The sequence below is a fragment of the Paenibacillus sp. R14(2021) genome (assembly GCF_019431355.1).
Lineage (GTDB): Bacteria > Bacillota > Bacilli > Paenibacillales > Paenibacillaceae > Paenibacillus_Z.
Genome location: NZ_CP080269.1, coordinates 1,149,842 through 1,265,184, shown reverse-complemented (window position 1 = coordinate 1,265,184; position 115,343 = coordinate 1,149,842). Strand labels below are relative to the sequence as shown.

Here is a 115,343-nt window from a genome sequence, read left to right as displayed (position 1 = left end):
TCCATGGATTTGGAGCTGATCTGGGATTTGTTTACGAATCTTAGAGAAGCGGCTGCCATTCTGGAAATCGATGAGGAGTTCAGCGCGGAGCTCGCGGAAACGCTGGAGCGGCTGCTTCCGCTTCGCATCGGACGCTACGGGCAACTCCAGGAATGGGCGAGCGAAGACTTCGAGGACGAGGATGTGCATCACCGCCATGTCTCGCATTTGTTCGGCGTCTATCCCGGCAGACAGCTTACGGAGCGCTCCGCGCCGGAGCTCCTTGAAGCGGCCAAGAAGTCGCTGGAACGCAGGGGCGACGAAGGCACGGGCTGGAGCCTTGGCTGGAAGGTCTCGCTGTGGGCGCGTTTCCGCGACGGCGACCGCGCGCTCAATCTGATCGGCAACCTGCTGAAGGTCGTTCGCGAGAATGAGCCGGAGAACTACCATCACGGCGGCGTTTACCCGAACCTGTTCGACGCGCATCCGCCATTCCAAATCGACGGCAATTTTGCCGCGACGGCTGGTATTGCGGAGATGCTGCTTCAATCGCATCAGGGCGAGCTGCACTTGCTTCCCGCGCTGCCTTCGGCATGGCCGGAAGGATACGTTACGGGACTTCGCGCACGCGGCGGCTTCGAGATCGGCATAACCTGGCAGGAGGGCCGCTTCGTCCAAGCGGAGCTGCTGTCGCTCCACGGCGAACCATGCACGCTGTCCGTCGATAGTCCGGTTGCCGTAACCGTGCTTGGCAGGGAAGAGGGGGCCGAGCAAGCTGTAGAAGCCGTTAAGCTTACTGACGGACGCTATCTATTCGATACGATTGCCGGCCAGCGTTACCGGATAACGGCACAATAGAACAAAGCACAGAATAGTCGTGACAATAGGCTCGTTTTGCGTCAAGCTGGCCGCAACAAAAGAGCTGCATTCCCTGGGGTGCAGCTCTTTTTGTCATACCCTAGCTTTTAATAGTAACTTTTCGCTAATTTCTCTAAAAGATCGTGTCAGCAACGTAATATATTTTTTGCGTGTCCTTTTTATTGACAGGGTCGGTAACGATAATAAAGTAGACGTTGCCGTCCTTTGTTTGCACGCCTTCGATTTCATGCGTTCCCACTTTCGTAATATTCACGAGCGTTTTGTACGCGCCCGTATTCGACAGCATTGCAATCTGGGGCGTATCGCCTTCTGCTCCGCCTGACGTATAGATTTCCGTATTACTAAGCATATCCATGCCTTGGAAGGATCCGTTCGGTCTGACAATCGCGCTTGTGATTTGAAATTCTTGATGTAAGAATTCGCTTTGATTATCCGGTAACCTAATCACGGTTAGAATAGTCTCCAGGTATCAATAATTGTTAAAGTATTGTATGCGTGCTGCTAGACGCGCTTAAACCACAAATCGCGAAATCTTACCCAGCCCAGCGATTCCAATGCGATTCCTCGAATGGATGGGTGGAAGGCAGTCTTCAGATGCTTCCGGTACAGAAACAGAAGACGTCGTGATTGCTTGAGTTCGGTCTCGAGTTCAACGAGCAGCTCTTTCCGCCGGAGCCTGTCCGGGATCGCGGAGAGCGATGAAATCTTCCGTTCCATATGTGCCCGAACGTCAGGCAGGAAGTGATGCTGCATGCTCTTGAACAGGTCGATTAGCCGCAGCTCGCGGTGCTCGTCCAACATGATCGCGAACAGCAGCAAGTCGGCGCTTAACCTTGCTTCTCCCTTGAAGTGTTCGGCGGGAATGAGCTCGATGGTCAGCTGAAAGCCGGCTTCCGCACAGAGGTCCCGAACGATGACGGCGTCTCTCTCGTATTGAGGAATGGTCGCAAGCACGATCGGTTCTCCATTGTACCCGTTCATAAGAGACGCTGGCGGCTGGGACGCCGTTAATCCGCTAATCTCCGCGGTTTCGACATCCGTCATTGCATTTCGTTCGGGCCAGAAGCTGTCTGCGGCTTCGATGACGTCTCCTGACAACCGCTCGATCAATGCTTCGCGATTCAAGGCAAGCAGAAGCGCTTCGCGCACAGCCGAATTTCGAAGAGGACCATCTCGCAGCTCATTGATGGTCATGAATTTGCAGGTCATCCCCGATTGCTTCACCTGCTGCATTTCCTCCATCGCTTGTCCTGTCAATCGGACGTTGTGCATGACTTGAAAGTCGGGCAGCGAGCCGTCATCCTCTTTGGACTTGTTCTCCGGTTCAGTCCATACTTCCACAATATCGAGAAATCCTCTGCCTTGAAAATATGTAGAGAATGCCTCCAGCGTATAGACGCCTTGGCTGCTGCCGCTCAATCGGAAAGGACCAGTTCCGACAGGCTGCGCGCCGAATGCGGCATCCGAACGTTCATGGGCTTGGAATTCAGGCACGACCGAAGCGCGGTTGGTTGCCAGAAAAGAAACTAACAGCTCATTCGGCCTATGCAGAAGAAAGGTAACGGTTTGTTCATCAACGACTTCGATCGCGGCCATATCCGCGTATACCCAATTGTATAAGCCTTTCGGTGCAAGCGCCTGGAGACGTTCGAAAGAGAATTTCACATCACGGGCAGTCATCTCGCGTCCGTGGTGAAACAGGACGCCTTTACGCAGATAGAACGTCCACCGGATTCTCGCATCATCGACTTCCCAGGCATGGGCGAGATGAGGCAGGAGCTCATCGCCTTCCGGGCTCATCCGAACAAGCCCGTCAAACAGCTGGTTGACGAGATGGGATTCGCCCGAATAATGAATATCGGCCGGATCAAGGGAATGGATGCGCTGGGGCAGCGGGAAGCGAAGCAGATCAAGCCGACGCTCGCCCCGCACCTCCGATTGAAAGCCGAAGCGCCCGGCCAACCAGGCTTGGAACTGGGTACGAAGGGCTCCTGCGCCGTTGTCCATCGTCTGCACATAAGACACCGCCCGCTGCAAATCATGCCGCTCCGCGACTTCGCGCGCTTCCGCCAGGATCAGCTCATCCGGAGGCATAAGGAATTGCAGCTCGGACCGATTGCCGCGGCCGCGCTTCGGCTCCCAGCTCAGCCACTGTTCGCGCTGCATCCGCTGCAGAAGAAGCACCATGTTGCGATGCGTGCAGTCCAGCGCTTCCGAGAGCTCTTGGGTGGTCACTTCAAGCTTTTCCCGTTCCTGCACATGCGGGTAAATCTTCCGCAGCGCCAAGTAATGCTGACGCATCTTCATCCGGCAATCTCCGTTTCTAAAATATGAAATTTTCCAATATAAACTTGCACTTTTTGTTCTTATTTTATCGGATACAATTAATGGAAGCAAGTTATTCGCGCTGCTGACCAGCGCATGAAACGGAAGTGAAAGCATGAGGGATCCAGCGCCTTGGCAGCGAAAATATGAGAATATGGCGCTATTATCGCTGCTGTTTGGACTATGGAGCCAATATTTATTTGTTTGGAATGGACTGAATTTGTCCGTGCCGTTGTTTGTTGCCGCATTCTACGGCCTGTTCTTCTATGCGGTGAAGGGGAGAATCGGCGGCTTCGACCAATGGAAGGGGCAGTCGAAATCAGGCTGGCTGCTAAGTCTGCCGGTGGTGCTGCTGTCGCTCACCTATATGATTTATGCCAATGAACTGTTTCGTGCGCTCAATGTGATTCTACTGCCGGCGCTTATTGCAGCCCAAACGGTGCTGTTGACGCGCAGCAGCGGCAAGCCGTGGTATCGCGCAGGATTTTACGGCGATGTGCTGCTGCTGAGCTTGTTTAAGCCCTTCTCGCATATATTCGTGCCGTTCGGACTGCTTGCGAACCGCCTGACGCCGAAGAACGCCGTTGAACAAGGAATGGTCGGCAAGGCAAAGCGCATCTTGTTCGGGCTTCTGCTCGCAGCGCCGCTGCTCGGCTTGGTCATCGGACTTCTGGCATCCGCCGACCGGATTTTCAATGAACTGCTGTGGCGGATTCCGCGCTTGTTGTTTCATTGGGACTTGTTTGGCGGCTTTATACGTACGTTCGTCGGAGCGGTATTCGCCTTGTATGCCTTCAGTTACTTGTGGGCGCTGCTATTCCGCCGAATCGGCGACCATCAGGTCGGTACGCATGATACGTGGAACGGGCTTGCCTTGGTAGTTTACGAAGAGAAGGCGAAGACCTATAAGCTGGATCCGCTTACCGCGAGCACGCTGCTGATCAGCTTTAACCTGGTTTATATCGTCTTCGCGGTTATTCAATTCTCTTACCTGTTCGGTGCTTCGAAGGGCATGCTTCCCGCAGGCAGCGTCTACGCTGAATATGCTAGACAAGGCTTCGCGCAGCTGATCGCCGTATCGCTCATTAATTTGATTCTGCTGCTTTGCGGTCTGCATCTCGTGAAGCAGGGGGAACGCGCTGCTGAGCTTGTCCGCAAATTCAGCTTAAGCATGCTGGTTGGCTGCACCTTGGTGATGTTGATCTCAGCCTTCGGCCGACTCTCGCTGTACGAACAGGTGTATGGTTATACGCAAACGAGGCTGCTCGTGCACGGCTTTATGATTTTGCTGTGCTTTATTCTTGCGGCTTCGATCATTCGGATATGGCGTTCTTATTTCTCCTTGGCCAAGGCCTATATCGCGCTTGGCCTTACCGCCTACATCGTCATGAACTACGCTGATCTTGATGGGATGATCGCGCGGCAGAACAGTGAACGCTACGAGCAGAACGGTAAAATCGACACGCGTTATCTCAGTCATTTATCGACGGATGCACTGCCGGCATTGCTGAAGCTGCAAGAACGACATCCCCGGCCGATTCCCAATTTGGAAGATGCGATCCGGTCGATTCGTGACCAGGCTCCTACCGGTTCCGGATGGCCGAGTTGGAATCTATCCAAATCCCGAGCTGCGGCGTTAGAGCAGCCCGGGCAGGCGAGTAACGGTTGACTTTAGAGCTGGAGATGTTGTATTTTTAATACCAATCAATGACCGTGATCAAGGAAATGCCGATCGAATCGTGACTGCGCACAGAGAGGGGGCCCGCCAGGCTGAGAGGCGCCCCGCAGCCGCCGATTGGCCCCGCCTTGTAGTCGCTGCAAGGAACGTTTCCAGTATTTGCAGCCGGGAGCTCCCCGTTATCCCAACCAGAGAGTCTGCTGCCGGCAATCGGCGCGGCTGAATTTGGGGTGGTACCACGAGCGCAGGCTCGTCCCTTTACTGGGGACGGGCCTGCGTTTTTATTTGATTACGAATGTACGTAGAGAGGATGAACGCCATGAGGCAGAAACAAGCTTTTATACCTACCCTTCGCGAAATACCGGCCGATGCGGAAGCCGTCAGTCATCAATTGCTGCTCAAAGGAGGTTTCATCCGCCAGCTGTCTGCAGGTGTCTATTCGTTCCTGCCGCTTGGCCGGCGCGTGCTGCGCAATGTAGAAGCGATCGTCCGCGAGGAGATGGAGGCCGCTGGCGCGCAGGAGGTGCTGCTGCCGGCGCTTCAGCCGGCCGATCTATGGCGACAATCGGGACGTTATGAAGTATACGGACCGGAGTTAATTCGGCTTGAGGACCGAAACGGCAGGGAGTTCGCGCTTGGACCGACCCACGAAGAAGTCATCACGCAGCTCATCGCGCAAGAGATCTCGTCATACCGCAAGCTGCCTGTAACGCTGTTTCAGATTCAGACCAAATTCCGCGATGAGCGTCGTCCGCGCTTCGGCCTGCTTCGCGGCAGAGAGTTCGTCATGAAGGATGCCTATTCATTTGCCGCGGATTGGGAGAGCTTGGACGCGACCTATCGTGCCATGTACGATGCCTATCACCGGATCTTCGAGCGGTGCGGTCTCCAATTTCGCGCCGTAGAAGCAGATGCCGGCGCAATCGGCGGCGAAGGCGGGACGCATGAGTTTATGGCGATTGCAGCTTCGGGTGAAGACGACGTGGTGACATGCAGCCACTGCAGCTATGCAGCTAATATGGAGAAGGCGGTCGGACGCAACGTTGTCATTGCTTCTGCTGAGACCCTAATCGCTTCGGTCGATGCTGCCGCTCCCCAAGCCGAGAAGTTCCATACTCCGGGGCTGCGGACCATTGACGAGCTTGTGTCGGGTCTTGGCCTATCAAGCAGCGAACTGATCAAAACGCTGATCTATATGGCGGACGGCAGTCCGGTTGCCGTACTTGCCCGCGGAGATCACGAGGTGAACGAGACGAAGGTGAAGAACACGCTGCAAGCCGTGCAGCTGGAGCTGGCGGACAGCGATGCCGTACGATCGATCACGGGGGCGGCCTCGGGCTTCGCCGGTCCGGTTGGGTTGGACATTCCCGTCCTGGCGGACTTCGAGGCTGCGGCATTGGGGCAAGCCGTTGCCGGCGCGAACGAAACCGATTATCATATGCGCAACATCGTCCCTGGCAGAGACTTCCCGCAGGTACGGTTGGGGGATTATCGCAATGTGCAGGAGAACGAGCCATGTCCGAATTGCTCGGAGGGCTCGCTGCGCATCATTCGCGGCATCGAAATCGGACATGTGTTCAAGCTTGGCACGAAATACAGCGAGAAGCTCGGCGCCGATTTTGTCGACGCAAGCGGTGAAAGCAATCCGATCATTATGGGCTGCTACGGAATCGGCGTATCCCGGCTCTTGTCTGCCGTCATTGAACAGCATTACGACGAGAACGGCATGATATGGCCAGCAAGCTTGGCTCCGCATAAGGTGCATATCATTCCGGTATCCCATCAGGATACTGCTCAAATGGCTGCGGCGGAAATGCTGTATGATCAGATGCAGGCTGCCGGTTTCGAACCGCTGCTCGACGACCGGGAGGAACGGCTAGGCGTGAAGCTGAAGGACAGCGATCTAATCGGAGCGCCGATTCGAGTCGTCATCGGGAAAGGAATTTCGGAAGGGCTCGTGGAATGGAAACAAAGAGGAAGCAGCGAGGACGTCGTACGAATTCCGCTTGCCGAGGTGCCGTCGAAGGTTCTTCAGACCTTAGCAGTAAAATCGACTTCCGGTATGACCTAGATCCCAAGAGGAGCATACGCGAATTATAGTTTAAGTCATAACGCCGGTGACCTGCTTAAGGTCACCGGCGGTTTTTTAGACCCTGTATAATCTCTTATCTGTCATTCGAATCAAGTTTAATTAAGTGTCTTCGTAGCTTTTGTACTCCAAAATATCACCTGGCTGACAATCCAAATTCTTGCATATTGCTTCTAATGTTGAAAAACGAACCGCTTTTGCTTTCCCATTTTTCAGAATAGATAGATTGGCCATCGTAATTCCAACCCTCTCCGCAAGCTCCGTTACGCTCATTTTTCGTTTTGCTAACATCACATCAATATTAATGATAATCGTCATGTTATTCACCTCAGATGGTTAAATCATTTTCTGATTTTATTTGTATAGCTTGCTGTAAGAGCCTTTGGAGAACAGCAGCAAAAACGGCGATCACCATTGAAGCGAAAATAATGACGAATCCGGTGACTGTGATAATTGGAGGGTCAACTTTCCTCTGCATGAGATAGTAGAGTGGCATACCTAGCAGGTACAAGATACTGATTGTGATGGCACAGTATTTTATTCTCATTAAAGCCTTCACGGATAATTCCGAGAACGCTTGGCTCTTATCCATATAGCTAAAAAGTCTAAAAGCTTGATACAGAGCAAAGTAAAAAGGGACCGCTGCCGCGTACATATCGATAAAAACGAGAGATTTCAAAAAAGCGAATTCTGGATACAATTCTCCAGCAAAATCTCCGATTTTAGGCACTAGAAATATGCACACAGCAAGAATTGGAATTCCAATAAGAATAACAGCCATCTTCAAAAAGAGTGTTGTTCCCCGTTTCATTAAGTGCACCTCGCTAATTTAATTTAAAATCACTCTAACACAGTCTTAATGCCCGCCTGCTGTCTACAACTATTTTTTCTCAAGACTGTATCCGAGTGAGAGCTCGAACGAGAAGGAGCGGTTCCTCCGTCATACCCATGACGAAGAAACCGCTCCTTATTTGAGTTCGCCATAACAGAAGACGCGTGACGGTGACGAGCGCCTTATGCTTCCTTCGGCCGGTCGATCGCCTCGGACATCGTCTTGTCCGTTAGATGCGCGTAGATTTGCGTCGTTTCCGGCGATGCGTGGCCAAGCTGCTCCTGCGTTTTGTACAAGTCGTTGCGGAGGTAGTAGTCTGTCGCGAACGAATGGCGCAGCTTATGGACGGACAAATAAGGCTTGCCGAACCGCTTCGCGTATTTGATCACCATCTCCTGAATGGCGCGCTTCGTCATCCTGGAGCCTTCCTTCTTGCCATTCGCGATGGCGAGGAAGAGCGCCTTCTCCCGTTTGGGCGCCTTGTACTGCGAATCCCGCTGGGACAGATAGAGCTGCAAATCCCGCATGGCCTCCTGACGAAAATAAACCGGTGTTTTAAAGGTGTCGTCGTTCTTGCCTTTGCGGTAGACATAAAGCAGCTTCTTCTTCAAATCCAGATCGTCGATGTTCATGTTGATCAGCTCGGAAACACGCAGCCCCGAATTCAGAATCAAGCTGACGATGGACGTATCGCGCGTCCGGTTGTTCGTGTACGCGTAGAGCGCCTGTTTGTTGGAAGCGACCTCCATTCCGTAATCCTCATTGATAAACCGGATAAACTCGTCGATTTCCTGTTCCTGCAGCAGCTTGCCTTCCAGCTTGGCGGCAGTATCCTTGGGCTTCGCCGTCCGCTTAATGGATACCTTCGCCATGACATTGCGCTTGAGCAGCGGATAGAACTGCTCATCCTCCGCAATTTGGCTCAAGTAGTGGAAAAGCGAACGCAACGACGATAGCTTGCGCGAGATGGTCGTGCGGCTGTTGTTGTGCTCGGGATGCGTAGCGAGAAACATCTTGAACGCATCCACGCTGTCCATGTGCAGCTTCTCCAGCTCCTCGAGCTTCACGTCCCGAATCGTCGGGCCTTCCGCGAGTCCCTCGGCGAGCAGCCAAGACAGAAACGTATCGTAATCCCGCACATATTCCAGCAGCGAGGAAGGCGAGAGGTCAGGCAGCTTATAGTTGATGAATTTCTCGATGTACCAGGGCATGGACGGCGTTCTGCGGTCCAGCTCTTGTCGGTCCTTGATCTTAATGATATTCATGCGAACGCTCTACCTCCATGTACCTTGAATCCAGTTATCATTATTCTAGTGCTTCGATGACCCAAAGTAAATATTGGAAAGAACGGATGTTCGGACCGAAGGACTGACAGCTGTAACAGAGGAAGTCTCCGGGCAGGTGCGGATCTTGCGGAGCTGCTATTGACAGTGATGTCAGTTACTTATATAGTTAGTTGCAAGAGTAACTAACCAATGTGGTGGTGTAGCGATGGGTAATCAAATGGACGACAGCCGGCCCATCTTCGTACAAATTGCCGAACGTATCGAGGATGACATTATCGGCGGCGGACTGCCGGAGGAGTCGCAGGTTCCTTCCACGAACCAGTTCGCGGCTTTCTACGGCATTAATCCGGCGACGGCTGCCAAGGGTGTTAATTTGCTGGTGGACGAAGAGATTTTGTATAAGAAGCGGGGGATCGGCATGTTCGTGGCGTCTGGGGCGAAGGTGAAGCTGATGGAGAAGCGAAAGGAACAATTTTTCGAGCAATACGTCGTTTCGATGATTCGGGAAGCCGAGAAGCTTGGCATCACAACGGAGCAGCTGACAGATATGATTCGGAACAGGGGGAACCGGACATGACGAAGATTGTTGAGGCCAAGCGGCTGACGAAGGCTTATGGAAAATTCACCGCCGTTAACGAGATCAGCTTCACGATCGAGGCGAATAAGATTTACGGTCTGCTCGGCCGCAACGGCGCCGGTAAAACGACCGTCATGCATATGATTACGGCACAGCTGTTTCCGTCGAGCGGCGAGCTGCAGGTATTCGGCGAAGCGCCTTATGAGAACAATGCGGTGCTGCGGCAGACCTGCTTCGTGAAGGAGAGCCAGAAGTATCCGGACAGCTTCCGAGTCGTGGATGTCCTGGCAACAGCGGCATTGTTTTTCCCGAATTGGGATGCAGATTTAGCGAAGCGGCTGATCGGCGATTTCAATTTGCCGGTGAAGCGCAGAGTGAAGAAGCTCTCCCGGGGAATGCTTTCCTCCGTCGGCATTATTATCGGGCTTGCCAGCCGGGCGCCGCTTACGATATTCGATGAGCCGTACCTTGGACTGGACGCTGTTGCGCGGGGGATCTTCTACGACAGGCTGATGGAGGATTATGCGCTATATCCGAGAACCGTCATTCTGTCCACGCATCTAATCGACGAGGTCAGCCGGCTGCTGGAGCATATCATTGTCATCGACAACGGACGTATCCTGCTTGATGAGGAAGCCGATCTGCTTCGGGGCCGCGCATACACGGTGACCGGACCTGCTGCGAAGGTCGACGCTTACACGAGCGGCCGGGAGATTATTCATCTGGAAATGCTGGGCGGCTTCCGATCTGCAACGGTATTTGGCAGCCTTGGGGCTGTCGATCAGCGCAAGGCCGAGGAGCGGGGCCTTGAATTCACGCCAGTCACGATCCAGCAGCTGATCGTCTATCTCACCAACCGCAAAGCAGGGCAGAAGGAGGAGATGCGCGCATGAGTACGGTAAAAGGCATCGTTAAAATGCATGTAAGAGATAAATGGACGTGGTTCTATGTTCCCTGGATTATTCTATTATCCAGCTTTATCATCAATTTGTTTATCGCAGGCGTCATTCCCATAGACGACGAAGAAATCATTACGGGCGGATTGTCCTCCATCTTCATCTATACAATCGTTAACGGAATCGTGTCGGTACATCAAACGTTTCCGTTCGCACTCGGACTGAGCGTACGAAGGCGCGATTATTTCGCAGGCTCCATGTTGATGTGCGTGTTGTCAGGGGCTTGTGTAAGCGTCGTACTGACGTTTCTTTCTTATATTGAGCATCGCGTGATCGACGGATGGGGCGTTCGGCTCTATTTCTTCCATTTGCCTTATATAAGCGATGGCAGCGTGCTGCAGCAATTCATCGTCTGCTTCTCGCTGATGGTGTTCATGTATCTGCTCGGATTTACCGTATCGTGCTTGTTTCGCCGTTTCGGAAAGACCGGACTCTACACGGGTGCGATCATCGGGCTGCTGCTAGGGACCGTGCTCGGCTATGCGTCCAACTATTATGGCTGGTGGGGCGGCATCTTCGATTTCTTCCGCGGTTATTCCGCCTTCGATATCGCGCTGTTTCTCTTTCCGCTGGAGCTGCTGCTTGTTTGTTTCTCGTATTTGCTGCTGCGCCGCTGCACGGTCTAAGCTTGCGTACAGCCAAGGAAGCAAGCTTTATGAGAAATATTTAAGATCATTAAAAATCCACATTATTCCCCAAACGGCGCTCATTTCCTGTTAGAATGGGTTCCTACTTACAACGTTTGGAGGAATATACCATCATGTTAAACAGACTGAAAACGACTTCCGTATTATTCGCAGGCATCGCAGCAGCGGGGAGCCTCGTCAGCTTCTGTCCTGCCGTCAGTGCGGCAGCGCAGCCGACGCTGCGGGCTGGCAGTCATGGCGGAGATGTAGCAGATATGCAGTTCAGGCTGCAGACGCTCGGCTATTACAAAGCACCGGTCACCTCCACATACAGCATGATCACGCGAAACGCGGTATCCAAATTTCAGCGCGCCTGCGGACTTCCCGGAGACGGCATCGCCGGACCGCTGACGTGGCGAGCGATCAAGAAGGTCACCGTCAATAAAGCAGATCTGGCCAAACTAGCGCGCATTATCTATTCCGAATCCCGCGGAGAATCCTACAAAGGCCAAGTCGCCGTTGGGGCAGTCGTGATGAACCGCCTGCATTCGACTAAGTTTCCGAAGACGATCACGAATGTCATTATGGCGCCTTCTGCCTTCGCGGCGGTACAGAACGGGCAGTACTGGCTCATTCCGGATGCTGCGGCGTTCCAGGCTGCCAGAGATGCGGCACGCGGCTGGGATCCTACGTCGGAGGCGCTTTATTACTATAATCCGGCTGCTTCCAAATCAAAGTGGGTCTTATCGCTGAAGGTGACGGCGAAGATCGGGAATCATGTGTTTGCACGTTAATACGCTAACTTTGCGACCCGCCGTTTGGCGGTTTTTTTTTGTCATGACCTGCAACTATTGGCTGCCTGGTGACGTTTGAGAGGAAGAGAACGTAACCAGTGGATCATCAAAGTTTACAATTAACGGGATTAAATACAAAAAGTTCCTAATTACCCCCGCAAACATGCGCCGCCCCCCGAAAACTATCACTAGTGACGTTTTCACTACATTACGATGCGAGGAGAGAGGTTTATGAAGAAATGGGCAATCGTCCTGCTTGCTCTGTCCCTGTTTGCTTTCAGCAGCAGCACCGTTTGGGCGCATGGGAACGGCAATCACGACAGCGGAAATCACGACAACGGCAAGAACAATCAGCTTCAAGCATGCAAAGAAGCGCAGTCACGTCTCAATCAAGTGCTAATGAAGACGAAGAACGAACGAACACGTGCGATTCTGAAGAAAATGATTGCGCAGTTCAAGGCGGAATGCGAGGCGGGCAGCAGTGTGTCGCAGCAGGACGTGAAGAAGGTTGCAGACGATAAGTCGGCGCTGTCGATTCAATTTCTAGGCAACGACTCGGCGAACAGCGTGACGCTTCCCGTCATTCTGCCGACAGCAGGGAAGAACGGCACTTCCATTCAATGGACGTCCAGCAACCCGTCAGTTATCTCGAATAACGGTTTGACTGTAAACCGGTCGACACAGCGGGATATTGCGGTCGATCTGACTGCCGTCATTCGATTGAACAGCGCCTCGGCGAGCAAAACGTTCAGAGTCGTCGTGAAAGGCAATTACCCGCAGTTGACAGACAGTGAGCGTGTTGCCAGAGACAAAGCGGCACTCAGCATCGTATTCGGCGGCTCGGACAACAGCGGCAGCGTAACACAGCCCTTCAAGGAGCTGAAGTCCAAGGGAGACAACGGCTCGAACATCACATGGCTTTCTTCCACACCTTCGGTTATTTCCAGTGATGGCAGAACAGTTAACCGCCCGGTGAACGGTAATGGAGATATCACCGTCATTTTTACAGCGATCATTCAGTCTGGTTCTTACAGCGATGTGAAGATATTCACGGTAACCGTAAAGCAGGCATTACCGGATTCGCAGCGAGTTGCAGCTGATAAAGCAGCGCTGCAAGTGGATTTCGGCGGCTCGGATTCCGCCGTCCGCGTAACGCGTCCTCTGGACAGCTTAACCGCGAGAGGCGTGAACGGCTCTCAAATTACGTGGACATCGAGTGCACCGAATGTGCTTTCGTCGGACGGCAAGTCGCTGCATCGTCCTGCCGCAGGCACTGGTGATTCGATTGTGGTGCTTACCGCATTCCTATCCAGTGGGGCATACTCGGATGTGAAGGTGTTCATTCTGACTGTGAAGCCGGAATATAGCGCGGCCGAGAAGGTTGCAGCCGACAAATCGGATCTGACCGTCGGGTTCAAGGATCGGGATTCGGCTTCGAGCGTGACGCAGCCGCTTATCCTGCCGACGCAAGGCTATTACGGCAGCACGATTGTCTGGTATTCAAGCAATCCGTCCGTGTTGTCCAACAACGGCACCGTCCTTCATCGTCCGTCACACGGTCAAGGCGATACGAACATTACGCTGACGGCTTTGATTAACAATAGCGGAGCCGGCGATGTCCGTACGTTTACGGTTACCGTTAAGCAGCAATAAGGACGCAAGACTTGATCGTGCCTGCGGGCTTCGTCATCCGATAATCGATATTGAACTTTGCGGCATCCGGCGCTATGATTAACGAAGCTGATGAGTACCCAAGTGAACGCGCATTCAGCTGTGAACGTATTCGATATCGGACAGATCGGGTGACGAAGATGACAATCAACTTTTGCTCAACCTGCGGCTCGCCGCTTGAAGAGCGCGACGTAGACGGAACGACCCGCAAAGCCTGCACATCGCCAAGCTGCAGCTTCGTGCATTGGGGAAATTACAGCATAGGCGTAGGCGCGCTTGTGCTAAGGGAAGAGAAGGTTCTTCTCGTACGCAGGGCGCAGGAGCCAGGGAAGGGTTACTGGACGAACCCGGGGGGTTACATCGAACAAAATGAATTCATTCATGAATCTATCCGCCGCGAAGTCAAGGAAGAAACAGGCGTAGATGCAGAAGTAAGAGGAATCGTTGCTCTCCGCGATTTGCCTAGGAACATCCATAATGTGTACATTGCGTTTGCGATGGACTATGTCGACGGCGATCCGGTGCCGGACGAAACAGAAGTCGACGCGGCCGGCTTCTACAGTATGCAGGAGATGGAAACGATGAATGTGGCCGGGTTTACACGCTGGCTAATCGATGTGGCCTTGCGTGCGCCGGGAGATGGATTGACCGAGGATAAGGAGCCGATCGTATCCTTCGACGGATACGGATTGTTTCGCGTATAACGAACAAGAAGAGCTGGGTATGACGAGGGCGATGCCTCGTACATCCAGCTCTTTCGTTTGTTTAGCTTATGACGCGGCGTGCTGTCACGTAGCTCTTCTTCCAGTAGCTTGTATTCATATTGGAGATTTCGACGCCTTTGTTGGCGCTGTGCAAAATCTTGTTGTTGCCTGCGTAGATCGCAACATGGCTGATGCCGATGCCATTCGTTCGGAAGAATACGAGATCGCCCATACTCAGGTAGCCTCTTGCAATCTTCTTGCCTTCGGATGCCTGATCAATGGAAGTGCGGGGCAGCGAAATGTTGAAATTATCGAAGATATATTGCGTAAACGAAGAACAATCGAACGCATTAGTCATGTAAGGCACTGCACCGTATAGATATGGCGTACCTATGTATTTTTCACCGTAGTCAATTAATTTCTTGGAAGTTTCCGTTGCAGCGTTCGCTTTGATGCTCGTGCCTGCTGCGATTGCCGTAATGCCGATCGCGGTGCAAAGGCTTACATTAAGAATGCTCTTGAGTAAACGTCTATACATGTTTGTCATGTCTTTCCCTCCAGCTCTTCAAGGTGCCTTATGTCTTGTAACACTATAACACAGTCGAAAATGCCGCTTTTGACCGGATGAGGAGCTGATTCTGAGTAATTGCAGGCCAATTTCGACTTTATGAGAATTACGTGAGAAATTTCTCATTTACAAGCCATTTACATGAGTAAGGAGCCGAATTTGGTAAAGCATGGCCGCCTCTGCTATGATAATAGGGGAGAGAAAGTCATGAGAGGACGTGTTAAACAATGAACGATAATCAACAAAAAGCGACTTTTGCGGGAGGCTGCTTCTGGTGCATGGTTAAGCCGTTCGAGGAACAACCAGGCATCATAAGCGTCGTTTCCGGCTACATGGGCGGCCATACGGTCAACCCGACATACAATGAGGTTTGCTCCGAGACGACGGGGCATGCCGAGGTCGTCCAAATTACGTTCGACCCAGCGATTTACTCCTACGAGAAGCTGCTCGATACGTACTGGCAGCAGATCGATCCGACGGACGCCGGCGGACAATTCCATGACCGCGGCAGCTCGTACCGCACTGCGATCTTCTACCACACCGAGGAGCAGCACGCCGCCGCCGAACGTTCAAAGGATGCGCTGCAGAACAGCGGCCGCTTCAGCGGTCCCATCGTAACCGAAATCGTCGAGGCGTCCGAATTCTATCCAGCGGAGGACTATCACCAGGATTACCATCACAAAAATCCGCTCCGGTACCGCATGTACCGTAAAGGCTCGGGCCGCGATGCCTTCATCTCGAAGCATTGGAACACGTCGAAGGACCGCGAAGAGCGCCGCAGCAAGCTGACGGCGATACAATACGAGGTAACGCAAAATAGCGGAACGGAGCCTCCGTTTGCCAACGAATATTGGGATTTCAACGGCGAAGGCATCTATGTCGACATCGTCTCCGGCGAACCCCTGTTCAGCTCGGCAGATAAGTTCGACTCGAACTGCGGCTGGCCGAGCTTCACGAAACCGCTTGTCGACGCGCATGTGAAGGAAAAGGAAGATCTTAGCCATCGCATGGTCCGCACGGAAGTGCGCAGCCGCGAAGCTGATTCGCATCTTGGCCATGTGTTCGATGACGGTCCTGGACCAACCAAGCTGCGCTACTGCATCAATTCGGCGGCGCTGCGGTTTATTCCGAAGGCAGATATGGAGCGGGAAGGGTACGGGCATTATCTGACGTTCCTGTAAGTACGCCGCATCCAGCGACAACTATTCTAGCCATGCCAAAGAGGCAGACGCGATTTACCGCGTCTGCCTTTTTGTTCGCTGAACGTCAAGACTTCATGCCCATTATATCAACCTATTCATCTCCGCTAGGCGATCTAGCGTAAGGTCAGGCATCGCCTTCGCGCCTGGTGATTCTTGCAATCGCGCGAAGCCCTGCTTCACCCAGATCGTATGCATGCCGACTTCTTTAGCCGGTATGATATCGTTATCGATGCGGTCTCCGACCATGACGGCTTTGCTCGGAAGACATTGTGTTTCCCGAAGCGCAAGCTCGTAGAATCGCGGATCCGGTTTGGACAAGCCCGCTTCGGCGGAAGAGAACACGGCCGAAATATAAGGCAGCATGCCGTAGGTTTCCAGGCGTCCTGCGGTGCCGACGCTCTGATTGGCAATGACGCCAATGCGGCATACGGCGCTTAAGCGCTCCAGCAGCGGCTTCGCATCGGGAAACGGCTGCTCGAGCTCCTTGCGGTATTTCATGCCGCTTCGAATAATCGATCGCTCTTCTTCCGTCGGGATCAACTGTTCCATCACATCCCGCATTGGGAACGATACAAACCTCCGGTGCGCATCCATCACCGCCTGCCTGACCTCCTCGCTGCCGAAGCCGTAGCCTCGCCGCCTTGCTTGCTCCACGAATTGGTTGATACTGTCCTCGATGGGGAAGGACTCGTCCACAAGCGTATCGCCGACATCAAAGAAAATCCAATCCATATCTTTTAAATCCAAGATGCTCGCTCCTTTCTTGCATGCTAGTAGCGTAACAAAAAATTGTATATTTATTAAGCCTTTTCACAATTTTAAGGGCTAGGAACTGGAATATTTTCGCAGGTGACTAAATTTTCGCTGCAAAAGGAAGCTTAGCGGCATGACGATGTGGCAATCGATGAAGCATGCGGAGCGAGTTGGAACGGCGAGCCGCTTGAAGTCGGCGGGAAAGATATGCTGTGCGACGCGCACATCGCGACAGGGTTCCAAGCGAAGGATTGGAAGCCGGGTTCCTTCTTCGTCGAGCAGCTGGGCAGCTTGGCGGGCGCTGCGCGCAACGTCCGGATTTATCGGCTGCGCGAGCTTGGATTTATGCAAGGTCGCCTCCGGGCGCTTGACGGGCTTCTGGCTTGACGACGTATACCCTTAGGACGTCGCGGCAGGCATAGTCATCATCGAGGAAGCAGGGGGAAGAATTATGAATCGGCAGGGCGGGGCGTTTGCACTGAGCGATGACACGCTTGTGGCATCTACTCATTCATGCAGCACTTCTGGATGTCGTGATCCCTGCCTGATACACGGAAATCGGATTGGAACATGAGGCAGCTGTCCCGCAGGGACGGCTGCCTTGCTGCGTTTACGTGCAAATGCAGGAAAAAATAGGTTATGTAAACAAGGAAATGACAGTCTTATCGAGAATGAAGTGGTACAGGTTCGTGAGGAATAAGGGACGGAAGGCTATTTCACTGCTGCGAATGGAGAATTCGCCCACGGGGAAGGCGCTTCGTCCACTGCGAACGGCGCGGCCTCGCATTCAGATGGGTTTGAGACGCACGCTAGCGCGGACACTTCGCACGCGGAAGGAAATGCGTCAACGGCAGGAAGCGCAGCCTCTCACGCCGAGGGCGATTTAACGATTGCCGCCGAAGTCGCCTCGCACGCGGCAGGATCTGCCACGACGGCGGGCGGCTCCGCGGCGCATGCCGAAGACGACTGCTTACCACCGTCACTCGACGGTCAAGCTCTGTATTCGCGACCCGCTTACCTTTTGAACACGTTCAATGCTTTCGATTGCTTGCTGTGTCCTGCATATGGAAGGCCGTATAAGTCCTCGATCGTACGAAGGATGGAGTAGTGATTTGATTTCTGCGTTACTTTCATCGTCTTGACCATTGGTCCTGCGAGTACAGTTGGAATTTTGTTCCTTGCGCTGAAATCATCCTCGTCCCAGGTAAGAATGAGCATGCTGTTGTGTTTTTTCGCCCACATCACGTATCCGCTCAGGTTTGACTTTAACCAATCGTCAGCTTCTTTCACGGTGCCGTCATGAAGATCATGCATCAGATTCGGAATCACGAACGATACGGTCGGCAGCTTGGAATAATCTTGCGGAAAGCTGGAGAATGGTAAGTTCGCGCTGGCGGGGACATTCGTGAAATTGACCCAAGGATTATGCTTTCGGGCATACCCGGTTTTCAAGTCATACGCCCCGTTGAATCCAGCCTTGGGCAAGCCTTCGGAGTAACCGGCGAACGTGAATCCATGACGGATCAACTCAGCTGCCAGGTTATCGGCTTGAAAAGTTTGCTTTGGGGTTTTATCATCTGTGACACCTTGCGTGGAGCCCGAGAAGAGATCCAAGTAATTCGGCTGGCTCGGATGGCGGGTCGCATAGTGGTTGGTCAAGCTTGCTCCTTCTTTGAATAGTTGATTCATGAAAGGCGCCGATGAATTGCCGACGATTTGCCGATAGGCGTGGTTTTCTTCGATAACGATCACGATGTGATCCGGCTGCGCTTGTTGAAGCGGATTCTCTCCTGCCGCATGATTGGGGCTGTGAAACAAGGAGGAGAAAACAAGGCTGCCTAGCACCGCGATCGGTATTTTAAAGGTCCATTTTTTCATTGTATATGCTCTCCGTTCAAGGTTCATGATGAGGGGGGCTTCCCTCGCTTTTTTCTGGGTAAGAAGAGCTCGACTCTGGTGCCCGCGTTCACTCTCGAATCGATTCGGATCATGCCGCCATGCGCGTCCACAATCCATTTCGCGATGGACAACCCGAGTCCTGTCCCTCCTTCGGCCCGCGATCTTGCTTTATCACCGCGATAAAACCGGTCAAAAACATAAGGCAGATCAGCCTCCGAAATACCGCAGCCCGTATCCATCACGCCGATAAAAACGAAGTTGGAACGGTATTGGCCGACGACTTCGATCCGTCCCGAGGCAGGCGTATATTTGAGCGCATTATCCAGCAGGATGATCAGAAGCTGGCGAACTCTGCCTTCGTCTCCCCAAATGGACAGCGGTTTCTGGACATCGGTTACGATTTCAATTTCCTTGGTGCTCGATAATAGCCGAAATTGCTCCGATAACTCCTGGAGCAAGACATCCAGCGCGATCGCGGACGATTGGATCTGCAGCTGATTGGAATCGGAGCGGGCCAGGGTCAACAGGTCGCCCAAAAGCCTGTTCATCCGGTTACTTTCCTTCAATATGACGGCAATATGCGCGCTTTCCTGTTCGATCGAATGCGCGGGATACCGGAGCAGAAGCTCTGTTTGCGCTTGAATGACCGCCGTCGGCGTCCGCAATTCATGCGAGGCGTCCGCAACGAAGCGTTGCTGTTTCTCCCAGGAATTTCGTATGGGGATTAGCGCGCGCCTGGCTAAAAACAAACCGCTTAGAATGGAAATGACCACGCCTGCAATAATGGCAGCGGCAATATCCCATGTCAAGGATCGGAGCGTGCTCTTCGCATCGTCCAGGCTCCTTACGATTCCGACGGAAACGATGAAATACGGTTTCTGATCGTCATTCGGAAATTGTAAAACTCTGTAGCTATGCTTGCCTGCGGTAACCGTTCGAAGCGAGGCCGCGTTCGCGGATGATCTGAATTGTTCCGCAATTTCCGAAGCGAAGGATTGTGCGGGAAGCTGCCCTACTAGCTCGCCCTCTGCGTTCCAGAATAAGTAGGTTGTCGTTTCATCCTGCTCGGGATCCGCATGGCCGGAATGAAGCGGTTCCGAAAGGTTGTGAAGAGATTGAATCCTGTGCTCCGAGAGCTTCAAAATTTCATCAGTGTCGTGAAATAGACGATAACGCATATGCACGAATATAAGCGTGCTCAGTACTGCAAGTATCAGCAGGATGACCGCGGCATTCAGGATGACCAGACGTTTGTGAATGCTAGTGAACATCGGGTTCTCCCTTCACGATATAACCGACTCCTCGCACGGTTCGAAGGAAATGGTCTGCGCCAGCGGCGGAGAGCTTTTTGCGCAGGAGGTGTACATATACGTCAACGGCCGTTGTGGCTGAACCTGAATCAAATCCCCACACGCGATCAAATATCTGTTCACGGGTTAGAATCTGATTTTTATGACATAGGAAGAATTCGAGCAGCTCGTACTCCGTGGCAGTCAGTTGCAGCGGCGTATCGCCGCTGTAACCTTCTCTATTGGCAGGAACTAAACGGATGGGACCGCATGTCAGCTCGCCTTCATGACCAAGGGTGCCTCGCCTTCTTAAGACAGCACGAGCTCTTGCCAATAATTCCGAGACTGCGAACGGCTTCGTCACGTAATCGTCCGCTCCCGCATCCAAGCCGGCTACGCGATCCTCCACGGCGTCTTTAGCCGTCAACAATATAATCGGGACGCGGATCGACTGCATTCGTAATTTTCTGACGATTTCAAAGCCGCTCATCCCAGGCAGCATGATATCGAGTACGATTAAATCATGGATGGCCTGCTCGGCCAAATAGAATCCCTCGTCGCCTGTCTCCGCACCGTCCGTCGAGAAGGATTCGCTTTCGAATACGTCGCGGATAATCCGAAGAAGAGAAGCGTCGTCTTCCACCACTAGGACGCGCATGCTTTATCCTGCCTTTCGTGGGATTTTTAGCTTCATTGTATCAGGAAGTCCGTTTTTAAGGTAATTTAAATGTAGCTCTATTATACTGATAATCGGCGGCTACATTGTTACGAATAGAGTCAGTAAATATCCGGGGCTATTTGGATATTGGAGATGCCTACGACGCATTACGCCCGCCATTTTTGAACGCAGCTTTATTCTTCGGCTTCTTTATGCTCACGGACCCGCCCACCTCGCCGGCTAAAGTCAAGGACCAAATGATGTTCGGCATACTCGCGGCCATGGCGAGCGCAGTGGTGTATGGCGTATTCGGGGGGTTGATGTACTTATTCATTGGGGTGTTTATCGCTAATTTGTATCATCTGTTAAGGATGCGTTCAGCTTCACATCCATCGAAGAAAGGCCGATCAGCCGTACGCCAAAGCCCCAATAAACGTTACGATAGGAGATCCTTATGAGCAAAAACAAAAAGGTTTGGATTCCAGCCCTAGTTGCGATCGCGGCAGCCTTGGTATTGGTGGTTTACTATTATTACACGAAATTTTCACATCCAGGAGGGCAGCCTCATCCTCGTCCTCAGGGCGAGGGTCAAGGAAGACTGCACGAAGGCGCGCAGCGGCCTCCAAGAGGTGAAGACGAAGGCTATGGTGGTTACTTTTCAACGTTAGGCACAATCGCCTTGTATGTTGGGGCAGCTGGTTTCTCTTGGTTCTGGTTTAAGAAGAAGCTGAAGTCGCCATCGCCATTGGTACGCAAAGCCGGTAGGCTGCTGCATGCCGTTCATAAGCTGATGGGGTGGTTTACGCTCCTGTTAGTTGCCGTCCATGGCACGTATTATTTGTTTACGAAGCTCCATGACGACAACATCTTTTCGGGTCTTGCGAGCTTTGCGATATTGCTGACGCTTGTTGGATATGGTTACTTCATCAATAAGGTTCGCAACAAATGGATGCGCGCTGTGCATCGGACACTCGGAATTCTTTGGGTTCCCGTGCTGCTGCTGCATGCCGGCGGTTCCGCCATAATTGCGGTGCTCGCAAGCTTGGCGGTAGGGGGGCTCGTATGGTTCTTCGAACGATCTGCAGGTCCAAATAAGCAGCCAATCACGGGCGACCGGTGACGGGTCGTTAGGCACATCCGCATCATGCCCACATATACTGCTAAAAAACGTTAGGTGGAGACATGGGCATGCATTTTCTTCAATATACCCCGATAAACGGGTATTGGAATGATGATCGTCAAACGATGTCATACAAAACGCTGCAGGAAGCACTAGCTCTCGTCAAACAGTCGGTTCAGGGAGAACGCGAAGATGAATTGTTTTACGATTACTTAATATCCGTTGCCCCTACCAAGGAAGAACAAGCGATCATCGTTTCGATAAGAGACGATGAACGCAAGCATAATCAAATGTTCAGGAAAATTTATTATGATTTGACGGGGCAAACGATCCCGGTGACGCAAGACGCTGCTTTCGAGAAGCCGCAGTCTTTTACCGAAGGCGTAAAAAAGGCGTTTTTCGGAGAGCTAAGCGCCATGGAGCGTTATCGGATTATCCGTGCGGGCATGCCGAACCGTTATTACCGGGATATGGTGTTCGAAATTTTAACGGACGAAATGAAGCATGCCGACAAGTACAATTATATTATGATCCTCGAATCGAAAAGCAGGGAATAGCAAATCCGCGAAACTGATTATCGAAGCAACGGACGTAAAATTGTCCATTGCTTCTTTTTTTGACGAAGGATTGAGCATACTGTAGAAGTACTTGGAATGAAAGCATCTTAGCAGGAGGATAGATTATGATATGCAAAATACGATGTGCGATTGTGGCTATTGTTCTGCTCGTCCTGCTGCCGCAAATGGCAGCCGCTTCGGGCAATCGTGCGGAACAAGCCCCCGTTAGTTCTTCGTTGCTCCAATCGCTTCAGCAGGGAGGATACATCCTATACGTTAGACATGGCGAAGCGAACGAGGGCGAGGATCAGCCTAATCTAACGTTCCGTGATTGTTCGACCCAAAGGAATTTATCCCAAGCGGGGAAGGAAGAAGCCATTGCTTATGGCGAGACCCTTCGGCGGCTGCATATTCCCGTACTTGCTCCCGTTCTGGCCAGTCCATTCTGCCGCACCAGAGAGACGGCAGAGCTGGCATTTGGACAAGAGAAGGTTCAGGTCGATCCATTTTGGATAAGCATCTATCGCTTAAGCGGTGATGTCCCCTTGGAAGAACAGGCGACTACATTATCGGCATTGACTTATTTTCTGGAAAAAATACCTAAAAAAGGAAGTAATCAAGTTATTATTGCACATAGCTTTCCAAAGGGTATTGGCTTAGGCGAAATCTCAAATTTAGGTTCGGTCGTCGTGAAACCTAAAGGAATCGGCAAAGGCTATGAGATCATTGACCGGATATCATTGCAGGAGTTATCCAGCATTCGTTAAAAAAACGCCAATCCGCGCAGCTGGTTGGCATTTTTTTGTATGGTTATTCTTTATCCAACGGTTTATCTAACTTATCTTGATAGAAGTCAAAATAAAGCTTATTATCACTCCCGCGTACGGCATAAAACACGTCCTTTAAATGATGTCCTTTAGCCGAAATGGCCTTTTCCAATGCATGCAGCGTTATATTGGCATCACGGAGATGCTCTTTGATCAACATCCCGTCCATAATGAGCTCAATTGGAAAAGCGGATGGATTTGAAGCGGGCGAATGAAGGTCATGCAGCGTGAGGTTTCGGTATTGTTTTTTCTTAAGCACGGATAGCTTCCCGCTATTTTCCAGCAGTGCATACTCGACTTCCGAAATATTGAATATCTCTTTCTCTCGAAGCATTTCATTCAAGGAGTCCAAGGTGTATTTATTTTTTTTCATGTTTTCTTCGAGCAGCTTGCCGCCTTCGATCAACACGGACGGCGATCCGGATATCCATTTGCGGAGCTTACGGCTTTTCAAGGCGATAATGGATAGCAGCCAAGAGATGCTGGTAAATACGCCCAACGATATTAACAGATGCGCGGAACTAAGAGCATCGTTAAAAGCAAAATTCGCCGAGATCGCACCTAATATGATAGCAGTAACAAAATCATGCGTATTCATGTTAGATAGCGTTTGTTTGCCGATCATTCTCGTAATGATTAGCAATAAGATGAAGGCAGCAATGCTTCTAAAAAAAATAATCCATTGAACCGGCATGGCTATCCTCCAGGTGTTAACGAAATGAAGTAAACATTCCCATTCCCTTAGTATTCCCTATTGGGAAATGCTATTCATTCCTTTTCGAAGTTAAGAGAAATTTAAGGAATGGTTAACCAATTATTCAGATGTTTGACTTATGCTGAATAAGCAGGAAATCGACCATATGGCGTTACGCCGAACATGAAGGAAATTAGTCCCGTGATGAGGTGGGAACGTGGATTTTGATAGGAAGGAATTAGTGAAGCAGTGCCAGGAGATTATCGAACGCATCGGTAATGAAGATTTGAACCATGTACTCCCGGCTTTCATAAAACAGCTCCAAGCTTTGGGGCAGAAGTATAATTTGACTGCTGACGAAGTCTTGAAATTCTACATGGAATACAAATATAAATACAAAGAGAATTAAGGGGTAATTCGATTCGATTCAGGCTGCAGAGGCGTTAGAGGCAAACCATTGCCTCTGACGCTTATTCTGGTTTTGAATGAAACGGTATCATTCTTGCCGGCATTCACACAGGTCTAATATGGTATGCTTAGAATAAACCTAATCATGATGAATGGAAGCATAGGGGGGACATACATATGGAAGGTCTAGGCTATGTCATGATTTGGATCGTGCTTTTGCTCATTCTGCTCGCCGCAGGGTGGAGGCGAAAATGGTCGCCTTTCGCCATTTATGCCACTGGCTGCTTAGTCCTGCTGCTTGAAGAATTACGAAATCATGGCGGTTGGGATGACTTGGCTGCATTCGCTACGCTCATTGTCATTGTCGTGCCGATCTATGTCGTCGGTACAATTGTGTGGCTCGTTGGATGGGTACTGTCCAGAAGGCGAAGACGGTGATAATTAATTGTATTAAATAATAAGTTAATGACATTAATTAATGGAGGTTCACAATGGCAATCGTACAGGTAACAATCGTTCCGCTCGGCACGGGCTCAACTAGCGTGAGCGCCTATGTCGCAGCCGTAGTCGGCGTTCTGGAGCAGGCGAAGGAAGCCATCCATTACGAATTGACGTCGATGAGCACGATAATCGAAGGGGAGCTGGATGATGTGCTAGCCGTAGTCCGGAGGATGCATGAAGTGCCGTTCCAGCAAGGGGCGATGCGCGTGTCGACTTCGATGACAATCGATGACCGCCGGGATGTGAGAGGCTCGATGGAGCAGAAGCTGCGCTCGGTCGAGGAGAAATTGAAGTCGTAATTAATCGCAAGCCAATAGCACGCGGAATATAAACACGTTGACGTCGACGACCGTAACCTTGCAATTCTCGCTTCGGTGGACTCTACGACGTTTTATACTGCATCTGCCGTCAGCTATTCGTTCCTGCGAATTCGTATGGTGTCCGCAGGGAAAACACAAGCCGAGCTGAGTTTATAAATTCGCTTAGCCCATCAATAGTCTGACCACGAAACAAACTGCATGACAATAAAGGAAGCCGCGCACAGCGCGGCTTTTTGGCGTTCTAGCGCCGCGTTTCGTTATACTGCCGCGGTTCGCCGGCGAATCGTACGAACGATTGGCATGCTAGCGTGACAATGACCGGCAGCAAATAATTACCCCCCGCCCTCAAGGAGAGAGCAGGGGGTAATTGTTGTTTAAATGATTCCTTTACGCTTCGCCCACCATACGCCGGCAGCAGCCAGAATGACGATGCCGCCGATGACTCCGATGGTCACGCCTGAATTCGTCTTGTCCGTTCGCTCCATGGCCGCGTGCTGCTTCGTGCCTTCGATGGAATCCGGCTCAGACGGCGTATTCGTTCCTTCGTCAGCGCTGCCATCGGTTCCGGCCCCGGCATGGTAAGGGAACAGCGGCTTGATGGTTTCGTAGATGCGGTTAACCGTCGTCTTGAGCGCCGCTTCGTCAGGCGCTTCCTTGCCGACGCCGAAGAGTCCAGGGTTGCCGATCGCTTTAAGCGCCGCGTCAAAATCGGCAGAGATGGCTTTCGTCTCGGAAGGGGACAGCTTGGCCTCGATATAAGGCGCAAGCGTCTCGTAGGTGGCCCGCGCCTTGGCGAGGAGCAGCTTGGACTTGGAATAGTCCTTCACCGACTGCAGCACATTCTCGAAGCGGCGGTCCAAGTTCATGACAAGCAGTGCCTTATAATCCGCGACTGTGGAATCCACGGACTTGGATTTGAAATCGGCGTCCAGCGTCGCGGCGACGTCTGCGCCGAAATGGGATTCGATTTCCTCGCGTCTTTCCTTATGCGCTTTAAGCGCCTTGTTCCAATCAGGAGACGATTGCTCCAGCGAAGCGATCACCAGCTTGAACGTTTCCGCCACATCCTCCGTATTCGCATTTCCGTAAGAGTAGGCCAATGCGCTGGACGGAGCTATGGTAATGAACAGGACGGCAAGCAGCAGGATCGTTGATAACTTGATTCGGTGCATCGTATGTAGTCACCTTCCGTTCGTAAGAGACAGAGATATATTCTGCCAAATGATAATCATAATCAATCGTTATGTCAAGGGTCGTCTCAGCCTGCCAATGCGTACGTGTTCGCTCTTATTGAAAGGAAATCGCAAATAACATAGTCCTTGGCAGAAGCTTTCCGCAATCAAACAGTAGCCCGCACAGCTCCTTCATGTGATGGTAATGGAAGAAAGGAGGGATCCGCGCAGTTACTAGAGCAAGCTAAAGCAAGCCGGCATCATGCAAGATTAGGCCTGATGTAAGTTCGCAACTATTCGGAACGAAGGAGATGACAATTGATGCTGAAAGGAATGGGAAGGAAGCCGCGCGCTAGAATCGGGAGCATCCTGCTTGCGCTTACGGTTTTATTGCCGATCATTCCGCTACCGTCCGCTTTTGCCGCGACGGAGAGCGTAACCGCATATGGCGCGAACGGCGGCGACACATCGGATGACTTGCAAGGCATTACGAATGCCATTGCGGCTGCCGCAAGCGGAGACACGGTTTATTTTCCGGCGGGTACGTATTACATCACAGGCACGATTAACGCGAAATCGGGCATCAAGCTGATCGGTCAAAGCAAGGATACGACGATCATTAAGTACAGCGGCACGACGGACAACAACATGATTACGCTGAGCAATACGACTGGCGTTGAAGTCGCGCAATTAACGCTCGACGGCAACAACAATACCCATGTCGTATCCGGCATCTGGGGCGAGCCTGGGGGCAGCCATAATATTCATCATAATAACATCAAGGATCTCGTGAAAGCGGACGGTTTCGCGCCTTTCGGGGTGCTCTTATCGGCTACCTCGGATTCAACCATCGCGGATAATACGTTTACGAATATCGGCGTTAATTCCTCATGGGGCGGCGCGATCCGCGCGGGCTGGAACTCGAACAATACGAAGATTCTACGCAATACGATTGCCAATACGGGCCGGGGCGGGATTTTCGCCAACGATACGTGTAACGGCGTCGTCGTGAAGAACAACACGATCACGGGATCGGGTCTGCACGAGCATGGCTTATCGATCGAGCTCCATACGAATTGCAACAATTCTGTGATCGAGGACAATAATGTCGACCACTGGATCAGCGCAGTCCGTTCCGCTTATATCGCAGTCAGACGGAATACGGTGCACACGACCGACGGAACAGTGCAGGGCATGGGGCTCGAGGTCATGGTCGATCACGGCGTCACCACCGACAACCTCGTCGACGGCGGTCAGCAGGTCGGCATGCAGCAATCCCCAGGCACGGGCTATCAATATTGGGGCTACAACACGGTCCAAAACATGGTTATGTGGGGCATGCAGCTGCAAGGTGCAGACACGGGAGAAACGGAACAATATCAATATTTCTACAAAAACACGTTCAAGAACGGACCGATCGGACACCCGGCGGCTGCTTATCCGGGTTATGATGGCAACGCCGTCCGGATACACGGGAACTCGCGGAATCTGACATTCGACAGCAATCAGATTCTCAACAACGGCCGCAAAGCGATCGAAATCACGACCGCTACCGGGACCGACCGTCTCAGCTTCATCAATAATGTCATCACCGGCAACGGTGGTCCGTCGATCGATCAATATCCGTCTTCGGCGGCGGATTTGGAATGGAGCAACAACACGGTCAGCGGGAACGGTACGAACACGCAGCTGGTCAGCCGCGGATTCAGCGATCCGAAGCCGACGGCGAACTTCAGTGCGCCGCTCAGCGTACAGCTCGGGCAGCCGATTACGTTCACCAATACTTCTACAGATAACGGCACGATCGCGGAGAACCTCTGGGATCTCGGCGAAGGGCCTCCGGTCAATACGACGAGCCCGACCTATACGTATCAGAATCCGGGCACTTACCGGGTTACGCTAACCGTATGGGATAACGGCGGCCGTGCGAGCTTGAAGGAACAGACGGTCAACGTGTTCAGCGGCCCGCCGGATACGCAGGCGCCGACGGCTCCGACATTGACCTCACCATCCAAGTCGAATGTTACCGTTGACCTGTCTTGGTCAGGTGCAACCGACAACGTCGGCATTGTTGGTTATGACGTGTACAAGAACGGCGTACTGGCCGGCTCCACGACAGGAGCGGTCACGACGACGTTCACCGTGACGGGCTTGACGCCAAGCACGGCTTACAGCTTCACGGTCAAAGCCAGAGACGCGGCCAATAACGTCTCGCCTGCCAGCAATTCGTTGTCGGTAACGACGGCAGCCGGTGATACGCAGGCGCCGACGGCTCCGACGAACCTCGCGTCGACGGGAAAGACCGACACCAGCGTCAGCTTGTCTTGGTCCGCTTCATCGGACAATATGGGCGTAACGGGCTACAACGTTTACTACGGAACAACGCTCGCCGGTTCGACGTCTGGTCCGAGCGCAACGACCTTCGTGGCAAGCGGGCTTGCGCCTAGCACAGCATATACGTTTACGGTCAAAGCGAAGGATGCTTCGAATAATGTCTCCGCGGCGAGCAATGCCGTGACCGTGACGACCGATCCGCTCGCCAACTGGGTTCTCTGCGCTGGCGAGAACAATACATGCAGCTTCACGGGTACGAAGCAGGTTCGGTTCGGCGCGAACGGCAGTTTCGCGTACGGCACCTTCACGAATTCGGTCATGTGCTCGACGAATACGTTCGGCGATCCTGCGCCGGGCTCGTATAAGTCCTGCGAAGTAAACCTCGCCGGCACCGGAGGCGGCGGAGATACGCAAGCACCTACGGCGCCGACGAATTTGAGTTCGCCGTCGAAGACGAGCACGAGCGTGAATTTGTCGTGGACGGCTTCGACCGACAACATCGGCGTAACCGGATACGATATCTACAACGGCTCGACGCTTGCGGGTACGGTGACGTCCGGCACGGCGTTTACGGTATCCGGACTGACGGCGAACACGGCTTACTCGTTCACGGTTAAAGCGAAGGACGCGGCAGGCAACGTATCCTTGGCAAGCAACGCATTAAGCGTGACCACGAACACGTCTTCTGACACGCAAGCACCGACGGTGCCAAGCAGCTTGACCTCGCCGTCGAAGACGAGCACAAGTGTCAACCTGTCGTGGACGGCATCAACCGACAATATCGGTGTAGCCGGTTATGATATTTATAACGGCTCCACGCTCGTGGGGTCCACAACCTCCGCAACGACATTTACTGTATCGGGGCTCTCCGCAAGCACGGCGTATTCCTTCACGGTCAAGGCGAAGGATGCGGCAGGCAACGTATCCGCGGCCAGTAATTCGGTTAGCGTGACGACCGATGCCGCGTCGACGGCGAACTGGGTATTCTGCGCAGGAGAGAACAATACGTGCAGCTTCACTGGGACGAAGGAAGTCCGTTATGGCGCGAGCGGCAGCTACAATTACGGCACGTACACCAATTCCGTCTTCTGCGGCAACAGTACGTTCGGCGATCCGATATCGGGCACGTACAAAACCTGCGAGGTCAACATGGGCGGCAGCGGCGGAGGCGGCGATACGCAAGCACCGACAGCACCGACAGGGCTGACTTCGCCATCGAAGACAGCAACAAGCGTCAGCTTGTCCTGGACCGCATCGACGGACAACGTGGGCGTGACGGGCTATGAGGTCTACAACGGTTCTTCACTTGCCGGCACGACCTCCGGCACCACGTTCACGGTCAGCGGCTTGACCGCGAGCACTGCGTATGCGTTCACGGTCAAAGCCAAGGACGCGGCGAACAACGTATCCGCGGCCAGCAGCGTGCTTAATGTGACGACGAGTGCATCAAGCGGAGGCGGCAGCGGCAGCGTTCTCCAAGAATACTGGACGGGAGTATCCGGCACTTCAGTAAGCACGATTCCGACAGGCACTGCGCCAAGCGGTACGGCGACATTGACCAGCTTGGAGGAGCCGACGAACTGGGCGGATAATTACGGTACGCGGATTCGCGGCTACATTACGCCGGCGGTTTCGGGCACATACACGTTCTATATCTCAGGCGACGATGAGTGCCAATTATTCCTCAGCACGAACAATAGCCCGTCGAATAAGTCGATGATTGCGAACGTGTACGAGTACACGGGCGTCAGAGAGTGGAACAAATACACGACGCAGCAATCTGCTGCCATTACGCTGACCGCTGGTCAACCGTACTATTTTGAAGTGCTGCACAAAGAAGGCGGAGGCGGCGACAACCTCGCGGTCGGCTGGACCGGACCGGGCATTTCGTCCATTACCGTCATTGGCAGCGCCTACTTGTCGGCCTACTGATCGTGACATGCGGAAGACACCTGCACCGGTTATCCGGTTCAGGTGTCTTCTTTAACATGTACATGTTTGGGCTATTTTCGCTCATATCGATCACATTAACGTGTGTACGCCCAAAGCCGACCGTTAATATCGATCTCATTTCGCGGGGTTCGCGCGAGTCAATTGATTTCTTCAATATCGCCGGTGTTGGTGATAAGCGATGCCACCTTGATATCTCGTTCCAGCTTCGGATAATAGCAGGTGATGTTAACGGAGTCGATGCTCGTGACCAGCGGGAAATTCAACGTCTTCGCCGCGTTGGGTCCATACACGAGGATCGGAATGTATACAATGATGATATAGAGAACCGACATCGGGATCATGGTAAGCAGAATCGGCTTGGTGGGCAGCTGCATGACGGGCGGCAGCATGCCAAGAAGGATGAACGGTGAAATGGAATAAAGCGATTTGATCAGTTGGCGGACATTCAAGAATTTCATGCTCTGGTAGTATGGACATATTATCCAAGGTTATGTATGGGTGCGATTGTCATCTCAGGTTTGGTTCATTAGATCATACGCACGGCGAAAACCGCAGCTTTGCGGTTTTTTTTCGTGTGTGGCAGGGCGTGTGTAAACTCGGGGGTAGCCAATTGCGTATAGTGTAAGGTGCATTTCGTATTGCATGTAACATCGTTAGAGCACTTGGATGTCGAAAGTGCCGCATACGAAGCCTGAATTGTCAAGTCTTGGATTGAAATGCGGAGCAAACTCGTATAAAATAATATATGAATAGTTGCTCATATATTAATATGTAATGGAGTGATTGCTGTGAATTTACCTCTGTACGCGGAAGATGATAAGGACTGCTGCGATGTAACGATTATTCACGACGATGTTGTAGCCCACGCTAGCCGTGCGCAGCTAAGCGAAGAGCAAGTGATGAAAATGGCTAATTTCTACCAAGCCCTCAGCGATCCTACGCGTCTGCGAATCGTGCATACGTTAATTCAAGCAGAAATGTGTGTCTGCGATTTGGCTGCCGTGCTGGAGATGACGCAGTCCTCCACCTCTCATCAGCTGCGATACTTGAAGAATCTCGCGTTAATCAAACGCCGGAAAGTGGGGCGCATGGTTTATTACAGCATCGATGATGAGCATGTGCTGATGCTGTTTGAAACCGGCCTAGCGCACATCTCGCATAAATAAGGAGGAGCAGCCATGCACGGCAACCGGCAAGACAAGGGGCATTCGGACAGCCGAAGCCACGAACATAATCATAGCCATAACCACAATCACCATGGACATGATCACGGCCACGATCACAGTGGCGTCTTCCATACGCACGCGCCGATTAACAAAATGAAAACGGCTTTCTTCCTGAGCTTCATTATTCTCATCGCTGAAACGGTGGGCGGAATCATCTCGCACAGCTTGGCGCTGCTATCCGATGCAGGTCATGTGCTGACCGATATTGCGGCCATTGGACTCTCTTGGTATGCGATGAAGCAAGCGCAGAGATCGCCTTCGGAAACGTATACGTACGGGTACCATCGGTCCGGCATATTGGCGGCCTTCGTTAACGCGGCTTCCTTAATCGTAATCGCTCTGCTTATCCTTTGGCAGGCCGTCCTTCGGTTCCAGCATCCCGAGCCGGTCGGAAGTACCTGGATGTTCGTCAGCGCAGGTATCGGGCTTGTCATGAATCTGTACCTTGGGCTTGGTCTGAGCAAAGAAGACAATGTCAATGTGAAGAGCGCCGTCATGCATATGCTCGGCGATGCAGCCGCTTCTGCAGGCGTCATCGTTGCGGGCATCATCATTTATTTCACCGATTGGCATGTGGTCGATCCGATTCTGAGCGTATTGATCGCCCTGCTGATTGCCTTCGGCTCGATCGGAATCTTGAAGCAGACGATCAACATTCTCATGGAGGCTGCTCCCAAAGAAGGGCTAGTGCAGCAAGCGGCGGAAGCGATTCGTTCCGTGAATGGCGTCTGCGGCGTCCATCATCTGCATGTGTGGAGCCTGACCAGCGGCAAGAACGCACTGTCCTGCCACGTAATTCTCGACGGCGGTACGACCATCTCGGATAGCCAGCCGATTCTGCGGGAGATCGAGCACAAGCTGCTACATTTGTCGATCGGTCATGCGACCATTCAGATAGAAGACGACCAGAATCGGCATGGCAATTCGGTGCTATGCAAGGATACGGATGAGCATCACGCACACTAATCGCTGTTGTCCATACGAGAAGGCTGTTCCGAGGCGGGAATGCATATGCATGCTTCCGCGGAGCGGCCTTTTTGCTGCGAATGCCATTTTTTCGAATCGATACGGATACAACTCGGAATACATACAACCGGATTGCGTGAAAACTTACGTTAACGTAAGCTTGATTTTTTGCTATGATGGGAGCAGGATGTACTGCGGGGAGGAGGCCGGGAATCGAATGACGGAGCCGGCGATCTATACGGTGGAGGAAGTAACCGAGAAGCTGGGCATCACGGCGCGCACGCTCCATTACTATGAAGAAATTGGGCTGCTGCCCGATGTTTCGAGGACGGAAGGCAGGCATCGCCTCTACGATGAGAGCATGTTTCTTCGTATTCAGCATATTTTGAAGCTCAAACTGGTGTTAGGGGCATCGCTGCAAGAGATAAGGTCTATTCTGCAGGCGGAGGAAGAGCTGGACGCGATCAAGGCTTCCTATTATGATGACGCTCGTACGGGTGAGGAGCGCGAACGGCTGCTGGATGAGGCGACAGATCGGCTCCAGGCCATCATCGCCCACATTGACGAGAAGCTGGCGAAGCTGCAAACGCTGCGGCAAGGGTTCGGCGAACGCTTGGAACGAGCCAACCGTTTGAAGCACCGCGGCACTTAGGTTTCATTTTTCTCAGGAAGAAGGAGAGACCGGAATGAAGGATGTTAAGAAATGGATGATTTTGTCCGTTACGAGCCTTGGCTCATTGTTATCTGCGCTCAATTTCAGCACGTTGATTATTGCGCTGCCTGATTTATTGAAAGGTTTGCATGCTACGCTGCTTCAAACGATGTGGGTCATGCTCTCGTACATGGTCGCGCAGACCGTCATGGTGCTGATGGCCGGCTCGCTGGCTGACCGCTTCGGACGCAAACGCATCTACCTCGCTGGCATGCTGCTGTTTACGATCGTTTCGCTGGTCTCCGGCTTTGCCGAGCATGCGCCGCTGCTCATCGTATTGCGTATTCTCCAGGGCATCGGCGGCGCGATGGTCATGGCCAACAGCACCGCGATTGTCGCGGACGCCTTCCCGAAGGAAGAGCTCGGCCGCGCGCTTGGCATTAATATTATGGTGGTCGCGGTTGGTCAGATTATCGGGCCGGTTCTCGGCGGCTGGCTGACGACGGCTTTCGGCTGGGAATGGACCTTCTGGTTCAATGTGCCGTTCGGCGTGATCGGCGTCGTATGGGGCTTATGGGCGATGGGGACGAAGGAGGACAAATTATCTGCGCCGAGAGCAGGCGGGTTGGATCGCGGCGGGGCGATTGCTTATATGCTGTCGATCACCGGCCTGCTGATCGCGCTTACTTGGGGACCGATTCAAAGCTGGAATTCACCTGTCGTTTATCTATCCGGTCTCGTCTTCGTTGTGATGTTTCCGATCTTTCTTGTCATCGAACGACGCCATCCCAATGCGCTGCTGCATCTTCCGTTGTTTGCGAACCGAATTTTCTCCTTCGGCATCATCTCGGCGACGCTAAATGCCATTGCACGTATGGCGGTGATGTTCATGCTCATCTTCTACTTCCAAGGGGCGATGGAGAAGGATGCGCTCGAGGCGGGCATTATGACGATTCCGCTAGCAGCGGGCATGCTCGTATTCTCGCCGCTTGCCGGCGTCCTTGGCGACAAATACGGCGAAACGACGCCTGCAACGATCGGCTTGTTCCTCAGCATTTTCGGTCTGGCCGGGCTTGCGCTCGATACGGGACTTACTACACCATTCTGGCATTTAGCCATATATATGACCATTATCAGCATCGGATCCGGTTTGTTTAACTCCCCGAACTCCAGCAGTATCATGAACGCGGCTGGACCCAAATACCGGGGAGAGGCTTCCGGCATCCGCTCGCTTACGACCAATATGGGCATGATGCTCAGCATCGCCTTCTCGATGCCGATCGTAACGCACAGCATTCCGCATGAAGCCATGCTTGCCATTTTCTCGGGTACCCAAGTCGGCATGAACGGGGATACTTCGTCGCTCGGCGGTTTCGTGACCGGTCTGCATGCGGTATTCTGGTTCATGGCGGCGCTGATGGCGCTCGCAGCCATACTGTCTTACTTGCGTTCGAATAAACGGACGCCGGCATCCGGAGCTTCTGTTCCACTCAAATAAATGCTTTTTCATGCAAGGAGACTTCATTATCATGTCGGAACGTACTGTACTAGGAAAGCTTTGGGGCGTGTCGCTCTTGTGGGGCTGCAATTATGTGGCAAGCGCCTACTTGCTGCGCGATTTCTCGCCGATTTTGTTATCTTTCACTCGCTTGTTGGTGATGTCGCTGTTCTTGATCTCCGTCGCATTGATTAATCAGACAATGAGGCGCCCAACCAAGCGGGAGTGGGGGCTGCTGGTGCTTGCAGGCATTACCGGGACGCTTATTAACCAATTGTTCTATTTCACAGGGCTGGAGCACTCAACCGCAGGGAACGCCGCACTCATTATTGCGTTGTCTCCCATTGCAACGACGATGCTTTCGCGAATCTTTCTGAAGGAGACAGTCACGTCAACGAAGCTGGCTGGAGCCGTGCTCGCATTGGTCGGTGTCGTGTGCATCGTGCTGTACGGCGGCAAATCGGTCGGCATTTCCAAAGGCGATATCTACTTGCTGCTCGCGATGCTAGGCATGTCTGTCAGCCTGCTGTTCATTCGCAAGCTGACTATCGCGATGTCCTCGTACGAGGTGACGATCTATGCGACGGTCATTGGGACCCTCATGATGTCGCCGGCGGTTGGCTTCGAATCCATCGGCGGACATTCCCACTTAAGCCATCAGCCCATGGCTTGGGTGCTGCTCGTATGCGTAGCCGTTATCGGCCAAGGGCTGGCGGGCTTCTGGTGGAATCAAGGCATCGCCGTCGTCGGAGCATCCACGAGCGCAATGTTCATGAATATTCCGCCGTTCATTGCGATCATCGTCAGCCACTTCGTGCTTGGCGATCCAATCCGCATCGCGCAAATTGCCGGCGGGATTCTCATACTGGCCGGCGTCGCTATTACCAATATGAAGCGCCGTGCGCCGCAGGCGGTGCAATTAAGCTTGGATTCTAATCGGTAGTTTCTATAGATGGAATGGTACATGCACCCGCAAGGGTGCATGTTTGCGTTCACGGGACAACGATATCTAAGCATAACCGCCGAAAGTCCGCATACCATTAGGCGATGAATGCGGATGAATAGGAGAGGATGCAGGGATGTACGACTTGCGGATTAGAAAACCGATACAGCTGCAGATCGATGAACCGCGGGCGGCAATTGGATTATTTCCCGCCTCGGTGAAGCTAGTAGGCGGGACGAAATGGGGCTATATCGACAGCAGCGGCCGCATGGCGCTTGCGCCGCAGTTCAGCGATGCGCGCGATTTTCAGCAGAATGGGCTCGCGATCGCAGCCGATCAGAAAGGAAGCTACGGCGCGATTGACGCTTCCGGGTGCTACCGGATTCCGCCCGTGTATGATTCCATCAACGATTTCGCAGAACGCCGAGCGGTCGCGATTGATAAACAAGGCTTCAAGCTGATTAACGAGCGAGGCAAGGTGTTGACCAAGCGTGCCTATCCGTTCATCGCGGATATGAAAGAGGGCCGGTCAGTATTCTACGTCACAGACGCCGGCAGCGATGCGGGGAACAGCCGCTACGGCTATTTGGATGCACAGGGTAAAGAGATTATTCCCGCTCAGTTCGAGGAAGCTGGCGACTTTAAGAACCGCAAGGCGGTCATCAAAATCAAGGACAATGAATATGCCCTGATCGGCCCGACCGGCCGCAGGCTTGCCGATTATCCATATGCTTACGTTGGCCCGCTCGGCGATGGCATGCTTGCCTTCCAACGGGATACCGCGGGCAAATACGGGTACTTGAACGAACGCGGCGACGTCGTCCTTCAACCGGCGTATACGTCGGCATTTACCTTCCGCAATGATCGGGCGATTGTCAATACGGCAGAGGATTACAAGTCGAGCTACGGCGTCATTAACAAAGCGGGAACGTTCATTGTCAAGGCCGCCTATAACGATATTCGCGATCTAGGCAATGATCGGCTGGCGCTCGGGCGGGCGATCGATCCGGAGCAGCCTTTCGTGGGCTCGATGTATGCGATTGCGGATTGGAACGGCAATCTGCTGTCGGCGTTTCTGTATCAGGACGTCTCTGATTTTGATGGCGAACTGGCTTCGGTTACCGATGGGAAGGAGACCTATTTCATTGATCGCAGCGGCAAGCCGGCACCCGGCTATCCGAATGTGAGCGGCATCGGCACGCTGACGCTGGAGGAAGGCGGCTTGATTAAAGCCTTCGTCGATCGGCGTCTCTCGTATTTGAACAGGGCCGGACGCATCATATGGAAGCAGAATACGGTCATTCCGCTGCAGCCGCCGTATTTTGTGAAGGAAATGAAGTATAAGCCCAATCCGGACTATCTTGTCTATTATCCGCAGGTGGAAGGCATGGCAAGCGGCGCGGCGCAGGCGACGGTCAATACGAGGCTGAAGGAAATGTCGCAGGTAAAGCCGATTCCTTCGAATAAGAAGCTGGACTACTCGTATATCGGCGACTTCGAGGTCGCTTTCTTCAAGATGAAGCTGCTGCAGCTGGAGCTAAGCGGCTACAACTTCCCGTTCGGCGCGGCACACGGCATGCCGACGAAGACGTACGCGATCATTAATTTATCGAACGGACGCATGTACGCACTGCAGGACTTGTTTAAGCCGGGCAGCGACTACGTGAAGGAATTAAGCGCCATCGTAGGCAGGCAGATTCAAGACGATCCGCAGTACGAGTATGTATTTCCAGGGAGCTATAAAGGCATTCGTCCAGATCAGCCGTTCTACGTCACGGAGAATGCGCTTCATCTGTACTTCGAGCCTTACGAGATTGCGCCGTATGCCGCAGGCTTCCCGACCTTCACAATACCGTTCGCACAGATTAGAGGAATCATCAATACGAGCGGGGAATTTTGGAAATTGTTCCATTCTTAAGTAAAGGACAGCTGCTCTGCAGCTGTCCTTTGATTCGTTGCTTATTATAGCCTTAATCGCGCGCGGCTTCGTACAGCTTCTCTGCGATGCGCGCCGGTTCGGTTTTGACCGTTGAGAAATGATCGCCCGGCGTCTTAATCAGGCGGAACACGCCGAGTCTGTCGGACATATGCGGGTGCCAGCCGAAGCCTTCGCCTTGGGGAAGAACGCCGTCTGTGGTGAGATACAAATAGCTTCTTGGCGTAGGCAGCGTATAGAATTTCTTGAGATCAAGCTTCTCGTAAAACGGCTTTGCCGGCTCCGGTTTCACTTTATTATACAGCTGGCTCGCCAGCGTGGCGTCCGCGAGGTTCACGAACGTCTCGCGAAACAGCGGGTACGGCAGCATGATCGTATCGTCCTTGGAGGCTGCGCGCAGCTGGGAAAAAGCTTGTGCGGCAGCCGGCGGGACTTCGTCGGCAATCGATTCGCCGTCATTGAGCACGTATGCGTTCATGAACACGAGGCGTTTGATCCGGTCCGGAATTTGTTCCGCTGCTTTTTGAATCACGGACCCGCCGAAGCTGTGTCCGACCAAGATCATATTTTTAAGATTTCGCGAAACGATATAGTTGACGACGGACCTCGTAATATCCGCGTGGGTGACATTCTTATTCGTGTCGGCGCCGTGTCCTGCGTATTCGGGGGTATAGACGGTATGGCCCTCCTTGCGCAGGTCCGCTGCAACCTGGTCCCAGTAGCTGGCGTCGCCCCAGGAGCCGTGAATGAGCACGAAGGTTAACGGCTGCGTGGCCCGATGATGGCCGTCTTGGGCGGAATAGCCAGGGTAGTAAGGGACGTTGCCCCATGGATTCGAATACGAAAGAGGCTGTGCAGGAACATAGTAATTGGTTACAGGCGGATATCCATAAGACCATGATTCGAATTGACTCATACGCACACTCCCATAATGAATTGATATGTTTTATAGGTATGTGCGGAGGTTTATGTTGGTGTCTGCTTCGTGCCTCAACCAGCTTGTCCGCTGCTCATTCGCTCATACTGCTGCCAGCGGGTTGTTCGAGCAGCAGCTTATCGTCGTGGACAGCGATCATCCCGTTGACAAAGCGTGGTGGAAGGCTGGCGCCTCCGTAGGATTGGCGTGGTATAATCCAACTATATCCTATTCAGAATGCAGGTGCGGCCGTGGATTACATGTTGATTACCATTAAATTGGTAACGGCTTTTTTCGGATTATGGTTCATTACCAAGCTGCTGGGGAAGAAAGAAATTTCCCAGCTGACGCTGTTCGATTTTATTTCCTCCTTGATGCTGAGCGAGCTGGTGGGGAACACGATTTACGACCGAGAGGTTCACTTCATGATGCTTGTCTACGCCTTAGCCCTATGGCTGGCGCTCTCCCTGGCGCTTGAGAAAATCGTTCAGCTGCTGCCTTGGCTGTCCGTTCCGCTAAGCGGAAGACCGGATATTATTATCCGCAACGGCGTCATTGATGTTCGGGCAATGCGAAGAAACAAGCTGGACATGCATCAGATCGGCATGCTGCTGCGCGAGCAGAGCGTCTTCAGCGTCAGAGAGGTTGCGTACGCCATATTCGAAACAAACGGCAACCTCAGCGTCATGCGCAAATCAAGCGAGGCCCCGCCGGCTAGAGGAGAGCTTGATTTACCGGAGCAGCCGGTCAGCCTGCCGCGGATCCTCATGGACCAGGGCTATGTTCAGCATGACGAGCTTCGGGAGCTCGGACGCGATGAGGCATGGCTGCTCCAGCAGCTCCAGCTGCAAGGAATTAAGCGGATTAAGGATGTATTCTATGCAGAGTGGTCGGAGTCGGAGGGGCTCTTCGTGCAGAAGAAGTAAGCAGCAAGCGAGCTAGAAAGTAAGGTTTCCGTTTATGTACAATCCCTGGCCAATGAGAGCCAGGGATTTTTTTTACTTCGGGGGCTGTGGCGGTGGACATTACTTGAACAATTTCTGCAGCAACCCAAGAGGAAACGCCGGCGAGTCGGCGTCCGTTAGTCCGTACAGATCGCTCCAGCTGTAGATGACCAAGAACGGCAGGAATCCAATCGCGACAACGGCAAAAACAAGACCGACGAGAACCAATCGAAGCGCTTTTCCGGAATGCATGACTGTTCATCTCCTCGTGCAGGGCTGTGAATGACGTCCTATAGGTTTATTCTATGCGGGCAGTATGCGTTTAAGCCGACTGATGTATCTGTGGTGTACACGATACATGCTTGAACTCGCGCGAATTTATTTGAAAAACGTTGTGTATTGCTGGTTATTCGAGTTACAATTATGTGAAATAATCCCAAACTATCGGAAGTCGATCATTTGCTTTCTCCGAAACGTCAACGAGAAATAAGGGAAGTCGTCGATAAATGAATACATACATTTTAAGCTTATAGCCCACTTCCTTCAAAGGAGAATCAGCGATGGCGATTGACTCGGAACTCGAAGAAATAAAGGCTAGAATGGCTGATTTAGAGATCAAGCAACAGACAAGCAGTCGAACACGGTCCTTTATATTGGCGATAATTATGGTGATCGTGGTAATTGTCGTGTTATTTACCGCAGGCATCTATGTCTTGAATTTTGATTTATTTGGGGGCTAAATAGAGTAATGACAACCTTCTATCTGATTCGTCACGGAGAGCCGGAGTGGGATTTGAACGAACGGTATAAATTGAGGGGGCATGGAAGAGACTTAGTGCCTCTGACTTCGCTTGGCATTCAGCAAGTCTATCAAACTTCAAGGGATGAGCGATTAGCGCATGCGCAATTAATCGTCTCCTCGCCTTACACGCGAGCGCTTCAGACCGCTGCGATTCTATTCAAAGAATTAAAGCTGGACATTCAGGTTGAATTCGATTTGAGAGAGTGGCAGCCTGATTTGTCCTTTCGATATGACACCTTAACGCAGCTTCATGAGCTTGGCTCCGACTATGATCGAAACAATGGGATTTATCCGGAAGGGGAAGCCCGGCTGTGGGAATCCAAACCGATGATGAAATCGCGGATAGACGGCGTTATAGATAAGTATTTGCATTATGAATATGTCATCCTAGCAGGGCATGGAATGGCATTCCGAACGCAGTATGACATCGAAGAAATTCCGCATGCCTCGATTATTGAGGTTAAGAAATGAGCTGGATTCGTCCTGATCGCGTCAACGAAATGGAATAGCGCTGTACCAAAGGAGATGTACGATGATAAAAGCAGCAATATTCGATTTGGATGGTACATTGCTGGATCGAGACCGTTCGTTGAGAAGCTTCGTGGCAAAGCAGCACGAGCGCCTAGCAGCCTTCCGTCATGTCGAGAAAGAAACGTTCGTAAACCGGTTCGTTGCGCTTGATCGTAAAGGCTATGTATGGAAGGACAAGGTCTATCAAGCATTGGTCGAAGAGTTTGAGACGGAGAGCCATTGGGAGGACCTGTTGGCGGATTATGAGGCAAACTTCAGGCATCATTGCATCGGTTTTTCGAATATGCGGGAGATTCTGGATGATTTGAAGATTCGCGAGGTCAAGCTTGGGCTCATTACGAATGGGCTTACCGCTTTTCAAACCCATAACATTCATGCGCTGGGCATTGCGCCTTACTTCGACGTCATTTTGATTTCGGAAGCGGAAGGGATTAGAAAGCCTGATCCGGCGATTTTCGAACGCGCGTTAGATCGGCTGAGCGTCCAATCCCATGAAGCGGTCTACATCGGCGACCATCCGGTGAATGACGTCAGAGCCAGCAGCGCCGTCGGCATGCGTTCCGTCTGGAAAGAAGATCTTGATTACGAGGAACCGCCGGAGGCCGATTGGGTCATTCGCGATCTTATTGAAATTGGTAAAATAATTGAGCGAAAGACAGCTCAAGATTAGAAGCCGAACTATACGAATCAACATGTAAGCTGCGATGAAACAAACACAAAGAGGACGTCACTTGGGATCAGAATGAACGGTTGAACGATGACCGTCATCTTACCGAGCCGATGTCCTCTTTGTTGTCCTCCGGCGCAGGTTGACGCCGATTATTCCCGTTCTCATCGAATCCCGCCGCATCTCCTCGCCGCTTCGGATAAAAGGCGAATGCCGTCCTCGATTCGATCGTCGTCCGCGCGGCTGAAGGTTAGGCGCATATGAGCGCAGGATGAGCCAAGCGTACTTCCAGGCGCGAAGACGACCCCTTGCTGCACGGCTTCCTTGAACAACTGATGCTCCGCCGCATCGTGGTTGATTTTGCACCAGAGATGGATGCCGCCTTCCGGCACTTCATACGTGACTTGGCCCGCGAAATACTTCTCCAGCGATTCGATGATTTGATCCCTCTTCTGCTTCAGGCCTCGGCGAAGCGCACGAATGTGAGACTCGAACTGGTCCGAAGCAAGCAGCTGGGCTGCAATCCACTGCGGATAGCTGGGATGGCCGAAGTCGATCTGCTGCTTCACGTCCGCCATGCGCTGGATAATGGCATGCGGCCCGGCAATCCATCCGATCCGAAGGCCGGAAGCAATGATTTTGGAAAGCGAGCTCACATAGATAACGGTTCCGTCGCGATCCAGCGACTTCAAGGTCGGCACATGCTCACCTTCGAAATGCGTCAGGCTGTAAGGGTCGTCTTCCACGATCGGAATGCCGTAGGTCGTGGAGATCTCAAGCAGCCGCAGCCGCTTCTCCATGCTCATCAGCGTACCGGTCGGATTGTGAAAATTCGGATTGACGAAGATCATCTTGATGCGGTGCTTCTTATGAATGGCGATGATTTCGTCCGGATCGATGCCGTCCTGATTGACAGGAAGCGGGAAGGTTCTAAGCCCCGAGGAGTGAAAGATCGGAAGCGAATGCGCATAAGACGGATCTTCGATGATGACGTTATCGCCGGGACTAAGCAGACTTTGGATGATCAGGTGAAGTGCTTGTTGAGCGCCGGACGTGACCAGCAGCGAGGAAGCCGGCGATGCAATGCGGCGGTACGTCTTGAGGTGATCGGAGAGGGTATCGCGCAGACGCAGGTTCCCTTGGAAATGTTCATATCCCAAGTACCGGTCGATCTCCAACGTATGGTGCGCATCCTGCATCAATGAAACGGGCAGCAAATCAGGACTTAATTCGCCGATCGCAAAATTAATGACCTGGCGGTCCGATTGGACGAATTGATGAATCTGGCGGTTGACGGGGTTGTTCTGCTTGAAAAAACCGCCGCTTGCATACTGTTCCCAATCGGGCAGCCGCTTGTAAGGGTCTTCCGACCAGATGCTCGTGTTCACCTGCGTGCCGATGCCCTTCATCCGCTTGACGATCCCCGCGGCATACAGTTCATCATACGCGGCAATGATCGTGCTTCGATTGACGTTCAATTCGGAAGCCAGGTTCCGCTCGGAAGGGAGCCAGCTTCCCGAAGGGAATTCCCCGCTTAGAATACGCTGTTCGATGTGATTAGCTATTTGCTTATATTTCGATAAGCCTGCCGCACTCCCCGTTTTGCGCACCATTCCACATTCCCCTCTCCATAGAGCATGTAAATCCAAGCAATGTCCGATACTGCCGAATAGGTGTGTTATGTATTCTCCCATATAAACCGAATGATAGCACATTTTTTCTGCATTAACCTAACATCATTCTGTGGATGGTAAATTTAATGTGGGTGTGGATGGGGTTATATCGGTGTATTGATCGTAATATGTGTCATATAAGTTAACGCAACCGAAATCAGGCAGCGCAAGAGAAAGGCGGATGTGACATGGAGGATAAGAAAGGATCGCTGCCGGATGCTGGCGCAGCGGCTGCGCTTGAGCAGGCGTTCCGTCTAGTCGACTTACAGAACAAGGGCATTCGGTCTTCCAATGCGCTTGCCTCCGGCAGACGCGGGGGAGCGGGACCGACAGACGATGCGGCATTTCAATTCGGCGGTCAGACCGTCATGCTGCCGGTATTTAACGGGCCGGCGGAAGATTCGCCGTATTCGCTGCTCGAAGGCGAGGATGGCTTCAAGCTTCAGTTCGAAGGCAAGACGCTTATGTACCTGGACCCCGTAGCAAGACCGAATTTCTATGACCTCAGCACGGCGGACGGGATCCCGTATAACAAAATCGCAGCGCTTCACAGCTCGGATGTGCTGGCCAGCACGGTCATCCAATCGTGTATCCGCTGGGATCCTAACGACCGCTGCAAGTTCTGCGCCATCGGCCACTCGCTCGCAGCCGGCTCGACGGTCGCCAAGAAATCGCCGGCACAATTAGCCGAGGTCGTGGCAGCGGCCGAGCGGCTTGACGGCATTCGGCAGATTACGCTGACGACGGGTACGCCGAATGAAACCGACCGCGGCGCGCTTCATTTAACCGAATGCGTGAAGGCGATCCGCAAGGTTAGCCGCCTGCCGATTCAAGTGCAGTGCGAGCCGCCGGAGGACGCCGAATGGTACTGGCGGTTGAAGGAGGCCGGCGCGAACACGATCGGCTTGCATGTCGAGTCCTTCGACGAAGACGTGCGGCGCGAGATGATGCCTTCCAAGTCGAGCATCACGCTGGAAACGTATTTCGACGCGTTCGAGAAGGCTGTCGCCGTGTTCGGCAGGAACCAGGTCACGACTTATGTCATTCTCGGCATGGGCGAGGACGCCGAGAAGACGATTGTCGGCTGCTCAAGAGCCGCGGCGCTGGGGGTTTACCCGTTCGTCGTGCCGCTTCGTCCGCTGCGGGGAACGATGCTCGAATTTGCGAAGCCGCCAACATCCGCTTACATGGATGATATGTATCGCAAGGTTGCGGATCTGCTGTCGGCAGCAAGCCTATCTTCCGCCGATAGCATGGCGGGCTGCGCGAAATGCGGTGCCTGCTCGGCGCTGCCGTCCTTCGAGAAAAATAAAGCGCCCGGGGTGATGGGATGAGAGGCTTGGATGTAAGGATGGCAGCAAGCGAAGCGGAATTGAATGCGGCGCATGCACTTCGCAATCAAGTGTTTGTCGAGGAACAAGGCTTGTTCGACGTAACGGACGAAGACGAGCATGATCCGGAAGCCATCCATTTGAATGCTTGGCGGGGCGCAACCATACTCATGGGCACCGTGCGATGTTATCCCGACAAGCACGAGAAAGGGACCTGGTGGGGCGGACGACTAGCGGTGATGGAAGCGTACCGGCTGCGGGGCATCGGTGTTTATCTGATCGAAGCCGCCGTAGAAGCGATGGAGAACCGCGGGGTTGAGCGATTTCTCGCACAGGTGCAGGAGCAGAATACGGAATTGTTCAAGAAACTGGGTTGGCGAAGCCTAGGTGAACAGCAGCTCATACGGGGTCATCTACATCAACTAATGGAGGCTGAGTTATATGTGCATGATGCACAATCAAGCAGGCGCCGCAGGCTTACCGGGCAATAACGCACACGCTGCCGGCGACACGATCCTTCAGCCGGAGAAGCCGCTCACGATGGGCATGGGCCGGAAAGTATACAGCGTGCACAATCACGTCGGCCAGCTGCCGCCATGGGCGTTCTACGAATCGGAGGAGCCGATATCGCCCGCCGATCCTGGCCCGGAAACACCGGAGGAGCTTGACTTCTTCATGAGCTGCAGAGGCATCGAGAAGACGTTAATCATTCCCAATTACGGCATTCCGGTGCAGGAGCAGCCATTCAGCCACAACAGCTTGGTCGCCGATCTGGCGGAGAAGCGAAGAAGAACCGTGGCTGGCGCATTGTGGGTATCCGGCCTGCCGCGCAATCGGGAGCTTACTGATGCCGCGCTGCAGATGCTCGATCAGCCGGGCATTCTTGCGATGAAGATGAGCTATTTGCTCGGCGGAACGGCAGATCCGAGCAAGTGGGATGAGCCAACGCTGCGCCAGCACGAAGCGATCTTCCGGGCTGCCATTGAGCGGGATCTTCCGATTCATTTTCATACCAGTCCAGGAGGCGGCTCCGACATTACGGGCTTCTTCGAGATCATCAAGCGCTGGGGCAAGGATCTGAAGATCCATCTGGTCCATATGGGCGGCGGCGTCAGCGGGCATATTCGGCTGCTCTCGCAGTGGAAGGATCTGATCGAAGGCGGGTATCAGGTTTACATCGATACGAGCTGGGCAATCGGGTTTGCGGTTCGCAAGCTGCTGCAGGAGCTGGACCGTACCGGCATCGGACTCGACCGCGTCATGTTCGGCTGCGATGAGCCCTGGAGCGATTTCGAGAGCGAGTTTTGGAAGATTCAGGGCGCGCAGGTGTCGGATGAAATCAAAGAACGTATCTTCTGGGGCAATGCCGAAGAGCACTATTTCAGCAAGTTGGCATAAGGGCTTACCGCTCTTTTCCATATAAATCGATGACTAATTGGAGGCATGATGTACGATGGCAAATTACACGGAAACCGAATTGAAAGCAATGAATGAGATTCCCCACCCGAGCCTGCCGGCCGGCGCCAAAATTTACGGCGAAACGAAGGTATTCCCGGATTACAAAGCGAACGAAGGCGATAAATTTCTATCGCTGGTCCACGGGATCGCGCATGAGTCGTCGCTGTCTTACGTCGCGATTCTGCAAGCGATCCGCGCGCAGCGCAAAGGCTTCGAGACGGCGATCTACTTCTATGGGACTGGCGCGATGAACGCGATTGCGACGCGCGGCTTCCCGACCATCGGCAACGCGGCATTCGGCGGTCAAATGAACCATAACGACAGCCTGGCGACATTCATCAAGGAAGGCGGCAAAGTATATGTATGCCGGTTCGGCCTTGGTCTTCACGGTCATCGCGAGGAGGATCTGATCGAAGGCGCGATTCCATGCCATCCGCTTGATCTGCAGGATTGCTTGATCGAATATTCCCGCGCTGGCGCATTCATCTTGAGCACGTTCCAAATCTAAAAGCGAGAGGCATGCCGCCGGCATGGGGAAAGGAATGACAACAGATGACATTACTCATGAAAAAGGGACGTCTGTCCCAAGAGCATTTTATCGTAACGGCAGAGCTGATACCGCCTCGCAGCTGGAATCCGCAGCCCTTGGTAGAGCAGGCGGTACGCTACAGAGGAAGCGTCGACGCCGTCGACCTCAGCGATAATCTGCTTGCGATCGCCCGCATGTCACCGGTGGTCGGCGCTTTCTTCGTCCGCCAGGTCGGCGTGGAGCCGATCGTTCAGATCAATCTGCGCGACCGGAACCGGATGGCAATCCAGAGCGATTTGATGGGTCTTGCGGCCATCGGCGTGAAGAACATTACGATCCTTGGCGGTTATCCCGCCAAGGTCGGCACCGAGCCGAATGCCAAGGAGGTCTACGACCTCCAAACGATGGAGCTGGTCAGCTATGTTCGTAAATTTGTCGACGAAGGACGGCTGTTCGACGGCACACTGATGGAAGAGAAGCCGACGTTTACGATCGGCACGGTCGAGAATATTGCCGGCAAGCCAATCAAGGAGCTGATCGATAGGCTGGAAGCGAAAGCGGACGGCGGAACGAATTTCGTTCGGACGCAGCTAGTGTTCGATATGGATTTAATCGGCGAATGGATGGAGGAGGCAAGGCGCCGCGATTTGCACAAGCGCATTACAATCATGGCCAGCATCTTGCCCCTGCGTGATGCAGCTCATGTCGATACGGCGCTTCGCATTCCGGGAATCGTCATTCCGGATTCCTTCAAGACGAGATTATCGCAATCGGAATCCAGGGAAGAGGGTTTAACCATCGCTGCGGAACTGATCGGAAAGCTGCGGCAGATCGAGGGAATTCGAGGCATTCATATTCGTCCGATCGGCGGTGCGGAAGACAGTGTGAATAAGGTCGTACAGCTGGCTGGATTAACGCCGCCCGGCACGGCCGAAATAAGCGCTTAATTATCCAATCCTGCGAAGAAGGGATGTACGATGCCATGAGGATCGCGTTATACACGTACAACACCAAGCCGCGAGGCGGCGTCGTTCACACGCTGGCATTGGCAGAAGCGCTGCGAAACCGCGGCTGCGGCGTAACGGTGTTCGCCTTAGGCACTGGCGGGAACGAAGGCTTCTATCGACCGGTGGAAGCCGATACGAGAATCGTGCCCTTCACGCTGCGAGCTGGCCAAACCTTCGAGGAACGGATTGCCCGGTATATTGACACTTACACAGAAGGACTGGATCAAGAGCCGCTAGCGGACTTCGACATTCATCATGTGCAGGATTGCATCAGCGCGAATGCGCTGAGACGCCTCAGGGAGAAGGGCCGCATTCCCTTCTTCCTGCGTACCGTCCATCACCTGGACGATTTCACGACGCCGGTACTGATCGACTGCCAGCACAAGTCAGTCGTGCGGCCGAACGCCCTCATCACCGTCAGTCACTATTGGCGTAACCGGCTGAACGCTGAATTTGGGCGCGATTCCGAGGTTATCCACAACGGCGTGGAGCAGCGGTTTTACGAGCCTCGGGGTGATCGTGAACGTTTGAAAGAGGCTTACGGCTTCGCAGGCAAGACCGTGTTTCTCACGCTGGGCGGCATTGAGCCCCGTAAGAACACGATTCGAACGCTTCGCGCATTCGCGCAGGTAAAAGCGAAGCTGCCGCATGCGGAGCTGCTCATTGCCGGCGGAACAACGCTGTTCGATTACCGGCATTATTTGCAAGCATTTCAGGCAGAGCTGCAAGCGATGGACAACGACGTCCGAAGCAGCGTTAGGCTTTCGGCCGCGCCGAATAACGACACGGTGCAGGATTATTACGCGCTGGCGGATTGCTTCGTGCAGCCGTCGACCAAAGAAGGCTGGGGGCTAGCTGTCATGGAAGCGATGGCTGGCGGAACGCCCGTAGTGGCATCTACGATCGAGGTTTTTCGCGAATTTCTTACACATGAAAGCAATGCACTTCTGGCTGAACCGGAGGATGAAGACGCCATTGCGGCTCAAATGTTTCGAGCAGTCACCGATACCGGGCTGCAGGAACAATTACACACAGCCGGAAAGTCGTCCATTCAGGCGTACAGCTGGGCAGCTGCAGCTGAGAAGCACATGGCGGTCTACGAGAGGATGTTGGCAGTTGGACAATCTAGCTTCGCTAATTGAACATCTGCAAGCCTTCTCCGGTATCCGACGAAAGAAAGACATCCAGCCGCTGCTTCGGATATTTGGTTCGATGCAAGCCGGCATGCTGGATCCCATCGGCGATGACGCGGCGGTGCTTCCTGACCGTGAAGGCTACCTCCTTTTCTCCAGCGACGGCATCCTGCCGGACCTGGTGCGAGAGGAACCGTTCTGGGCGGGCTATTGCGCCGTGCTCGTCAGCGTAAGCGACATTTATGCGATGGGCGGCAGACCGACGGCGATTGTCAATTTACTTAGCGCGCCGAACGAGGCGGCGGCCGAACAGATTGCTGAAGGCATGGCGGAAGGCTGCCGCAAGCTCGGCGTTCCCATGGTCGGTGGACATTTCCTGCCGGGCGAGTCAGAGGGTGTAGGCACTGCTATTCTTGGCAGGGCGACGCATCTACTGCGCGGCACGAACGGCAAGCCCGGTCATGCTTTGATCGCCGCCATCGATTTGGATGGCCGTCCTGTGAAGCATTACCCGCAATGGGACAGCACGAGCTTCCATTCGCCGGCTTCCCTTCAAGCCAAATTGGAGCTGCTGCCCCGGATCGCGGAGGCGGGATTGGCTGAGTCTGCGCGGGATATCAGCAATGCGGGCGTGCTCGGCACCATCGCCATGCTGGCTGAGAATGCCGGGAGCGGCGCTTCCATTGAGCTGGACCGGATTCCGAAACCGGAGCACGTGACGTGGGAACGCTGGCTGCGGACCTACCCTGGTTACGGCTTTATACTCAGCGCGGAACCGAGGCACTGCGATGAGATTCTTGCTTTATTTGCCTCGGAAGGTATAACCGCGCAAGTCATTGGCAAGCTGACCCGGGATTCACGGGTCATAATCCGCCAAGATGAAGAAGAAGCTGTGTTGATCGATTGGCATCAAGAGGATTTGGTGGTGGGACGACGTGCTCAGAGCTGATGATTCACGAACTGCGACTGACCAAGGGATGATCACGATTGCGGCCGTTCAATTCAACCCTGTACAGGGGCAGCCGAAACGGAACCGGGCAAGAATGGTTGAACAGCTGGCGGAAGCCGCGGTATCCGGCGCGCGGCTGATCGTCTTTCCCGAGATGGCCGCGAGCGGCTATGTATGGGAGAACAGAGCGGAAATCAAGCCGTTCGTGGAAACGATCCCCGGCCCAACGACTGATGCGCTGCTAGCGGTGACGAGCCGCTGCGACTGCTATGCGGTGGTAGGATTGCCGGAGCTAGATCCGGGAACCGGTATTTACTATAACAGCGCAGCCTTAATCGGTCCGAACGGCGTCATCGGCGTCTACCGCAAGACGCATCTGTTCGCCGACGATCCGAGATGGGCACGAGAGGGCAATGACGGTATTCGTGTCTTCCAGACACCGATTGGCAATATCGCAATGCTGATCTGCATGGATGCGATGTATTTCGAACCTTCGCGGATCGCGGCACTTCAGGATGCGGACATCGTTGCATTTCCGACCAACTGGGTTGGAGGCGGCAACAATCCCCCTAGCAAAACATGGTGCCTGCGGGCATGGGAGAACGGCGTTTATTGGATTGCGGCCAACCGCTCCGACCAGGAGCGAGGTGCTCAATTTACGGGAGGCAGCGGCATTATCGGCCCTGACGGGGAAGTGCAGCAGTCGCAAATGTCAGGCGAAGGCATTGTTTACGGCAAGATTCCTGCGATCATGCAATCGAGCTCGGCTCGGCGTCGACAGCTTCTGGAAACAAGGCGGCCGCAAGCCTATCACGATATACTGCTTCATCCTTATCTATGGAAGGAAGGACAGACGCGGCAAATCCCTTCACCAGAAAATTTCACGATCGCACTGCTCCCCTACGAGCAAGGGGAAGGATTGTCAATCGATCGATTAATAGAGGAATTAAGTGAACTTGAAAGCATGAATCCGCTGAGCAGCAACCGGCTTATCGTCCTGTCGCAAGTAGAGTTTGAGCCTCAGCAGATCGCAAGAGAAGCCGTATTAAACCGGCTTGTGGAACAGTGCGCATTGTCCGGCAGTTTCCTGGTCGTAACGTTATCCGACACAGGGACCGAGCACGCAGATTGCGTCAATTGCTATCTGATCGGACCAGAGGGCCTCGTTGGTCATGTCTCCACCGTTCATGCTAGTTTCGAGAATACGGAGGGGGAGCCTTCCTTCCGTACCTTCGAGCTTCCGTTCGGCAGGGTTGGACTGTTGACAGCTCAAGATGCTGGTTATCCGGAATCCTACCGCGTACTGGCCAAGCAAGGCGCCGATATCATAGCGGTCAGCTGCAACGGCCATGAGCCGGGCAAAGCCTGGATGCGCAAGATATGGGCGTTCGAGAACGATGCCGTTCTCGCCATAGCTGCGCCGCCGCAGACCCCGGAGAATCTCTTGTTCCTTCATCGTCAGGTTCATCGGGAGGGTGCAATTCCGGCAGGAGAAGTCTTCAACGCGACGTTCGGAGCGGAGCAGCTGACCGTCGCCCGGAGCCGTCCGTTCATGCGGCGATTGAAAACCCATTTATACGAATCGTTGATTCGAACGGAACAAGGAGGAAGCGAACGATGAAGCTGTTAGGAATTTCAGGAACGCTAATCGGCGCCAAAACACTGGCAGTCGTCCAAAGTGTTGTAGACCGCGCGGCGGAGCTTAATCCGGCGCTTGCGACGGAAGTGCTGGACTTGAAGGCATTCCATGTTGAAATGTGCGATGGTCGCGATCCTTCCCACTATAATGACGATACGCGCGCCGTCATTGACAAGATCACGAATGCGGATTGCTTCGTTATTGGCACGCCGATCTTTCAAGCTTCGTTGTCCGGTGCGCTCAAAAATGTATTCGATCTGCTTCCTGTCACCGCATTCCGCAACAAAGTGGTCGGTTTTATCGGTACGGGAGGCACCTATCAGCATTTTCTCGTAATCGAGAACCAGCTCAAGCCGATTGCCGGTTACTTCCGCGCATACGTTGCGCCGGATTACGTCTATGCGCACCGGGATCATTTCAACGAGCATAACGAAATTGTTGATCCGAGCGTGCTGGAACGCGTGGATTCGCTAGCTTCCCAAATCGTCCACATGTCAGGTGCGTTAACAAGCGCTTCTTTATAAGGGGTGTGCTGTCCATGCGTATTATATTGCTTTGCGGCGGACAGGGAGCAAGGCTGTGGCCGTTGTCCTACCCCGGCAGAACGAAGCCGTTCATACCGTTGTTCGATGGTCCGGACGGCAAACAATCCGCGATTCAGCGCATATGGAAACAGCTCGAACGAAGCGGACTATCCCGCTTCGTTCGTATTGTAATCGGAGCGGATCAGGAGCAGATTCTGCTGGATCAGCTAGGCACGGCAGCTCATTACGTCATAGAGCCCGAAGGACGAGGCACCTACCCGGCCGTCGTCTATGCGGCTGCCGATTTATTCGACGGTGATGATGCCGACGAAGTTGTCATTAGCATGCCAGCCGATCTAGACGTCGATGATTCCTTCTACGAGCATGTTCTAGCACTTGAACGTCAGCTGATTCAATCGGAGGCACAGCTTGGCCTGCTAGGCGTGAAACCGACTGAAGTCTCCTCCAAGTACGGCTATATGGTACCGCAGCCGAAAGAGTCCCGAGCGGCATTATTGCGGATCGATCATTTTGTCGAGAAGCCTGCCATGGATGAGGCGATGCAGCTGATCGCACAGGGCGCCTTGTGGAATTGTGGAGTGACCGCGATGCGCGTCTCGTATTTGAAAGCGCAGCTGGAGCAGGACGGAGTTGTGCCCGGTAATGAGGGAATCGCTGCTTGTGTCGGTGATTTGAACGGGACGAGCATCGATTGCAAACTGCTTCAGCACGCTGTCGACATCATTGCACTGCCGTACGAAGGGAAATGGACAGACGTGGGCTCATGGGAGACGCTTGCTCAAGCTTGGGAAGCGTCGGCAAATCAATCGGGAATTTCCGGTGAATACCAGAATATTAATGTCATTAATGATACGGAATTGACCGTTAAAGTGGACGGATTATCCGATCTGCTCGTGGTGGTTAGTGCTGCCGGCATTCTTATTCGGAAACAATCGCCGTCGAACTTTCGCTGATCGGATGGATAATAAGTTCTTCTGTAAACCAGTTCGCAGAAGAACAAATGCTGTAAGCTAATGATGTATTTGTTCGAACGTGGCAGACAACGACAAATACATGATAGGAGAGTGTTAAGAATGAAGAAGGTAGCAATATCGTAGACGCAACGGAAAACGAAATGGGAAGAGCGCTTCATGCGCTGCTTTACGCCCAGGAGTTTCACGAAGCAAAAGTCGAAGTGAAGGTGTATTTCGATGGTCAAGGCACATTGTGGGTGAAACAGCCCGAAGATCCTTCCCATATGTTCAATCCGCTGTACAAAGCAGTTAAAGCAACAGGCGTCCTGGCCGGCGTATGCGAATCTTGCGCAGATGCTTTTGGTGTCACCGAGGAAGTTGCAGCCTCCGGGATCGAATTATTCTCCGATGCAGGGGATGGACACTTCAGTAATGCGAAGCTCATCGCGGGCGATTACCAAATCATCACGCTGTAATTCTAGCATCGATTCCATAGCGACCAACACCGAGAGCCATCACCTCCATGATGGCTCTTTTTTATTGCCGGGCTGCTCATTACTTGCTGGAACTATTCAATCGTCACAAAAACCGCCAGGGCGTCCCGGAAGTTACTAAATTCGGATATGAAGCGCGTGCATTCGCGTTCAGCACGTTTCTCCAAGGGCGATATACAAGTTGATCTTCTGCCGTAACGTTTCTCCGGTCTGCGGCCCGACCATTGACTCGACCATGTAACCGTCCTTGAACACCATGACCGTCGGAATGCTCGTAACCTTGTACTCCGCTGCTATTTCTTTCTCCTCGTCCACGTTTAATTTGGCGATAACCGCGCGGTGCTTGTATTCCGTCGCCAGCTCGCCGATGATCGGAAGCTGAGTTTCCCAGGTAGACCAGAAGTCGACAAGCGTGACACCATGGTCAATTTGACTTTGAAAATTGTCTTTCGTGAGATTGATTACATCCATACAGAATCTCTCCAATCGTCGATTTAATCTTCTCGAAGCTTTCCCGCAATGGGATCAAAACATCCATTACATGAGGCGGATGCTGAACTTCTAAATCTGACGTCCACGAACAGCTTAACCCAATTCGAATATTTCTTCTGTAATATAGGTTACCGTTCAAGCGGCGCATACTGTTAGTACTCGTTGTATATTTCATAACTAACGCGGAGAACGTATGAATTACATGCATGAACGGAGGAGGAAATCAAATGTATAATGCAATTATCGTCGGAACGGGACCAGCGGGGCTGACTGCCGCCATTTACTTGGCACGCGCCAATATGGAGCCGCTTGTCATTGAAGGGCCGGAGCCGGGCGGTCAGCTGACCACTACGACCGAGGTCGAGAATTTCCCGGGCTTCCCTGAAGGAATCATGGGGCCTGAGCTTATTGCAAACATGCGTACGCAGGCTGAACGCTTCGGCGCCAAGTTTCGTACGGGCTGGGTTAACAAGGTCGATATGTCCAACAGGCCGTTTAAGCTTGAAATCGAAGGCGGCGAAGAGCTGGTAACGAAATCGATCATTATTTCAACGGGTGCATCCGCGAAGTACCTGGGCATTCCGGGGGAGAAGGATAACATCGGACGAGGTATCAGCACCTGTGCGACTTGCGACGGTTTCTTCTTCCGAGGCAAGAAAATCATCGTCGTCGGCGGTGGAGACTCCGCAATGGAAGAAGCACACTTCCTGACGAAATTCGCCTCGGAAGTGCGAATTGTTCATCGCCGTGACGAGCTGCGGGCATCGAAGATCATGCAGGACCGCGCACGCGCGAACAGCAAAATCGCATGGGAGCTGAACAAAACGCCGATCGAGGTCGTGGCCAACGAACGCGGGGTAACAGGTCTTAAGGTGCTTAACAATGCAACCGGCGAAGAGGAACTGCTCGAGACGGACGGCGTCTTCATCACCATCGGCCATACGCCGAACACGACATTTCTGGATGGTCAGCTGCAGACGAACGAGATTGGCTATCTGCTTGTGAAGCCGGGAACGACGGAGACGAATATTCCGGGCGTCTTCGCTTGCGGCGACGTACAGGATCCGACATATCGCCAAGCGATTACGGCTGCCGGCAGCGGCTGCATGGCTGCGCTCGACTGCGAGAAGTTTGTTGAGGGACATGCCGTTCACGATTGGAGTCAGTCGCTGAACGAAACCGAATCTGTACAGCATGTATAATACTGCGATCTGAGACCCGCTTAATCAGCGGGTCTTTTATTATTAGCGGCATTAATTACGACAATATTCAAGGTTCGGTATGCTATGCAAGCATGTATTATATATGTTTAATATATAAAATTAATAGGGCTAGGCAGGAATTTAGCATCCGGCTGTGGAAGTCATTTCCCTGAAATCATGCTCACAACGTTATATGAACTTATCGAGATGAGGCGGGAAATCATGACGAAAATACTAGTAACCGGAGCATCCGGTAATGGCGGACAAGCTGTCAGCCGGGCCTTGCTGAAGGCCGGCTATGAAGTCCGTATGGCAGATGTAATGCCGTCGCATGCAGAAGATTTAAGCCAAGCTGAATTCATGCGATGCGATACGCGAACGCCGGCCGATGTGCGCCGTGCTGTGGAAGGCATGGATGCCGTCATTCATCTGGCTGCATGGCACTGCGCACATACGCCTCCAGTCAGCGACGATACGATCTTTGCTGTTAATGTTGACGGTACGTTCCAAGTATTCGAGGCCTGCCGTCAAGAGGGCATTAAAGCGATCGTCTACGCGTCATCCATGGCTTACGGCTGGGGATCGGTCTATGGCGTTTCCAAGGTCATCGGCGAAGACTTATGCCGTTCCTATCACGAGATGACGAATGCTTCGATCGCCATGCTGCGTTACCATGAATTTATTCCGCGGCCGTACTTGGAGTTTGGGGCTCGTCTGCTGCGGAACGCCGTAGACCGAAGAGACGTCGCAAATGCAACCGTGGCGGCGGTGGAAGCGGCATTGGAGCAGCGATTCGGGCTGTTCCGCACGATTGTACATACAGATCACGGCATGCCGGAACAAGTTGTACGCGATTTCCGGAATCTCGGACCGAGCTGGTGCGAATCGCAGGTTCCCGGTTCTCGCAGCATGCTCGAGAAGTATAGCATCGAGCTTCCGGAGCATGTGGAGCAGCATGATCTCTCCGAAGCGGAGCGTTTGCTCGGCTGGAAGCCAGAGATCGGGTTCATCGAATTTCTCCGCGATCTGAAGTCGCGCGATGAGCAGGGCTTCGATGTCTCGAAGCTGTGGGTGCCATCCGAACTGCCTGCTTCTTTGTAGATCGACACCGAACCAAAACAGGTAACAGAAGAAGAGGAGCAGTCATCATAGGGCTGCTCCTTTTGCTGTCCGTCGGCGGGTTCTACGAATTCCGATTCCTGCTCAAATGGGGCAGCTTCGCCAATCCGGAAGCGGCGATCTTGCAGTGCCGCTTGTTGAACAACGGATCCGACGTCTTTAAGGTTGCAGACCGCTAATGCTAACCCAGCTAACCGCCCGACAATTCGGGCGGTTTATTTGCTGACGAAAGACGAGGTCATCGCCGTCATACATGATTCTCGATGCAATGCGGGTGACGCCTTAAAGGAATTCGACCCATGTGGAGCGGACAACGTTCCGTGGGGAATTTTTCAAATTAAGTAAAAATTACCTTGACGCGAACTTGGTAAGCGCATACAATTAGCACCAATAGGCGAGATTACGGGAGGGCATAACGATGGTTTTGTTTCTGGCAGCGGTTATCGGCTAATTCCGAGCTGAATATGGCATGAACAGGTTCGGCACCTGCAGTCTGAGCGCATGTAATGCGCCCTGCTTGCGATGCGCCTGCGTTCGTGCCCCCTGTCATGAACAATTCATCAAAATGCTGGCTATGCGAGGAACAGTGAAGGCTTAGACAGCTTCCACACTGCTCGCTGCGATCAGCCGTAGATGGACATTCGTTCATCTACGGCTTTTTTGCGTTCATTTTCCCGGGAAGCTCGCTGTAAGAAAGGGGAAGATCAAGGAATGTCGGCAAGCAGGCAATATAAATAGCGAATAAGAAAGGAAGATCGATATGAGGCCGAAACTTAGTTACACCATCTGGTTCTCGCAGCGAACGGGAAGCACGCTGCTTCAGTATGCGCTGGCTTCAACCGGTGCAGCGGGAAATCCCGGTGAGTGGATGCATGGGAGAAATCCCGAGACGATTACCGAGGCTGACGTGGAAACGATGTGGGAGGCAGGAACAACGCCGAATGGTATCTTCGGCGTGAAGACTTCGCTGAACAACGAGTGGATCCACGCGTTCAGGCGTCTTTACGATTTCCCCGATTCTGCTCCGGCAGCTGCGGTATGGCGAGCGGCTTTCCCAAATTGCACGAAGCATATCTATATGACGCGCAGAAACAAGGTTCGATTGGCCGTGTCGTGGTGGAGGGCGATCGTATCCGGCGAATGGCATCGAATGCACGGTGCAGAGCCGTCTGAGCAGGATATTACGGGCAAGTATAATTTTGACGCCATTCAGCATTTGCTTACCGACTGCGCGCTTCGGGAAGCGGCAATGGATCAATTTCTCGCAGAAGAGGGCATCGTACCGCTTACCCTTGTGTATGAGGATTTCATTCTCGACTACGAGGGTACGGTCAGGAAAGTGTTGGCGTTTCTCGGTGTCTCAGCGGACGACGTGACCATCGCGCCGCCCGCATTTGATCGGCTGGCCGATGAGATTAACGAACAGTGGGTGCAGCGTTTCCGTCAGGAACGGCAGCAAGACTGGGAGCGGGCAGTATGGTGAGCCGCTTCAACAATAGTTCTTAGCTCGCATGCAAACTCCGCGAATCATTCAAATCATAGTGACGGCCTTGTGCCGGCACGGGATCAACGAAGGAGATGTTGAAACGATGAAGCTGGCTAAGCCGGACATTACGCAAGCGATGGTCGAAACGGTGCTGAATCGACACTTTGGGCATCCTGCCCAGGATGTGTCCGAAGCTGCAGAGAATGGGAATTTCAGCAAGGTGTATTATTTCTCCGCAGCAGGCGAGAACTATGTCATCCTGTTCACTCATGTCAAGGACAGCGACTACGATCGCATGCAGTTTATTGCAGATTTACTGACATCGCAGGGTGTCCCCTATGCGAGAATGGTTGGACGCGGCGCGTATGGTTCTCACCGTTATTGTATATTGGAACGGATCCCGGGACATGTGCTTGTCGATTGCAGCCCGGAACAGAAAGCCGTAATGCTTGAAGAGTTGGCCGCAATGATAACCAAGATGAATCGGGTCAAACTGCCCGAGACATCGACGGGCTACGGGCCGATCATGGGGAACGGCAACGGCGAATACGAATCTTGGTCGGCCTATGTGCAGCGCTTCTATGCAGAGGATCAACGGGGGACGTTCTGGGAGAATTGGCATGAACTCTTCACGACAACCTGCTTGGAAAGGGAGGTCTTCGAGGAATGCTACAGGCGGCTGATCGCCTTTCTTCCGTGCAGCGCGCCGCAGCGGCATTTCGTGCACAATGATTGTCATCAATGGAATATCCTCTCCGACGGAGAACAAATCACAGGCATCATCGATTCTAACGGGTTGTACGGCGATTATCTGATCGATCTGACGACAATTTGGGACGCGTTTCCAGGTAAGGGTTTCATTCAGGCTTACCGGGATTATGCGGTGCAAATTGGAAGTCCGATCGCGGATTTTGAGAATCGTTTTGCTGCCGCCATGTATTATAAAGGGCTGGATTGCCTGCGCTTCTATGCAAAAATGGGATATACAGACGCCTATCGTGAGCTGCGTGACCGCTTATTAGCATTGCCGAAGGAACCTGAGCCGCAGTAGATTTGGGTTAGAGGCGCACACCTGGCTGCTGCAAAATGAACATGTGTAGGTCATGGACAGACAAATAAGGCAGCGCATCTCCGGAAGGAAGGCGCTGCCTTGCTGCGTTAATTGAGGATGAGCGCATCGTAGAACCGCTGCGCGTCCGTGAACAGTTCATCGATGCTGCTGCTGATCTCGGTCGCATGACCGGATTTCAGTGCCTTCAGCAATGCGCTGCGCGAGCGGATGCTGCTTTCTTGGGCGCCGGGAACGGCAAGCAGTTTCAAGCTGGTTTCGCGCCGAAGATGAATCATCGTCTGCATGAGCTTGGCGTAGATCGCATTGCCACAGATGTCGCCCATGAATAGATCGAATGCGTCCAGCACGTCCAGGAACGATGCCGGTGATCCATCCGGCTGATCCGCCTTGAGCTGGCCGATCAGCTGCTGCAGATGTTCGAATTGGGCTGGCGAAGCGTAACGGGCTGCCGACAGGTACACCTCGGATTCGATTAATTTGCGAGCGGCGTACACTTCCTTGAGATTGTGCAGCTCGTTATGGAACAGCCATAGGATCGTCTCGGATGGAATCGGCATTTCCTGTTTGTTGACGAAGCTGCCTTCGCCGGCTCTGATGCTAATCAAGCCGACAAGCGAGTGGCGCGAAGCGCTTCACGTACGCGTCCGCGGGTGACGCCTAATTGAACGGCCAAATCACGCTCAGTCGGCAGCTGCTCGCCGGGCTGAAGCTGGCCGGACGTAATCAATTCCGCGATTTGCTCCATGATTTGTTCGGTGACGGTTATTTTGCGAACGGCTTTGAACATGATGAACGACGCTCCTCATTGTGAGAAATTGAATTGTGTTCCCAAGATATCGGGGATATTCCGCATCTGCGGTACTACCATGCAACCATACATGCTTGGTGTATTATAGCATGCAGCAAGCGCATGGAGAAGAACGAACAAGAGTCGGCCCGTATAGGGGATGGAAGACTCACTGCAAGAGAGCAGCGAGGCAGATGGCGATTCAGTTAAAGGCATGACTTGATTCATCGATTACCCCTTGGCGGGATATGCCGTGAAGCATCTTTTTAGCGGGGACACAAGGAGCGGCGACAGGCGCCGCGAAATAAGTAGCAAGAACCGCTTTAATAGGAGGGAAGAGGCGTTGATCAAGCTGCGGAGCTGTTACGTGAAGGATTTTCATGGAAAATGGGAGATGAACAAGGAATTGACGCAATCTCATGTGCTAATTGCCGTCACGAGGGGGAAAATCATCTACTGGGTGAATGACGAGAGCATCTTCCTTCAGAGGGGCGACGTACTGTTCATTCCTGCCGGCTCGATTCGCGGCGGAACCTCCTTGGAAGAGCATCAGCGATATGCGACGCATTTCACGCCCGAAGCGCATGATCGCAGCCTGCTGCCTTTGCTCATGGATCAACGCTATTGCAAGACGACCATCAGCGGGTTCGAATATTTCAAGCAGCGCTTCCTGCTGCTCAAGCATCACTGGCTTATGCATGGGCCCTATTCGGAAGCCTCTTGCTTCGCGATCCTGCTGGAGCTGCTCGGCATTATCAATTACGAACGAGACAAATGGAAGCTCCCGGCCAAAAAAATCGATATGGCGGAGGACGTCAAAGCTTATGTGCTTCAGCATTACAAGGAACCCGTTACGCTTAACGATCTGTCCGGCTACACGGGAAGGACGCCTAATCATATCTCGCACGCGTTCAAATCCGTAACCGGCTTGAGCCCGATCGAGTATCTTCATCATGTGCGGATCTCGAAGGCGAAGGAGCTCATGTTCGATAAGCGGATGCCGATGAGCGAAATCGCGGAAGAGACCGGATTCTGCGATCAAGCGTATTTCAACCGAATATTCAAGAAGCTGACCGGCTGCTCGCCGACCGCATTCTTGAAGGGAAGGACGGATTAAGGCCTCAGGTGACAGCGCTCTCGCGGAAATCGTTGAATCGTACAAAAGAACCCTTGATTGTTACTTCTATCGCCGGCTGGAGCCGATTATGATAGAGACAAGAACACGCACAAACGATGCGGAGGGGATTATCGGTGCATACGTCATGCTTGGAATATGCTTTGACCGATGAAGAGCGCAAGCAATTTAACGAGCAAGGGTATTTGGTCATGGAGGAGGCCTTGTCCGCGGAGCAGGTCGGGAAGCTGTCCGAAGAATTAGACCGCATTCATGCCGAGAAGATTAAGGAAGGGCATGACCCGAAGACGGCGATGTTTTATCCAAATTTCATTCCTGACCACGAGGTGTTTCTTGATCTGGTCGACTACGAGAAGGTGCTGCCGAAGGTCTGGGGCATTCTTGGCTGGAACATATATTTGTATCATGCCCATATGATTGCGACGCCGCCCTCCGGTCAGGAGAAGAATGATCGAACGTTCGGCTGGCATCAGGACAGCGGGCGCGTGAATATGGAGATGGAGAGTCATCCGAGGCCCCGCTTATCGCTCAAGGTCGCATATTTTCTGTCGGATGTCTCGCAGCCAGACAGAGGCAATTTCTGGGTCGTGCCGGGAAGCCACTTGAAGGACGAATTGGCGATGCCTGCTGATCGCGAGGGTCAGCCTGCGGGAGCGATCCCGATCTGCGTGAAGCCGGGAACAGCCGTTTTCTTCGACAGACGGTTGTGGCATGCGGGAACGCCGAACTGGTCGGATCTTACGCGCAAGGTGCTGTTCTACGGCTATGGTTACCGCTGGATCCGCACGAAAGACGATATGACCGTCCAGCATCTCTGGGAACGCAGCGATCCGATCCGCAGGCAGCTGCTCGGCGCAAGCGTGAACTGCAACGGCCACTACACCCCGACAGATGACGATGTGCCGCTGCGTACGTGGTTGAAGGCGCATCAGCCGGAACTGGTGTAATCCAAGAATAATAACGAAAAATCCCACGAGCATTCGTGGGATTTTTCTTCGCAGCCTTCTAGAATTATGCTGGTATGTTAACCGAATTCATTGACTATCCCGCGTTCTCGCGCAGGAACAAGGCCATCATCGCGTTCAGCGCACGTTCCGATTCCACGTCAACGCAGAAATCAATCGGATTACCGACAACGGGAACTGCTCTTCGATCCGTCACAACCATCCCGGACGTGTGGAGGCCCTCGGTCTCAATAACGGCAAGCAGGGTCTGTTTCTTCACCAAGCTTGGATCCGCGGCAACCATTACGGCAAGCAAATCGTGCATCGGGCAAGCTCCGATCAGATGGCTCACCTCTTGGTAGAAGTCAAAATAATGCTCCAGCGAATCGCGCATGAACGCAACGAGCGGCTGCTTCCCAGCAGGGGCATGGGTCAGCATGTATTGTACATGCGCCTTGGTCAGCAAGGTCTTCAGCGTCACATCCAGGCCAACAGCCGTAATGGGCAGGCCGGATGCGAATGCATATGCGGCGGCTTCCGGATCGCCGGCTAGATTCGCTTCTGCAACGGGCGTAATATTTCCTGGCACGAATACGTTGCCGCCCATGACGACAACTTCCTTGATCTTCGTAATAATGCCCGGGTCGAGTTGGATCGCGTGTGCTAGGTTGGTCATGCGCGCAAGCGTCACGATCGTAATTTCGCCGGGATTATCGTTCACGGTCGATACGATGAATTCTGCCGCGCTCTGTCTGATTGGCTGCTGCTCGGATTTCGCCAGCACAGCACCGCCGATTCCGTTCTTGCCATGCACATGCTCGGCCGAACCCGGAAAATCACGCTTCAGCGGCTTGGACGCTCCGACCGCAACAGGAATTTCAAAGTTGGCTCTCGCAAGCTTAAGCAGTCGCAGCGTGTTATCCGTTGCCTGATCGACATCAATGTTGCCGAAGCAAGTCGTAATGCCCTCCACATGGATATCCGGTGCCAATACGGCGTACAAAATCGCAATCGCATCGTCGATTCCTGTGTCTACGTCAATAATCATTCTTGTTTTATTCATGACTAGCATCCTCCGTCGTTAACCGGCCTTGCTCGAAGACGGCCGATTCTCCTTGTAATCTTTGCGTACCCGTTGGAAAGCAGAAAAATCCCGGCTACAATAAAATGCGGCTGCGCATTTCGTTGTAATCAGGATTTTACGGTTCCTGGTAGAGACCCTCGGCCCATATCGCCAAAGTTATACTCGATTATTTTAACGGATGCGGTCATTAATAAGCAAGCGAAAGCGGGAGTGCTTCCACTAGAGCACTTTCCTTTGCCTGAAGAAATGATCAATCAGATAGAACGCTTGCGGGAAGCTCAGGCCAAGCTGCCAGGAGCCGAGGCCTTTCAACCGGTAATTAATCGTGAGCAGGGCCTTTGCAGCGCGGGCGCGCGCATCCTCGAACCATACGATATGTTCTTTCCCGTCTTCGTCCGTATACGAGAAATGGGGCTGCTGTGCCGTTTCGGAGTATAGGATCGGAACCTGGTACTGTCTTGCTATATTCGTGGCGCTGTTAACGGAGACCGCCTTCGCTCCGGTCGGGGAACCGTTCTCCATCGTCCAATCGAATCCGTACCTCGGTACGCCAAGGATGATTTTATCCCGCCGAATAAACCGGATTGCGTAATCCAGCGTTTTCTGAATTTCATCGATCGGCGCCACAGGACCGGGTCCTGAATGCGCTTCGTGATAATCATAGGCCATGAGGAAGACGAAATCGACAGCAGACGCGATTCCCCCGTAGTCGTATCCGGGAAATTCATTATCGGAGCGCTTGACCGGCAGGGCAACGGCTGTATAATAGCCTTCGGGCTGGAGTCTCTTGTGCAAGGCGTTCAAGAAGCTGGAATACATATCACGTTCAGTGCCGGTCACATTCTCGAAATCAATCATAACACCAGCGTAATTCTTGGTTTTCACTAACGTATAGATTTGTTCAATCAATTCTGCATGTCTGGTGAGCTAAGCACCGTCTTGGTCAATTCAGGGCTGAAGCCGCCCGGCGTCAGATTGGTTATCGTGGCAAGCGGAGCGACATGATTCTCTCTTGAAGCGCGTACCGCTACGTCATCATTAGTCAGCTCGCTGAGCGTGCCATCTTCGTTGATGTGATATTCAAAAATTCCGAAGTACGTGTTGTTCGGCGAAAAGTATCGAATGAGAGATTCGGTTCGTTCTTGCGTACTGGGCAGTATGAAGCTAAGTCCTTGTTCCATATACTTGGGACGGGGCGGCAAAATAAGCCGTCTTCCGATGGACAACGCATCGCTTGTTAGGCGATTGGCGTCCTTGATCGCCTGAATAGGGACGTAGCTCACGGCAGCAATCTTGTATAAGGAATCGCCAGGCTGCACGATGTACACATTCGTTGGCAGGATCAGGGCTTGGCCGGGAACCAAGCTTAGGTTCGTTTCATCGAAGCCGTTAGCTCTTCGGATCTGTTCAATTGAAACTTGATATTTATTCGCGATCGAGAATAAGGAATCGCCGTATTTAATGGTATAAATAATCATAACGGACAGGCACCTCCAAATGAATTGGCTAGCTTTACCGGGTGCTACGATTATCTTATTCAGCCCAACTTGTCTTTTAATCCAATTGGTTGTAAATCCCATTCATCCGGAGACTGACAAGGAAAAGACGGAGAAGTATAATAGGGGATAACCATGCATGGATGGTTTAACCAGACGACACCATTAAAGGAGAACCGATATGTTTCATACCGAGCAATATAACGCAGCACGTGAACAAAATTACGAATTGGTCATTCGCCAATTGCAAGCACTGCTTGAAGGCGAATCCGATCGGATCGCTAACTTATCCAATGCCTCGGCCCTGCTGAATCAATTTCTGGATCGTATTAATTGGGTAGGCTTCTACGTACTGCGGGACGGCGAATTGGTGCTTGGGCCGTTCCAAGGACTGCCAGCCTGCGTGCGCATACCGCTGTCCAAAGGCGTATGCGGCAAAGCTGCAAGTGACCTTGCAACCGTCCGCGTCGCGAATGTCCATGAGTTCCCAGGGCATATCGCCTGCGACGCTGCTTCGCAATCGGAAATCGTCATCCCAATCATTAAGAACGGGGAATTGCTGGGTGTGCTCGACATCGACAGCCCTGAGCTGGAACGGTTTGATGAAATCGATCAGCACTATTTGGAGCAATTCGTGGATCGTCTGACTGCGCATCTGTAAGCTGTTTTTTGCGTTTGCGATGGACCGACCGGTTGCTTTTATTACTTTCTTCCTTGGTAAAACGCTGCTGCTAAGAGGCATTCCCTTGAAAAGAGGGAATGCTTTTTTGCATACGCTGCGGTTACAATCATAGGAGAGAGCAAGAGCTTTTCCTATGCACGCGTATCGTGGACAAGTCCAATTTGTACATAGAAGGGGAACCCGAATGAACGTTGAAACGAGCAAGCAGTGGAATGAAGCGTTATGGCTGAAAGCCGAAGCGATATACGAGGAAGCTTTTCCCGAGCATGGCCGGAAGACTCGGACCATCGTTCGCCGCATGCTTGAGCGGGAGATCGCAGCGCTGCATGTCTGGAGTGAATCGAATGACACGATCGCAATGGCGCTGACGGCCTTCGATACCACATCGGAAGCGCTGATCATCGACTATCTCGCAGTACGCCGTTCCTGTCAGGGCCTTGGAATCGGCCAATTATGTATCCGTCAGCTCTCAGACTGGGCATTACGAACGATGCCGGGTTGCCGGGGAATGATAATCGAAGCGGAGGCGGAGCAGACGCCGGAGAACGCAAGCCGGATTCGCTTTTGGAAGAAAGCCGGGTTTACGCTGACGGATTACATCCATCACTACATTTGGGTGCCGGAGACTTATCACGCCATGGTGCTTAGCTTCCATGCTGAAAACCCGCTTACGCATGACGGTAAAGCGTTGTTTAAGGCTATCACGAGATATCATGAGAAGGCTTATCGGAGCAAAGGCTGATTAGCCAATGCTCCTCTGAGCCGGGCAAGCTTCGTTCAAAAAGGGTTTACAAACTCAAATCGGTAACATATAGTTACCTTGTGACAGTTTTGCATTAGAGCAACATTTTGTCCCTATAACAAATTATATTTTTTTATCACAAATGTTGCATTCATCAAACTTAATTTCCTTAAGACAAGATTGGAGGATAACCGTAATGGGATTTGATCCGAAACGACCCGTATCCCGCAGAGACGTGTTGAAATGGGGGGCAGCCGGCGCTCTCGGCCTTTGGGGCAGCACCCTGCTCAGCCCGGGGAAATGGTTTGGCAGGACGGTAAGCGCCATGGAATCGCATGAAGGACACTCGTCAGCAGCCGCGAAGAAACACCAAATGATGGCGCATGGGTATGAACCGAGCGATGAGAATACGCCTGGTATGGAGGCGGCCTTCAAGGCATTGACGACATTCGATTACGGAAAAACAAGCACGAGGGATGGGCGAACGGTTCGGGAATACAAGCTGGTGGCCATGGATACGGATGTGGAAATCGCGAAGGGCATTACGTTTCCCGGCTGGACGTTCAACGGTTCGATTCCAGGTCCAACCCTGCGTTGTACGGAAGGAGATATCCTTCGCATCAAGTTCTGGAACGGCTCGCTCCACCCGCATTCCATTCATTTTCATGGCATTCACCCTACCAATATGGATGGCATTGAGCCCGTTCAGCCCGGGTCGGAGTTCATTTATGAGTTCGAGGCAAAACCCGCAGGCATGCATCTGTATCACTGTCATATCCCGCCCTTGTCCAAACACATCCACAAAGGACTATACGGTAACTTCATCATCGACCCCGTTAAACCAAGAAAACCGGCTCGAGAGCTGAATATGGTGATGAACGGTTACGACTTGGATCTGGACGGTGAGAATGAGATTTATACGGTTAACGGCTACGCGTTTGCCTTCCAAGCCAGACCGATTGAAGTAAAAGTCGGCGAATTGGTGCGCGTGTATCTCAGTAATTTCACGGAATTCGATCTGATTAATTCATTCCATCTTCACGCGAATTTGTTCCACTACTACGAGGTCGGGGCCGATCCGGATGCAAGACCGATCTATACGGATACCGTTATGCAATGCCAAGGTCAGCGGGGCATTCTTGAGATGGTGTTCCCATCGCCCGGAAAATACATGTTCCATGCCCACCAAAGCGAGTTTGCGGAGCTGGGCTGGATGGGCTTCTTTGAAGCGAAAGGGTAAGAGAGGAGGAGACAAACGATGCAAACGAAGGCAGTAGTTGATCGATTAAAGCCATTAAAGTCCAAGGGCATATGGGGAATACTTCCTGTCGTGCTTCTTGCGATTGTCATCGTATTAATCGCGAATTTCGGCACCGGCATCAAAACTGAGTCCGTCGCGCCGATCGAAGTGCTTGATATCCCGAAAATTATTCTGACCGACGAGGGCTTTGCCGTCCACGTGTTCAACTCCGGGCCGGAGGAAGTGACCATCGCACAGGTGCTGGTGAACGATGCGTTCTGGAATGCGGAGTTCAATCCAAGTCCGACAATGAGCAGATTCGGCGAAACGGAAATTAAGATTCCGTATGGCTGGGTTGAGGGCGATCCGTATGAAATCAAGCTGATTACGTCGAACGGATTGCTATTCTCCGGCGAGGTTCCCGTTGCGGCCAAAACGCCGGAGCCGAGCGCGGCGCGCTTCGGCCAATATGCGTTAATCGGTTTCTATGTCGGCGTCGTTCCCGTAGGATTGGGGCTGTTATGGTTTCCGTTCCTGCGGCGATTCTCCAATCGCGGCATTCAAGCGATACTGGCGCTAACGGTCGGTCTGTTGTTCTTCTTGGTCGTGGATACACTGCAGGAAGGGTTGGAGCTTGGGGCGGAAGCGCCTGGGGTCTTCCAAGGCACCGGCTTGGTCTGGTTCGGCGCGCTGCTCAGCTTCCTCTTCCTGCTCGCGATGGATCAAGCCTCCGAACGCAAGGGAGCCCGTTCGGGCAAGCATGTCGCTTACAAAATCGCCGGCGGCATCGGTCTGCACAACTTGGGGGAAGGACTGGCGATCGGAGCTGCTTTCGCAACCGGAGAGGCTGCGCTTGGAACGTTTCTGGTGATCGGCTTTACGCTGCATAATATAACGGAAGGCGTCGGCATCGCGTCACCTCTATTGAAGGAACAGCCTACGTGGCGGACGTTTCTCAACTTGGCCTTGCTGGCCGGAGCACCAGCGATTGCGGGAACCTGGGCGGGCGGCTTCGTCTTCAATGATACGCTGGCGGCATTGTTCTTCGGCATCGGCGCAGGCGCCATTCTGCAGGTCATCTACGTGATCGGCGCGATGATCCTTCGAGAAGCGAAGAAATCGGCGTCGCCTTCCATGTCGTGGCTGAACTTCGTTAGTCTCACCGCGGGCATTCTTCTGATGTACGCGACAGCGATGCTGGTAAATTGAATTGATTGAGTTTCCAGGCGGATGCCAGGAAAGGGCGGAGGTGTGAGAAATGCCATTTAATATAGGCTGGACGGGTATCTTGTTGATCGCGCTTGTCGGTCTGCTGATCTTCGGTCCGAAGAAGCTGCCGCAGCTTGGCAAAGCGTTCGGCACGACGATCCGCGAGTTCAGAACGAGCACGAAGGAGCTGGTCGAGTCCGATCAAGAAGATGGGGACGTGAAGAAAGACGCACGTCATTAATAGGTAAGCCCTTGAGCGGATGGAAGCTCAAGGGCTTTTTTGTGCAGCTTGAGCTGCTCTGCCGCGATCTGGAACGGAATGTATGAAGGATATGGAATGGATGTCTGGAATAGGTGTAGGCGTTGATTATACCAGTCGAATTGGGGGAGTACGCATGCAGCTGCAAGGCGGATATCACTATAATGCAAACGATTTGATTGACCGGCACGGGTATACATAATATCACGAGGTGGGATACAATATGAAATCCTCAAAAGCATTTACGGCTGCGCTGATCATAAGCTTGGTTGCGCTTAGAATCAGTGCCGCGGCACTGATTGCAGTATTAACCAAGTGAAGCAAATTAAGACCCGAATATACCCAAGCACTTGGGATTATTCGGGAATTTAATATCACTTTAATAATCAAGTGAATAAGATGTCTGCAGGGAGGACTGCAGATGAGCAACATTAAAGGAAAACGAAAACTGGGCAAAGGGCATTATCGCCAGGTTTTTAATTTTTCAAATACCTCAGTACTAAAATTGGCGGTGTCTAAGAAGGGAATTAGAAGCAATAGAAATGAAGTAAAGGTATATAAACACGCTCGAAAAAAGAATAGAAAATACCTAGGGAAAATTAAGAAGTACGGAAAGAATTACACTTGGATCTTGATGAAAAAATATAGATCTAGAGCCAAGAACACCGAAGCTAATCAAATTCGTTTAAAGCGAATCATAAAAAAGTTGCGGAGAAACAACATTAAACCTATGGATATCGTTGCGCGTAACGGCAAAATCAAGAGGGGCAATGTCGCTATCTATAAAAAACGCTTGGTAATCATCGACTATGGCAAATTTAAAATCCGCAAGAAAAAATAAAAGAGCCCTGTATACAATTCTGGAATCATCCTGAATCGTGTACAGGGCTGTCAGTGCTTATTCGTTGATATGAACTTTCTTCGTCTTATAGACGTGCCCATCAATTAGCCTACCGTATGCGGCCAGCTTGTCATTGACAATGACTTTAATCGTCTCTTCAACGGTTGGCTGGATGATAGTCGCGCCTGTATATGATCAAAGAATGACCGCTCCATCACGTTCACATCGACGAATCCTGAGGTTCCAAGAACGTCCCCTTTGGACGTGTACTGAAAGACTGCCCACTTGTCCCAAGTCGTATTGCTCGAAGGCTGTTCCACACCGTAATGAACGACCCACGCGGCCAAGCAAAAAGTGCTTTGCCTAGGTTTGAACGCGAAAAGGCCGCGCCAGTGTAAACCATGGCCGGATGACCCGTAAGCCGCTCTACAAGGAAGGTGATATCGGCGTTGTCCTTCATGGCTTCAAAGGCCGCAATGCGGCTTTTTTCATTTTAAGGAGGCGCAGCCGGTTGCAATATGCAAAGAAGCGCAAGCATCGGCAGATTGGTACGGCAAGTATTTGGAATTCAAGCTGTTCGTCGAAGATCCGCTCTATCTGGAGCTTAGAGCTGACAGCGGGATGATGGTAATCTGATCGAGCTTTGGAGCGATTATGACGGAGTAGATGGGCGGTAACGAGCAGCGCATCTATGCGATTGATTTTGGCGCCAAATAGCAGTTGCCTCCGAAGGGTCACGTTCTCGTCGATAACGATCGACGTAGGCGCGGTCCTTTTTGACGCAGGGTGCAAGCGGCAAGGGCGTAGGTGGTCTGATAGGGAGAACAGTTTCATGAACACGATATTTTATAAGATATATTTAATATGTCATTATATCTTTGGAAGTTAGAAGAAATCAAATGTTCAGCATGTCGTAAAGTTGCATAAATGGCTTCAATACGGGATAAAACAGGAACGGCTTATCGACAATCTTCGCTCTATTTGAAAGGGAAGTTGATCGTTGTACATGTTTTATATGTATGATATATTTAGGCCGAATGTAAAAGAATGGAGGTGGTACCCTTTGTCCAAGCGGGGTTCTCGGTGAGGTAATTACGCATTGTCCGGCCTCATTCGTATGACTGTCAGCTGCTTCACACTCACTTTAGGAAGTGTCAGGAGGTTGTCGCATGACTGCTGAACAGAATCTAGGACTTCATGCCTTATCCCAACCTGGTGAATTTACGGCGCTTGACCGGTTTATGTTTGAATCATGGGGATATTTGGTCATCCCGAATGTATTGTCGGCCGACCAAGCGCAAGCTTGCTTGGAAGCCGCCATTCGCCTGCATGAGAAGGCGGGCACATCAGGATGGGCCCAAGTCGGCCGCGGGTTCGAGACGGAGCCGACACTTGATGAATTGATTGACCACCCAGCCATCCTGCCGAAAGTAAGAGCTCTGTACGGCGACCGATTCATTCTGCAATCTGCATGGTGCACGAAGCAGCTGGCATTCGGCGGCGCTGGCGGATGGCACCAAGACGGCTCGGGCGCCTACGATTTCAAGCAATTGGCGTATCCCATTCCACTGCTTCAGCTTCGCGCTTCGTATTTGCTCACCGATCAGTCATTGCCTCGGATGGGCAACATGGAAATGATCCCGGGCAGCCATAGAGCACAGGTGCCGCTTCCCCCGGACATTCGCCGCGACAAGGGTGATCTGCCGATCGGACAGGTGATTTGCGCACCTGCGGGCTCCGTGCTGCTCTTCCATAATGCGGTATGGCACCGTACCTACATGCATGACGGCAATTATGATCGATACACCGCGCATTATATATACAGTCCGCCTTGGGTCCGCTTCTCGGATCGATTCGTGAACGACAAGGAGTACCTGGAACGCACAACGCCCGTTCGACGTTATTTGGCTGGAGAGTACGAACGTCCGGACGCACCGTTCGGCGCAGGGTACCCGGTCGTTTTTGACGTTGAATAAGCAAATTTTGGTGAACGAGAAAGTTGATTGCGCCTGCGAGTCATGACATTCGTTTATGGAGGGGAAATCAATGTTGAATGTGGCCATGATTAGCAAGTGGCACGTACATGCCGAAGGATACGCCAAGCAGCTGCAAGCTCTTGGAAGCGTTAATATAACGGCGGTGTGGGATGAGAATAGCGATAGGGGACGCAACTGGGCAGAGGAGCTTGGCGCTGCATTCGAAGCCGATCTGCATGCGCTGCTTCGAAGAGACGACGTAGACGCCGTTGTCGTCAACGCTCCGACCAGCATGCATGCCGAAGTGATGGTTGCCGCCGCAAACGCAGGCAAGCATATATTCACGGAGAAAGCGATGGCGCTGACCGTGGCGGAATGCGATCAAATCGCTGCAGCCGTGCGGAATGCGGGCGTCCAATTTTGCATTTCGTTTCCCGCGCGCACGAGACCGCAGCATTTGTTCGCGAAACAGCTGCTGGATGATGGTCTGCTAGGTGCCGTGACGCTGCTGCGCATTCGCAACGGCCATGATGGCGCGCTGAATAACTGGCTGCCCGAATATTGGTACGACGAGCAGCAAGCGGGCGGGGGAGCGATGATGGATCTAGGCTGCCATCCGATGTACTTGGCAAGCTGGCTGCTCGGACAGCCTCGGCGAATCACGTCCATGTTTAATTATTTCACCGGCAGGTCCGTCGAGGATAATGCGCAGTGCTCCATCGAATTCGAGAACAATGCGGTTGCGCTGCTGGAAACGAGCCTTGTGACGTATCAGACGCCTGCCGCATTCGAGCTGTACGGCACGGAAGGCACGCTGATCATCTCCGGAGAGAGCGTCAAATTCATTTCCAAGCACGCGAATTCGCCGCTGCAGGGATGGATAACGCCAAGCCGACTGCCGAAGGAGCAGCCGCTCCCGCTTACGCAGTGGGTGAACAGCCTGCTGAACGACGAGCCGATGCCTTTCGGTTTGGAGGATGGCACCAAGCTGACGGAGCTGCTGGAAGCAGCTTATATCGCGCATCGTGAACGAAGAACCGTGGAATTCAAGCGTTCGGGAGGGAGATAAGCGATGCGGACCGTGAAAATAGGCATTATCGGCTGCGGCATGATCGCGAACGACAAGCATATGCCGAGCCTGGCTAAGGTGGAAGAGGCGGAAATGGTCGCGTTCTGCGATCTGAATGAGGAGAGAGCCCGCGCGGCGGCGTTGAAGTACGGGGTTCCAGGCGCGCGCGTGTACACGGATTACAAGCAGCTGCTCGCCATGGAGGACATTGAAGTCGTCCACGTGCTGACGCCGAACGTTTCGCATGCGGTCATTTCGATTGATGCGATGGAAGCCGGCAAGCACGTCATGTGCGAGAAGCCGATGGCGAAGACCGGCGCCGAGGCAAAGGCCATGGTCGACGCCCACGTCAGAACCGGCAAGAAGCTGACGATCGGATACCAGAACCGGAGCAAGGCGAACTCGCAGCTCCTGCGCAAGATGATTGTGAACGGTGAGCTTGGCGAGATCTATTACGCGAAGGCGGTCGCGACGAGGCGCAGAGGCGTTCCGACCTGGGGCGTTTTTCTGGACAAGGAGAAGCAAGGCGGCGGTCCCATGATCGATATCGGCACGCATTCGCTAGACCTGATACTGTGGTTGATGAACAACTACGAGCCGGAGAGCGTGACGGGCAGTGTGTTTCATAAGTTGAAGCATACGCCGAATGCCGCAAACGAATGGGGCTCTTGGGAACCGGATCAGTTCGAGGTGGAGGATTCTGCCTTCGGCTACGTGAAGTTCAAGAACGGCGCCGTCGTGTCGATTGAAACCAGCTGGATGCTGAACATCGCGAAGTCGGAAGGCTCGTATTTGTGCGGAACCAAGGGCGGCGCCGATTTCAAAGACGGCTTGCGGATCAACGGCGAGCGTGACGGAAGCTTGTTCCTGAACGTCATTAATGTGGATCCGAACGCAAGGGAGCTGTTCAGGGGCGAGAAAATGACCGATTTCGAGTATGAAGCGAAGCAGTGGATTCATTGTATCGTGAATGACACGGAGCCGCTCGTGAAGCCCGAAGAAGCGATGGTGGTATCGGCAATTCTTGAAGCCGTCTATATTTCTGCCGAAACAGGCAAGCCTGTTTACTTCGATTAAGACGCATATGCGAATAGGAGAAGGGGCGGGCCGCAGCGTTCGCCTCTTTCTTATTGGGATCGAATAATGTGCGGTATAAGGATGAAATGAGGGGCGCATGCAGGGATGAAGCTATTCGTGGCAAGACACGGTCAAACCGAATGGAATGCCGCTAACCGCGTATCCGGAATAACGGCAGCCATATTAGGGGACTTCATTGGCAGAACGGTTCATATCGTATGCGAACTATTACGCAGGCAACCGCGAAGTTACAGAATATTCGTTTAATTAGTATCAATCCCGGACATTTAGCCGTTTACAAGCATGATATTCATTTGTTATCCTAGACAAAATATTCAAACGCGATGATGAGAAGAGTAGCGGACAACACGCTTCCACAGAGAGCTCCGGCAGCTGAGAAGGAGCAAAGCGCCTGTTCGTGAACCAAGCCTCTGAGCAGCATGCCGGAACCGATTCGGGGATGGCAGGACGGGCGCTCCCGTTACAGGGCTAGAGTATCGCATGGCTTGCTGCAATGCCGTACTTGAAGAGGTTAATATGGCGACATATTAATGAATCTGGGGTGGTACCGCGAAAATTTCGTCCCCAAGACAACAGGTCTTGGAGGTGAAGTTTTTTTGTTTTTTGTGCCGGTTATTACGATACCCATTCATTAGGAGGCGCCGACATTGGATAACGAAACATCTCGCACGGCCGATTATTTTCTAGTTAAATTAATAAACGAGGAGCTCGATGCAGCTCCGTTCGACAGAACCATGTGCACGCGGTTTCCGCCCGAGCCGAACGGTTATCTGCATATCGGAAGCGCCTACGCGATCCAGACGAATGTCGAGATCGCACAAACCTATAACGGCAAGTTCCATTTGCGCTTCGATGATACGAACCCTCTCAAGGAGGACATCGCGTATGTGAACGCGATTATTGAGGATATCAAGTGGCTCGGATACGATCCCGGGGAGCATATCTACTTCGGCTCGGATTACGCGGAACGTATCTACGATGCCGCCGTCATCCTAATCAAGCGGGGCAAAGCGTACGTCTGCGACTTGACGCCGGTGGACGTGTCCGCTTATCGGGGCACCTTGACGGAGCCGGGCGTAGACAGTCCCTACCGGGAACGATCCATTGAGGAGAATCTGATCCTGTTCGCGAGCATGAGAAACGGCGATTTCAAGGCAGGCGCTAGCGTCCTCCGTGCCAAAATCGACATGCGCTCGCCCAACATCAACCTGCGCGACCCCATCTTGTTCCGTATTGTTCATGCCAGCCATTATCGAACAGGCAGCGATTGGTGTATCTATCCGATGTACGACTTTGCCCATCCGATTCAAGATGCCATCGAGGGCATCACCTATTCGTTATGCTCGATCGAGTTCAAGGACCATCGGCCCTTGTACGAATGGGTGCTGCGGGAGCTTAATATCCCCGCGCCTCCGAGGCAAAGGGAGTTTGGACGGCTCAGCTTAACGGGCGTCGTGACCAGCAAGCGGTTCCTGCGTCAGCTAGTTGAGGGCGGTTACGTAGATGGCTGGGACGATCCGCGGCTTCCTACGCTTCGCGGTATGCGCAGAAGAGGCTATACGCCGGAGAGCATCCGCAGCTTCATTGCTGAGATCGGCAGCATCCGAACCCAAAGCACCGTGGACATCTCGCTTCTGGACCACTGCCTACGGCAGGATTTGAAAGAGAAGACCGTGAGCGTCATGGCCGTTCTGAAGCCGCTCAAGGTCGTTATCACCAACTACCCGGAAGGGGCTTCGGAGATGTTGATGATCGACAACAACAGCGAGAACGCATCCCTTGGAAGCAGAGAGGTTCCTTTCTCCAGAACGCTGTATATCGAGCGTGACGATTTCGAGGAGCTTCCCCCCAAGGGCTTCCACCGCCTAAGTCCGCATGCCGAGGTCAGATTGAAGGGCGCATATTTCATTCGATGCGAGGAAGTCGTCAAGGACGAATTGACCGGTGAAATTACGGAGCTGCGCTGCACGTACGACCCGGACACCAAGAGCGGTACGGGGTTTACCGGCCGTAAGGTGAAGGGAACGATTCACTGGGTAGACGCTGCGCAAGCGGTGAAAGCAGAAGTGCGTTTGTACCATGAATTGCTCCTTGCTCCAAGCGTTCCGGGGGAGGACGGCGGAAATTGGGCCGATGCCATCAATCCGGAGTCGCTTGTAATCGTGAGTAATGCTTGGATCGAACCGTTCGCGAAGCATGCTCGGCCAGAGCAGCAATTTCAGCTTTTCCGCCATGGTTATTGCTGCGTCGATTCCAAGCATTCGCCCGGCGAGAACCTCGTCTTCAATCGAACGGTGCCGTTGAAGGATTCGTGGAATAAGAAATAAGCCGAATTTGAGTCATATAAGATCTACAAAGCCGCGTTCTTCGCGGCTTTTTTTTATTGCATGATCGCTAAACTCGGAATCTAGCTATTTTATTGAATATTATGTAATGGCATATGGTATAATTTCCAAATCATAACTATTAGAAGCGGAGGAAATTACCGTTGATCGACCTTCAGACATCAGGTGTCGGCGTTCTGCATGTAACTTATTCCAGCTTGGGACGTACATATAGTGCAGTTATGCGGGGAGCGGGAGGAATCGGGCTTGACTGGAACATCGTTTATTAAACTACTGGGACTGCTTCTTGGCGTGGCGGCCGTAAACGTATTGGTGCTGTCTCCCGGCTTCATCGGCCTCGAGATCGGAGGCAGCGCCTTCTCGGCAGCATGCGGAATCACGTTGTTCCTTGCCAGTGCGCTTGCGCTTCTCTATGGGAGCTACGCACTGCTCTTTAAACCTCCTCTTGCGCTTCCGGTAAAGGAAATCAGAACGCACGAGGATTACATTGAAGCGTTGTCCCGTTATAAGCGAATGAAAGCGCTGGAGCATGAGATCACGCTGGCACTGGAGCAGCTGGACCGCTTACATAAGAAGAAGGATACGTTGCTGAACGTGCTTCAGCAGCGATTCGATCCGGCGGAGCTCAGCTATAAGAAGTTCGCTTCTACCATTCTTGAAGTAGAAAAACTATTTTATTTGAACGTTCGCAGCATCTTGAATCGACTGAGCGTCTTTGACGAGTCGGAGTTCAAGCGTCTCCAGGGGAGGCAGGCAGCATCGCTTCCGAAGGATCTTCTCCAGGAGAAGACGGCGATGTACAACGAGTACCTTACCTTCGTCAAGAATTCCCTAGGAACCAATGAAGAAATCTTGTTGAAGCTAGATAAGCTGCTGCTGGAAATCTCGCGCCTCGACAGCTTCGAGCCGGGTGACATTGAGAATATGCCATGTATGCAAGAGATCGACGCGTTAATCCAGCAAACGAAATTATACAAACAATGAGAGGTGCTCTGAATGGTGAAAAAGGGGAAGTTCTTTCTAATTTCCGGTATTTTTCTAGTATGCGTATTCGGTCTTGTCTATTTTGGAATCAATTTGACTTCGAATCTCGGAAAGTCCAAATCCCAAGTGACCGCCGAAGATGCGGGGAAGCAGCTAAGCAAGCTGTACGATGATATTTCAGTTACGACAGAGACGCCGGTGAAAGGGCAGATCGACCTCGATCCTGCGGACGTTGCGGATTCGCTGCCGGATATCTCGAAGTTTCCGATTACGGTCCCTAATACAACCGATCAATTCGTCGAGATCTTCTCATCCACGGAAAAGTCGGGGACTGGCGTAGACGGCTGGCTGACAGAAGCGGCAGCTGCATTCAACCAAGCCAATCTTACGGTAGACGGCAAGCCTGCCTCCGTCAAAATTCGCAATATCGCTTCAGGAACGGCAGCTGATTATATTAAATCCGGCAAATACGTCCCAGATGCGTTCACGCCTTCCAACGAATTGTGGGGCGAGATGGTAAAGGCAAGCGGGATCAAGACGCAGCTCGTGTCGGGGCGCCTCGTCGGGAATGTACCTGGCATCGTCATTGCAAAGGCCAAGTACGATGCTTTGGTAGACAAGTACGGATCGGTGAACGTCAAATCCGTAACGGAAGCGATCGCCAATAATGAATTTTCCATGGGCTATACGGATCCTTTCGCCAGCTCGACTGGCTTGAACTTCCTCGTTACGGCACTCAATACGTTCGACAGCTCCAATATTCTCGGCGATAAGGCGGTTCAAGCGTTCGAGAAGTTCCAAGCCAATGTTCCGTTTATCGCGTCGACCACGATTCAGATGCGCGATGCGGCGAAGTCCGGCATGCTTGACGGCTTTGTATTGGAATACCAGACATTCGTCAATGCACCGGATCTAGAGAGCGGTTACGTCTTTACGCCGTTCGGGGTTAGACATGACAGTCCGCTGTATGCGCTAGGTGATATTTCATCTGATAAATTAGACATCATTAAGAAGTTTGCTGAGTTCGTCACGCAGCCGAAGTACCAGCAAGCCGCTAAGGAGAAGGGCTTTAATGGGCTTGAAGACTACAAGTCTGAGCTCGCGCCAGTCGATGGCAATCTGCTGTCCTCCGCGCAGAAGCTATGGAAAGAGAAGAAGAACGGGAGCAAGCCCATTGCGGCCGTATTCGTAACCGACACTTCCGGCAGTATGGCAGGCGAACCGCTAAATCGGCTCAAAGAATCGCTGCTCAAGGGACAGAAGTATTTGGGCAAAGACAACAGCATTGGCCTCGTCTCGTATTCCGACGACGTTAGCATCAAATTGCCGATCAAGAAATACGATACGCTGCAGCAATCGATGTTCGTGGGTGCGGTTGACAGTCTGCAAGCGGCCGGCGGCACGGCGACCTTCGACGGTATTGTCGTGGCGATGAAGATGCTCCAAGACGAGCTGAAGGCCAATCCCAACGTGAAACCGCTGATCTTCGTCCTGAGCGACGGGGAGACGAACGAGGGACTCTCGCTTAATGAGATCAAGGGCTTGATCGAGTCTTACAAAATCCCGATTTATACCGTCGGCTACAATGCCAACATCAAGGCGCTGCAGAGCATTTCGAGCATTAATGAGGCAGCCAGCATTAACGCAGATACAGATGATGTCGTCTATAAGATCGGCAACTTGTTTAACGTCCAAATGTAACTTTATCCTAGAGGAGGAAACCGTGTGTCGTTCTCAATGGAAGTGCCCAGCTCCGATGAAATCAAAGCCGTGATCGAGCAAGAAGTGAAGCCGGTGCCCGAAGAGGTTGCCAAGCTGAAGGAAGCAGCGGAGGCTAACGTTGCCATGATTATGGCGCTTGATCTGGAATCGCTGGAGAAACGCAGGGAAATATTGCAATCCATCGATACATTCGGCCTGAACACCATGAGATCATCCTCGGACAAAAATGCGCTGCTGCAAGTATCGGTCGGCAATCTCGCCAAAACCGGAGACGAGGGCGGTCAGGTTGCCAAAGGACTGGCTGAGCTCCACACCCAGCTGAAGGATTTGGACCCGAGCATCGTCGATTTTGCCAAAGGCGGGCTTCTCGGTAAGCTGTTTAATCCGATGCGCGCTTACTTTCTCAAATATCAGAAGGCTGACAACGTCATTGGGGATATTGTCGTCTCCCTCGATAAAGGGAAGTTTACGCTTAAGAACGACAATACGACGCTGGAGATCGAGCAGCAGCAGCTGCGAGACCTGACCAAGAAGCTGCAGAAAGAAATTCAGCTGGGCATGCTGATGGATGATTCCATCGCCGCTCAGATCGAAGCGGCTGCATCGCGTAATGAGGATCCTGACAAAGTAAGGTTCATCACGGAGGAAGTGTTGTTCCCGCTGCGCCAGCGCGTGATGGACCTGCAGCAGATGCTGGTCGTCAATCAGCAGGGCATTATGGCCATCGAGGTGGTCATTCGGAATAACAAAGAGCTGATTCGCGGGGTAGACCGCGCGAAGAACATCACGATCTCCGCGCTCAAAATTTCCGTAACCGTAGCGAGCGCACTCTACAATCAGAAGATCGTGCTCAAGAAGATCGAGCTCTTGAACCAAACGACGAACGAGCTCATTGCGGGCACGTCGAGAATGTTGAAGGAGCAGGGCGCCGAAATTCATAAACAGTCGCTTGAAACGAGCATTTCCGTCGATACGCTGAAGCAAGCCTTTACGGATGTTTTGTCAGCGCTGGATTCCATTAGTAGCTACAAGCAGGAGGCGCTGCCTAAGATGCGCGAAACGATCCAACAGTTCCGCGAGCTCGCAGACACGGGCGAGAAGCAAATTCAGCGCTTGGAGAAGGGGCATCAGCTCGGTATTTAAACGTGTCGCAGGCTTGAACTCATACAACGAAAAAACTGCCCTCGCGGCAGTTTTTTTTGTATAAAGAACACTGCTCGACAGGAGGAGTTTCCAGTGGGATCATCATGCGAGTCATGCTGCGAGACTATCGATCGCGAAATATCGACCACGATTTTTCCGCGTGCACTTTTGTCTCTCATCGACTTATGGGCTTTAGCCAATGGAACTCCGATATGGCAAACGCCGCCCGTCATGCCGTAGACCTCGCCGCCCTGAATAACGCTGGAGCTCTTACTCGTGATTGTCGCATACAGGCGGGTAGTAAACCCCTTCAACGGGTGTTACAATTAAATGACATGAAGGAGGTTTATAGTCATGTCTTTACCGTTCGTCTGGCTTGGCAATCATACGGCGATTGACTTTCTGAACACGCGCAAGATTAATAAAGGCAAACAGCAGGAGCTGCTGACTACTTTTGAAGATATAGAAGAATGGCTGAGAACGGCAGGTTTCCTGCATCGCATAACGGGAATTGCTGAATTGAATGCAGAGGATAAAATACGCATTCATGCCGAGGTTGTGGAAGTGCGAGAATTGCTCCAAACAGCCGTGGATGCCTTGATTCAAGGTGAAATATGGGACCAGCAATGGATCGATCATGTTAACGCGCTTCTTCAGGCGAATGCCGGATATTTGCGAGTTGCGAATAAGAGCGAATCTCTCCGCAGCGAGATGATTTACGAGGCTCATCGACTTGCGGGCTTCTTCATGGAACAGCTCGTTCGACTCACTAGCGAGTGCGTGCAGGGTAAAATCAAAAAATGCAGCAATCCGGAATGCATTTTGCATTTTTATGACCATAGTCGAAACGGTTCCCGGCGTTGGTGTGATGTCACAACATGCGGCAATCGCGTGAAAGTGAATCAATATTACCATCGGAAAAAAGCACGGCTGACCAAGTGAATGAATAATAAATCACATCAAAGGAGTGGGAAGCAGTGACGAACAGCGATAGCACCAGTCCGCTTGCTTCAGGCATGCATGAAATCATGATAGAAGGTGTAAGACAGAGCTGCCATCCTGATTGCTCTCGCTATGGATGCGATTGGAAAATAATTTAAAATTGCAAATAAACCTTGGATTCATATGAATTCAAGGTTTATTTATTTTTTACAAAGTAAATTAATAAGCATTACTCAGCATTTTGATTGATTATTCGCTTCTTGACAGAAGCATCAGCCAGTGGAATAATTTATTTATTCATTAATAAATATCGAGAGGGGTATTCATTTGGCAATCCGCGAAGACCGGAAAGAACAAATCATGGATAAGGCACTCGGTATATTCGCGGAGCGTGGGTACTATAAAGCGACGACGGCGCTGGTAGCGAAGGCTGCAGGCGTAACACAGCCGTATGTGTTTCACTTCTTCTTAAACAAGAAAGCGCTTTATATCGCACTTCTGGACCGTGCGATGCACCGAATTTATGACCTGCTTGAAGATGTGGAGGCGCCTGTTTCGCAGCTGGAGAATACACTCGGATCAGCTTTTCGTTCCGGCATGAGTATGTACCGCGACGAAATTTTGCTTGTCATGCAGTCGTATAGTATTTCCGAGCCGGTCATTCGTGAGCATGCCAGAGCGTTATTTCAATCCATTCACGATTTCATAAGCGTCAAATTCCAGAAGGCAAACGTGCCGAATGCCAAGCAGGCGACGAGCAGGTTCATGGCTGCAGGTTATTTAATCACAGTATCGGAAATGTTAGATGTCCAATCATTAGTTTCCTTCAAGACAGAATAATCCTATCACTTGTTCGAATTAGGGGATATGAATACATGATACCTAAAGAATATCTGGTCAATTCCTTCATGCAATTAACTTCAGACGGGATTGTCATCGTTGATGTAAACGGAACGGTGCTAGAGGTGAATAGGAAATTCGAAGAGCTGCATGGCTGGACGAGAGATGAGGTGATCGGGCAGGTACTGCCGATGACGCCCGATCAAGATAAAGAAGATGTGTTTCGATTATACCGGTCGCTTATTAACGGCGAGCAAAGCAAGAATTTCGAAGCGCTGAAGCTTCGAAAGGACGGCTCTACGTTTTATGCGAACGTTGCCGTCTCTCCCTTGATCGACAATGAAGGAACCGTAATCGGCTTCATCGGCGTGGAAAGGGACATTAGCGAGAAGAAGAAGGCAGAAGCGGAGCTGCTGGAACGAGAGCAGCAGTTTAAGCGGTTGATTAAGCTCAATCCGGAACCGATCGTGCTGCATAAGGATGGGATCATTCAATTCATGAACGATGCGGGCTGCCTGCTCTTAAGCAGCTTGCTGGAAGAAGAGTTCAAGGGCAAATCGATCTATGAATTTCTATGTCCAAGCGATAAGCCGCTCGTTATCAAACGGCTTCGTCAGGTCAAGCGGTCCGATAATTACACGGATTTTTTGGAAATTAAGATGAAGAAGCTGGACGGCACCTTCATCGATGTGGAAGTCTCATCGATTTATGTACATAAGAATTTAGGTTTTCCAGTCGTGCAGACCGTCATTCGGGATCTTTCGGAGCGCAAAAAGTCGGAAGAGACGATCATTCGATCGGAGAAGCTGTCGCTAATCGGTCAATTGGCGGCTGGAATCGCGCATGATATCCGTAATCCCCTTACGTCTCTCAAAGGATTCCTTCGCTTACTCATGGCTAAAAACGTGGACTACGTTGATGTCATGATGGAAGAGCTCGAACATATCAATTATGTCGTCAACGAGTTTATGTCGCTTGCGAAACCGCAGACAAACGATTTCAACGCGAGCAGCTCACGAGAGCTGATTAAGAGCGTTATTAGTTTCCTGCAGCCGCATGCTCATCTCTATAACGTTCAAATTCAATTGGACATGGAGCCGAACATTCCTTCGATAAATTGCAATCCGGATCAGATGAAACAGGTATTAATTAATGTAGTGAAGAATGCGATCGAATCGATGCCGAGCGGCGGCGCAATCAAGATTGTATTCCTGAACGATCGCGATCAAAGCTTGATTATCCGCATCGCAGATGAAGGCATCGGCATTGCGGAGGAAAGCTTGTCGCAGCTAGGGGAGCCGTTCTTCACGACCAAAACGAACGGTACCGGACTCGGTCTCATGGTGTGCAAACGCATAATTGAAGGACATGGCGGTACGCTGTCCATTCATAGCCAAATCAATCAGGGGACGACGGTCGAAATCACACTGCCTTACAGAAGATAAACGCCCTTATCCTCATTCCTCGTAGATCATCTTGCGCGTCATACCGCCGTCGATCACCAGATTCGTCCCCGTTACAAAATCGTTCGCGGGATCGGTCAAGTACAGGCAGGCTCTCGCAATATCGTCCGGCTTACCGACGCGCTGCGCCGGGTGCTGGATGTGATCCGAGGGACGCAGCGCTTCGTAATCGCCTGTCTCAATCCAGCCGGGACTGATCGCGTTGACGCGAATCCGATCCGGTCCAAGCGACAGCGCGAGCGCATGCGTCAAGGCGAGAATGCCGCCCTTGGATGCCGCGTATGCTTCCGAGTTCGGCTCGGACATCAGCGCCCGGGTCGAAGCGATATTCACGATCGCGCCGCCGCCGCTGCTTCGCATCCATTTAGCCGCTTCTCTTGCACAGAGGAAATTCCCCCGCAGATTGGTGTTCAATACATAATCCCACTCGTCTACGCCAAGATCATAGACAGACTTCCATGCGCCTAGCCCTGCATTGTTGATCAAAATGTCCAGCTTGCCGATTGTCTGCTGCAGCCAAATGAAGCACGCTTCAATCGAAGCAGGCACGCTCAAATCAACGATGCGGCTCAGCGGGTCCTGCCCCTCGCTGCGAATCAAGGAAGCCGTTTGCTCCAGCTTTTCCGCGTTGATGTCAATGAGGATTACGATCGCGCCTTGCTTCGCATACGTGATCGCCACCTCTCTCCCGATGCCGCCTCCGGCACCTGTAATCATGACATATCGATTCGTAAATGCGGTTTCCATTCCTCAACACTCCAATTCAATTTTATTAACTCCTCGGATCTCTCAGCTATTGATTATTCTTGTCTAACGTACTTATTATAACCGCCGAAAGTCGGATGGAGAGCAGCCCGTATGGGCCTTGAACGCCCGGCTGAATGCATGAATATTCGCATAACCCAGCAGTTCAGCGATATCCTGCATGAAGAGGCCCGTATATTGAATCATGCTCTTGGCTTTTTCCATTCGGATCTGCTGGTGGTATTGAATCGGCGTCAGTTGAAATGTCGTTCGGAACAAGTGGATGAGATAAAACTTGCTCAAATGAAACCGTTCGGACAGCTCGTCAAGCTTCAAACTGCGATGCGCATGATGCTCGATGTAGGTTCGAATCTCCGACAACAGCTCCATATGTCCGCTGCTCGTCACCGTATGCGCCCAATACCGGTCGCGGAGGACATGGGACAAGAGGGAAAGCAGCATGCCTTTCAAGCGCAGCTCATAGAATGGCGGCTTGGCTTCGTATTCCCGGATCAGCTCGAACAGCAGCGTCTCCAGCGTCCGCGGGTCATGGGGGCGAAAATGGCTTGGAATCGCAGACGGATCTGTGTTCAACTCATTGTCCCGAATCCATCCCCGTTCCTTGGCTGTCATCTGTTCTAGCGGCTTGAAGGACACGCCGATCTCCTTGCTGTCCGGTTCCGTACGAAGATCGAAATGAACATGGGGCTGGTGTACGCGCGCGCCGCCAATCGCCTGAATGGCATGGCGTTGTCCCGGCGCGAAGAAGAAGCAATCGCCGGCTTTCCCGTAATAGTCCCGGTCGTCAATGGTGACATGAAGCTGGCCTTCCTTCAAATAAAGCAGCTCGTAATCCCAGATGACCCGCTCATCAATCCTCCAAGCGGCATCTACCAAGCTGTCCATCGCGACGCGAATGTAAGGAGAAACCTCATCGATGTTCATTTTTCACCTCAGCAATAATTGATAAATAAGTAGACAACATCAGCCAACGGAATATACATATTTTCATTATATAATAGGTGCATCATTACACAACATAAGATAAATGAGGTGCTTCTGCATGCTGCAGCAAAATGGTCTTGGCATGGGCTTGTCATCCGCGCCGCTAGTGACGAGCGCACGTTCACGTTCGATATCGGCAGAGAATCCGACCGGAGAGAAAGGGCAGGGCGGCAAGGAAGCAAGCCAATTAGGCGTCGGACGAAAAGGAAGGCCGGCCATAACGCTGAAACAAGGCGAGCTGGCAACGCTTGCTCATATTCAAGGGACAGGCATCATTCAGCATTTCTGGATTACGGTTACCGATAAGACAGGCAAGGGCCATGCTAACCAATACGTGCTCCGCGACCTGATTCTGCGTATGTACTGGGACGAAGAAGACGAGCCTTCCGTAGAGGTTCCGCTGGGCGACTTCTTCTGCAACGGGTTCGGCATTCGAACGAATGTAAGCTCGCTGCCCATTGCGGTTGTTCCTACGGGCGGCATGAACTGCTATATTCCGATGCCTTTCCGGAATGGAGCCAGAATTACAATTGAGAATCAACACGCTGTGGATATAGAGGGCTTCTTCTATACCTTTAATTATTCACTCGTGGATCAGCTTCCGGACACAGCCGCGTATTTTCATGCGCAGTGGCGCCGTGAGCAGATAACGGATAGCTCCAGAGACTTCACGATTTTGGACAACGTTCGAGGCAAGGGGCACTACATCGGTACGTATTTGGCATGGGCCGCGCTGGAACGCAATTGGTGGGGAGAAGGCGAAATCAAGTTTTATATGGACGGCGATGAGGAATGGCCGACGATTTGCGGGACCGGGACCGAAGATTATGTCGGAGGTGCCTGGTGCTTCAACAATATGACGACGGGGGAGCCGGAATCCTATTCCACTCCTTATCTGGGGTACAAATTTTATAAGGAAACGACCGAAATCGACGCTTGGTACGGGCATAATGTACCTATGCACGGCATGTACCGCTGGCATATGTTAGATCCGATTCGATTCGAAAGCGATTTACGCGTTACGATTCAGCAGATCGGGCATGATCATACGCGGTTATTCGAGCGCTCGGATGATATTTCGTCGGTGGCGTATTGGTACCAGCTGGAGCCGCATGCGCCGTTTCCTTCGCTGCCGCCCGCGAGTAAGAGATGGCCTCGATAAATTAGAAATAAAATAATCCCAATTACTTGTAAAAGTAATGGGATTATTTTATATGTAATAATATGTAAATAAGATTACGAAAATCACAAAGGTTACATAACTATAGTTATGTTAACTTAATCATAGTAATCCAATTGATTGGAAATAAAAATCAACTCCAAAGCGTAAGCCGACAAGAAATGAATCCCGTCAAAATCGGCTTGGTGCGAAGGAGTTGATTTGCTATTCAATATGAAGCTTCAACTTAGGATTAGCAGATAAGCTGCTACCTAAGCTCAGTCTCTTCCTGCAGCGACGATTTTCTCCGCGATTTGAAGCGGCTCCGTGTGAACGGTTGTCATGTGGTCGCCTGAACCGATGATCAAACGATAAACGCCGAGATGGCTGGATTGGTTCGGATGGAAACCGTAAGGACCTTGCGGCGCAGCTTGATCCTCAGTCAGGTACAGATAGCTCTTCGGAATGTTAAGCGAATAGAATTTCTTCAAATCCAGCTTCTCGAAGAGAGGTGCTGCAGGCTCTGGCGCCGCGCTCTTGTACAATTGCTGAGCCATCGATAGACTGGCTGTGTTCGCAAACGTATCGCGGAAGATTGGGAACGGCATCGGCGCAGTATCGTCCTTCGTGCTTGCTCTCAGCTGGGAGAACAGGTCCTGTACCGGAGCCGGCAATTGATCCGCCAAGCTTTGGCCGTCGAGCGGTGCGAATGCATCGAAGAATACCAGGCGTTTGATGCGGTCAGGTACTTGCTCGGCTGTTTTCTGAATGATCGCTCCGCCGAAGCTGTGACCGAGCAGGACGACGTCATGAAGATTCTTGCTCGTGATGAAGTCGACGATCGATTTGGTTTCATCCGCGTGGGTTACGTTCTTCTTGGCACCTGTGCCATGACCTGCATATTCAGGAGCGTAAACCGTATAGCCCATCTTGCGAAGCTCGGCTGCCGTTTCGGTCCAGTAGCTTGCGTCAGCCCATGCGCCGTGTACGAGAACGAATGTAGTCTTTTTGTTCTCAGCAGTGAGCTTGGCGAGAACGGCTTTCAAAACCTCGAGTTTAGCGTAAGCAACGCCGTGAACAGAAGTGGAAGGCTTGAATGCATCCTTGCCATCAATTTGGACGAAGCCCGTTTTGACATTGTAGCCGATTCGGCTCTTTTCAATATGGAACTGATTCACAAGTGTTTGTTTTGCCGGCACGAGGGAGGAAGTAGCAGCTGCGTGCGTCGTTGGAATCGTGCTTCCAAGACCAAGTAGAACAGATGCTGCAAGCGCAAGAGAGAGTGTTGATTTTTTCGTCATATTTTTCATTTGAATAGCCTCCTAATAATAAATGAATGTTCTGGATATATTTCAGGGCGAAAGGGACTGTTGGCCATTTGTCATGTTGGATACTTTATCGTGCTGTTTGGGTTGCTGCATTAGTCTTGAAAAGCTGTGGCAGCTCGCATCATCCTCTCGCGAAATATAGTTTTTATAAATTGTATTGTGTAAAATTAACTTGTGCCAATCATATACTTTATAAGAATTGATGTCAATTGTATTTTGTGCAATTTAAAATTGTAAAAATACCCATCGATGCACATTCGTGATAGTTACAGGTCCGCGAAATTTAATTGTGCGAAATTTAATGAAAAGATATATAATGAAACTTACTATTCTGCCATGCTGGCCGAAAGGAGGTGTACGTACAGATGGAACTTGAAAATATGCTTTGCTTCTCAATTTACGCAGCCTCTCGTGAACTCACCAAACTGTATCGGCCGCTTCTTGAGAAGTTTGGCTTAACCTATCCGCAATATCTTGTGATGGTTGTGTTGTGGGAGTATGGGCATACGACGGTATCGGCGTTAGGCGACAAGCTCTTGCTCGATTCCGGCACGTTGACGCCTTTATTGAAACGGCTTCAGGATGCGGGATTGATCGACCGGAAGCGTTCCACCGACGATGAACGGAAAGTCGAGATCGCTTTAACGGAAAAAGGCGCTTCCTTGGAGGCGCAGCTCAGCAATGTATCCCGAGATCTATTCGTCGACCTCTGCAAAACGGAGAAAAATTATTTGGATACATTATCGTCCGTGAAGACGCTGCTGAAGGACGCACAGGCGCTTTCGGGTCGGGTGTAATTGCAGCTAAGAATTGGCATATGGATCTTTTATGACATTAGGGGAAGCCGCGCTTGAATATCGAGCGCGGTTTTTTTCGTTGCATTTTTTGAGAAATAGGGGAACTTTGGAGCTATTTCGGTTGTCTAATGAGTGGAAGGGGAGGAGCCGCCGTATGGGGGAGGATTACCTGCACGATATTACGAAGCTAGAACCGCCTGAAGTCGATGCACTCGTTCGCCGTTATTGGCATGATGTGTGGCAGTACGCGTATTTCCTGACGCGGCGCGAGCATCTGGCCGAAGATATCGCGCAAGATACATTTATCCAGGCGATTCGGCGTATGGACACGTTTCGAGGACAGTCCTCGATCAAAAGCTGGTTGTTCAAAATCGCGCGAAATACCGCGTTTAATTACAAAAAATCCGCTTTTTTGCGCAAGGTTACGCTCGTCGGGTTGTTCATGGATACGCGCAGGTCGCCTTCCGCGGAATCAGACTATATGAGCACAAGCTTGACGGATGAGATCTGGGCGGCTGTGCTTCGCCTGCCGAGGAATCACCGTGAAATGATTATCTTGCATGCGCATTACGAAATGTCTTATAACGAGCTTGCAGACTTGCTGGCCATCTCGGAGGGCACGGTGAAATCCCGTCTATATCGAGCCAGAGCGAAGCTCGCAAAGCTATTGAAGGAGGCGGATCTGCATGAGACGGAGAACAGATGAGATGTTAAACGCAGACGGACTGTCGGCACGGCTTCGCGGACGTCCTTTTCACGAGGAACGGGTCCCTTCACAGCAGCGAATTGCCATCATACAAGCAAGCATCATAGAGGAAAGACAACCAATCAAGCGAACGAGTCGTCCTTGGATCGGCTGGTCGGCAGCGGTGCTGGCATGTCTTGCCTTACTGGCTGCATTCGTCTATGCGTACGATCGGCCGGGCGGAATTGCCGACTGGCGGTATTCTCGCGCCGCAGGTTATCCGAGCACAATGAGCATTCCCATTGGTCGAACGCCGGAAGAGGCCGTGCAGAAATTTCGGCAATCAGGTCATATGCAGGTGGTGCACAAAGAAACGATCGACGGCGGCGTCCTGCTCTTTATTAAGCGTGGTTATCAGAAGAACGGCACTGATCTGCAGATTGAATTCGTACGCAAATCATGGCTGGGGTGGAAATGGGTTATGGGCGGAGGCTACGGCTTATCGGACATGTCGAATACGGATCCGGCACTGAACTACATGAGCATGCCAAAGTTTGAAGGTGTAAACGGGCCTTTCCCGATTGTATTCGGACAGTTCTCGAATCCGTCCGTAACGCGTGTAATCATTACGGTCGGCGGGCCTAATGCCGGTGCTTACACTGCAAAGACCGCAGCATTCGGTGACCGTCAGACGCTCTGGTTCGTGGTATTGCCGTTATCTGCTTCGTCCCCGTACAGCATCGAGGCTTATAACGGGAACGGAGAGATCGTCGCCTTCAAAACGTTCGACGACCCGGACGATTTCGGCAGCGTGCTTATGCGTAAGTCAAGGTGACGAAATGCCTCCGATCGGTTGATTTACAAACATCCAATCAGATGTGACAATCTGTCATATTGTGGAACATAGAGCAGCAGAAAAAGCAGCACTCCAGGAAGGAGCTGCTGCTTTTTCGTATGAAACGTTTGTTTCGGGCGGATGTCCCCAACCGGAATGAACGTAAATGATTAGCTGGTAAACAGACGGTTAGTCGGAACGACTTGTTTCGTCTGAGAAGCGCTGGACCAGGAGAGCTGCGCATGCGCATTGCCGCCGTTCTCGAGATATTCCATGACGATGTTGTATTTCACACCTCCGGTCAACGAGATTGTACGCTTAGCTCACCATTCATGGACACCCAATTGCTGATCAGAAGCTGGCCGTTCACCCACAGTCTTACACCGTCATCGGTGTTCGTGTAGAAGGTATAGGTTTCCGTGTACTGCGGTTGTATTTTTCCAGTCCATCTAGCCGTGAACCATTCGCCCGGGACATCCGGCGTCGGTCTGCCGCCGCCCCAATCGAAGTCAATGGCCGGATCGGTCTGGGTAAGCGCAAGCGTCCCAAAATCACCGGCATAATATTGTCCGATAACGCCGTTCGTCGGCGTTCCGCCCGCATTCGTCGTCACGCTGAGCGCGGTGCTTGCCGCCGAGACGTTGCCTGCTGCGTCCTTGGCTTTCACCGTGAACGAGTAAGCAGTGCTTGCTGAGAGGCTGTTCACCGTGAAGGTCGTCGCGCCTGTCGTCGAGCCGGCAAGCGAGCTGCCGTTGTAAATGTCATAGCCGGTAACGCCGACATTGTCCGTCGATGCCGTCCAAGACAGATTGACGCTGCTGCTTGTTTTCGAGGGTGAAGTTAGACCGGTCGGTGCAGTTGGCGCTTGCGTGTCGGTGCTTGCATTTGTCGTCACGCTAAGTGCGCTGCTTGCCGCGGATAGATTGCCTGCTTCGTCTTTGGCTTTCACCGTAAACGAGTAGGCGGTATTCGCCGTCAAGCCGCTCGCCGTGAAGGTCGTTGTACCGGTTGTCGAGCCCGCCAATGCGCCTCCAATGTAGACGTCATAGCCGGTAACGCCGACATTGTCCGTTGAAGCCGTCCAAGACAGATTGATGCTGCTGCTTGTTTTCGATGGCGAAGTTAGGCCGGTCGGTGCCGTTGGTGCCTGCGTATCGCCGCTGCCGCCGCCAGCCGTATTCACGTCGCAAGTCTTGTATTGCCCGACTGCGGGATCGGTACCGAAGCCGTTATTGGAACACATAACGGTATTCGTGAACGTGCCGTACACATAACTGCCGGGCACGCCGTAGCGAACCTGCTTCGTACCGGTGAAATTGCACGGATTATTCTCGCCTGCGCAGTTCACCCAGTTGGCGGCAGGGTCCGTCGTCACGGTCACGGCATTGCTGGCTGCGGAAATGTTATTGGATGCGTCTTTTGCCTTGACGGTGAATGTAAACGCCGTATTGGACGCGAGGCCGGCAATTGTCAGCGAAGTCGCGCTGACGCCCGTTGTCGTGCCGGCGAGCGTTGAACCGTTGTAGACGTTGTAGCCGGTAACGCCGACATTGTCCGTCGATGCCGACCAGGACAAGCTTACGCTCGTATCGGTCTTCGCCGGCGAAGTCAGGCTGGTCGGCGCCGTCGGCGCTTGCGTATCACCTGCATCGGTCGTTATGCTAAGCGTATTGCTGGCGGCCGAGACGTTGCCTGAAGCGTCCTTCGCCTTGACCGTAAAGCTATAGGCCGTGCTTGGCGTCAAACCGGAAACGGTAAAAGCAGTTGCGCTTGCACCTGTCGTCGAGCCGGCTAACGTGCCGTTCTTATAGATATCGTAGCCGATGACGCCGACATTGTCCGTCGATGCCGACCAGGTCAGATTGACCGTAACGTTCGATTTCGTCGGGGCTGACAGGTTAGCCGGGGCGGAAGGCGCCGTCGTATCGGGCGGTCCTGTAAAGACCGTGATCGTCTGTTCCTTCACGTTTGCGCGGCCGCCGTTATCCCATACGCCAAGAATGACATGGTACGTACCGGCTTTCTGATACGTATATGTCGGGCTGGCGGTCGTTACAGGAATTCCCTCGCCGAGATCCCACAGCGTCTCGACGATCGTGCCGTTGTCGGTCGAGGTGTTGGTGAACGTCACCGGCTGGCCAAGCTGCACCGTGAGTGGCGCCGTGAAATTCGCGACGGGCTTGGCATCGCTGAAGCCGCGGCTCGTAAGCTGCGTATTCGTACCGTTCCCGCTGACCGTATTGTTGCTCCATTCCAGATCGGCGGCGGAAGCAGGGTATTGGTCGATCGAAGGTCCGCCGTTGCCTGTAATCGTATTGTTAATGAAGCTCAGACGATCGGTTCCGGTTGCGGTCGTGATCTCGATGGCCTTGCGTCCGTTATTTAGAATTTGATTGCTGTCGAAGACGACGTTCTTCGTATCGCCGTGAATCCGTACCGCATTGCCGTCATAGCCCGGGTAAGCTGCGGCGGGGTTGCCGGTAGGTCCGTTCTGCCATATATTCTTGTAGAAATATTGATACTGTTCCGTAAAGCCTGTGCCAGCTCCCTGCAGCTGCATACCCCACATGACGATATTCTTGACCGTATTATAGTTCCACAGCTGATAGCCCGTGCCCGGCGACTGCTGCATGCCCACTTGCTGTCCGCCGTCGACGGTATTGCCCGACGTAATGCCGTGGTCGACCATGACTTCAAGGCCCATGTTGCCGACCGAGCCGTCAGTAGCCTTCACGATATTATTGCGGACCGCAATGTATTTGGAGCGCACCGTGCTGATCCAATGGTCGACGTTATTGTTCTCGACGAGCGAGTAGTCAACGTTGGTATGAAGCTCGATGCCGAGACCTTCCATTTTCTTGCCGGTACCCGTAATGGTGTTGCCCCGTACAGTGGCATACGGGCTGTCGTCATTGACGAAGATGCCGCCGCGGCCGGTGTTCTGAATCGTGTTGTTCTCGATGAGCGCATGGCTGGAGCCCCAGCCCGCGCGCACGCCCGCACCCCAATCGGAGTTGACGCCGCTGTTGGTGACGATATTATCGGAGATTTCCAGATTGATGGAGCCAATTGCATATAGGGCGAACGGGCCGAAGCCCGAAGAAGCAGCCAGATCCTTGACCCGAAGATGGCGCATCTTGTTGCCGTCTCCCGATTCGGAAGTCACCGCCGACAACGCGACCGTACTGTTGTTGCCGTCCAAGGTCATATCGGCGACTTCGGCGTTCGTGACATTATGAAGATAGAAGAAGGTCGTTGCGGAAGTAGACGTGAATTTCACGGTCGTGGAATCGCGTCCGGCGCCGGCGATTTTGACCCCTGATTTGCCGTTAACAGTACCGGATAAGTAGTAGGTGCCTGCGGGCAGCATGACCGTATCTCCGCTGGAAGCGGCGTTGACGGCATTCTGGATCGCGGTTAAATCGTCCGCCGTATCGCTGCCGTTCGCTCCATAAGCGGTAACGTTCAAGGTCGCTGCGAATGCAGGCGCGGCCGGAAGAAGGGGCAGCAGAACCGAGATGGCGCCAGCGATGCTGAGCACGCGCATCTTCAGTGTTCCGGGTTTTGAAACTTTCGTCTTCATCGTTATGAATCCCTCATTTCAAAAATTGTATTTCCTTGACTTGCAAGGCTGCTTACAGGTTACATTAGGTTCAGCGCTGCCTCCTTTCGTCCTCATCCTGCCATAAGGCAGAAATCCCGTAAACTGCAGCAACTGCCGATCACTTGTCTGCGGGCTGTTATAATTACGAATTCCTGCTCGCCGCGCACGAAGTGACTTCATTCGGCTGAAATAGACGTGCTTTCGACAGCATGCTGGGAGGAATGGAGAGAGAGGGAAGCGGCGTCTAGCATAGAGACAACGGGGAGGGCACATGTTAACTGAAGAGCTGAATGGACGCAAAAAATCCTGCAGCGTATGCTGGGATGCATACGTGCAGGATGTACTCGTGCTTTAAAGATGTTCGCCTTGTTCAGTCCGATCTCTTACTTCCAGTGCTTCTCGATGAAGGCATCGCGGCCGGACGCAATCCGATCTTCCTTGTAGGATTTCGGATTCTTGCTGTGATAATTCTGGTGATATTCCTCCGCGGGATAGAAGTCAGATGCTTCGTTAATCTCCGTCACGATTGGTTTATCGAAACGGCCGCTTCTTGCGAGCTCTTCCTTGGATGCCTCGGCGAGACGGCGTTGTTCTTCGTTATGATAAAAGATCGCGGCGCGGTATTGGCTCTTGCGATCATTGTATTGACCGACGGCATCCGTAGGATCGATCTGCGGCCAATACAGCTCCAGCAGCTTCTCATAAGGGAAGACTTCCGGGTCGAACGTGATTTGCACCACTTCGTAATGGCCGGTTTCGCCCGTATAGACTTGCTCGTACGTCGGATTCTCCAGCGTTCCACCCATGTATCCGGATAGAATGCCGTGAATACCCGGCTGTTCTTCGAACGGACTGACCATGCACCAGAAGCAGCCTCCGGCAAACGTTGCTTTTTGTTCCATGAATGCTCTCCTCATTTCCTTACCTGAATAATAACGAAGCAGGTCTATTATACACGATTCAAACCAAAGACTCTAACTTAAGTCATTCATGCCGTTAATGAATGCATATCATAGGAACTGCAAGCCCATATAGACGGCTAATCCCCAGATAATACATGCGGAGATCCGATTCAATATGAAGAGGAAGCGTCCATGTGGGTCGCGCTTCCCGATCTGTCGCCCCGCAAATGCGACTCCGAAGAACCATACCCATGATACGAGTATAAGCGTCAGTGTGAACGCCCACTTGTCCATCCCGTCATATCGCAAGGAATTAATACCGATAACGCCGATCGTATCCAGGATGGCATGTGGATTCAGCAGCGATACGGATAGGGCAAATAGGATCTGTTTCCTCGAACCATAGGTTTGCGGGGAAGAGGATCCCGCGGTCTTGCTTCTCCACAGCACCCGGCCCATATAAGCCAAGAAAATAAATCCGATCCCATAGAGAGCCGTCTGCAGCCAAGCGAAGGTGAGTACAACAAGCGAGACGCCTGTCACCGCAGCACCAATCAGCAGCGTATCGCAGAGAGACGCCGCAACGATAACGGGCAGCGCCTTCGCGTAAGAAGATTGGTTAGCCCCTTGGTTAAACACGAACATATTTTGCGCGCCAACAGGCACTATGAGCCCGAATCCGAGCAGTACACCATGCAGAACCACGTTCATCAATCCGATTTCCTCCATTCTCGTGCGCAGTCGATCTTCTCCAGTATAAATAGATTCAAGCATTCGTCTCCAACCAAATGGTTGGTGTGCTGCCCAACAAAATGGTAAAGTGATGCTGGAAGGAGTAGATGCCAAGGTGGAATGGAAACCGGATTCCTCATCCGATACCCCGTTATATAAACAGATTGCTGAATTTCTGCGCAGCAAAATTTCGCTCGGCGAATGGGCCATAGGCACGAAAATCCCTTCGCAGCGCGAACTTGCAGCGCTGTTCAAGGTGAATCGAAGCACGATCGTCGCCGCGCTCGGCGAATTGATCGCCGAAGGCTTACTGGCAGGCAACACGCGCGGGGGAACGAAGGTTATCAACCATACATGGAATCTGATCGCCGCATCGCCGCCGCCGGATTGGAGCGATTACGCGCAAGCCGGCGCATATTACCCGAATCAGCCCGCTGTCCAGCTTATTAACCGCGCGGAATTTCAACCTGGCGTCGTTCGTCTCGGCACGGGGGAGCTGTCGCCTGAGCTGCTGCCTGCGGAAGAAATGAACCGGATGCTGGAGGAAAGCTCAGGCCATCCGTTCACGCTCGGTTACGAAGAACCTGCCGGAAATGTGACCCTTCGACAGAATATAGCTGCCTATTTGAAGGGAATCGGCATTCGGACATCCGCATCCAACATCCTGATCGTATCCGGTGCCCTTCAAGGCCTGCACCTCATTTCGACGGGTCTGCTGCATCGCGGATCTACTATACTGGTCGAGAAGCCTTCCTACTTGTATTCCGTCCACGTCTTTCAATCGAGTGCCATTAAATTCATCGGGCTGCCCATGGACGAAGAGGGCTTGCAGACCAAGCTGATCAGCCGATATCGGAGCGGCTATAACGCGTCGCTGTTATATACCGTTCCGTCTTTCCATAATCCGACGGGTTGCTTGATGACAGAGCCAAGGCGGCAGCAATTGATGCAAGTCTGTGCGGATGAGGGGCTGCCAATCATTGAGGATGATGTGTACCGGGAGCTCTGGTTCGATTCGCCGCCGCCGCTGCCGCTGAAGGCAAGAGACCCGAACGCGCTTGTGCTCTATTTGGGCAGCTTGTCCAAGACGCTGAGTCCGGGCCTCCGCATCGGCTGGGTTGTCGCCCCCGAGCCTGTCATCGAACGGTTGGCTGACATCAAGATGCAGCAGGATTACGGTTCGAGCTCGCTCTCGCAATGGGTTGCGGCCAAATGGCTCGGAAGCGGCATGTATGAGACGCATTTAACGGATGTAAGAGCGCAGCTGAAACGACGCAGAGACTTGACCCTGCAGCTATTACACGAATATTTCTCCGAAATCGCTGTCTGGACCGTACCCGCGGGAGGCTTTTACGTGTGGCTTCGGTTTACGGTGGACCTGCCGATGCAGCTGCTGTTTGACCGTGCGCTGAAGCAGGGCATTCTCATCAACCCCGGCTCGATCTACGATCGAAATGCCGGCGGCTGCTTGCGAATTTCTTATGCCTATGCGAGTCTAAGCGAGCTTGAATGGGGGCTTGCCAGGTTGGCGGAGCTTGCGAGGATGCTGCTGGTCAAATCATAAAACAGCAGCTCCTATGGGAAGGAGCTGCTGCGTTTGGAGACGATTATTATTTATCGGCTTTCGGCGTGTATACGTTAATGTGGTCGATGTGAGCCGTTTTGCCTGCGGGAGCCGTCATCGGTCCTACGAATTTCAGCTGGTGATCGCCAGCAGGGTAGAGGTAGATTTTATCGTTGCCGTTAAATCTGACTTCCTTCGGCATGCCGAGAGTGGCAATAACGGACTTGAAGGTCATCGATTTAATACCCACGGAAGGGTCGATGCTCTGACCGAAATCACGGAGATCGAAGATGACGCCTGTCTTGCTGCTAATGCCGACTGCGTATGCGCCTTGTCCCATTCCGAAATTATAGGTCTCATAGCCGCCGCCGGAAAGTTCAGGCTTGCCCCACACTTTATGCACTTCGGAGATAAGCGTTTTGCCGGATATGAATTTGGTTTTTGGTACTTTGCCTTGTTTGGCGAGAGCGAGAATGCTTTTGATATAGGCCGGGCCGTTTTCCTTCACGACGGCTGCTGCGGCTTGCGAAGGCTTAGCCGTTACAGGGGTTGCTGCGTGGGCAGGCGTTACGGCCGATAATGCGCCGATGGAGATCGCTGCTGCCAAGCTTATTGTGGACCACTTGCGAATTGACTTTTGTTTTATATTTGTCATGATTATGCACCTCGTTAGTTTGATTTTTGTTCTTGCCCTAATCATAGACTATCTTCAGCCGATAAAAGTTACAAAAAAGTTAAAGTTACAAACTCCTATAAATTGTAATTTTAAATTTAATAAGCTAGCTGTAAGGCGAAATGCATAATACGACCCGCTCGGGCTACAATAAATGCTAATCTTATCCTGTTGCCATGGCACAGGAGTTGAAACAGCCTCTTATGCAATCAGCCAAAAGCATGCAGCAAATCATCTGTCATTCGCAGCGTCATCATGACGATTTTATTTAAAGGGGTCGTGTTGTATTTGTCTATCCGCTGTTGGTAGGACATATGTTTAAGTAATTGACGGGAAAATAACGAAAGATAACGCAAGTATAGTGACATCCAACAGTGAAGGGAGTACGACAAGCATGAAGCAGAAGGTTTGGTTCATTACGGGCACAGCCAGAGGCTTTGGAATGGAAATCGTGAAGGCGGTGCTGGCTTTTGGGGACCGCGTGTTTGCGACTGTTCGCGGCAATCCTGAGGTGCTGGTCAGCAAATTAGGCAGTCCCGAGGGTTTGTATGTCGCGCACGTGGATATTACGAATGATCTTCAAGTGAAAGAAGCCGCCAAGCAAGCGATTGACCAGTTTGGTGTAATTGACGTCTTGGTCAATAATGCCGGTTATGGACTTCTTAGTGCAGTTGAAGAAGCAACAGATGAGGAAGTGCGGGAAAACTTCGATACGAACGTGTTCGGTTTGTTAAATGTAACAAGAGCCGTTCTTCCCTATATGCGCAAGCAAGGATTCGGCCATATTATTAATATCTCGTCCCTTGGCGGGTTGACCGGCCTTGCCGGATGGGGGATATATGGAGCGACCAAGTTTGCGGTGGTAGGTTTAACGGAATCGTTAGCGCTGGAGCTCGCGCCCCTCGGGATTCATGCAACCGTTGTCGCGCCGGGCTTTTTCCGTACCGATTTTCTAGACTCGTCTTCGTTAAACCGTTCAGGCCGCGTGATTTACGATTATGAATCGACCGTCGGCGAGGTCCGAGGCATGGCGGCACAACTCAACCAGCACCAACGCGGAAATCCCACGAAGCTGGCCGAAGCCATCCTGAAGATAGCCGCTGCCGATAAACCGCCCGTTCATCTGCCGCTCGGTAAAGATACGATTGCTAAATTCAGAGAGAAAACAGCTAATTTCGAGCGGGAAATCGATGAGTGGCACGATGTCATTACGATGACGGATTACGAAGATGCCTAGAAGGTGAATGTGCCGCAATCACCCGGTTATAGCTTTATTTAAAAAATGTTAGTTTCATTGCCGTTCTTTCCGGTATGAGCGCATACTTTAATCCAATCTCAACTGGCGTTATCCGGTTGGGCTTTTTTGCATGCCCGCTACAAAATTGAGGAGAGCTCGCTGGTTCTTTGATTTTCTGGCGGTTAAGTCGTATTCGAATAGAAATACAGATATTCCGTTATGTGCGGCACTTCTAGTTAAATAATGAATATTCATGAAATAAAATGAATATAGATGAACTAATTCACTTGATAAAATGCGAATTCATGAATATAATGGAAATAAGACGAAAGAAGATGATCAATCAGGAGGGATTCGCATGTCGCAAGAAAACGCCAACCTGTTTGCCGAAGAACGCCGTCAGAAAATTCTTACGCTGCTTCACCAAGAACAGCGCGTATTAGCCAAGGATCTGGCAGAAAAATTCATGCTGTCCATTGATTCCATTCGCAGAGATTTGACCATTATGGAGGAAAAGGGGCTGCTCAAAAAAACTCATGGCGGCGCGATTCCGGCTATGAAGGTTCGACAAGCTCCCCAATCGCCTGAGACGCGGTACGGCGACGGTTCACCGCAGGGCCGAGCAGTTGCTAAAGCAGCCGTTTCGTATATCCGCGAGCATGATACCGTTTTTATCGGGAGTGGTTCGATTTCTTACGTGTTGTTAGCTCTTTTGCCGGATCACATGCCGCTGACAATCGTTACCAACAGTATGAGGGTTGCTGAAGAGCTGCGTGAACGGGAATGGATCGATACGTACTTTATCGGCGGTCGGATCAAGCCGTCCGGCAATATCACGGATTCGCTCGCGAATGAATTCGTTCGCCAATTCAAATTTGATATCAGCTTCGCGACTGGAGGAGGCGTATCAGAAGAGGGAATATTCGTGGCTACTCCGGAAGTTGCCGCCTTCGGGCGTTCGGTCTCTGCCGTTTCTCGCCGTCGAATCGGGATTACCACGCATCACTCGCTTGGAAACGACGGCTTTGCGAAGGTCGGCCCTATCGAGGATCTTGACTTGCTCATTACGGATGAGGATGCCGACCCCGAAGCGATTGAACGGATACGTGCGCTTGGCGTTCAAGTCATCGTGGCGCAGACGGAGAACAGCTAACCTTACAGCGAGCGGTCCGCCATCCCCGCTTCCTCACCCGAATAAATTCGATGCAAGTGACACAAAGTACAGCCATGCGAATGAAAGGCTGTGTGATCCATTCATGGAAAATAATGATAATGAAATGACCCTGACGAACAGGCAAGGTCATCCAATCTCAGACAATCAAAACATTAGAACCGTCGGCAGCCGAGGGCCTTCCACGCTGGAAAACTATCATTACATCGAGAAGCTGTCCCATTTCGACCGGGAACGCGTCCCGCAGCGTGTCGTTCATGCCCGGGGCGCAGGTGCGCACGGATATTTTGAAGCCTACGGCAAAGTAGGCGACAAGCCAGTGTCTACGTATACGCGAGCTAAGCTTTTTCAGGAAGCCGGTAAGCAAACGCCTGTTTTTGTCCGGTTTTCTACGGTTGTACATGGCGGGCACTCGCCGGAGACATTCCGTGATCCGCGCGGGTTTGCAACCAAATTCTATACGGAAGAGGGCAACTGGGATCTGGTAGGCAACAATATCAAAATTTTCTTCATCCGCGATCCGATCAAATTTCCGGACATGATTCACGCGTTCCGACCGGATCCCGTCAATAATTTGCAGAATCCCGAGGGGATGTTTGATTTTGTCAGCAACAGCCCGGAAGCGCTGCACATGATTACGTTCATTTTCTCGCCGTGGGGAATCCCCGCCAACTATCGGCAAATGCAAGGTTCCGGGGTGAATACGTATAAATGGGTGAAAAGCGACGGGCAAGCCGTATTGATCAAGTACCATTGGGAGCCTAAGCAGGGTATCAAAAACCTGACCCAGGAAGAAGCCAACGCCATTCAGGCCAAATCAATTAGTCATGCTACGCAGGATCTCTATGAGGCGATTGAGCGCGGCGAGTACCCGGAATGGGAGCTGTGCATTCAAATGATGAGCGATGATGAACACGCCGAGCTCGATTTTGATCCGCTGGATGATACCAAGCTGTGGGATCATGAGAAATGGCCGTTTCTGCCGGTGGGCAAAATGGTGCTCAATAAGAACCCGGATAATTTCTTCGCGGAAGTGGAGCAATCGGCATTCGGCACGGGGGTGCTGGTCGATGGGCTGGATTTCTCCGATGACAAAATGCTGCAGGGTCGCACGTTCTCTTACTCCGACACGCAGCGCTACCGCGTAGGCACAAACTACTTGCAGCTGCCGATCAATTCGCCGAAGTCCAGAGTGGCCACGAACCAGCGCGATGGCCAAATGGCCTACCGCGTGGACAAAGCCCCAGGTCAAAACCCGCATGTGGACTATGAACCGTCGTCCTTGGACGGGCTGAAGGAAGCTGTGCCTAGCGGCAAGGATCATCAGCCTTCTTACAACGCCAAGCTTGTTCGACAAGCGATTGACCGGACGAATGATTACAAGCAAGCCGGGGAGACATACCGGAAATTCGAGGATTGGGAACGCAATGAGCTCATCGGCAATTTGGTCGGCGCGTTGAAAGTATGCCATCCCATCATCCAGGAAAAAATGATCGAGCACTTCTCCAAAGCCGACCCTGATTATGGAGCAAGGGTCAGAGACGGCTTGAGCAAGGCCTCCGCTGATCCAAGTCATCTCGGTTCCGATGCGCTTCGCGAAGGTGCTGAGGTGGCCGAGCATGCAGGCCGCTCGACAGACGCCTATTAAGCAGTTGGACCATGAATGGAGCGCCTAGACCCGCCCGAGGCGCTTTTTCTTATGGCTTCGGATCGGCAGGCAGTGCGGTGTATATCATTCCAGAATTTTGATTAATTTCTATTAAAATCAAAATTTTGATAGAAGGAAGAGCGCGGTTTCTGCTATACTTAGTGCTGTTTCTATCAAGCGCTAAAGGGAGTTGGACCATGATCTTCAGAATCAAATCAACGCTGCTGGCTGCTAGCTCTGTCCTAATTCTATTATCAGGCGTACCGACGAACGCGTCGTCGGCTCCAATTGAACGACAACCGATCCGCATCATGCTTGATGGCTTCCCGCTGCCGTTTTCAGCCCCTCCGTTTATTCTGCATGGTACGACGATGGTTCCTTTCCGTGCCATCGCCGAGGCACTGAATATTCAGGTGGAATGGTCCGACAAGACACAGTCCTTGACGGCGACCAAATCGATGGATGGCACCGTGGCGGAGGTCATTCTGCATAAGAATGACAGGAAGGCCGTCGTCAATGACCAGCAGAAGCTGTTGAACGCGGCCCCGATCGCGAAGGGCGGCTCCATCTTCGTTCCGCTCAGCTTCTTCAGTGCGCAGTTTGGCGCGGCGGTGAACTGGGACGGCGGCACGCAGACGGTATCGATTATATCGCCGATCGAGCCGGTGTACACGGAAGCCTTCTATGCAATCTCTTCGTTTAAGGAAGCAGACCTTGTACCGAAATTCGATTCCGTTTCTTTCGGCTGGACGCGCATTGACGCAGCCGGCAGCCTCACGCTGAAGGGCAAAGACTTCTTCTGGCCCGAGGCAGCAGGCAGCGTCACACCGGAGTCGATCGTGCAGCAGTCCGTCGATGCCGGCGGCAAGCCGAATTTAATGGCAGTAGCCATGGACGGCAGCGGCGAATTAACGAAGCTGCTTCAAGATGAGGCGCTGCAAACGAGCGTAATCGAACAATTGGTTTCGTTAGCTTCGGACACGCATTTCACCGGGATCACCCTGGACTTCGAAGGTCTCGGCTTGTCGGGCGATTTGCCCGCCATTCAACAATCCTACACGGATTTCGTACAGCGCTTGGCCCAAAGCGCACATAGCGCCCACCTGAATCTAACGCTGGCTCTTCATCCGCTTAACAGCTCCTATAAGGGCTACGATTACAAAAAGCTGGCAGCGTATGCCGATGAAATCATCATCATGGCTTACGAATATTCGTACGAGAAGGGGCCGGAGCCGCTTGACCGCGTGAACGAAGCGATTCAGCTTGCACGCAAGGCAGTTCCGAAGACGAAGCTGGTGCTCGGTATTTCCATGGGGAGCGAGACAGCGGAATCCGTATCCGGCAAGATCGGTCTAGCCAAACGGTATGGCCTCAAAGGCGTTGCGTTCTGGCGGCTTGGCCTGCTGGGCGATGATACGATGACCGCGATCGGGAAGACCGTTGCGCTTCATCAATAACCTGCCGGTTATTCCAACAAACGCGAGGTGCGCTGGTGAAACGAACCGACAGAATGATTAAGGCAGGACATACACACTTGGCGAAGCAGCTGGTCGATCGCTGCCGAATGAGTTAGATGGATGACGCATGACGGCCTTACAAGCAATCCATTTCGAATGATCCCAGGAGGCATATTCGTTTATCTCGGAGGATGATGTAACGCTGCGCTTACAGGCACTGATCCGTGAACAACAGGAAGATGGAGGGTGGCCAATAAGCTTTCCTGCGGTCAGCCCGGGAGGAGAGCTGGAATGGCGCGGCTGGTTCACGGTCGAACGGCTGCGGACGCTTCGGTCCTATGGTTACCTCAAGGTTACTGAGTAATCATTTTTTCACTTCTTATCAGGCAGCATTTCCGCTGATATACTATTGAAAGCTGGAAACGCTGCTATCTTAGAGAGGGGATTGGAAGATGAAAATTTTGATAACGGGTGCCTCGGGTAATGTCGGGTCAGGCGCATCGGAAGCGTTGCAGCAGCAGCATGAGGTTCGGTTATCCGATGCCATGCAGCTGGCTGTCTCGCTTCCGTTCTTTCCTGCGGATGTCCGCGAGCAAGGGGCATTGGATGCCGCTTCCGAAGGCGTGGATACCATCATACATACGCCGGCTTGGCACGGCATTCATATGGGAACGCATTCAGAGCAGGAATTCTATGATCTGAATGTAACAGGCACGTTTCAGATGTTTCAATCGGCTGTTCGCAATAACGTGCGCCGCGTGGTCTGGTTATCGAGCATGTCGGTTTACGGCACGGACTTCTATGCGTACACGAAGAAGCTTGGTGAGCAGCTGTGTCAATTCTATCATGACGAGCATGGGATCGAGGTCATTATGCTGCGTCCGGCGGATTTCACGCCTTACCGGGATCTTCGGCATTATGGTGAAAGATTGCTGCATGGCGGTGTCGACCGCAGAGATGTGATTCAAGCGGTGGCAGCGGCTGTCAATAGTCCGCATCCATTCGGTGCTTACCATCTAGTCCGTCATGATCCATTTACGGAAGAAGACGTAAAAGCATACGCAGCATCGCCGGTTGACGCGTGGGACAAGCTTTATCCCGGTGCCAAGCGGGTGATTGAGAAGTATCAGATGACGCCGCCTGCACAGATTCAGCCGATGGATCTAACCAAAGAACGGGACGAGCTGGGATACCGGCCGCGTTATAATTTCGGAACGTTCATCCAAGAATCAAGTCTTGAGTCTTGATCTGCATAACGCCGCTCAGCCGAGTGGTTAATATGCTTGCTGGACGCAAAAGCTACAATCGACGTTATTTAGAGCTATAGGGAGTTTTACGGCATGAAAACCTTTTATTGCGACCTTGAAGTGACCATGGATATCATCGGAGGGAAATGGAAACCCGTCATCCTGTATTATCTGATCAAGGGTCCGAAACGAACAAGTGAATTGAAACGCCTCATCCCCAGCATTACGCAGAAAATGCTCGTTCAAACGCTCCGAGAACTAGAAGAAGCCGGGCTACTAAGCCGAAAAAGCTTCAATCAAGTTCCGCCCAAGGTGGAGTATTCGGTTACCGAGCTAGGCTTATCGTTAGAACCTATTCTGCGCGCATTGTGCAGCTGGGGAGGCAGCTATGCGGAGACATCCTATGCCGAAGGGGATTTCGAAATCCTGCACCTGGAGTAGGAGTAGGAGTTGAAATTTAAACGAGGCAGTGTGCGCATCTATCGAATCGTATGAGCCTGTTTTAGAATCGGCCATCCCTAATGAGGATGGTCTTTTTTCTGCGCTGCGATGCATGAATGTGCCTCGTCTGTAAATCATAGACATAACTGACTTCAGGCGCAGTACAATTATTACTTTTTGGTGACTATATCAATAATAAGTGCGTACTTCTCATAGCAATCGCGTTGCTGCATAATGACTCTCGTGGGGCGGGAGGTTTGGCGCGGGACAAGAGACAGTTGGATGGGGGGATGGGAAGGTTGAAGGATTCTGAAGCACGCATGAAGAAGCATTTGGAAATATGGAGTGAAACCGACCGTCAGAAGAGAAAACAAGCTATCGACGAGTTGTATGCCGAAACGTGCGAAGTGTTCGATCCTAACTATGCAGATGTCTTTCGTGGACATGATGCGCTCATGGGATTAATTGATGAGGTGCAATCGAAGTTTCCCGGGTTTGTCTTTACGAAGAGGCAGCAGGACGAGCATCATAATATTGTAAAGCTCACATGGAGCTTCGGACCGTTGGACCAACCAGATGCAATAACTGGGGAAGATGTGTTTATCATGAATGGAGATCTTATTCAAACGTTGTACATTTTCATCGACCATCCGTAATTAGATCCGCTTCTATATAATGATGAAAACAAAAAAATGGCGTCACAAGGTCTTATTCTTGTGGCGCCATTTATATATTAATCTCATTAATCATTAGATAGCTTAAATACCTCAAGCAGCTTGAAGAACAAGCTCAACAGGATGGAAACTATGGTCGCGAGCGCCATTCCTTTCAGCTCGATGTGACCCCATTTGAGCGCCATACCGCTTAGTCCGATGACAAGAACGACCGTTGTCAGAATCAGGTTAGCCGGCTTGGCATAATCGACTTTCGTTTCCACGAGCATCCGAATGCCCGAAGCCGCGATAACACCGAATAGAAGCAAGGAGACGCCGCCCATGACCGGTGTAGGAATCGTTTGAATAAGTGCTGCGATTTTGCCGACGAAGGACAGAATGATGGCAAAGACGGCTGCGCCGCCGATCACCCATACCGAGTAGACGCGGCTAATAGCCATAACACCGATGTTTTCCCCATAAGTCGTATTCGGCGTTGAGCCGACCAGCGAGGACAACATAGTGGAGATACCGTTCCCGAGCAAGGATCGGCTGAGACCCGGTTCTTTGGAGAGATCCCGTTCGACCATATTTCCGGTAACGATCAAGTGACCGATATGCTCGGCAATAACGACTAGCGCGGCAGGCGCGATGATCAGAATGCTGGACCAATCAAACTCCGGTTTGTAGAAGGTTGGCATACGAATCCATTTGGCAGCTTGCCAAGTATCCGCGATATGTACCAATCCAAGCATGGAAGATAACACGTAGCCCACAATAATGGCGACCAAGATCGGAATCACCTTCAATATCCCGCGAAAAGCCACAGTGCCGATAACCCCAACTAAGAAGGTTGCCAGCGAAACAATTAATTCGGTGGAATTGGGTGACCAATCGGCAGCTCCGCCAGGTGCGATCAATCCGGCCATTCCGGCAGCGGTTGGAACCAATTCCAACCCGATTACGGCGACGATTGCTCCCATTGCGGCAGGTGGAAATACGACATCGATCCATTTGGTTCCTACGGCTTTAATAAGAAGCGCAACAATGGTGAAAATCAACCCAACGATCAAGAAGCCGCCAAGCGCAGCATTGTAGCCTTTGGATCCGATGACAATGAATACCGGAGAGAGGAAGGCGAAGCTTGAGCCGAGGAATGCCGGGATTTTCCCTTTCGTCATCAAGATATAGAGCAATGTGCCGATCCCGTTCATGAGCAGGATCGTTGCCGGATCTACCTTGAATAGAATAGGGACCAGTACGGTGGAGCCGAACATGGCAAACAAATGCTGCAAACTGAGCGGAATGCTTGCTCCAATGGATGGACGTTCTTCAACTTGAATGATGCGTGACACGGATGGATCCTCCTTTTTTTAACTTCCCGAACGTTATTTTATCATGAATGCGACATATTTCGACATATTTTTTTAACAAATTCCGAATTTTAGTCAATCCGTACTGGAAATAGGTTGAATGTAGTGTGGCCGATCAGCCTTAAACTATTCCATGAGTGCCTAGCTGAGCGAAGAGGGAAGGCGTGCATAGGATTTCAAATAAATGAAAGCAAAGACGATGACGGTCTTATTCCGACATCTGCGAATTAAGTGAAATGATAGGCTTGCACTCGCATCACATTGCGGATGCTGGACCAGATATCGACGCTTGCGCCTCCTAGATACCAATAGCCGTAACCGGCAAGGGAATACGACTCGCCGAGACTGACTTTCAACGCGATCGAACGTCCGTCCTCGAGCCAGATCCAATTCAATGTCGACCGATCCTTGTAGGCTGCATAATACTGGCCGAGTTGATCGTCCCAAGTTGTCTTGATTTGTTTGGCCAGCACAAGACGGTTCTGCTGCGGCAGATCCAATACTTCGGATTGCGTTGTTCCATTGCTGTATACGCGCCAATTGCGCGTATACATCGGCAACGCCAGAATGACCTGCTCGGCTGGCACCTGTTTCAGCAGCGTCTCGATTCCTTGCTTCAACCAAGGGAGGGAAGAGACCGAGCCGGCCACGGGGTCGCCGCCCCAATGCTCGTCATAGCCCATGAGAAGGAGATAATCGGCGTATTTTGCTAATGCGGCATAGTCGAAAACTTCCGTCCAATCCGTTCCGAGATCGGGAGAGGCGTTAACGGATAATACAGCAGGAACACGCGCTAATTCTTGCTTCAAGGCCGCAATGAAAGCCGTGAATGAATGCCGGTCTTGGGGCATCATATTCTCGAAGTCGATATTAATGCCGTCGATATTATATTTCCGTACGCGATCCGTCAGCTCCTTAATCAAGGTCTGGCGCTTAACCGCACTGATCAACATGAGGTGGGTCATCTCTTGATCGGAATGATTGCCGACCATCGCCCATACCTTCTTGCCCTGCTTATGCGCCCACGCGACAAGCGAGGTATCCGATTGATCTTCGAACGCTCCTTTCTTCCCAATGAAGTACCATCGCGGCGATAAGGTGTTCACACCTGCCTGCACGGCTTGCTGTTCGAACTGCTTGGTGGTCTGTCCATACTGCCAGCCGAGCTGGATCTTGGCTTGCGGCGCCGCCTTGATCTGTTCCGACCAGCCCGGATGCGTCCATGTTCGGTTCATCAGTACGGCTGCTTCTTGCCTGGTCATCGAATCCGATGGACGGAAGCTGCCGTCTTCGCCGCTCATCAGTCCCAAATCGTACATGCGATAGATAGACGGAAGCGCCCAATCGTCGATAAGGTCTTGATCCTCATAGATGGCGTCCCGATCACTAGGATCGCTCTCTAGCCGCTGCTTCAGCGCGCGTGTGAGAATGACTGCAGCTTCTTGACGCGTAACCGAGCGGTTCGGCTCGAACAGAGCGGGAGAGGTGCCTTGTGCCAGGTTCAATTGAATCGCGGGCTGCACCCATTCGTAGAACCATGTCGTCTTGGGAACATCGGTGAACGTAGGAATTGCGCTGGATACCGGCTTGATTCCAATCAAACGTTCGATCATCGTCACAAATTCGGCGCGCGTGATCGCTTTATAAGGTTCGAAACGTCGTACTCCCGTACCTGTAATGAACTTAAGGCTCGACATATTAAGAATCGCTTCCGTTGCGAAATTGTTCTTCAAATCGTCATATGGAAGTTGAACTGCTTCCGCAGCAGATGCAGGATAAGGCGTGATGGCAAAGGAGGCGGCGCTGAGGATCAGACTAAGCGCAATAAGCGCTCGTCTAAGGGCAGCGTTGTACTTCATAGCATGGTTCTCTCTTTCTTGATTCTAATCGTATAAATCTCATCCTTCTATCGTAATCAATCGCGGTACCAATACCTATCCTCAATAATTGGCAGAGCTGCCTGAAACCTTTAATAGGCGTGTGTTGAATTGATGTCGGGTGATAAGAACTTGATAGCTTTCCCGAGCCTATTCCGTAAAAAAGGGTAGGCTTGTGTGATTTCAAAAAAGCAACAGAACAGATTTTGAAAGATTGCGATTGAATAAAATACATAAAATGGTATATATAATATCCTGGTAATATTGTTAATGACGATTGGAAAGGCACAGAAATTCAACATAACCTCCTTCGACAATACCGGAGAGACAACGATTATAATGATTAAAATACATCGCCAGACAACTTAGTCCCACTTACAAAAGTAGATCATGCAAAGTTTACTAAATGGTGGCGCGGGTTTCGAGAAAATACTCACTTGATGAGGAGTGTTAATTTGACATCACTTTTTGGTTTTATTGACGAACATAATCAAGTAATAATTGATCCCATTTATGAAGATGCGACAATGTTTTATAACAATAGAGCAATAGTATCTAGTGCTGGGCATTTCCTTATGATTGATAGAATAATAGAGTAATTTCAAACCTAGCTATTACAGCAACCAGCGGTTTTGTTGAAGGGGTAGCTTTAGTTACTAAAGAAGATAAATTTGCATATCTAAAGATAGACGGAACTTTTTAATTCCTCCTACATATTTGCGGGCGTCAGGGTTTTCTAGTGGTACGGCAGTTGTCTCAACGACTTCAGGTTATGGGGTTATAGATTCAAATGGTGATGTTATAATCCCTTACGAATATGAACGTTTAGGAACTTTTCATAATGATCTAGCTCCAGCAAAACCATATGGAAAAAAGTATGGCTACATCGACAAGTGCAATAATCTTATTATCAGCAATGAATGGGATAAAGCAAATATATTCTTTGAAGGATTGGCAATAGTCGAATTAAACGGTAAGTGTGGTTTTATTAACAAGAATGGAGACATTAAAATTCCTTTGAAGTATAAATATGTAGATCATTTTTCTGAAGGGTTAGCTGTTTTTCAGCGGAATGGTAAATATGGTTTCATGAATTATGATGGGGTAGTCGTTATTGATCCTATTTATAAAGACGCTGAGCCGTTTGGAGGAGGGATCGCCCAAATTAGGTTAGGAAAGCTTTGGGGATATATAGATCGTAACGGAATATTTGCAACTAAATATTTAAAATCAACTGAGACAGCTATTCTATATCATGGCGAGGTTCCAGGTCACCTTAATAAGGATTTAGTAGTTCGATTTTTTCCACACAACCTATGACGATTGATGCTACTTCTGAGGTATAGCTCTCTAGTCCATCCAATACAATTAACATGCCAATACCTAGTACAACTATACAAGCGAATGCTCAAGTACATAGCCTGATGACAACGAAGCCAGGCGAGAGGCAATAAAAAAGGTAAGCGGCTGATCTTAACGAGATCGGCCGCTTACCTTAAATTAATACTCAAGCAGTCTGATTATGCATTTCATACGTCAATTAGGGGAGACAATGAGAATAGAGTTTATAGCATAGTCTAGAAGATCTTTGATTTTTTGATTTTCTTCTCCAGCTTTCACTAATATTCGGAGACCGTGTTGTGTATTTGCTAAACTCTTCGCTATTATACTTGCTGGGAAATTTTTACTAATCTCATTTTGTATCTGACCACGAACAATAACTTCCTCCAATAAATTCTCAGATTCCTTAAACATCGCTTCAATTTCAGTCTTTACCTCTAAATCATCTGTTCCAAATTCCAGAGCTACGTTTACAATAAAACATCCTTTGGGATAGCAGTCACTTGGAGTAAGGAGAGATGATTTCCATAATTCTAATGCTTTCGCAGCTGAATCCTCTCGGTTTAATAACTCACGCATTTGTTCAAGGGTTTGAATTCTATAGAGCTGAAGTGTTTTCAAAAACAAAGTATGTTTATCACCGTAAGCTCCATAAAGACTCTGTTTTTTTAATTTGCTGGCAGCTATCAAATCTTCCAAAGAAGTACCCTTATACCCTTTGGTCCAGAAGGTCAACATCAATTGGTGAAGCACTTTATCAAAATCAAATTCTCTTGGTCTGCTCATATGCACATTGTATCTTTTACGAGCTATAAAGACAATACACGCTAAATTGATTGCAAAGATCTGCCTGAAAAGGATGATTCCATAAAGTCATGAATTCGGAATTTCTGTTTTTCCTAGAGGATACGAATGAGTTTACTGTGCAAATTAAAGAGGTAAATTGATTATTGACTAAACCGTCAATAATTGATATTCTAGGTACGCATCCGGTACCGGTACTACAGGAGCAAATTCATTTATTCTTGTATAAGTCCTTGAACGTAGGAACAGATTATTAATAATCCACTGGAGAAAACATTGTCGAGCCGTAGACCTTAGAGACTTAATGACTTTTGGGGAAAAATAACTTTTTGACATAAGAGGAGATACTTTTCATGACAACGCCTAAAAAACTTCTTTCCACATATAATCTAGGAAGTCTTACCTTGAAAAACCGAGCAGTAGTTGCCCCGATGACTCGCACTTCTGCCGAAAAGAATGGAAATGCAAACGATAGAATGGCGCGATATTATCAAAGCTATGCTGCGGGTGGATTTGGTCTTGTGATTACCGAAGGAACATACCCAGATGAAGAATACAGTCAAGGATATAGTTTTCAACCAGGAATCGCAAATGTTGAGCATGTCGGAGCTTGGAAACAAGTAACTGAAGCTGTTCATGCTAAGGGTGGTAAAATTATATTGCAAATTGCCCATGCTGGTGCTCTCGCTATAGGTAATATTTATAAAGAAGGGACAGTGGCTCCTTCGGCTGTGAAGCCATTTGGTGAGCAATCACCAGCATTTGGAGGTGATGGCGGCGAGTATTTAACGCCGAAGGAACTTACACGAGAAGAAATCAAAGCTATCATAGCCAGTTTTGCGGAAGCAGCTTTAAGAGCTGAACAAGCAGGGTTCGACGGGGTAGAGATTCACGCGGCAGCCGGTTATTTATTGGACGAATTTTTGACAGATTTCACAAATCTACGTCAAGATGAATATGGCGGATCAACTGAGAACCGTGTACGTTTTACAACCGAAATTATTAGAGCCGTCAAGGAAAAAGTGGGTCAACGTATTGTTGTCGGCGTTCGAATATCGCAGGCTAAAGCCAATTACTTTGTGCACAAGTGGGCAAACGGTGAAGAAGACGCCCGAATCATTTTCGAAGCCATTGGCGCAGAAAAGCCCGATTATATCCACATCACTGAATATAATGCCCATGCACCGGCCTTCGGGGATAGTGGTTCGACACTAGTTGAATTAGCGAAAAAATATGGAAATACGACTATTATTGCTAATGGGCAACTGGATCAGCCAGAGGATGCCGAAAGGGCGCTGGAAGCAGGTTCAGATTTGATTTCACTAGGAAAAGCCGCACTAGCTAATCATGACTGGGTGGTCAAAGCAGAGAAGGGTCTTCCGTTGGAATCATCTTTAGAGAATATTTTGGGTCCTACACCTAGTCTAAAAGACCAAGAATTATATGGGCATGCGGAGTAAAGAATATCCTTATTGAAGAACAATAACGAGACTAATATGAGGATTTGTACAAAATAGATTTCGTGAAAATTAAATAAAGATAAAGACAAAACTGGCCGAAAGGCAGGTCTCACTGTCCAAGTGATGACCGCCGGGTTACCCAAACAACAAAAACACGGCCTATGGGTCGTGTTTTTGTTGTTTGCTGCCTTTTTTAAACGATATTGTAACAGTAACGATTTCGTTACGACTCGATAAAATAAATAGATAATACCCGGAGGTGCGTAATGAAATTTGGCTTTATTGGAGCAGGAGTCGTTGCTCAAACGCTGGCGAAGCATCTGTTGCTGCACGGCCACGAAGTCATGCTGAGTAATAGCCGTGGTCCCGAAACGTTGTCGGAGCTGGTAAGTTCGCTCGGTGCTGGCGCGAAATCTGGAACGCCATCAGAAGCAGCTGAGCAGGACTACGTCATTTTGAGCGTAGCGTGGTCGCAAGTTCCTGCAGCTTTGTCGATGGTTCCTGATTGGACAGGCCGGGTTCTTATTGATGCTACCAACCGTTTTGACAATATGGATTCCCTTGGTGACTTGTCAGAAGTGAATTCCAGTGAAATCGTAGCGCAATATGCTCCGGGCGCTCGTGTAATCAAAGCTTTCAACACCGTTCCGATGCAATGGATTCAGGATTATACGGAAAAGAAGCCGAAGACGGTCCTTTTCGTATCTGGAGACGACAGCCCGACAAAACAAGTTTTCCAAGAAATCTGGGAGGGAATTGGTTTTGCATGCATTGATCTCGGCCCCTTAAGCCAAGGCGGTAGTCTTCAGCAAATAGGCGGTCCTCTTGCTGGGTTGAATTTGAATTTCTTGGAGAAATTCTGCGTCTGAAGCAACATTTAAGGGTTGATATGCTATCCGGAGATCTTTAATTGATATCTGAATCGAGATTAACTAAAGATTAAAAATGTAAATAAAGGGATGGAAATAGCAGATTCGTTGCTTTCCTATCCCTATAGTCAAGGAGGATGAAATATGGCACGCATAGGAAGACGCATCATCCAGTATCGCTTCGGCGATCCTCAAGAGGTTCTTGAGGTGGAGTCCGCGACTTTTGACCAACCACTTGTCGAAGGCGAGGTGCTGGTCAGGATCACAAGGAGCGTGATTCATCCAGGTGATCTCCAGCTGATTGCCACAAAGTACTCCGATTCGTCGGAAAAGCTGCCCGAAGGTCGGGTGCCTGGCCTCGAGGCGGCAGGAGTCATCGAGGATGCCGCGCAGGGAGCACTGGATGGAACCGGTTTGACGATGGGCATGCGCGTGGCGTTCTTCTACCCGGGAGCATGGCAGAGCTATGTAGCTGTACCTGCCCAGGCTTTGGTGGCATTGCCCGATGAGATTTCGGACGTAATCGCGACCCAGCTGCTCATCAATACCATCACAGCCCGGCATGTGCTTCGAGCGGGCTTGCGTGAACTAGAGCCGCGCCCGAGGCGGCTGATTCAGACCGGCGCATCATCTTCTGTGGCCAAAATGATCACTTACTTTGCCCTTCAGCAGGGAATCGACCCCATTCGCCTTGTACGCTCCACCCATTCAGGCGAACATTTGGAAAGGGAGCTGCCTGGCGGAAACGTGATCGCAACCGACGTGGATGGCTGGCAGGCTGAGGTCCGCAAAGCAGCCGGAGAAGACATCGTGCTGGCGGTTGACGGGGTCGGCGGCGACATGCTAACCGGACTATTCGGCCTGTTGGCCGTCAAAGGCCGCATCGTTTCCTATGGATCCTTGGCGAGTGGACCGTCAGACATGACCGCTTTAACGGTAAAGTCGCTTACACTGGTCGGGGCAACGATCATGACTTGGCAAGAAGATACGACGGCAGATGAGCGGATGCAAGACATGAAAGCCGCCATCGAGGTGGGAAGCAATTCGAAGCCCATGTTCTCAAGCTATAAGGAACTCGATCTATCCGATATCAAGCATGCCGTGGAAGCTGTTACTGCGCCTGGGAAAAAAGGCAACGTCGTTTTGAAATTCGAATAGCTGCTCTTGCGGCGCTGCTGCATCCCAGGGTGTATCAGCGCCGTTTTTTAACATGCAAGAAGCCAAGGCTGGTTTCGTGGAAAGGGGAAGTTGCCCAACGCTAAAAATATAAATATTGGCCCCTTTTATTTCAAGTGGGATAACTATAAGAGAGTGATAAATGATACTTTCGGGACAGCAGGAATTCAATTATTTCTTGGTTACAGGGGGAATTCGCCCCATTGATCCGCTAGAAGCGATTTCGGGGTTAAGCTCTAACGGAACAATATAGTTGAAGAAACGTAAAAAGGCTGCCGCGTGCAGCCTTTTTGTGCTAATGGGAGTTTAGTTATAATTGTTCTCTATAAGCAATGCCTTGTAGTGGAGTATGTCCAATACTTACAGGCTAATATCTGTAAAAGCAAGGAATGAAATTTAGTGACTCTGGAAGAAGTGTTAAAAAGGAGGCAATGTAAATCATATAATTCCAATGTCGAACACGGTTCGTCGACCTAATTGGCGCAACGGACAACTTCAATGAATCAGCAAGATAAGATTGAGGCGTGCAAATGATGGATATGATGTGCTATAATAAGTGCGCAAAACACATGTTTTGCGCACTTTCGTTTATACGGGATTATTTTTCTAGTACAAGTATCGTTATTCACAATTTTGATAGGCTTCTCCGCGTATATATCGAGGAAAATGAGGTGGGCATGCTTGCCGCGCAACTACGAGCTGGAGGAATTATACGGAGAACAGACGCGTGCCTTTCTGATCTGGATGAAACAAGCAGGCTACACGGCTGCGACGCAGAAGGAATATACAAGAGAAGTTCTTGCCTATCTGGCGTCATTGGACGGGCTGGATGTAGATAAAGCCGGAAAAATGCATATCATCGGATTTCTGGTCGCGAAGCAAGACTCGACTGGCGACCGAACACGGAATCGAACGTTATCTGCGATTCGCTCTTTTTACACCGCACTGGCGGATTTTGAATTGGCCACACGCAATCCGGCGCTGGAGGTCAAGAAATCCAAGACGGAGAAAAACAAAAAGCCGGTTTACCTCGAAGAAGAGGAGCTGGTCGAGAGCCTAGCGTTTATCGAAGGCCGTTACCGTGACCGGAACATTGCGATCTTCTTGCTGATGAGCTATTGCGGCCTGCGCGTAGGCGAGGTGCATCGGTTGAACCTGAAGGATTTCAAGAAGACAAAGGGGACGATCGAGGTATTCGGTAAGGGAAGGAAGTGGAACGAGATTCCAGTTCCCGAGGTACTGCTGTCCGTGCTGGATGAAGTCGAGAAGGACAGAATTACGCCTTACCGTGCGAAGGAAGAAGCGTTCTTCGTATCGCAGAAAGGGCAGCGGCTGTCCATCCGCCAAATTCAGAAGATCGCCGAGCAGACGTTCGCAGCGTTCAAGGCCCATAATCCCAAGGTCACGGATATGAAGCTATCCTGCCATAAGCTGAGGCATACATTTGCTACGATGCTGCTCAAGAACGGGGTAGATATTCGCGTGGTGAAGGAGCTGCTGGGTCACGCATCGATTGAAACCACGATGATTTACACACATGTGAACGATAATCAGAAGAAGCAGGCCATGTCGACGATTCATATTCCTTTGCACGCGATCGGGTAATTGACGCGTCAAATTCAAAAAGCTTGCCTATTCGCAGCCTCTGAGCCGCGAATGAGCAAGCTTTTTTTTAGGCGCCGCGGCTCGATCGCGCTTGATCCGAGCGAATATGGCCGCGCTCTGCGAGCAGCCATCGGAGCGGAG

General features: G+C 51.7%; 113 protein-coding genes, 2 pseudogenes, 1 riboswitch and 1 other annotated feature (2 of these 117 running past the window's edge). Of the genes and pseudogenes, 80 read left to right on the top strand and 35 right to left on the bottom strand.

The features are described from left to right. Positions 1-837, top strand: the final stretch of a protein-coding gene (locus KXU80_RS06105; RefSeq protein WP_219837356.1) for a glycoside hydrolase family 95 protein. 1,566 nt of this gene lie to the left of the window's left edge; only the last 837 of its 2,403 coding nucleotides appear in the window; the start codon falls outside the window, past its left edge; the stop codon is at positions 835-837. A 133-nt stretch (positions 838-970) separates the two neighbouring features. On the opposite strand, the pseudogene KXU80_RS06100 reads toward KXU80_RS06105, so the two are convergent. Next, positions 971-1,258: pseudogene (locus tag KXU80_RS06100) on the bottom strand (hypothetical protein); the annotation flags it as partial. Positions 1,259-1,359: 101 nt separating this feature from the next. Further along, entirely contained in the window at positions 1,360-3,165 is a 1,806-nt protein-coding gene (locus tag KXU80_RS06095) for an ABC transporter substrate-binding protein (protein ID WP_219837355.1), read from the bottom strand. Positions 3,166-3,298: 133 nt separating this feature from the next. On the opposite strand from KXU80_RS06095, the gene KXU80_RS06090 reads away from it, so the two are divergent. Further along, positions 3,299-4,852: a DUF4153 domain-containing protein gene (locus KXU80_RS06090; protein WP_219837354.1), complete on the top strand. Its 1,554-nt coding sequence runs from the start codon at positions 3,299-3,301 to the stop codon at positions 4,850-4,852. Between the two features lie 328 nt (positions 4,853-5,180). Next, positions 5,181-6,932, top strand: coding sequence for a proline--tRNA ligase (locus tag KXU80_RS06085; RefSeq protein ID WP_219837353.1), 1,752 nt, complete (start codon positions 5,181-5,183; stop codon positions 6,930-6,932). A 120-nt stretch (positions 6,933-7,052) separates the two neighbouring features. On the opposite strand, the gene KXU80_RS06080 is transcribed toward KXU80_RS06085, so the two are convergent. The 3 genes from KXU80_RS06080 to xerS all read right to left on the bottom strand — a co-directional run bounded on the left by KXU80_RS06080 (position 7,053) and on the right by xerS (position 9,047). Then, positions 7,053-7,268, bottom strand: a complete 216-nt coding sequence (locus tag KXU80_RS06080) for a helix-turn-helix domain-containing protein (protein WP_219837352.1) — start codon at positions 7,266-7,268, stop codon at positions 7,053-7,055. A gap of 10 nt (positions 7,269-7,278) precedes the next feature. Beyond that, on the bottom strand, positions 7,279-7,761 hold the full coding sequence (locus KXU80_RS06075; RefSeq protein WP_219837351.1) for a DUF2975 domain-containing protein: 483 nt from the start codon (positions 7,759-7,761) through the stop codon (positions 7,279-7,281). 203 nt (positions 7,762-7,964) lie between these two features. After that, positions 7,965-9,047, bottom strand: coding sequence for a tyrosine recombinase XerS (gene xerS, locus KXU80_RS06070; protein WP_219837350.1), 1,083 nt, complete (start codon positions 9,045-9,047; stop codon positions 7,965-7,967). A gap of 226 nt (positions 9,048-9,273) precedes the next feature. On the opposite strand from xerS, the gene KXU80_RS06065 reads away from it, so the two are divergent. The 6 genes from KXU80_RS06065 to KXU80_RS06040 all read left to right on the top strand — a co-directional run bounded on the left by KXU80_RS06065 (position 9,274) and on the right by KXU80_RS06040 (position 14,396). Further along, positions 9,274-9,645, top strand: coding sequence for a GntR family transcriptional regulator (locus KXU80_RS06065; protein ID WP_219837349.1), 372 nt, complete (start codon positions 9,274-9,276; stop codon positions 9,643-9,645). After that, on the top strand, positions 9,642-10,538 hold the full coding sequence (locus KXU80_RS06060) for an ABC transporter ATP-binding protein (protein ID WP_219837348.1): 897 nt from the start codon (positions 9,642-9,644) through the stop codon (positions 10,536-10,538). Before KXU80_RS06065 ends, KXU80_RS06060 begins: the two co-directional genes overlap by 4 nt. Next, positions 10,535-11,227: a hypothetical protein gene (locus tag KXU80_RS06055; RefSeq protein WP_219837347.1), complete on the top strand. Its 693-nt coding sequence runs from the start codon at positions 10,535-10,537 to the stop codon at positions 11,225-11,227. Before KXU80_RS06060 ends, KXU80_RS06055 begins: the two co-directional genes overlap by 4 nt. A 134-nt stretch (positions 11,228-11,361) precedes the next feature. Then, on the top strand, positions 11,362-12,021 hold the full coding sequence (locus KXU80_RS06050; protein WP_219837346.1) for a cell wall hydrolase: 660 nt from the start codon (positions 11,362-11,364) through the stop codon (positions 12,019-12,021). Positions 12,022-12,252: 231 nt separating this feature from the next. Further along, the gene (locus tag KXU80_RS06045; RefSeq protein WP_219837345.1) at positions 12,253-13,674 is read left to right on the top strand and encodes an immunoglobulin-like domain-containing protein; all 1,422 of its coding nucleotides are present in this window, start codon (positions 12,253-12,255) and stop codon (positions 13,672-13,674) included. A 158-nt stretch (positions 13,675-13,832) separates the two neighbouring features. After that, entirely contained in the window at positions 13,833-14,396 is a 564-nt protein-coding gene (locus KXU80_RS06040; protein ID WP_219837344.1) for an NUDIX hydrolase, read from the top strand. Positions 14,397-14,457: 61 nt separating this feature from the next. Here the strand turns inward: KXU80_RS06040 and KXU80_RS06035 are convergent, their stop codons facing one another. Then, positions 14,458-14,943, bottom strand: coding sequence for a C40 family peptidase (locus KXU80_RS06035; protein ID WP_308858199.1), 486 nt, complete (start codon positions 14,941-14,943; stop codon positions 14,458-14,460). Positions 14,944-15,191: 248 nt separating this feature from the next. On the opposite strand from KXU80_RS06035, the gene msrA (KXU80_RS06030) reads away from it, so the two are divergent. Continuing rightward, positions 15,192-16,145, top strand: coding sequence for a peptide-methionine (S)-S-oxide reductase MsrA (msrA, locus tag KXU80_RS06030; protein WP_219837343.1), 954 nt, complete (start codon positions 15,192-15,194; stop codon positions 16,143-16,145). A gap of 102 nt (positions 16,146-16,247) precedes the next feature. Here msrA (KXU80_RS06030) and KXU80_RS06025 read toward each other — a convergent pair whose 3' ends face one another. Then, on the bottom strand, positions 16,248-16,913 hold the full coding sequence (locus KXU80_RS06025) for an HAD family hydrolase (RefSeq protein ID WP_219837342.1): 666 nt from the start codon (positions 16,911-16,913) through the stop codon (positions 16,248-16,250). Positions 16,914-17,060: 147 nt separating this feature from the next. Here KXU80_RS06025 and KXU80_RS06020 point away from each other — a divergent pair, with 147 nt between their 5' ends. Next, on the top strand, positions 17,061-17,306 hold the full coding sequence (locus KXU80_RS06020) for a hypothetical protein (RefSeq protein ID WP_219837341.1): 246 nt from the start codon (positions 17,061-17,063) through the stop codon (positions 17,304-17,306). A 64-nt stretch (positions 17,307-17,370) separates the two neighbouring features. Further along, the gene (locus tag KXU80_RS28400) at positions 17,371-17,493 is read left to right on the top strand and encodes a hypothetical protein (RefSeq protein ID WP_374987755.1); all 123 of its coding nucleotides are present in this window, start codon (positions 17,371-17,373) and stop codon (positions 17,491-17,493) included. Between the two features lie 440 nt (positions 17,494-17,933). On the opposite strand, the gene KXU80_RS06010 is transcribed toward KXU80_RS28400, so the two are convergent. Genes KXU80_RS06010 through KXU80_RS06000 form a run of 3 tightly spaced genes read right to left on the bottom strand, consistent with a single transcriptional unit; the run spans position 17,934 to position 20,765 of the window. After that, positions 17,934-18,797, bottom strand: a complete 864-nt coding sequence (locus KXU80_RS06010; RefSeq protein ID WP_219837340.1) for an alkaline phosphatase family protein — start codon at positions 18,795-18,797, stop codon at positions 17,934-17,936. A gap of 23 nt (positions 18,798-18,820) precedes the next feature. Continuing rightward, a complete protein-coding gene (locus KXU80_RS06005) occupies positions 18,821-20,089 on the bottom strand; it encodes a sensor histidine kinase (protein ID WP_219837339.1) in 1,269 nt (422 codons plus the stop codon). After that, positions 20,079-20,765 (bottom strand): response regulator transcription factor, encoded by a 687-nt coding sequence (locus tag KXU80_RS06000; RefSeq protein ID WP_219837338.1) that lies wholly within the window; start codon positions 20,763-20,765, stop codon positions 20,079-20,081. Before KXU80_RS06000 ends, KXU80_RS06005 begins: the two co-directional genes overlap by 11 nt. A gap of 454 nt (positions 20,766-21,219) precedes the next feature. Between KXU80_RS06000 and KXU80_RS05995 the strand changes: the two genes are divergently transcribed. The 3 genes from KXU80_RS05995 (at position 21,220) to KXU80_RS05985 (ending at position 23,209) form a co-directional block, all read left to right on the top strand. Then, entirely contained in the window at positions 21,220-21,885 is a 666-nt protein-coding gene (locus KXU80_RS05995) for a hypothetical protein (RefSeq protein WP_219837337.1), read from the top strand. 68 nt (positions 21,886-21,953) lie between these two features. Beyond that, positions 21,954-22,442, top strand: a complete 489-nt coding sequence (locus tag KXU80_RS05990; RefSeq protein ID WP_258171285.1) for a ferritin-like domain-containing protein — start codon at positions 21,954-21,956, stop codon at positions 22,440-22,442. A gap of 125 nt (positions 22,443-22,567) precedes the next feature. Beyond that, entirely contained in the window at positions 22,568-23,209 is a 642-nt protein-coding gene (locus KXU80_RS05985; protein WP_219837336.1) for a histidine phosphatase family protein, read from the top strand. 43 nt (positions 23,210-23,252) lie between these two features. On the opposite strand, the gene KXU80_RS28275 is transcribed toward KXU80_RS05985, so the two are convergent. Both KXU80_RS28275 and KXU80_RS28395 read right to left on the bottom strand, forming a co-directional pair. Continuing rightward, positions 23,253-23,678 carry a DUF421 domain-containing protein gene (locus KXU80_RS28275; RefSeq protein WP_308858198.1) on the bottom strand — a complete coding sequence of 142 codons (426 nt, stop codon included), beginning with the start codon at positions 23,676-23,678 and terminating at the stop codon, positions 23,253-23,255. A 111-nt stretch (positions 23,679-23,789) separates the two neighbouring features. Continuing rightward, positions 23,790-23,894, bottom strand: a pseudogene (locus KXU80_RS28395) (hypothetical protein); the annotation flags it as partial. A 654-nt stretch (positions 23,895-24,548) separates the two neighbouring features. Between KXU80_RS28395 and KXU80_RS05975 the strand changes: the two are divergent. Beyond that, positions 24,549-24,809, top strand: a complete 261-nt coding sequence (locus KXU80_RS05975; protein WP_219837334.1) for a hypothetical protein — start codon at positions 24,549-24,551, stop codon at positions 24,807-24,809. Between the two features lie 53 nt (positions 24,810-24,862). Further along, positions 24,863-25,171: an MTH1187 family thiamine-binding protein gene (locus KXU80_RS05970; RefSeq protein WP_219837333.1), complete on the top strand. Its 309-nt coding sequence runs from the start codon at positions 24,863-24,865 to the stop codon at positions 25,169-25,171. Positions 25,172-25,566: 395 nt separating this feature from the next. Here KXU80_RS05970 and KXU80_RS05965 read toward each other — a convergent pair whose 3' ends face one another. Beyond that, positions 25,567-26,364 (bottom strand): hypothetical protein, encoded by a 798-nt coding sequence (locus KXU80_RS05965; RefSeq protein ID WP_219837332.1) that lies wholly within the window; start codon positions 26,362-26,364, stop codon positions 25,567-25,569. 321 nt (positions 26,365-26,685) lie between these two features. On the opposite strand from KXU80_RS05965, the gene KXU80_RS27905 reads away from it, so the two are divergent. Next, complete coding sequence (locus tag KXU80_RS27905) at positions 26,686-30,630, top strand: fibronectin type III domain-containing protein (protein ID WP_258171283.1); 3,945 nt, start codon at positions 26,686-26,688, stop codon at positions 30,628-30,630. Between the two features lie 158 nt (positions 30,631-30,788). Here KXU80_RS27905 and KXU80_RS05940 read toward each other — a convergent pair whose 3' ends face one another. Beyond that, complete coding sequence (locus KXU80_RS05940) at positions 30,789-31,100, bottom strand: hypothetical protein (protein ID WP_219837331.1); 312 nt, start codon at positions 31,098-31,100, stop codon at positions 30,789-30,791. A gap of 339 nt (positions 31,101-31,439) precedes the next feature. On the opposite strand from KXU80_RS05940, the gene KXU80_RS05935 reads away from it, so the two are divergent. The 6 genes from KXU80_RS05935 (at position 31,440) to KXU80_RS05910 (ending at position 37,854) form a co-directional block, all read left to right on the top strand. Continuing rightward, complete coding sequence (locus KXU80_RS05935; protein WP_308858196.1) at positions 31,440-31,817, top strand: ArsR/SmtB family transcription factor; 378 nt, start codon at positions 31,440-31,442, stop codon at positions 31,815-31,817. Between the two features lie 12 nt (positions 31,818-31,829). Further along, positions 31,830-32,843, top strand: coding sequence for a cation diffusion facilitator family transporter (locus KXU80_RS05930; RefSeq protein WP_258171282.1), 1,014 nt, complete (start codon positions 31,830-31,832; stop codon positions 32,841-32,843). A 217-nt stretch (positions 32,844-33,060) separates the two neighbouring features. After that, on the top strand, positions 33,061-33,495 hold the full coding sequence (locus KXU80_RS05925) for a MerR family transcriptional regulator (RefSeq protein WP_219837330.1): 435 nt from the start codon (positions 33,061-33,063) through the stop codon (positions 33,493-33,495). Between the two features lie 34 nt (positions 33,496-33,529). Continuing rightward, positions 33,530-34,993, top strand: a complete 1,464-nt coding sequence (locus tag KXU80_RS05920) for an MFS transporter (RefSeq protein ID WP_219837329.1) — start codon at positions 33,530-33,532, stop codon at positions 34,991-34,993. A 31-nt stretch (positions 34,994-35,024) separates the two neighbouring features. After that, positions 35,025-35,936, top strand: a complete 912-nt coding sequence (locus tag KXU80_RS05915; RefSeq protein WP_219837328.1) for a DMT family transporter — start codon at positions 35,025-35,027, stop codon at positions 35,934-35,936. Between the two features lie 136 nt (positions 35,937-36,072). Beyond that, the gene (locus tag KXU80_RS05910; protein WP_219837327.1) at positions 36,073-37,854 is read left to right on the top strand and encodes a WG repeat-containing protein; all 1,782 of its coding nucleotides are present in this window, start codon (positions 36,073-36,075) and stop codon (positions 37,852-37,854) included. A gap of 52 nt (positions 37,855-37,906) precedes the next feature. On the opposite strand, the gene KXU80_RS05905 is transcribed toward KXU80_RS05910, so the two are convergent. Next, positions 37,907-38,788, bottom strand: a complete 882-nt coding sequence (locus tag KXU80_RS05905; RefSeq protein ID WP_219837326.1) for an alpha/beta fold hydrolase — start codon at positions 38,786-38,788, stop codon at positions 37,907-37,909. Between the two features lie 260 nt (positions 38,789-39,048). Between KXU80_RS05905 and KXU80_RS05900 the strand changes: the two genes are divergently transcribed. Next, on the top strand, positions 39,049-39,714 hold the full coding sequence (locus tag KXU80_RS05900) for a DUF421 domain-containing protein (RefSeq protein ID WP_308858195.1): 666 nt from the start codon (positions 39,049-39,051) through the stop codon (positions 39,712-39,714). A gap of 99 nt (positions 39,715-39,813) precedes the next feature. Here the strand turns inward: KXU80_RS05900 and KXU80_RS05895 are convergent, their stop codons facing one another. Next, on the bottom strand, positions 39,814-39,984 hold the full coding sequence (locus tag KXU80_RS05895) for a hypothetical protein (RefSeq protein ID WP_219837324.1): 171 nt from the start codon (positions 39,982-39,984) through the stop codon (positions 39,814-39,816). A 308-nt stretch (positions 39,985-40,292) separates the two neighbouring features. Here KXU80_RS05895 and KXU80_RS05890 point away from each other — a divergent pair, with 308 nt between their 5' ends. The 3 genes from KXU80_RS05890 to KXU80_RS05880 all read left to right on the top strand — a co-directional run bounded on the left by KXU80_RS05890 (position 40,293) and on the right by KXU80_RS05880 (position 41,735). Next, positions 40,293-40,472 (top strand): hypothetical protein, encoded by a 180-nt coding sequence (locus tag KXU80_RS05890; protein WP_219837323.1) that lies wholly within the window; start codon positions 40,293-40,295, stop codon positions 40,470-40,472. An 8-nt stretch (positions 40,473-40,480) separates the two neighbouring features. Further along, on the top strand, positions 40,481-41,005 hold the full coding sequence (locus tag KXU80_RS05885) for a histidine phosphatase family protein (protein WP_219837322.1): 525 nt from the start codon (positions 40,481-40,483) through the stop codon (positions 41,003-41,005). Between the two features lie 61 nt (positions 41,006-41,066). After that, entirely contained in the window at positions 41,067-41,735 is a 669-nt protein-coding gene (locus tag KXU80_RS05880) for an HAD family hydrolase (RefSeq protein WP_219837321.1), read from the top strand. A 161-nt stretch (positions 41,736-41,896) separates the two neighbouring features. On the opposite strand, the gene KXU80_RS05875 is transcribed toward KXU80_RS05880, so the two are convergent. Beyond that, positions 41,897-43,345 (bottom strand): MocR-like pyridoxine biosynthesis transcription factor PdxR, encoded by a 1,449-nt coding sequence (locus tag KXU80_RS05875; protein WP_219837320.1) that lies wholly within the window; start codon positions 43,343-43,345, stop codon positions 41,897-41,899. A 248-nt stretch (positions 43,346-43,593) separates the two neighbouring features. Here KXU80_RS05875 and KXU80_RS05870 point away from each other — a divergent pair, with 248 nt between their 5' ends. From KXU80_RS05870 to KXU80_RS05820, 11 genes are all read left to right on the top strand, one after another. Then, a complete protein-coding gene (locus KXU80_RS05870) occupies positions 43,594-44,739 on the top strand; it encodes an MSMEG_0568 family radical SAM protein (protein WP_219837319.1) in 1,146 nt (381 codons plus the stop codon). A 17-nt stretch (positions 44,740-44,756) separates the two neighbouring features. Then, positions 44,757-45,227 carry an MSMEG_0567/Sll0786 family nitrogen starvation N-acetyltransferase gene (locus KXU80_RS05865; protein ID WP_258171281.1) on the top strand — a complete coding sequence of 157 codons (471 nt, stop codon included), beginning with the start codon at positions 44,757-44,759 and terminating at the stop codon, positions 45,225-45,227. Next, the gene (locus tag KXU80_RS05860; RefSeq protein ID WP_258171280.1) at positions 45,178-46,134 is read left to right on the top strand and encodes an amidohydrolase family protein; all 957 of its coding nucleotides are present in this window, start codon (positions 45,178-45,180) and stop codon (positions 46,132-46,134) included. Before KXU80_RS05865 ends, KXU80_RS05860 begins: the two co-directional genes overlap by 50 nt. Before the next feature lie 55 nt (positions 46,135-46,189). Next, entirely contained in the window at positions 46,190-46,702 is a 513-nt protein-coding gene (locus KXU80_RS05855; protein WP_219837317.1) for an MSMEG_0572/Sll0783 family nitrogen starvation response protein, read from the top strand. A gap of 56 nt (positions 46,703-46,758) precedes the next feature. Then, positions 46,759-47,670, top strand: a complete 912-nt coding sequence (locus tag KXU80_RS05850) for a methylenetetrahydrofolate reductase (RefSeq protein ID WP_258171279.1) — start codon at positions 46,759-46,761, stop codon at positions 47,668-47,670. A 35-nt stretch (positions 47,671-47,705) separates the two neighbouring features. Then, positions 47,706-48,872: an MSMEG_0565 family glycosyltransferase gene (locus tag KXU80_RS05845; protein WP_219837315.1), complete on the top strand. Its 1,167-nt coding sequence runs from the start codon at positions 47,706-47,708 to the stop codon at positions 48,870-48,872. Beyond that, positions 48,847-49,812, top strand: a complete 966-nt coding sequence (locus tag KXU80_RS05840) for a sll0787 family AIR synthase-like protein (protein ID WP_219837314.1) — start codon at positions 48,847-48,849, stop codon at positions 49,810-49,812. Before KXU80_RS05845 ends, KXU80_RS05840 begins: the two co-directional genes overlap by 26 nt. Further along, on the top strand, positions 49,799-51,433 hold the full coding sequence (locus KXU80_RS05835; protein WP_258171278.1) for a nitrilase-related carbon-nitrogen hydrolase: 1,635 nt from the start codon (positions 49,799-49,801) through the stop codon (positions 51,431-51,433). Before KXU80_RS05840 ends, KXU80_RS05835 begins: the two co-directional genes overlap by 14 nt. Then, positions 51,430-51,975 carry an NADPH-dependent FMN reductase gene (locus KXU80_RS05830; RefSeq protein WP_219837313.1) on the top strand — a complete coding sequence of 182 codons (546 nt, stop codon included), beginning with the start codon at positions 51,430-51,432 and terminating at the stop codon, positions 51,973-51,975. Before KXU80_RS05835 ends, KXU80_RS05830 begins: the two co-directional genes overlap by 4 nt. Positions 51,976-51,989: 14 nt before the next feature. Beyond that, positions 51,990-52,949, top strand: coding sequence for a sugar phosphate nucleotidyltransferase (locus KXU80_RS05825; protein WP_219837312.1), 960 nt, complete (start codon positions 51,990-51,992; stop codon positions 52,947-52,949). 161 nt (positions 52,950-53,110) lie between these two features. Then, positions 53,111-53,425 (top strand): DsrE family protein, encoded by a 315-nt coding sequence (locus tag KXU80_RS05820; RefSeq protein WP_219837311.1) that lies wholly within the window; start codon positions 53,111-53,113, stop codon positions 53,423-53,425. 168 nt (positions 53,426-53,593) lie between these two features. Here KXU80_RS05820 and KXU80_RS05815 read toward each other — a convergent pair whose 3' ends face one another. After that, positions 53,594-53,914, bottom strand: coding sequence for a thioredoxin family protein (locus KXU80_RS05815; protein ID WP_219837310.1), 321 nt, complete (start codon positions 53,912-53,914; stop codon positions 53,594-53,596). Between the two features lie 248 nt (positions 53,915-54,162). On the opposite strand from KXU80_RS05815, the gene trxB reads away from it, so the two are divergent. The 5 genes from trxB to KXU80_RS05795 all read left to right on the top strand — a co-directional run bounded on the left by trxB (position 54,163) and on the right by KXU80_RS05795 (position 58,793). Further along, positions 54,163-55,137 (top strand): thioredoxin-disulfide reductase, encoded by a 975-nt coding sequence (gene trxB, locus KXU80_RS05810; RefSeq protein ID WP_219837309.1) that lies wholly within the window; start codon positions 54,163-54,165, stop codon positions 55,135-55,137. Between the two features lie 222 nt (positions 55,138-55,359). After that, positions 55,360-56,238, top strand: a complete 879-nt coding sequence (locus KXU80_RS05805) for an NAD-dependent epimerase/dehydratase family protein (protein WP_219837308.1) — start codon at positions 55,360-55,362, stop codon at positions 56,236-56,238. Between the two features lie 62 nt (positions 56,239-56,300). After that, the gene (locus tag KXU80_RS27900; protein ID WP_258171277.1) at positions 56,301-56,435 is read left to right on the top strand and encodes a hypothetical protein; all 135 of its coding nucleotides are present in this window, start codon (positions 56,301-56,303) and stop codon (positions 56,433-56,435) included. 581 nt (positions 56,436-57,016) lie between these two features. Beyond that, positions 57,017-57,739 carry a Stf0 family sulfotransferase gene (locus KXU80_RS05800; RefSeq protein WP_219837307.1) on the top strand — a complete coding sequence of 241 codons (723 nt, stop codon included), beginning with the start codon at positions 57,017-57,019 and terminating at the stop codon, positions 57,737-57,739. A gap of 106 nt (positions 57,740-57,845) precedes the next feature. Beyond that, positions 57,846-58,793, top strand: a complete 948-nt coding sequence (locus KXU80_RS05795) for a phosphotransferase family protein (RefSeq protein WP_219837306.1) — start codon at positions 57,846-57,848, stop codon at positions 58,791-58,793. Positions 58,794-58,900: 107 nt separating this feature from the next. Here the strand turns inward: KXU80_RS05795 and KXU80_RS05790 are convergent, their stop codons facing one another. After that, positions 58,901-59,419, bottom strand: coding sequence for a FadR/GntR family transcriptional regulator (locus KXU80_RS05790; RefSeq protein ID WP_258171276.1), 519 nt, complete (start codon positions 59,417-59,419; stop codon positions 58,901-58,903). Then, positions 59,416-59,601 (bottom strand): FadR/GntR family transcriptional regulator, encoded by a 186-nt coding sequence (locus KXU80_RS27895; RefSeq protein ID WP_258171275.1) that lies wholly within the window; start codon positions 59,599-59,601, stop codon positions 59,416-59,418. Before KXU80_RS27895 ends, KXU80_RS05790 begins: the two co-directional genes overlap by 4 nt. Positions 59,602-59,944: 343 nt before the next feature. Between KXU80_RS27895 and KXU80_RS05785 the strand changes: the two genes are divergently transcribed. After that, positions 59,945-60,718, top strand: a complete 774-nt coding sequence (locus KXU80_RS05785; protein ID WP_219837305.1) for an AraC family transcriptional regulator — start codon at positions 59,945-59,947, stop codon at positions 60,716-60,718. Between the two features lie 134 nt (positions 60,719-60,852). Continuing rightward, positions 60,853-61,683 (top strand): phytanoyl-CoA dioxygenase family protein, encoded by an 831-nt coding sequence (locus KXU80_RS05780; RefSeq protein WP_219837304.1) that lies wholly within the window; start codon positions 60,853-60,855, stop codon positions 61,681-61,683. 94 nt (positions 61,684-61,777) lie between these two features. Here the strand turns inward: KXU80_RS05780 and KXU80_RS05775 are convergent, their stop codons facing one another. From KXU80_RS05775 to KXU80_RS27885, 3 genes are all read right to left on the bottom strand, one after another. Further along, positions 61,778-62,743, bottom strand: coding sequence for a nucleoside hydrolase (locus tag KXU80_RS05775; protein ID WP_219837303.1), 966 nt, complete (start codon positions 62,741-62,743; stop codon positions 61,778-61,780). A 105-nt stretch (positions 62,744-62,848) separates the two neighbouring features. After that, positions 62,849-62,947, bottom strand: a riboswitch (purine riboswitch). A 36-nt stretch (positions 62,948-62,983) separates the two neighbouring features. Beyond that, complete coding sequence (locus KXU80_RS27890; protein WP_258171274.1) at positions 62,984-63,673, bottom strand: glycosyl hydrolase family 18 protein; 690 nt, start codon at positions 63,671-63,673, stop codon at positions 62,984-62,986. Beyond that, a complete protein-coding gene (locus tag KXU80_RS27885; protein ID WP_258171273.1) occupies positions 63,670-64,242 on the bottom strand; it encodes a LysM peptidoglycan-binding domain-containing protein in 573 nt (190 codons plus the stop codon). Before KXU80_RS27885 ends, KXU80_RS27890 begins: the two co-directional genes overlap by 4 nt. 199 nt (positions 64,243-64,441) lie before the next feature. Between KXU80_RS27885 and KXU80_RS05765 the strand changes: the two genes are divergently transcribed. From KXU80_RS05765 to KXU80_RS05690, 16 genes are all read left to right on the top strand, one after another. Beyond that, a complete protein-coding gene (locus tag KXU80_RS05765) occupies positions 64,442-64,921 on the top strand; it encodes a GAF domain-containing protein (protein ID WP_219837302.1) in 480 nt (159 codons plus the stop codon). A 205-nt stretch (positions 64,922-65,126) separates the two neighbouring features. Next, positions 65,127-65,684, top strand: a complete 558-nt coding sequence (locus KXU80_RS05760) for a GNAT family N-acetyltransferase (protein ID WP_219837301.1) — start codon at positions 65,127-65,129, stop codon at positions 65,682-65,684. A 373-nt stretch (positions 65,685-66,057) separates the two neighbouring features. Next, positions 66,058-66,924, top strand: coding sequence for a multicopper oxidase domain-containing protein (locus KXU80_RS05755; protein WP_374987779.1), 867 nt, complete (start codon positions 66,058-66,060; stop codon positions 66,922-66,924). Between the two features lie 18 nt (positions 66,925-66,942). Next, complete coding sequence (locus KXU80_RS05750) at positions 66,943-68,133, top strand: ZIP family metal transporter (RefSeq protein ID WP_219837299.1); 1,191 nt, start codon at positions 66,943-66,945, stop codon at positions 68,131-68,133. Positions 68,134-68,182: 49 nt separating this feature from the next. After that, positions 68,183-68,374, top strand: a complete 192-nt coding sequence (locus tag KXU80_RS05745) for a twin-arginine translocase TatA/TatE family subunit (protein WP_219837298.1) — start codon at positions 68,183-68,185, stop codon at positions 68,372-68,374. Between the two features lie 439 nt (positions 68,375-68,813). Next, positions 68,814-69,233 carry a hypothetical protein gene (locus tag KXU80_RS05740; RefSeq protein WP_219837297.1) on the top strand — a complete coding sequence of 140 codons (420 nt, stop codon included), beginning with the start codon at positions 68,814-68,816 and terminating at the stop codon, positions 69,231-69,233. A gap of 1,169 nt (positions 69,234-70,402) precedes the next feature. After that, on the top strand, positions 70,403-71,209 hold the full coding sequence (locus KXU80_RS05735) for a phytanoyl-CoA dioxygenase family protein (RefSeq protein ID WP_219837296.1): 807 nt from the start codon (positions 70,403-70,405) through the stop codon (positions 71,207-71,209). Positions 71,210-71,279: 70 nt separating this feature from the next. Then, the gene (locus KXU80_RS05730) at positions 71,280-72,278 is read left to right on the top strand and encodes a Gfo/Idh/MocA family protein (RefSeq protein ID WP_219837295.1); all 999 of its coding nucleotides are present in this window, start codon (positions 71,280-71,282) and stop codon (positions 72,276-72,278) included. Between the two features lie 3 nt (positions 72,279-72,281). Next, positions 72,282-73,355, top strand: coding sequence for a Gfo/Idh/MocA family protein (locus KXU80_RS05725; protein WP_219837294.1), 1,074 nt, complete (start codon positions 72,282-72,284; stop codon positions 73,353-73,355). A gap of 335 nt (positions 73,356-73,690) precedes the next feature. Then, positions 73,691-73,945, top strand: a binding site (T-box leader). 78 nt (positions 73,946-74,023) lie between these two features. Continuing rightward, positions 74,024-75,703: a glutamine--tRNA ligase/YqeY domain fusion protein gene (locus tag KXU80_RS05720; protein ID WP_219837293.1), complete on the top strand. Its 1,680-nt coding sequence runs from the start codon at positions 74,024-74,026 to the stop codon at positions 75,701-75,703. 264 nt (positions 75,704-75,967) lie between these two features. Continuing rightward, positions 75,968-76,705 (top strand): hypothetical protein, encoded by a 738-nt coding sequence (locus tag KXU80_RS05715; RefSeq protein WP_219837292.1) that lies wholly within the window; start codon positions 75,968-75,970, stop codon positions 76,703-76,705. Between the two features lie 12 nt (positions 76,706-76,717). Further along, on the top strand, positions 76,718-78,406 hold the full coding sequence (locus tag KXU80_RS05710) for a vWA domain-containing protein (protein ID WP_219837291.1): 1,689 nt from the start codon (positions 76,718-76,720) through the stop codon (positions 78,404-78,406). 24 nt (positions 78,407-78,430) lie between these two features. After that, on the top strand, positions 78,431-79,570 hold the full coding sequence (locus KXU80_RS05705) for a toxic anion resistance protein (RefSeq protein WP_219837290.1): 1,140 nt from the start codon (positions 78,431-78,433) through the stop codon (positions 79,568-79,570). 354 nt (positions 79,571-79,924) lie between these two features. Further along, a complete protein-coding gene (locus KXU80_RS05700) occupies positions 79,925-80,512 on the top strand; it encodes a CGNR zinc finger domain-containing protein (protein WP_219837289.1) in 588 nt (195 codons plus the stop codon). Between the two features lie 327 nt (positions 80,513-80,839). Further along, on the top strand, positions 80,840-81,352 hold the full coding sequence (locus tag KXU80_RS05695) for a TetR/AcrR family transcriptional regulator (RefSeq protein ID WP_258171272.1): 513 nt from the start codon (positions 80,840-80,842) through the stop codon (positions 81,350-81,352). A 35-nt stretch (positions 81,353-81,387) separates the two neighbouring features. Continuing rightward, on the top strand, positions 81,388-82,797 hold the full coding sequence (locus KXU80_RS05690; RefSeq protein ID WP_219837288.1) for a PAS domain-containing sensor histidine kinase: 1,410 nt from the start codon (positions 81,388-81,390) through the stop codon (positions 82,795-82,797). 12 nt (positions 82,798-82,809) lie between these two features. Here KXU80_RS05690 and KXU80_RS05685 read toward each other — a convergent pair whose 3' ends face one another. Both KXU80_RS05685 and KXU80_RS05680 read right to left on the bottom strand, forming a co-directional pair. After that, positions 82,810-83,562: an SDR family NAD(P)-dependent oxidoreductase gene (locus KXU80_RS05685; protein ID WP_219837287.1), complete on the bottom strand. Its 753-nt coding sequence runs from the start codon at positions 83,560-83,562 to the stop codon at positions 82,810-82,812. Between the two features lie 75 nt (positions 83,563-83,637). Beyond that, a complete protein-coding gene (locus KXU80_RS05680) occupies positions 83,638-84,504 on the bottom strand; it encodes an AraC family transcriptional regulator (RefSeq protein WP_219837286.1) in 867 nt (288 codons plus the stop codon). A 118-nt stretch (positions 84,505-84,622) separates the two neighbouring features. Here KXU80_RS05680 and KXU80_RS05675 point away from each other — a divergent pair, with 118 nt between their 5' ends. Continuing rightward, positions 84,623-85,726, top strand: a complete 1,104-nt coding sequence (locus tag KXU80_RS05675; RefSeq protein WP_219837285.1) for a glycoside hydrolase family 172 protein — start codon at positions 84,623-84,625, stop codon at positions 85,724-85,726. A 275-nt stretch (positions 85,727-86,001) separates the two neighbouring features. On the opposite strand, the gene KXU80_RS05670 is transcribed toward KXU80_RS05675, so the two are convergent. Continuing rightward, positions 86,002-87,033, bottom strand: a complete 1,032-nt coding sequence (locus tag KXU80_RS05670; protein ID WP_258171271.1) for an alpha/beta hydrolase — start codon at positions 87,031-87,033, stop codon at positions 86,002-86,004. A gap of 383 nt (positions 87,034-87,416) precedes the next feature. Here KXU80_RS05670 and KXU80_RS05665 point away from each other — a divergent pair, with 383 nt between their 5' ends. From KXU80_RS05665 to KXU80_RS05655, 3 genes are all read left to right on the top strand, one after another. After that, on the top strand, positions 87,417-87,848 hold the full coding sequence (locus KXU80_RS05665) for a MarR family winged helix-turn-helix transcriptional regulator (RefSeq protein WP_219837284.1): 432 nt from the start codon (positions 87,417-87,419) through the stop codon (positions 87,846-87,848). Between the two features lie 154 nt (positions 87,849-88,002). Beyond that, positions 88,003-88,554: an RNA polymerase sigma factor gene (locus KXU80_RS05660; protein WP_219837283.1), complete on the top strand. Its 552-nt coding sequence runs from the start codon at positions 88,003-88,005 to the stop codon at positions 88,552-88,554. After that, entirely contained in the window at positions 88,535-89,368 is an 834-nt protein-coding gene (locus tag KXU80_RS05655) for a hypothetical protein (protein ID WP_219837282.1), read from the top strand. Before KXU80_RS05660 ends, KXU80_RS05655 begins: the two co-directional genes overlap by 20 nt. A gap of 170 nt (positions 89,369-89,538) precedes the next feature. Here KXU80_RS05655 and KXU80_RS27880 read toward each other — a convergent pair whose 3' ends face one another. The 4 genes from KXU80_RS27880 to KXU80_RS05630 form a co-directional block, all read right to left on the bottom strand. Continuing rightward, positions 89,539-89,661, bottom strand: coding sequence for a hypothetical protein (locus KXU80_RS27880; RefSeq protein WP_258171270.1), 123 nt, complete (start codon positions 89,659-89,661; stop codon positions 89,539-89,541). Between the two features lie 8 nt (positions 89,662-89,669). Next, a complete protein-coding gene (locus tag KXU80_RS27875; protein ID WP_258171269.1) occupies positions 89,670-92,951 on the bottom strand; it encodes a fibronectin type III domain-containing protein in 3,282 nt (1,093 codons plus the stop codon). Between the two features lie 404 nt (positions 92,952-93,355). Next, a complete protein-coding gene (gene msrA, locus KXU80_RS05635; RefSeq protein ID WP_219837281.1) occupies positions 93,356-93,874 on the bottom strand; it encodes a peptide-methionine (S)-S-oxide reductase MsrA in 519 nt (172 codons plus the stop codon). A 108-nt stretch (positions 93,875-93,982) separates the two neighbouring features. After that, positions 93,983-94,588 carry a LysE/ArgO family amino acid transporter gene (locus tag KXU80_RS05630; protein WP_219837280.1) on the bottom strand — a complete coding sequence of 202 codons (606 nt, stop codon included), beginning with the start codon at positions 94,586-94,588 and terminating at the stop codon, positions 93,983-93,985. 133 nt (positions 94,589-94,721) lie between these two features. On the opposite strand from KXU80_RS05630, the gene KXU80_RS05625 reads away from it, so the two are divergent. Beyond that, a complete protein-coding gene (locus KXU80_RS05625; protein ID WP_308858193.1) occupies positions 94,722-96,170 on the top strand; it encodes an aminotransferase-like domain-containing protein in 1,449 nt (482 codons plus the stop codon). A 46-nt stretch (positions 96,171-96,216) separates the two neighbouring features. Here the strand turns inward: KXU80_RS05625 and KXU80_RS05620 are convergent, their stop codons facing one another. Next, positions 96,217-96,825, bottom strand: a complete 609-nt coding sequence (locus KXU80_RS05620) for a YjgB family protein (RefSeq protein ID WP_219837278.1) — start codon at positions 96,823-96,825, stop codon at positions 96,217-96,219. Between the two features lie 412 nt (positions 96,826-97,237). On the opposite strand from KXU80_RS05620, the gene KXU80_RS05615 reads away from it, so the two are divergent. The 7 genes from KXU80_RS05615 (at position 97,238) to KXU80_RS05585 (ending at position 104,700) form a co-directional block, all read left to right on the top strand. After that, positions 97,238-98,080, top strand: coding sequence for an oxidoreductase (locus KXU80_RS05615; protein WP_219837277.1), 843 nt, complete (start codon positions 97,238-97,240; stop codon positions 98,078-98,080). Between the two features lie 379 nt (positions 98,081-98,459). Continuing rightward, the gene (locus KXU80_RS05610) at positions 98,460-99,233 is read left to right on the top strand and encodes a DeoR/GlpR family DNA-binding transcription regulator (RefSeq protein WP_219838888.1); all 774 of its coding nucleotides are present in this window, start codon (positions 98,460-98,462) and stop codon (positions 99,231-99,233) included. 103 nt (positions 99,234-99,336) lie between these two features. Continuing rightward, complete coding sequence (locus KXU80_RS05605) at positions 99,337-100,899, top strand: catalase (RefSeq protein WP_219837276.1); 1,563 nt, start codon at positions 99,337-99,339, stop codon at positions 100,897-100,899. 197 nt (positions 100,900-101,096) lie between these two features. Beyond that, a complete protein-coding gene (locus tag KXU80_RS05600) occupies positions 101,097-102,356 on the top strand; it encodes a stalk domain-containing protein (protein ID WP_219837275.1) in 1,260 nt (419 codons plus the stop codon). A gap of 452 nt (positions 102,357-102,808) precedes the next feature. Beyond that, entirely contained in the window at positions 102,809-103,603 is a 795-nt protein-coding gene (locus KXU80_RS05595) for an NAD-dependent epimerase/dehydratase family protein (RefSeq protein ID WP_219837274.1), read from the top strand. Positions 103,604-103,696: 93 nt separating this feature from the next. Beyond that, positions 103,697-104,044: a winged helix-turn-helix transcriptional regulator gene (locus KXU80_RS05590; RefSeq protein WP_219837273.1), complete on the top strand. Its 348-nt coding sequence runs from the start codon at positions 103,697-103,699 to the stop codon at positions 104,042-104,044. Positions 104,045-104,364: 320 nt separating this feature from the next. After that, positions 104,365-104,700 (top strand): nuclear transport factor 2 family protein, encoded by a 336-nt coding sequence (locus tag KXU80_RS05585; protein ID WP_219837272.1) that lies wholly within the window; start codon positions 104,365-104,367, stop codon positions 104,698-104,700. A gap of 86 nt (positions 104,701-104,786) precedes the next feature. On the opposite strand, the gene uraA is transcribed toward KXU80_RS05585, so the two are convergent. Continuing rightward, a complete protein-coding gene (uraA, locus tag KXU80_RS05580) occupies positions 104,787-106,052 on the bottom strand; it encodes a uracil permease (RefSeq protein WP_219837271.1) in 1,266 nt (421 codons plus the stop codon). A 245-nt stretch (positions 106,053-106,297) separates the two neighbouring features. Further along, on the bottom strand, positions 106,298-107,929 hold the full coding sequence (locus KXU80_RS05575) for a glycosyl hydrolase family 18 protein (RefSeq protein ID WP_219837270.1): 1,632 nt from the start codon (positions 107,927-107,929) through the stop codon (positions 106,298-106,300). A 458-nt stretch (positions 107,930-108,387) separates the two neighbouring features. Here KXU80_RS05575 and KXU80_RS28390 point away from each other — a divergent pair, with 458 nt between their 5' ends. Together KXU80_RS28390 and KXU80_RS05565 are read left to right on the top strand one after the other, a co-directional pair. Then, positions 108,388-108,546, top strand: a complete 159-nt coding sequence (locus KXU80_RS28390) for a WG repeat-containing protein (RefSeq protein ID WP_374987778.1) — start codon at positions 108,388-108,390, stop codon at positions 108,544-108,546. Positions 108,547-108,664: 118 nt separating this feature from the next. Further along, positions 108,665-109,267 carry a WG repeat-containing protein gene (locus KXU80_RS05565; protein WP_219837268.1) on the top strand — a complete coding sequence of 201 codons (603 nt, stop codon included), beginning with the start codon at positions 108,665-108,667 and terminating at the stop codon, positions 109,265-109,267. A gap of 216 nt (positions 109,268-109,483) precedes the next feature. On the opposite strand, the gene KXU80_RS05560 is transcribed toward KXU80_RS05565, so the two are convergent. Then, positions 109,484-110,074: a TetR/AcrR family transcriptional regulator gene (locus KXU80_RS05560; protein ID WP_219837267.1), complete on the bottom strand. Its 591-nt coding sequence runs from the start codon at positions 110,072-110,074 to the stop codon at positions 109,484-109,486. A 371-nt stretch (positions 110,075-110,445) separates the two neighbouring features. Here KXU80_RS05560 and KXU80_RS05555 point away from each other — a divergent pair, with 371 nt between their 5' ends. The 4 genes from KXU80_RS05555 (at position 110,446) to KXU80_RS05540 (ending at position 115,202) form a co-directional block, all read left to right on the top strand. Beyond that, positions 110,446-111,552 carry an oxidoreductase gene (locus tag KXU80_RS05555; RefSeq protein ID WP_219837266.1) on the top strand — a complete coding sequence of 369 codons (1,107 nt, stop codon included), beginning with the start codon at positions 110,446-110,448 and terminating at the stop codon, positions 111,550-111,552. Between the two features lie 266 nt (positions 111,553-111,818). Then, on the top strand, positions 111,819-112,421 hold the full coding sequence (locus KXU80_RS05550) for an NADPH-dependent F420 reductase (protein ID WP_219837265.1): 603 nt from the start codon (positions 111,819-111,821) through the stop codon (positions 112,419-112,421). Between the two features lie 144 nt (positions 112,422-112,565). Beyond that, a complete protein-coding gene (locus KXU80_RS05545; RefSeq protein WP_219837264.1) occupies positions 112,566-113,579 on the top strand; it encodes an alcohol dehydrogenase catalytic domain-containing protein in 1,014 nt (337 codons plus the stop codon). Between the two features lie 762 nt (positions 113,580-114,341). Then, a complete protein-coding gene (locus KXU80_RS05540) occupies positions 114,342-115,202 on the top strand; it encodes a tyrosine-type recombinase/integrase (RefSeq protein WP_374987777.1) in 861 nt (286 codons plus the stop codon). Between the two features lie 67 nt (positions 115,203-115,269). On the opposite strand, the gene KXU80_RS05535 is transcribed toward KXU80_RS05540, so the two are convergent. After that, on the bottom strand, positions 115,270-115,343 hold the final stretch of the coding sequence (locus KXU80_RS05535; protein WP_219837262.1) for a dihydrodipicolinate synthase family protein. It continues 754 nt past the right edge of the window; the window shows 74 of its 828 coding nt (coding positions 755-828); its start codon lies off the right edge, out of view; its stop codon occupies positions 115,270-115,272.

Bases quoted from the DNA above. Each gene is read 5' to 3' on its own strand.
- KXU80_RS06095 (WP_219837355.1), bottom strand. From the start codon at position 3,165: ATGAAGATGCGTCAGCATTACTTGGCGCTGCGGAAGATTTACCCGCAT.
- KXU80_RS06090 (WP_219837354.1), top strand. From the start codon at position 3,299: ATGAGGGATCCAGCGCCTTGGCAGCGAAAATATGAGAATATGGCGCTA.
- KXU80_RS06085 (WP_219837353.1), top strand. From the start codon at position 5,181: ATGAGGCAGAAACAAGCTTTTATACCTACCCTTCGCGAAATACCGGCC.
- KXU80_RS06080 (WP_219837352.1), bottom strand. From the start codon at position 7,268: ATGACGATTATCATTAATATTGATGTGATGTTAGCAAAACGAAAAATG.
- KXU80_RS06075 (WP_219837351.1), bottom strand. From the start codon at position 7,761: ATGAAACGGGGAACAACACTCTTTTTGAAGATGGCTGTTATTCTTATT.
- xerS (WP_219837350.1), bottom strand. From the start codon at position 9,047: ATGAATATCATTAAGATCAAGGACCGACAAGAGCTGGACCGCAGAACG.
- KXU80_RS06065 (WP_219837349.1), top strand. From the start codon at position 9,274: ATGGGTAATCAAATGGACGACAGCCGGCCCATCTTCGTACAAATTGCC.
- KXU80_RS06060 (WP_219837348.1), top strand. From the start codon at position 9,642: ATGACGAAGATTGTTGAGGCCAAGCGGCTGACGAAGGCTTATGGAAAA.
- KXU80_RS06055 (WP_219837347.1), top strand. From the start codon at position 10,535: ATGAGTACGGTAAAAGGCATCGTTAAAATGCATGTAAGAGATAAATGG.
- KXU80_RS06050 (WP_219837346.1), top strand. From the start codon at position 11,362: ATGTTAAACAGACTGAAAACGACTTCCGTATTATTCGCAGGCATCGCA.
- KXU80_RS06045 (WP_219837345.1), top strand. From the start codon at position 12,253: ATGAAGAAATGGGCAATCGTCCTGCTTGCTCTGTCCCTGTTTGCTTTC.
- KXU80_RS06040 (WP_219837344.1), top strand. From the start codon at position 13,833: ATGACAATCAACTTTTGCTCAACCTGCGGCTCGCCGCTTGAAGAGCGC.
- KXU80_RS06035 (WP_308858199.1), bottom strand. From the start codon at position 14,943: ATGACAAACATGTATAGACGTTTACTCAAGAGCATTCTTAATGTAAGC.
- msrA (WP_219837343.1), top strand. From the start codon at position 15,192: ATGAACGATAATCAACAAAAAGCGACTTTTGCGGGAGGCTGCTTCTGG.
- KXU80_RS28400 (WP_374987755.1), top strand. From the start codon at position 17,371: ATGAATCGGCAGGGCGGGGCGTTTGCACTGAGCGATGACACGCTTGTG.
- KXU80_RS06010 (WP_219837340.1), bottom strand. From the start codon at position 18,797: ATGAAAAAATGGACCTTTAAAATACCGATCGCGGTGCTAGGCAGCCTT.
- KXU80_RS06005 (WP_219837339.1), bottom strand. From the start codon at position 20,089: ATGTTCACTAGCATTCACAAACGTCTGGTCATCCTGAATGCCGCGGTC.
- KXU80_RS06000 (WP_219837338.1), bottom strand. From the start codon at position 20,765: ATGCGCGTCCTAGTGGTGGAAGACGACGCTTCTCTTCTTCGGATTATC.
- KXU80_RS05995 (WP_219837337.1), top strand. From the start codon at position 21,220: ATGAGCAAAAACAAAAAGGTTTGGATTCCAGCCCTAGTTGCGATCGCG.
- KXU80_RS05990 (WP_258171285.1), top strand. From the start codon at position 21,954: ATGCATTTTCTTCAATATACCCCGATAAACGGGTATTGGAATGATGAT.
- KXU80_RS05985 (WP_219837336.1), top strand. From the start codon at position 22,568: ATGATATGCAAAATACGATGTGCGATTGTGGCTATTGTTCTGCTCGTC.
- KXU80_RS05975 (WP_219837334.1), top strand. From the start codon at position 24,549: ATGGAAGGTCTAGGCTATGTCATGATTTGGATCGTGCTTTTGCTCATT.
- KXU80_RS05970 (WP_219837333.1), top strand. From the start codon at position 24,863: ATGGCAATCGTACAGGTAACAATCGTTCCGCTCGGCACGGGCTCAACT.
- KXU80_RS05965 (WP_219837332.1), bottom strand. From the start codon at position 26,364: ATGCACCGAATCAAGTTATCAACGATCCTGCTGCTTGCCGTCCTGTTC.
- KXU80_RS27905 (WP_258171283.1), top strand. From the start codon at position 26,686: ATGCTGAAAGGAATGGGAAGGAAGCCGCGCGCTAGAATCGGGAGCATC.
- KXU80_RS05930 (WP_258171282.1), top strand. From the start codon at position 31,830: ATGCACGGCAACCGGCAAGACAAGGGGCATTCGGACAGCCGAAGCCAC.
- KXU80_RS05925 (WP_219837330.1), top strand. From the start codon at position 33,061: ATGACGGAGCCGGCGATCTATACGGTGGAGGAAGTAACCGAGAAGCTG.
- KXU80_RS05920 (WP_219837329.1), top strand. From the start codon at position 33,530: ATGAAGGATGTTAAGAAATGGATGATTTTGTCCGTTACGAGCCTTGGC.
- KXU80_RS05915 (WP_219837328.1), top strand. From the start codon at position 35,025: ATGTCGGAACGTACTGTACTAGGAAAGCTTTGGGGCGTGTCGCTCTTG.
- KXU80_RS05910 (WP_219837327.1), top strand. From the start codon at position 36,073: ATGTACGACTTGCGGATTAGAAAACCGATACAGCTGCAGATCGATGAA.
- KXU80_RS05905 (WP_219837326.1), bottom strand. From the start codon at position 38,788: ATGAGTCAATTCGAATCATGGTCTTATGGATATCCGCCTGTAACCAAT.
- KXU80_RS05900 (WP_308858195.1), top strand. From the start codon at position 39,049: ATGTTGATTACCATTAAATTGGTAACGGCTTTTTTCGGATTATGGTTC.
- KXU80_RS05895 (WP_219837324.1), bottom strand. From the start codon at position 39,984: ATGCATTCCGGAAAAGCGCTTCGATTGGTTCTCGTCGGTCTTGTTTTT.
- KXU80_RS05890 (WP_219837323.1), top strand. From the start codon at position 40,293: ATGGCGATTGACTCGGAACTCGAAGAAATAAAGGCTAGAATGGCTGAT.
- KXU80_RS05885 (WP_219837322.1), top strand. From the start codon at position 40,481: ATGACAACCTTCTATCTGATTCGTCACGGAGAGCCGGAGTGGGATTTG.
- KXU80_RS05880 (WP_219837321.1), top strand. From the start codon at position 41,067: ATGATAAAAGCAGCAATATTCGATTTGGATGGTACATTGCTGGATCGA.
- KXU80_RS05875 (WP_219837320.1), bottom strand. From the start codon at position 43,345: ATGGTGCGCAAAACGGGGAGTGCGGCAGGCTTATCGAAATATAAGCAA.
- KXU80_RS05870 (WP_219837319.1), top strand. From the start codon at position 43,594: ATGGAGGATAAGAAAGGATCGCTGCCGGATGCTGGCGCAGCGGCTGCG.
- KXU80_RS05865 (WP_258171281.1), top strand. From the start codon at position 44,757: ATGGCAGCAAGCGAAGCGGAATTGAATGCGGCGCATGCACTTCGCAAT.
- KXU80_RS05860 (WP_258171280.1), top strand. From the start codon at position 45,178: ATGTGCATGATGCACAATCAAGCAGGCGCCGCAGGCTTACCGGGCAAT.
- KXU80_RS05855 (WP_219837317.1), top strand. From the start codon at position 46,190: ATGGCAAATTACACGGAAACCGAATTGAAAGCAATGAATGAGATTCCC.
- KXU80_RS05850 (WP_258171279.1), top strand. From the start codon at position 46,759: ATGAAAAAGGGACGTCTGTCCCAAGAGCATTTTATCGTAACGGCAGAG.
- KXU80_RS05845 (WP_219837315.1), top strand. From the start codon at position 47,706: ATGAGGATCGCGTTATACACGTACAACACCAAGCCGCGAGGCGGCGTC.
- KXU80_RS05830 (WP_219837313.1), top strand. From the start codon at position 51,430: ATGAAGCTGTTAGGAATTTCAGGAACGCTAATCGGCGCCAAAACACTG.
- KXU80_RS05825 (WP_219837312.1), top strand. From the start codon at position 51,990: ATGCGTATTATATTGCTTTGCGGCGGACAGGGAGCAAGGCTGTGGCCG.
- KXU80_RS05820 (WP_219837311.1), top strand. From the start codon at position 53,111: ATGGGAAGAGCGCTTCATGCGCTGCTTTACGCCCAGGAGTTTCACGAA.
- KXU80_RS05815 (WP_219837310.1), bottom strand. From the start codon at position 53,914: ATGGATGTAATCAATCTCACGAAAGACAATTTTCAAAGTCAAATTGAC.
- trxB (WP_219837309.1), top strand. From the start codon at position 54,163: ATGTATAATGCAATTATCGTCGGAACGGGACCAGCGGGGCTGACTGCC.
- KXU80_RS05805 (WP_219837308.1), top strand. From the start codon at position 55,360: ATGACGAAAATACTAGTAACCGGAGCATCCGGTAATGGCGGACAAGCT.
- KXU80_RS05800 (WP_219837307.1), top strand. From the start codon at position 57,017: ATGAGGCCGAAACTTAGTTACACCATCTGGTTCTCGCAGCGAACGGGA.
- KXU80_RS05795 (WP_219837306.1), top strand. From the start codon at position 57,846: ATGAAGCTGGCTAAGCCGGACATTACGCAAGCGATGGTCGAAACGGTG.
- KXU80_RS27895 (WP_258171275.1), bottom strand. From the start codon at position 59,601: ATGTTCAAAGCCGTTCGCAAAATAACCGTCACCGAACAAATCATGGAG.
- KXU80_RS05775 (WP_219837303.1), bottom strand. From the start codon at position 62,743: ATGAATAAAACAAGAATGATTATTGACGTAGACACAGGAATCGACGAT.
- KXU80_RS27885 (WP_258171273.1), bottom strand. From the start codon at position 64,242: ATGATTATTTATACCATTAAATACGGCGATTCCTTATTCTCGATCGCG.
- KXU80_RS05765 (WP_219837302.1), top strand. From the start codon at position 64,442: ATGTTTCATACCGAGCAATATAACGCAGCACGTGAACAAAATTACGAA.
- KXU80_RS05760 (WP_219837301.1), top strand. From the start codon at position 65,127: ATGAACGTTGAAACGAGCAAGCAGTGGAATGAAGCGTTATGGCTGAAA.
- KXU80_RS05755 (WP_374987779.1), top strand. From the start codon at position 66,058: ATGATGGCGCATGGGTATGAACCGAGCGATGAGAATACGCCTGGTATG.
- KXU80_RS05750 (WP_219837299.1), top strand. From the start codon at position 66,943: ATGCAAACGAAGGCAGTAGTTGATCGATTAAAGCCATTAAAGTCCAAG.
- KXU80_RS05745 (WP_219837298.1), top strand. From the start codon at position 68,183: ATGCCATTTAATATAGGCTGGACGGGTATCTTGTTGATCGCGCTTGTC.
- KXU80_RS05740 (WP_219837297.1), top strand. From the start codon at position 68,814: ATGAGCAACATTAAAGGAAAACGAAAACTGGGCAAAGGGCATTATCGC.
- KXU80_RS05735 (WP_219837296.1), top strand. From the start codon at position 70,403: ATGACTGCTGAACAGAATCTAGGACTTCATGCCTTATCCCAACCTGGT.
- KXU80_RS05730 (WP_219837295.1), top strand. From the start codon at position 71,280: ATGTTGAATGTGGCCATGATTAGCAAGTGGCACGTACATGCCGAAGGA.
- KXU80_RS05725 (WP_219837294.1), top strand. From the start codon at position 72,282: ATGCGGACCGTGAAAATAGGCATTATCGGCTGCGGCATGATCGCGAAC.
- KXU80_RS05710 (WP_219837291.1), top strand. From the start codon at position 76,718: ATGGTGAAAAAGGGGAAGTTCTTTCTAATTTCCGGTATTTTTCTAGTA.
- KXU80_RS05700 (WP_219837289.1), top strand. From the start codon at position 79,925: ATGTCTTTACCGTTCGTCTGGCTTGGCAATCATACGGCGATTGACTTT.
- KXU80_RS05690 (WP_219837288.1), top strand. From the start codon at position 81,388: ATGATACCTAAAGAATATCTGGTCAATTCCTTCATGCAATTAACTTCA.
- KXU80_RS05685 (WP_219837287.1), bottom strand. From the start codon at position 83,562: ATGGAAACCGCATTTACGAATCGATATGTCATGATTACAGGTGCCGGA.
- KXU80_RS05680 (WP_219837286.1), bottom strand. From the start codon at position 84,504: ATGAACATCGATGAGGTTTCTCCTTACATTCGCGTCGCGATGGACAGC.
- KXU80_RS05675 (WP_219837285.1), top strand. From the start codon at position 84,623: ATGCTGCAGCAAAATGGTCTTGGCATGGGCTTGTCATCCGCGCCGCTA.
- KXU80_RS05670 (WP_258171271.1), bottom strand. From the start codon at position 87,033: ATGAAAAATATGACGAAAAAATCAACACTCTCTCTTGCGCTTGCAGCA.
- KXU80_RS05665 (WP_219837284.1), top strand. From the start codon at position 87,417: ATGGAACTTGAAAATATGCTTTGCTTCTCAATTTACGCAGCCTCTCGT.
- KXU80_RS05660 (WP_219837283.1), top strand. From the start codon at position 88,003: ATGGGGGAGGATTACCTGCACGATATTACGAAGCTAGAACCGCCTGAA.
- KXU80_RS05655 (WP_219837282.1), top strand. From the start codon at position 88,535: ATGAGACGGAGAACAGATGAGATGTTAAACGCAGACGGACTGTCGGCA.
- KXU80_RS27875 (WP_258171269.1), bottom strand. From the start codon at position 92,951: ATGAAGACGAAAGTTTCAAAACCCGGAACACTGAAGATGCGCGTGCTC.
- msrA (WP_219837281.1), bottom strand. From the start codon at position 93,874: ATGGAACAAAAAGCAACGTTTGCCGGAGGCTGCTTCTGGTGCATGGTC.
- KXU80_RS05620 (WP_219837278.1), bottom strand. From the start codon at position 96,825: ATGACAAATATAAAACAAAAGTCAATTCGCAAGTGGTCCACAATAAGC.
- KXU80_RS05615 (WP_219837277.1), top strand. From the start codon at position 97,238: ATGAAGCAGAAGGTTTGGTTCATTACGGGCACAGCCAGAGGCTTTGGA.
- KXU80_RS05605 (WP_219837276.1), top strand. From the start codon at position 99,337: ATGGAAAATAATGATAATGAAATGACCCTGACGAACAGGCAAGGTCAT.
- KXU80_RS05600 (WP_219837275.1), top strand. From the start codon at position 101,097: ATGATCTTCAGAATCAAATCAACGCTGCTGGCTGCTAGCTCTGTCCTA.
- KXU80_RS05595 (WP_219837274.1), top strand. From the start codon at position 102,809: ATGAAAATTTTGATAACGGGTGCCTCGGGTAATGTCGGGTCAGGCGCA.
- KXU80_RS05590 (WP_219837273.1), top strand. From the start codon at position 103,697: ATGAAAACCTTTTATTGCGACCTTGAAGTGACCATGGATATCATCGGA.
- KXU80_RS05585 (WP_219837272.1), top strand. From the start codon at position 104,365: ATGAAGAAGCATTTGGAAATATGGAGTGAAACCGACCGTCAGAAGAGA.
- KXU80_RS05575 (WP_219837270.1), bottom strand. From the start codon at position 107,929: ATGAAGTACAACGCTGCCCTTAGACGAGCGCTTATTGCGCTTAGTCTG.
- KXU80_RS28390 (WP_374987778.1), top strand. From the start codon at position 108,388: ATGAGGAGTGTTAATTTGACATCACTTTTTGGTTTTATTGACGAACAT.
- KXU80_RS05560 (WP_219837267.1), bottom strand. From the start codon at position 110,074: ATGAGCAGACCAAGAGAATTTGATTTTGATAAAGTGCTTCACCAATTG.
- KXU80_RS05555 (WP_219837266.1), top strand. From the start codon at position 110,446: ATGACAACGCCTAAAAAACTTCTTTCCACATATAATCTAGGAAGTCTT.
- KXU80_RS05550 (WP_219837265.1), top strand. From the start codon at position 111,819: ATGAAATTTGGCTTTATTGGAGCAGGAGTCGTTGCTCAAACGCTGGCG.
- KXU80_RS05545 (WP_219837264.1), top strand. From the start codon at position 112,566: ATGGCACGCATAGGAAGACGCATCATCCAGTATCGCTTCGGCGATCCT.
- KXU80_RS05540 (WP_374987777.1), top strand. From the start codon at position 114,342: ATGAAACAAGCAGGCTACACGGCTGCGACGCAGAAGGAATATACAAGA.